The following is a 115,074-nucleotide window of genomic DNA, read 5'->3' on the forward strand; positions in this document are numbered from 1 at the left end:
GGCCCGGGTGTACCACACCGACATGACCCGGACCGGCTGGTTCGAGTGCAGCGACCCCATGGTCAACCGGCTGCACGAGAACGTCGTGTGGAGCATGCGCGGCAACTTCGTCGACATCCCCACCGACTGCCCCCAGCGCGACGAACGCCTCGGCTGGACCGGCGACATCCAGGTCTTCGCCCCCACCGCGTCCTTCCTGTTCGACTGCGCCGGCATGCTCGACTCCTGGCTGGACGACGTCGCCGTGGAACAACTGCCCGACGGAACGATCCCCTGGTACGTGCCGGTCATCCCCGGCGGACCGCAGTGGACGCCGATCCAGCCGGGCGCCGCCTGGGGCGATGTCGCCACCCTCACCCCATGGGTGCTCCACCAGCGCTTCGGCGACCTGGAACTGCTGCGCCGGCACTTCCCCATGGGCCGCGCCTGGGTGGACCTCATGGACCGGCTGGCGGGTGAGAGCCGCCTGTGGGACTCCGGGCACCAACTCGGCGACTGGCTCGACCCGATCGCCCCGCCGGACGACCCGGCGGGCGCCCGCACCGACCGCTACCTGGTGGCGACCGCGTACTTCGCCCACTCGGCCCGCCACCTCCAGTGGTCGGCCCGGGAACTCGGCCGCACGGACCTGGCCGAGCGGTACGGGCGGCTCGCGGACGAAGTCACCCTCGCCTTCAGAGCCCGCTATGTGCGAGCGGACGGCCGTATGACCAGTGACGCCCCGACCGCGTACTCGGTGGCTCTGGTCTTCGGTCTGCTGGACGACGCCCAGCAGCGCCGACGGGCGGGTGACCGCCTCGCGGAACTGGTGCTCCGGGACGACGCCCGGATCGCCACCGGCTTCGTCGGCACCCCGCTGATCTGCGACGCGCTGACCGACACCGGGCACTTGGACGTGGCCTACCGGCTGCTGACCCAGACCCAGTGCCCGTCATGGCTCTACACGGTGTCCATGGGCGCGACCACCATCTGGGAGCGCTGGGACAGCCTCCTCCCGGACGGCACCCTCAACTCCGGCGGCATGACCTCCTTCAACCACTACGCGCTGGGTGCCGTCGCCGACTGGCTGCACCGGGTCGTCGCCGGCCTCGACCTCGCCTCCCCCGGCTACCGCACACTGCGTTTCGCACCGCGGCCGGGTGGTGGCATCACCTGGGCCAGGGCCCGCCACGAGACGCCCTACGGCCGGGCCGCCATCTCCTGGGAACTGACCGCCTCGGGCATGACCGCGGAGATCACGGTCCCCGACGGCTGCCGGGGCCTGGTCGAACTGCCCGGCCACACTCCGCTGACCGTGGGCCCCGGCCGACACCGTCTCGACACCCGCGACCTCCAACGCGGCGCCGCCTGACCCCGCCCGCGCCGCCCGGCGGGCCGACGCCCGTTCGGCGTTTGTCGAAGACCGGTGATATTGCCGATGGCCGCGCCCTCTGAGCGGCCCGACAGTGGCACGGCCGGCCACCGGTCGGCGCCGTCGGCAGAGCTGCCGGACGTGGCACGCGGGTTCTCCCCGTGCCACGTCCGGTCCGGCGGTTCGTCACGGCCGAGAGGACGACTTCGTCGTGCAGCAGCACTCGCAGAACAGCTCACCCACCCCCGGGACGGTCCCGCCCGTGTCCGCCGTCCGCAGCCCTCGCGGCCGCGGAGGGCAGGCCGCGAAGCGGATCACCGGCGCCGTCGCGGCGCTCGCCGCCGTCGTGGGCCTCAGTTCCCTGGCGACTCCGGGGGCCCATGCCGCGGACAACCCCTACGAGCGCGGCCCCGCCCCCACCACGTCGAGCATCGAGGCGGCACGCGGCTCGTACAGCGTGTCCCAGACGAGCGTCTCGTCGCTGTCGGTCACCGGTTTCGGCGGCGGGACCGTGTACTACCCGACGAGCACCAGCGACGGGACGTTCGGCGCGGTGGCCATCTCGCCCGGGTACACCGGAACCCAGTCCTCGATCTCGTGGCTGGGCCCACGGCTGGCCTCCCAGGGCTTCGTGGTGTTCACCATCGACACCCTGACGACCCTGGACCAGCCCGACTCGCGCGGCCGCCAACTGCTGGCCGCGCTGGACTACCTCACCGGGCGCAGCAGTGTGCGTACCCGGATCGACAGCAGCCGGCTCGCGGTGGCGGGGCACTCGATGGGAGGCGGCGGCAGCCTCGAAGCCGCCAAGTCCCGCCCCGCCCTCCAGGCGGCGATCCCGCTGACCCCGTGGAACACCGACAAGTCCTGGCCGGAGGTCACCACACCCACCCTGATCTTCGGAGCGGACGGCGACACGATCGCCCCCGTCGCCTCGCACGCGGAGCCGTTCTACGGAAGCCTGCCGTCGTCGACCGACAAGGCGTACCTGGAGCTCAACGGCGCGACGCACTTCACGCCGAACTCGTCCGACACGACGATCGCGAAGTACAGCATTTCCTGGCTCAAGCGGTTCGTGGACAACGACACCCGCTACGAGCAGTTCCTCTGCCCGCTGCCGCGGCCGAGCCTGACCATCGAGGAGTACCGGGGCAACTGCCCCCACACTTCCTGAGGTCGGCAGACACACGAGCACGGCGGCACGGACGAGAGCAGCCGGTGGGCGGTCGCGCGGGGAACGCGGCCGTCCACCGGCGCTGTGCGGGCACACAGAACTGCGGGGGCGCCGCTGGGCAGGCGCACACGGGAGCTCCCGGCCAAGGCCGCGTCGGCGCAGGTGGGAGGGGGAAATCGCGCGACAGGAGGCGGCGGACGGACAGCTTCCGCCCCTGGCCCCGCGAAAGTAACGTCACAGGGATGACCGGACGGACGAACGTGCCCCAGTCTCCCCCACCGCGGTCCTCGCCACAGCGCCCTCGCCCACTGCACGGCCGAAGCGGGGAACTCGCGGCCCTGACAGCCCTGTTGGACCGGCCCGGTGCGAACGCGCCCGTACTCGTACTGACCGGGGATCCGGGCCTCGGCCGTACCGCGCTGGTCGACCGGGCGGCCCACTCCTTCGAGGCGGGGCCCGTGCTGCGGGTGCGGGCCAGTCGCGCGGAGTCCGGACTGCCCCACAGCGGAGTGCACGCGTTGCGGTGCGCCGCGGGCGCTCTGCCGGGTGGACAGGCCGTCGGCGTTCCGGAGGCAGGGGCGGCACCGGAGTGGCTGCTCCAGTTGCTGACCGCCATCGCCGCCGGCGCGCCGCTGCTGGTGTGCGTGGACGACGCGCATCTGTGGGACGCCCCCTCGCGAGCCGCCCTGGGTTTCGCCGCTCGGCGGCTGCCCGCGGCCGGACCGGTGCGGCTGCTCCTGACGGTCGCCGGGCAGCACGCGGTCGACCCCGACTTCGCGGCGCTGCCCGTCCTGACGCTCGCACCGCTGACCTCGTCCGCCGCGGACGCGCTGCTCGACGAGTTGCTGGAAGGCACGACGTGCGGGCCCGTCGACCCGGCCGTCCGCAGAGAGCTGTCGGAAGAGGCCCGGGGCAACCCGGCCCTGCTGCGCGCGCTGGTGGCCCGGCTGTCCCCCGCCGAGCTGTCCGGCGAACACCGCCTGCCCTGGCCGCTGGCCGACGCCGACACGCTGCGGAATGTGGTCGGCGGGCATCTGGCGGGGCTCTCCGCCGACGCGGGCGAACTCCTCCTGCTGGTGGCCGCCGCACACGAACACGATCCCGAGAGCGGCGGCGCCGATGCCGAACTGGTCCGCGCGGCGGCCGCACGGCTCGACCGCGCGCGGACCGTACCCGGCCCGGAGCGGATCCCTGACCTCCTCGTGCTCTCCGACGGCCGGTTGCGCTTCACCAGCCCCGTGATCCGCAGAGCCGTGCACCTCTGCGCGCGTCCCGACCGGCGGCGCGCCGCGCACCGGGCGCTCGCCGCCGTTCTGGAGAGTGAGGGGCACGGGCTCGTCGCGCTGCTCCACCGGGCCTGGTCGATCGCCGGGCACGCCCCGCCGATGGCGGATCAGCTGGCCGCCGCCGCGGCCGACCCGTGCGTCGCCGCTTCCGGCGCTCAGCGTTCGGCGGCGTACGCCCGGGCCGCCGAACTGACGGCGGACGGACGGGAACGGGCGGAGCACCTGACCGCGGCGGCCGAGCAGGCGCTGCTCGCGGGCCGGGCGCGGACGGCCCGCCGCTTGACCGGCCGGGCCGGCGACAGCGCCCTGCCCCCCGTCGTGCGGGGCCGCTCGGCCTGGGTGCGGGGAATCCTGGCGCTGCGTGACGGCCCGGCTGCCGACGCCGGTGAGGCGCTGCTGCTCGCCCGGTCCCTGCTCGCCGCCGACGATCCCGCGCGCGCCCTGCTCGCGGGGCTCGCCGCCGCGGAGGCCGCCTGGGCCACGGGAGACGCCGTCGCCTGTCTGCACGCCCTGAACGCGGCGGACCGTACCGTCACGACGGCTGTGCACGACCGTGCGGGCACGTCTCCCGGGCGGGTGCCCACGCTCGTCGCCACGGCGCAGGCCGCTGTCACCCGCTCAGGGGTCCCGCCTTCGGCGGCTCCCGGCCCGGAGCCGGGCGACGGACTGCCGCGGGACTACCTGCACGGCATGCGGGCGATGCTGGAGCGGGACTTCGGCCGGGCCATCCCGTGGCTGCGCCGCGTGGTCGAGCACGCCTGGGAGGAGGACGGGCCCGAGCGGCTGCTGTGGTCGGGCGCGGCCGCCCTCCTGCTGGGGGACGTGCCCGCCGCCTGCCGGATCGGCGCACGGACCCTCGCGGCGGCCCGGTCCCGGGGACCCGAGTCGTCCGTGCCGCGGGCCCTGGAGCTGCTGGCCTACGCGGAGTTGCGGACGGGCCGGCACGCACGGGCCCGGGCGCACGCCGAGGAGGGACTGCGTACCGCGCACCGGTACGGGCAGAGCAACGTGGCGGCCCACCACCACGCCGTACTGGCCCTGGCGGCGTCGATCTCGGACGAGTCGACGCTGGTCGCCCACCACGCGGCCGCCGCGCTGGCGACCGCACGGCGCCATGGGCTCCTGCAGGCCGCGACACTCGCCGAGTGGGCTTCGGGCCGCGCCGACCTGGGGCGCGGGCGTCCTTTCGAAGCGGCTGCCCGGCTCGGCCCGCTGGTCCGACCGGGCCCGGACGGCGGTCACTTCGCCGTACGCATGCTGGCCATGCCCTGCTATGTGGAGGCCGCGGTACAGGCCGGGCAGCGGGACGAGGCACGAGCCGTCGTCGAGGAGTTCGCGCTGTGGGCGCACTTCGGAGCCGACGCGCAGGCTCCCGCCCAACTCGCCCGGTGCCGGGCACTGGTGGCCGACGCGGACCGGGCCGACGCGTTGTACGCGGACGCCCTGTCCCGGCACGCACGGGCGGGCGGTGACTTCGAGCCGGCACGTACGCGGCTGCTGTACGGCAAGTGGCTGCGCAGGCGGCGCAGACTCCGGGAGGCGCGCGCCTGTCTGCGGGACGCGCTGGTCGCGTTCGAGCGCTGCGGAGCCCGCATCTGGGCGGACCAGACGCGCGCCGAACTGAGGGCGAACGGGGCGGCTCCGCCCGCGGCGAGGACCGGTGCGGCCGCGGCGAGGGCCGGTGCGCTGGACGGTCTCACGCCGCAGCAGCTGCGGATCGCCCGCTGTGTCGCCGAAGGTGCCACGAACCGGGAGGTGGCCCTGCACCTGGCCGTGAGCACCCGCACGGTCGACTACCACCTGCGGAAGGTCTTCGCCGTGCTCGGGGTGCGCTCCCGGGTCGAACTGTCACGGATGGTCGAGCGGACGGCCGGGAACGGGACGCGTCCCGCCTGAGAGGCAGTCCGCGTCACAGCAGGACGACGTCACGGAAAGACGGCGTCACGGCAGGATGGAGTCGACGTATCCGCCGTCGACTCGCAGCGCGCCCCCGGTGGTGGCCGACGCCTGGTCGGAGCTCAGGTAGACGACCATGTTCGCGATCTCCTCCGGCTCGATCAGCCGCTGCAGCAGGGACTGCGGCCGGTGCTCCTTCATGAAGGCACGCTGGGCCTCGTCCCACGGAAGGTCACGGTCGACGAGCCCGTACACGAAGTCCTCCACGCGCCCGTGTGGGTGGGTCCTGCGATGACCGAGTTCACCGTGACGCCGGTGCCTGCGGCCTGTTTCGCGAATCCGCGGCCGACCGCGAGCAGGGCGGTCTTCGACATGCCGTAGTGGATCATCTCGGCGGGGATGACGACCGCCGAGTCGCTGGCGATGTTCTGGATCCGCCCCCAGCCCCGCTCCGTCATACCGGGCAGGTACGAGCGGATCAGTCGCACGGCGGCCAGGACGTTGACCTCGAAGTAGCGGCGCCATTCGTCGTCGGTGATCTCCAGCGGGTCGGCGGACCCGAAGATCCCGAGGTTGTTGACGAGGATGTCCACCTGCGGCAGGGCGTCCATCACCTGCGCCGCGCCTTCTTCGGTGGTGACGTCCGCCGCCACGGGTACCACGTCCGCTCCGGGGACGTCCTTGGCGAGCTGCGCCGCGCTCTCCTCGGCGCGCTGCTCGCTTCGGCCGTTCACGGCGACACGGGCGCCGGCCCGGGCGAGGCCGGTGGCGATCGCCGCCCCGATCCCCTGGGTGGACCCGGTGACCAGTGCCGTCCGGCCGGTCAGATCGATGCGCATCTCACACGTCCCTTCTTGTGCGTTCGCGGGCTGGGTACCCATTCAGCCACTCCTGCAACGAAGGACGCCTGCTCAGAACCCCCAGATGGTCGGTTCGGCGAAGACCGGCGGCTCGGCCGTGGCGCGAGTCGCCCTCCTGACGGCCGGACGGGACGGCGGGAGTTGCCCCGTCGACGCGCCAGGAGGGCGGCGGTTGGAGCCTTGTCGTCGGCGATGGGCTCCAGCCGGTCTCGGCGGTTCGGTCACGACTCGGGGGCTGGGAGCCTGCGGTGCGGGCGAGAGCCCAACTGCACCTGCTCCGAGCGTAGATGAAGAGCGACGGTGATCGGAAGCCGAGCGGGCCGTGCCCGCCTCCCTGGGACCCGCCGTACCGGCGCGGCACTCCCACCGGTACCTCTCACCGGGCGTGGCGGTCCGCCGCGGCCGGATGCCGCTGAGAAGATGCGCTGTGGGATCGACAAAAGCATGGAATACGTCTGATGACGGCGGCGCTCCGGACACCGACGTGGTGGAACTCGTGACCTGCCTGGTCCGGATTCTGCTCGCCTCCTCCGGGGAGGGTGCCCATCGGATCGAGCGCACGGTCCACAGGGCCGCCGAGGCCTTCGGATGCCGGACGTCGCTCGTACTGGTCCCCGACGGTGCGGTCGTCACCGTCACCGGGGGTCCGGGCAGGGTGACGACGGTGACCGTACGGGCCGTGCCGGAGGTGTTCCGTCTCGACCAGGTCGTCGCGCTCAAGCCGCTGATCGCGGACGTCTGCGGCGGCCGGCTCCCGGTGGCGCAGGCCCGCGAACGGCTGCGGGGCATCGAGGAACAGGCCGCTCCCTACCGGTGGTGGTGGAAGCTGACGGGCATCGTGCTGTTCGCCCTGGGGTTCGCGCCCCTGATGCAGCCGACCTGGTACGAGATCGGTTCCACGGCGGTTCTGGCCGTGCCGGCCGCCGCGCTCGCCGTGGCGGCGGACCGGTCGCCCCGGCTGGCTCCGCTGCTGCCGCTGGTCGCCGCCACGACGGTCTCCGTGGTGACGCTGGAGGTCTTCGCCCGGGACGGCGCGCACGGCGGCCCGGTCCTGCTCATGCTGCCGGCGCTGTTCTTCTTCGTACCCGGTGACTATCTGAGTGCCGCGGCGGCCGAGCTGGGCGCCGGATTGATGACGACCGGTGCGATCCGGCTGGTCTATGCCGTGTTCCTGCTCGTGCAGCTGTACGTCGGGGTCCTGCTGGGTGTCGCGGTCACGGGTTCGTCGACGCGGCGGCTCTTCGACGTGGCCGCGGTCTCGGACCTGCCGCGCTGGGCGCTGTTCTGCGGCTGGATCGTCTTCACGGTCGGCACCGTGCTCGCCTTCGCGATCCCCCTGCGCCTGCTGCCGGTGCTGTTGCTGCTGGTGTACGTCACGGTCGGGGTGCAGTCGCTGGTGACGAAGGCGGCGGGAGAGACGACGGGCACGTTCACCGCGGCTGTGGTGCTGGCCGCGGTCACCACCATCCTGGACCGCCGCCCCTCGATGCCCGCACGGCTGGTCCTCCTGCTGCCCGGCTTCTTCACCCTGACCGTGGGCTCGCTGGGCATGCGCGGGCTGACCACCCTGGCCGGGGGCCATGTCATCGCCGGATTCACCGATCTGCTCAAGCTGGTCACCATCGTCACCGCCATCGCGCTGGGTCTGATGGTCGGCGCGACCCTGACCGCTCGCGGGAACGACCTCGTCCGGGACGGCGCGTAAGGCCCCTGCTCGCCCTGTCCTCGCGGCCTTGCCACGGTGTTGCTCCGGGGCGCCGTGCGACGACGGCGCCGCTTCTGCGGGCCCCTCGGATGTCACCCGTTCGGCCGTCCCGCGCTGCCTCTCCACCCCGGGCGGCCGACGCTGTCAGCGTGTGGGCGTCGCCGATCACGGCCGCGTCGTTCGCCTGTGACGGGAGGGTGTTGGTGAGTTCCATGGACATGCCGGCGGAGGTACCGCGGGCACGGGCCACGGCCCGGGAGAAGGCGGTGGGCCGCACGGCCACACCGCTGATCAGCTGGGTGACCCTGGCGATGATGACGACGGCCTCGGTGGCCAGCCTCAGGGCCGCGCCGACCATGGCCGTCTACGGCCTGGCGTGCGTGTTCCTGTACCTGATCCCGGCGATCGTGTTTTTGCTGCCGACCGCGCTGGTCTCCGCCGAGCTGGCGTCGGGGTGGAACGGCGGCGTCTACCGGTGGGTGAGCGAGGGCCTGTCGAAGCCGCTCGGGTTCCTGGCGGTGTGGTGCCAGTTCGCGATGACGATCTTCTACTACCCGAGCCTGCTGGCCTTCGTGGCCAGCACCATCGCGTACGTCATCGATCCCGCCCTGGCCTCCAGCGGCCTCTACACGGCCATCGTGATCATGGTGCTCTACTGGACCGGCGTATGGGTCTCCTCCCGCGGCACCAAGGCCCTGGCCGGCCTGTCCTCCTGGGGGCTCGTCATCGGCACGCTGGTGCCCGGCACGGTCCTGGTCGTCCTCGGCATGGTGTTCCTCGGCCAGGGCAACGCCTCGGCCGCCCCGATGACGGCCAGTCACCTGATGCCGCAGTGGGCCGGCCTCGCCAGCCTCGTACTGATCGTGAACAACTTCCTGTCCTACTCGGGCATGGAGATGAACGCCGTCCACGTGTCCTCGCTCAAGGACCCCGGCCGTGAGTACCCGAAGTCGATGTTCCTCGCGATGGGCCTGGTCCTGCTCATCTTCATCCTGCCGGCACTGGCCATCAGCTGGGTCGTCCCGTCCGACCAGTTGAGCCTGACCGCGGGTGTCATGCAGGCCTTCGAGGCCTTCTTCGGCCACTTCCACGTCGGCTGGCTGACCCCGATCGCCGCGGTCATGCTGGTGGCCGCCGCGCTCGGCGGCATGCTCACCTGGCTCGCCGGGCCCTCCAAGGGACTGCTGGAGATCTCCCGCAGCGAGGGCTATCTGCCCCCGTACCTGCAGAAGTTGAACAAGAACGGCATCCAGCAGAACATCCTGGTCACCCAGGGCATCGTCACCACGGTCATCGCCCTGATGTACGCGCTGATCCCGAACGTCTCCAATGTCTACTGGATCTTCTCGACCATCACCACGCAGGTGTACCTGATCGTCTATCTGCTGATGTTCGCCGCCGCGGTCCGGCTGCGGAAGACACAGCCCGACCACCCCCGCGGCTACCGGGCCCCGGCCCTCGGCCTGCTGTGCGGAGTCGGCCTGGCGGCCTCTCTGGCCGCCCTCGCGATCGGGTTCGTGCCGCCCTCCCAGTTCGGCGGCGGCAGTGTCCTGGCCTACGTCGGCATCATCACCGCCGGCCTGGTGATCCTCGGCCTGCTCATCCCGTGGGCCTTCCTGAAACTGCGCAAACCCGGCTGGCGGACCCACACCGCCGACGCCCCGGCGGACGGTCGGGGAGGTGCCGCATGAGTCCCACCCGTTTCGCCTCCGAGCACAGGTGGCTCTATGCCGGGGCAGTCGTCCTGCTGGTCGTCCTCGCCGTCATCGGAGTCGTCCAGTACGACAAGGTCAAGACCGGCAACGTGGCTTCCGAGAAGGCCAACAAGCTCGCGGACGCCGCCGTCGCGGCCGGTTATCCCCGCCCGGACACCGGCACGATCAAGCGCACCCTGGGCACGGACGGCGGCAACGTGTGCGACGACCCGGCCAGCGCCCTGAAGTCCGCCCTGTGGAAGACCAACGTCTCCAACGGGGCCGCGTTCGTCGGTCAGCGTCCCGTCATCGGCGACGGGCGGTCGATCCGCGCCGAGGCCAAGATCCTCGAAATCTACTGCCCGGACAAACTGCACAAGATCCAGGACAGGATCGACGACCTCAAGACCGACACCACGGTCAGGCGGTAGGCCATGGACGACACCGATCTCGCGGCCCGTGTCGCCGGGCTCATGCCCCGGGCCAAGGCCGACCTCACCGAACTCGTCGCGATCCCCTCGGTCGCCGACCCCCGCCAGTACCCGCCCGAGAAGTGCCGGGAGGCCGCCCAGTGGGTCGCCGACGCCTTCACCGAGGCGGGTCTGGAAGACGTCCACCTCGCGCGGACCCCGGACGGCAGTCACGCCGTGCTCGGCCACCGGCCGCCCCCGCCCGGCGCACCCACCGTCCTTCTCTACTGCCACTACGACGTCCAGCCCCCGCTCGACGAAGCCGCCTGGACCACCGAGCCCTTCGCACTCACCGAACGCGACGGACGCTGGTACGGGCGCGGCACCGCGGACTGCAAGGGCAACATCGTCATGCACCTCACCGCGCTGCGGGCACTCGGCGACGACCTCCCCGTCGGCATCCGGTTCGTCGCGGAAGGCTCCGAGGAACAGGGCACCGGCGGCCTGGAGCAGTACGTCGAGCAGCATCCCGAGCAGTTCACGGCGGACGCTCTCCTGGTGTGCGACACGGGCAACGCGGCCGTCGGCGTCGGCACGGCGACCATCACGCTGCGCGGCCTGGTCAATGTCGTCGTCACCTTCAGCAGCCTGCGGGGCGAGGTCCACTCCGGCATGTTCGGAGGACCCGCGCCCGATGCCCTGGCCGCCCTGATCCAGACCCTGTCGACACTGCGCGACCCGGAGACCGGCGCCACGCGCGTGCAGGGGATGGACTGCGAGGGCACCTGGGAGGGCGTCGGCTACGACGAGCAGCGGTTCCGTGCCGACGCCGGTGTCCTGAACGGTGTGCAGCTGACCGGGACCGGAAGCGTCGCCGACCGGCTGTGGGCCCGTCCGGCCCTCACCGTCCTCGGCATCGACTGCCCGCCCGTCGTCGGATCGGCCGCCGCGGTGCCGCACACCGCACGCGCGCGCGTCAGCCTGCGCATCCCGCCGGGCACCGACCCGTCGGCCGCCCTCGACGCCCTGACCCGGCACCTCACCGAGGAGACACCCTGGGGCGTGCAGGTCTCCATCGAGACCGAGGGCACGGGCTCCCCGTTCCGCGCCGACACGGACGGCCCCGCGTACACGGCCCTGGACACCGCCGTGCGGCAGGTCTACGGCAAGCCCCTGGCCCACCTGGGCCAGGGCGGATCCATCCCGCTGTGCAACGTCCTCGCCGACACCTGCCCCGGGGCGGAGATCATCCTCATGGGCGTCGAGGAACCGAAGTGCCTCATCCACGCGCCCGACGAGAGCGTCGACCCCACGGAGATCCAGAACATGGCCCATGTCGAAGCCGCGTTCCTCCTTGCCTACGCGGGCACGCCCTCGTCCGGTTTGGGGGCGTCCTGAGGGGAAACCCGGTAAGGGGCCCGCTCCGGCGGGAACCGCGTGGAGAGTGAGGCCCATATGGTCGGCGACCCGTGGCCCGCTGAAGCGGTGGTCCGGGCAGCCACCGGGCCGGACCTGGAGCGCGGAACGGCCCAGCGGGTGGCCGAGGCCCTGTGCGCGGAGCTGCCGGTGGACGCGGTCACGCTGGCGCTGTGGACGGACACACCGGAGAGGCGGATGCTGTTCGCCACGAGCCCGGCGGCCCAGCGCCTGGAGGAGCTGCAGTTCGAGGTGGGCGAAGGCCCGTGCGTGACGGCCGCGACGACCGGTCGGCCGCTCATGGTCGAGGACCTCCAGGGAACCGTGACCCAGTGGCCGCTGTTCGGCCCTCTGGCGCGGGAGCAGCTGCCCACGGTGGGGGCCATCTACGCGTTTCCGCTGGTGGAGGGCGACGCCCATCTCGGATCGGCCGACATGCTGCGGTTCGAGGCCGGTCCGCTGGGGGCCGAGGCGGAGGCGGCCGCGACACTGGCCGTACGGGCCGCGGCGCTCATCCTGCTCACGGCGAAGGTGAGTCCCGCGCTGGACATCCACTGGCGGCGTACCCATGTGGCGACGGGCGTGATGGCCGAACGGCTGGGCATCACACCCGCCGAAGCGCTGGCGCGGCTGCGGTCCATGGCCCTGGGAACGGGGCGCCCACTGCCCGACCTGACCGAAGACGTGCTGGCCCGCAGCGGCTAGCGAACCCCTGGACCGGCCACCACGAACACCGCCGTGGGGCAACCTGGCTTTTCCCCTGAGGAAACGGTCATGTCAGGCCGGCCGTGCCAAGCGTCCCGGCATACGCGCGGCGAGGTGCTCGATCAGTTCGGTCACCCGGCGGGGAACATGTCCGTCGTCTTCGAGCAGGGCATAGATGTCGGCCGCGGGTGTCGGGACGTTCGGCAGTACACGGACCAGGTCCCCGCGCTCCATGTGAGGGCGGACGTGCCACTCCGAGCGCATGACGACGCCACGGCCCTCCAGCGCCCAACCGGTCACGATGTCCCCGTCGTTGCTCTGCAGCGGACCGCGCACCCGCACATGTCGCGGATCGCCGACGTCGCCGAACCGCCAGAGCGCGTAGTCCCCCTCGTTCTCGCGCAGCACGATGCAGTCGTGCCGTGCGAGATCCTCGACGCAGGTGGGCGCGCCGCGTCGCTCCAGGTACGAGGGCGCCGCGCAGGGCACGCGACGGTTCTCCGCCAGCCTGCGCATCCGCAGCGAGGAGTCGGGCGGGCTTCCCACGTGGACGGCCACGTCGAACTTCCGCCGGTGCGGTCGCAGAGGCAGCGCCGAGGTGTCCAGCTGCACCTGGAGCTGAGGATGCGACGCCGCGAACTCCGCAAGCAGCGGGGCGACATGCGCGCGTCCGAGGCCCAGGGTCGCCTGGACGACCAGGGAGCCACGCAGTTCCCCGGACCGTTCGGTCACCAGGTCCTCCAGCTCCCGGAGCCGATCGAGGATCGAGTCGAGTCCGCTCGCGTACAGGGCACCCTCCGAGGTCAGCACCAGTCGACGCGTGCCCCGCTGGACGAGTCGTACGTCGAGACGGCTTTCGAGTGCGCTCAGCCGCTTGCTGACCACCGGAAGCGACCAGCCGAGTTGGCGGGACGCCGCCGTGAGCGTCTCGCTGGCTGCCACGACCTGGAAGAACTTCAGGTCGTCGACGGTCATCTTCATACGGTCTCCCGTCCGGTACGACTTTCCGTTGGGGAAAGCATAAGTTGCCCGGACTGCTGTTGTGGCAGGTCACCCCGGTGCCCACAGTGGAAAGCCACATGAGCCTGGACGAGGAGCAGCCGTCGTGCCACAGCGTTACCGCATCGCCGCCGTACCCGGGGACGGCATCGGCCGGGAAGTCGTTCCCGAAGGGCTGCGGTGCCTGCGCGCCGCCGCCGACGCGTACGGCTTCGTACTCGACGTGGAGGAGTTCGACTTCGCGAGCGCCGACTACTGGACGCGCCACGGGGAGATGATGCCGAAGGACTGGCGCGACGTGCTGGGGGGCTTCGACGCGATCTTCTTCGGCGCGGTCGGCTGGCCCGAGGTCGTGCCCGACCATGTGTCGCTGTGGGGAAGCCTGCTGCAGATACGGCGAGGGTTCGACCAGTACGTCAATCTGCGGCCGGTCCGCCTGCTGCGGGGTGTGCGCGGTCCCCTGCGCGACCACGGTCCGGGAGACATCGACTTCTACGTGGTGCGCGAGAACACCGAGGGCGAGTACTCCAGCATCGGCGGGCGGATCTTCGAGGGCACCGAGCGCGAGACCGTGCTGCAGGAGACCGTGATGACCCGGGTCGGCGTCGACCGCGTACTGCGTTACGCCTTCGAGCTCGCCGACTCGCGACCGCGCAGGCACCTGACCTGGGCGACCAAGAGCAACGGGATCTCGATCTCCATGCCCTACTGGGACGAGCGGGCGAGCGAGATGGCCGGGCGCTACCCGCGGGTGACCGCCGACAAGGACCACATCGACATCCTGGCGGCCAAGTTCGTGCTGCGGCCCGACCGGTACGACGTCGTCGTCGCGAGCAACCTGTTCGGTGACATCCTCTCCGACCTGGGCCCGGCCTGTACCGGCACGATCGGGATAGCTCCGAGCGCGAACATCAACCCGGAACGCGACCGTCCGAGCCTGTTCGAGCCCGTGCACGGGTCGGCTCCCGACATCGCGGGGCGCGGCATCGCCAACCCGGTCGGGCAGATCTGGAGCGGAGCGATGATGCTGGAGCACCTGGGCGAGGCCGCGGCCGCGGCGGGCACCGTCGCCGCCATCGAGTCGGTCCTGGAGCGGCAGCCCGCCGTGCTCACGCCCGACCTCGGCGGGAACGGGACGACGGCGGCGCTGGGATCGGCCGTCGCAGAGCAGATCGGCCTTGGGGCCGGACTCCTGAAGGAAGAGGAAGAGCGTGCCGCGCGTCCTGATCACCACTGACTATCTGCGTCCCGGCGACGAGGTGGACGAGTACTTCCGGGCCGCCGGTCTTGAGACGCGCCACGCTCCGATGGTCGGACGGCGCGATCCGGAGGACCTCGTGTCGGCGCTCGCCGGGATCGACGCGGCGCTCGTCGCGAACGAGCCCCTGAGCGCCGATGTGCTCGCCCGCGCCCCGCGACTGCGGGTGGTGGTGCGTACGGGGGTCGGCCACGACTCCGTCGACATCGAGGCCGCGGGCCGACTCGGTGTCAGCGTGAGCAACCTGCCCGGGATCAACGCGAACGCCGTCGCCGAGTACACGCTCGGCCTGCTGCTCGCCTCGGCGCGCCGTCTGGTCCACAGTGCCGCGGGCGTGCGCGAGGGAGGGTGGCCGCGCGAGGACGGTCACGAGCTCCGCGGGGCGACACTCGGCCTCGTCGGTTACGGCGCGGCCGCTCGCGCCGTCGTACCGCTGGCCCTTGCGTTCGGCATGGACGTGGTGTGCGCCACCGGTGTCCCCGAGGCTCGACGCGGTGACCTCGCGGTGCGGTTCGTTCCCTTCGACGAACTGCTGGCCGTCTCCGACTACGTGTCGATCCACACCGCGCTGACCGACAGGACCCGGGGGCTGTTCGACGCCTCCGCCTTCGCACGGATGAAGGCGGAGGCCGTACTCGTCAACACCGCCCGCGGAGCCGTCGTCGACGAACAGGCGCTCGCCGACGCGGTCCGCACGGGCGGCATCGCGGGTGCGGCACTCGACGTGGTGACACAGGAACCACTCCCTGCGGGGAGTCCCCTGCGCGGCGTCGAGGGAATCACCGTCTACTCCCATCTCGCGGGCCAGACCGCGCAGGCCCGCCGGGCGGCGGGCCTCGCGGGTGCCGCCGAACTCGTGGCCGCCCTGGAGGGGCGGCCACGGTTCGCCGTCAACTAGCGTCTGCGGGCCCTAGTCGAAGAGGTCAGGGTCCGTGCGGGAGATCTGGTCGAAGAGGGGCTGGAACTGGAACCAGCCAGCCAGATCGAAGCCCACCTGCCCGTAGGTGAACTTGGCCTCTTCGTGCGGGATCTGGATCGTCGGTCCCGCCGCCTTGGCGGCGAGCTGGGCCTGGGCCGATCGTTCCATGGTGATGAACCAGTACGCGGCGGCGTCGACCGAGCCCGCCGCGGTGAGCAGTCCGTGGTTCCGCAGGATGACCGCCTTGTGGCCGCCGAGCGCCTCGGCGATACGCCGGCCCTCCGCGGGGTCGTCGGCCACACCCGAGTAGTTCTCGTAGCAGCCGTGGTCCTCGTAGAACGCGCAGGCGTCCTGGGTGAGCGGTTCGAGCCGCTGGCCCGTCGCCGACAGGGCCTTGCCGTACACGGAGTGGCTGTGGGCGGCGCCGACCGCGTCGGGTCGTGCCGCGTGGACGGCCGCGTGGATGGCGAAGGCGGCCCGGTTCACCCGGTGACGGCCCTGGACGACCTCACCCTGGTGGTTGACGAGCAGCAGGTCACTGACCTTCACGTGCTTGAAGGACACACCGAACGGGTTGACCCAGAAGTGATCCGGGAACTCCGGGTCGCGTGCGGTGATGTGTCCGGCGACGCCTTCCTCGAACCCGAACCGGCCGAAGAGGCGCAGTGCGCCGGCCAGCCGTTCCTTGCGATGGCGTCGCTCGACGGCCGGATCGGTGAACGGGGTGGGAAGCCGGAAGATCAGTTCTTCTTCCGGGATCGGCACCAGGTCCTGCCGGCTCAGCGGGTCGGCGACGGGATCGTTCGCCCTCGCTGCTGCCCTGCTCGCTCCCTGCGTCGCAGCGCTCACCGCGAGGTGCCGGTCGGGCACCCGCAAGGCGGCCAGCGGGACGTGGTGCTGGCCGGCGTGGATGTCCCGGTCCCGGAGACCGGCCTGCGGGACGGGACGCGGGAAGGAGATCTTCACGACGTTCAGTGCGGGGATCCGGAAGATCTGGACCTGCGCCGCGTCCACCCGGTACAGGTCGGCGACGACTGCCTCGTCGAGGAAGGACTCGTCGGCCGCGATGGCGTATCCGGCGCCGTCCTTCATGAACGTTTCCATGGTGACCCAGAAGGGGCCGGCGTTCTTGGAGCGGATCTCGGTCGCGTAGTCACCGAGCGTGGGCGGAAGGTTGGGGTGCTCAGGCACGGGAGACCTCGCGGGAGTGATGGGTGCGGAACATGCCGGTGGGTGAGTCGACGTCGACGACGTGGTTGAGGACGAACGCGTAGGCCGCCCCGCGTTGGGTCTCCGCCGGTGAGGTGGCGAAGGCGAAGCTGGGCAGGTACTCCATCTCCGGCAGGGGGAGGTGCAGCATGAGGGGGTTGGCGACCTTGGCGATCGCTGTCGCGGTGGCCTGCGAGGGCGCGTTGACGAGGAGCATCACGCCGACCTCCCGGGGTGCGCCGGAGTCGGGGTCGATGTCTTCGAGAATGGCGTTGTGGCCGTAGAGGCGGATGTCCAGGCCGTAGTCGTCGTCGGTCAGTCCGAGGGTCTGGCTGACGCGCTCGGTGAGAATGACGCGCAGCAGTGCGGCCCAGCGGTCGATGTTGGCGACGATGTAGGGGTCGCGGATGCCGGAGAACGAAACGGTCTCGTAGCCGGTGACCCGGGCGCCTTCGAGTTTGATGGTGTGCTGCTCGGCGGGCTCGAAGCGGGATCCCTCGACGCGTACGCGGCGCTCGTCGAGTGCTGTGTAGGTGGCGTCGGAGACGTCCAGGGTGCCTGCCGGTTCACGCATCCGGTAGGGGTTGGCGGTCTCGTACAGCATGTGTGCCGCCACCGAGATCGGGGTGCAGGCGTTGGCCGGATCGAGGGGCTCTATGACGAAGCCGCTGTGGTCGATGGTGGCGAAGACACCTCCGGCCCGTGGGTCGGTGGTGCACTGCCCGCCGCATTCGACGATCTTGGCGGCGTGCCAGGCGGGTCCGGCCGGCATCCCCAGCATCAGGGGTACCGCGGCGGCCAGCGCGGTGTCGGTGGCCCTGCCCGCCAGGACGACCTGCGCGCCTGCCCGGATGGCGTCGACGAAGGGTTCGTGGCCCATCATGCCGACGATGTGCGTGCAGCTTTCGAGCGTCTCCGGATCGAGGGGGCCGTGCGGGGCCAGGGGGTGGATCCGCCCGGCGTCGAGCTCCTCCTTGAGGAAGGTGGCTTCCTGCTCGCTGTAGATCCGGGCGACCTTGAGATCGAGGCCTTCCTCGGCCATGATCTGCTCCGCGATTCCGGCGATCCAGTCGACTCCGGAGTCGGTGCCGCTGGTGCCGCAGGAGCCCACGATGAGGGGGATGTCCGCGGTGGCGGCCGCCTTGAGGAGGATGCGCAGGTCGCGGCCGACCGCGGCGGCGGTGGTCTTCGCGACCCCGGCGCCGAGGTAGTGGGGGCCGGAGTCGGTGGAGCCGCCGTCGACCGCGATGACGTCGGGGCCGAGTGTCAGGCCGCGTTCGATGCTCTCCGGGGTGAAGCCGGCACCGAGCATGCCGGACGGTGTCAGGATTCCGACCCGCGCGACGGCGTCAGTGGACGGGGGCATGATGGTTCTCCTCGTTGGAATCGGTGTCCTCGTGGAAGATGCGGATGTCTTCCGGCGGCAGGCTGACGGTGAGTTCACCGGCGGCGGCCGGGCGCGTGGTGGTCACGATGACCGGGGTGGCGCCGATGCGGAGGGTGTAGCGGTAGTGGTCGCCGAGGTAGGCCTGGTTGTCGACCTTCGCCGTCAATGTGCCGGGCGGGCGATTCGCATCGCCGGCGCCGCGGTGGATCCGGATGTTCTCCGGCCGGATACAGATCCGCACCGGGCCCAGGCGTCTGTCCGTGTGCGGCACCTTCAGCGGTTCGCCGACGCCGTCGACGCGGATCACCGCATGGGTGCCGTCCGCCTGGACCACCGTGGCGGCGAGGATGTCGGCGGTTCCGACGAAGTCGGCGACGAACAGGTCGGCGGGGTGTTCGTAGATCTCGGTGGGGGTGCCGACCTGGCGTACCTTTCCCTGGTCCATGACGGCGACGCGGTCGCTGACGGACAGGGCCTCGTCCTGGTCGTGGGTCACGAAGACGGTGGTGACGCCGACCTGCGACTGGAGTGTCTTGAGCCACAGCCGGGACCGGTCGCGGAGTTTGGCGTCCAGGTTCGAGAAGGGTTCGTCCAGGAGCAGCATGTCGGGCGGGTGGGCCAGGGCCCGTGCCAGGGCGACCCGCTGCTGCTGGCCGCCGGACAGCTCGTGGGGGTAGCGGCCCGCGTGGGGGCCCAGTTCGACGAGTTCGAGTACTTCCCGTACGCGGCGGTCGCGTTCCGCCTTGGCGGTCTTGCGGAGCCTGAGCGGATAGCCCACGTTCTGCGCGACCGACATGTGCGGCCAGATGGCGTAGGACTGGAACACGACGCCGCAATTGCGGTGTTCGGGTTCGACGTTGACGCGCCCGTGGTCGAAGACGACTCGGTCACCGAAGGTGATGCTGCCGGAGTCGGGCCGGTGCAGGCCGGCGATCGACCACAGGGTGGTGGATTTACCGCAGCCGCTGGGCCCCAGCAGGGTGAATATCTCACCGTCCCGGACGGTGAGTGACACATCGTGCAGAGCGGTGTGCCGGGTGAACTGCTTGGTGATTCCGTTCAGATGAAGACTAGGCACGAGGGAACACCCCCAACAGGGCGCGTCCCGCGCCCAGGACGACCAAGGTGATGACCATCTGGATGACTCCCAACGCGGCGACGGTCCCGCCGATACTTGTTGCCGCGAGTTGCAGCATGGTGAGGCCGAGTACGGGCGTTTCGTCGGTGACGAGGAAGACCGCCGGTTCGGCGTCGTTGAGCATGGCCACGAAAAGCAGCACGAACGAAGCGCCCATGGCGGGTGCGACGAGCCGGAGGACAATGGTTCGCATCGCCGTCCACCAGGTGGCACCGGATGTACGGGCGGCATTGTCGAGGTCGGCCCCTATCCCGGCGAGCGCCGGATAGAAGGCGCTGTAGCCGAGAGCGAGACTTCTGACGGCGAAGGCGATGCCTATGCCCCACAGGCTGGCGCGAATGGCCCCGGACCTGTCGAGGAGCGCGAAGCTCCAGAAGAACGCCATTCCGGTGATGAGCGCCGGCATCATGCGCGGCCAGAGCATGCCCTGCTGCAGGGAACCGCGGAAGCGGAAACGGGAGCGGTGCGCGATCACCGACAGAACCGCGATGGCGACGGTCGTCAGCGCTCCGCCGACGGCCGCGATGAGAAGGCTGTTGACGATCGAGTTGGTGTAGAGCGGGTTCTCGAACACGGCGGAGAAGTTGCTGAAGGTCAGCACACTCCACGGGGAGATGAAGGGCGACAGGATGGAGGTGAAGGCGGCCAGGACGACTCCGGCCAGCGGTACGACCACGAAGACGAGGAGGAAGAAGGTGATCGCGGCCGTGATGAACCAGCGTGCGGGGCCCAGCTTGAGTATGCGGACGCCGGTGGGTTTCCCGGTGGTCGTGGTGAAGCGGGCGGTGTCCCCCACGAGCCTGTTCCGGAGCACGAGGAGCCCGGAGACCGCGACGAGCAGGAACACCGCTCCCGCGGACACCAGCCCTTGCTGCGCTTCGTTGACCCAGTGGTCGTAGAGGTACGTCGAGATCAGACTGATCTTGTTCGAGAATCCCAGGATGAGCGGCAGCCCGAGGACTTCCATCGAGAGGGCGAAGACCAGCAGTGCCGCGTTCGTGATCGCGGGCCGCATCAGGGGCAGGCTGACGGAGAGCAGGCTGCGCAGGGGGCCGGCTCCCGCAGTTCGGGCGGCGTCCTCCAGGGACGGGTCGATGGCCAGCAGGGTGCCGCGGCACAGCAGGAAGACCGTGGGCGAGGCCACGCTCATCGCCACCATGGCCATGCCGGGAATGCTGTAGAGGTCGACCGGCATGCTGAGGAAGGTGTTGGTCTCCAGCCAGGAGGACGCGAATCCCGCCGGGGTCCACATGGCCGCCCAGCCGATGATGAGTACGAGTCCGGGCAGCGCGATGGGAACGAGCAGGAACGTCGTCAGTACGCGGCGGCCGGGAATGTCGGTGCGGGTGAGGAACAACGCGCACGTCACGCCGATCAGAATCGATCCGACGGTGTTGAGGGCGGCGAACAGTATCGAGTTGGTGACCGCGGTCCACCAACCGCTGTCGGTGAGCAGTTGGTGGAAGTTGTCCCAGGTCGGATGCCCGCCCGATTCGTAGAGCGGGGTCGACCACACCGCGGCGGCCACGACCGGGACGACCGATCCGACGATGACCAGCAGCGCGAGTGCCCAGAGAACGTAGTGACTCGCGTTGGTCGAGAGCCACCGCCGTCGGGATCGTTCCTGAATCGGCGGGGTACGGGCCGGTGGCGGCCGGAGCTGCGTGGTGCTCATCGGCCGTACGCCTTCTTCCAACGATCGACGATCGCCGGCTTGTTCTTCACGATGTCCTTGGGATAACCGCCGAGCATCATGTTGTCGGCGCCGACGACCTTTTCCACCGCCGGGAGCCCGTAGGCACACTTGACGCCGTCGCGGTACGGAGTGAATCCGCCCTCGCAGGCGGCTTCCTGGCCTTCGACCGACAGCAGGAAGTTCACGAAGACCTTCCCCGCGTCGGGCGACTTCGCCTTCTTCGTGACGGCGACGGCCCTCGGCAGAAGCGGCGTCCCGTCCGTGAGATACGTGTAGTTGAGGATCTTCGCCGCCTCCTCGCCCTCGATCAGCGCCCTGACCGATCCGGCCACGAAATACGTGGCCTGGTACTGCCCCTGGGCCAGTTTCTGCATCAGGTTGCCGTTGCCCGACTCGACGCCGGTGTTCGGGCCCAGGGCTTCGATGTTCTTCCACCCGGCGTCGCCGCGCTTGGTGGTGTAACTGCTCACGGCGCCGAAGGAATGGGGGTTGCTTATGTCCGTCGTCCCGATTTTCCCCTTGAGGGTCTTGGACAGCTTCGCGAGGCCCGCGAGGTCTTTGGGCTGCTTTTCCTTGGGAATGAGCGCGGTGTTGTACACGGCGACGAGCGGGTCCTCCGACATGGAGACCACACCGGGGGCGAGCCGCGCGTAAGCGGGGAGATGCCTGAGGTTGGGATCCTCGTAGTCGAGGACATCGCCCTTTCCGACGAACTTCAGCACCTCGACCGCGTCCGTGGCCATCACGACGTCCGCGGTGCGCACACCGGTGGCGGATTCGGTGGCGTAACGCTGGAAGGTCTGCGTGTCGTTCATGTTCAGCACACGCACCTTGATGCCGGTGTACTTCGCCTCGAAGGCTTTGGTGAGCGGCGCCATCTGGTCGGCGTCCGCGTTCGTGTAGAGGAGGACCGAACCCTGCTTCTCGGCCCTGGCCACCGTCGCCGCGTCGAGCGGGGTGGCGGGCGCCGCCTTGCCCACATCGACCGTGGACGTGGGCGTTGCCGACCCGTCCGTGCCCGTGGAACCTCCGCACGCGGTGAGAACGACCGCGCAGGCGGCTGCCAGGGCGCAAGCTCTGGGGAGCGAGATCATCATTGATCCTCCACTATTTGCTATAGCACTAGTGCTGTAGGAGAACGGGGTCACGTGTGTACGGGATGGGGTGGAGTCAGCGCGCCACGCAGGCGATATACAGGGCGACGTGCCGCAGCAGGACTGCGCGTGCGCGGCTTTCGACAGGAACTACGTCTCCCGCGAAAGATGGTATTTGCTACAGCAGGATTGTCAACCAGTTGAGCTGAACGAACGCGCTTGGAGCAGGAGCCCTTCCCGCAGGCCGGGCAGAAGTCTCAGGACGCTTCGGGCAGCTGGTCGACGAGGGGACTCACCGGCGTCCCGCCCGGCACCACGACACCGCTCTCGTAGGCGAAGGCGATGAGGTGACCGCGCCGGCGGACGCCGATCTTGGTGAACATGTTCGCTATGTGGGTCTTCACGGTGAGCGGGCTGATGCTGAGGGCGTCCGCGATCGAAGAGCTCTCCTGTCCGCCGGCCAGCATGGCGAGGATCTCCCGCTCCCGTCCGGACAGCGTCGGTGCCGTCGCGGGACTCGCTCCCCGGCGCTGGTGCGCCGTGACCACGGGAGCGGTTCCCAGGACGACGACCAGGCCACCGCGGAGCACCGTCTCCATGGCCGCGACGAGTTGCGCCGCCGTGATGTCGGCGGCGAGGACTCCCGTCGCGCCGGCTCTCAGACACGCGTCGGACTCCTGGGCGTCGGGGACACCGAAGACGATCGTGCGGGCGGTCGCGGAAGCGGCGCCGACCATCTCCGTGAACTCGCCGATGTCCTCGCACCGGATGCTGCGGTCGAGCAGAATCACGTCCGGCCCCGCGTCCGCCTGGAGCAGTTCACGCAGCCGGGTGCCGTCGGCGGCCTGCCCGACGACGGTCAGGCCATGACTCCGGCCGATGACCTCGGCCATGGCCGCGCGCACAAGTGTCGGGCCGCCGGCGAGAAATACCGTATTCATGAGTGGCCTCTCTTCTCGGGCGGTTGCGGGTGTTCGCAGGCGGTTGCCGGTCTCGGGCGGCCGTCGCGGCCGTCGCGGCCTTCGCGGGCGGTCGCGGGTTTGTGAGTCCGTGACGGCCCGGTCAGGCCCCGTGGAATGCACGAGGGAGCCGGATCGTGACGGTGGTGCCGACTCCCACCTCCGACTCGACGTGCACCTGCCCCTGGTGCGCGTGCACGATGGCTTCCACGATGGCCAGGCCGAGACCCGAACCTCCGTAGGCGCGGCTGCGGCTGGCCTCGGCTCGCCAGAAGCGTTCGAAGACGCGGGGCAGGTCCTGCGGGGAGATACCGGGACCGTTGTCGATGACGCGCAGTTCCACGTCCTTGCGGTCCTGGGTGATCTCGACGCGTACGGCGGTCTGTTCGGGGGTGTGCTGGACGGCGTTGCCGACCAGGTTGCGCAGGACCTGTTGCAGTCGGCCGGCCTCGCCGACGACCGGAGCGCGTGGCGCGGACGCCATGGTGATGCCGCGCCGGGGATAGATGATCTGGGCGTCCTCGACGACGCCGGCGGCCAGCTCCGTGAGGTCGACGTCGTGCCGCTCGACCGGGCGGCCGGCGTCCAGCCGTGCGAGCAGGGCGAGGTCCTCGACCAGCAGGCGCATCCGTCCCACCTCGTTCTCGATGTGTTCGAGCGCCGTCTCCAGGCCCGGTCCCGAGACGCCGCCCTGGCGGTGCAGGTCGAGCCAGCCGGAGATCGTGGAGAGCGGGGTGCGCAGTTCGTGGGAGGTGTCGGCCGCCAGGGACCGCACGGTCGCCTCCGCGCGGGCCTGGGCGTCGAAGGCCCGGTTGACCGCTTCGGCGAGCTGGTCGGCCTCGCTGCCGTTCCGCGTGGTCGGCAGCCGTTCCGTGAGGTGGCCCTCGGCGATGGCGTCGGCGGTACGGGCCATACGGGCCAGCGGGCGCAGGCCGAGCCGCAGGACGACGACCGCGAGCCCCAGCAGGATCAGCAACGCGGCGCCGATCAGCATGAGTTGACGTCTGATGAGTGCGGCGACGGTGGAGTCGTCGACGGAGGTGTCGATGGTGAGGACGAGAGCGGCGGGCTCGATGGCTCCTTGGTCGATGGTGAGTCCGGGGCTGGGAATGCGGATCACCGCGAGACCGTCCTGCTCGTCGTGTCCGTCGTAGTTGACGATGGTGCCGGCCGGCACGGTCGTGCTGAGTTCGGCGACCTGACGGGCCGCCGCGGTCGCGGAGCCGGTGCTCGTCAGGACCTTGCCGTCGTCGTCCACGGCGACGAGGCCCAGTGGGGGTCCGAGGAGGGTGGCGAACTGGTCGGCGTCGGCTGTCTGCGGCCCTCGGGCGATGACGTCGGTGAGCCGGTGGGCGCTGGTTTCGAGGGTCTGCTCGTAGCGGTGGTCCAGGTAGTCCTCCAGGAGGAAGCCGGTGATGACGGCGCTGGCAGTCAGGCCGCACACGAGGAGGACGGCCAGGCCGGCGAGCAGACGCAGGCGGACGCTGGAGAAGGACCATGTTCGACGGTCGCGGAGCTTCACTTGTGGGCCTGCTCCCGGAGGGTGTAGCCGACGCCTCGGACGGTGTGCAGCAGTGGCGGGTGGCCGTGGTCGATCTTGCGTCGGAGGTTGGAGACGAAGCGTTCGACGACGACGGTGTCTCCGCCGAAGTCGTACTGCCAGACGGCTTCGAGGATCTGGGCGCGGGACAGGACCTGGCCCTGGTGACTCAGGAGGTAGTGCAGCAGGCGGTATTCGGTGGGTGAGAGTTCGAGGAGCCGGCCTGCCCTGCGGACCTCGTGACGGGGGTCGTCCATCGCGAGGTCCGCGCAGTTCAGGGGTGTCTCCTCGGGGGCGGGTGCTCCGCTGCGGGCGCGGCGGAGCAGTGCCTGGAGGCGGGCGCCGACCTCGACGACGCTGAAGGGTTTGGTGACGTAGTCGTCGCCTCCCAGGCGCAGTCCTCGTACGCGGTCCTCGATCGCGTCGCGTGCCGTGAGGAAGAGGACCGGTACGTCGATGCCGCGGTCGCGCAGCAGTTGGAGGATCTCGAAGCCGTCGGCGCCGGGGAGCATGACGTCGAGAACGATGACGTCGGGGGTCCGGCGGGCGACCTGGCCGAGAGCTTCGGTCAGGTCGCCCGCCACGTCGACCTCGAATCCGGCGAATCCGAGGGCCGAGATCAACAGGCGCCTGATACCGGGGTCGTCATCGATGACAAGCACCCGGTCGGCGGCGCCCGGTGCGTCGATGGCGTTCATACGTGCTCCTTGTACGGGCGGGGTGGGCTTCCCGAAGTCCACCACTTCCACCGCCTCGGTCGTCTCCACCGACATGGCGGACGCGAGGTGTGCCCCGGTATCGGCTTGGCGGCTCATCGCGTCACAGGCCCACTGAAGCGGTCTGCTTGCCGGAGTCGCCGGGGACCTGGGCGGTGGCGTCGGGTGTGTGGAGGTTCTCACCCTCGACATCGAGCCGGGGCAGGAGACGGTCGAGGCGCCGGGGCAGCCACCAGGCCCGGTCACCGAGGAGGGCCAGTACCGCCGGCACGAGGGTCATACGGACCAGGAAGGCGTCCACCATGACTCCGAAGGCCAGGGCGAAGGCGATCGGCATGATGTCGGCGTCGTGCGAGAACAGGAAGCTGATGAAGACCGAGATCATGATGAGGGCGGCGGAGGTGACCACGCGGGCGGCGTTGCGGGCTCCGGTGACGATGGCGGCGCGGGCGTTGCGGTGGTGGACGTAGTCCTCCCGCATGGCGGACACGAGGAACACTTCGTAGTCCATGGCGAGTCCGAAGAGGACGGCCATGACGATGATGGGCATGAAACTGGCCACCGGGCCCTCGCTCGCCACCCCCAGCGGACCGGCCAGCCACCCCCATTGGAAGACCGCGACGGTGGCTCCGAACGCGGCTCCGACGGACAGCAGAAACCCGATGGTGGCCTTGACGGGTATGGCGACGGACCGGAAGGCGATCATCAGGAGGAGCAGGGAGAGGCCGACCACGACGACCGCGAAGGGGACCAGCGCGCCGCTGAGTTTGTCGGACACGTCGATGCTGACGGCGGTCAGACCGGTGACGGCGACATAGCTGCCGCTCGACCTGGCCAGGGGTTGCATCTCGATCCGCAGGTGCGAGACGAGTTCGCTGGTCGCCTGGGTACGGGGCCCGGTGTCGGGGATGATCTGGATGCGTGCGGCCGATCCGTCCTCGGCCACGTCGATGCCGCTGACGTCCGCGATGCCCCCGACGTCACGCAGCTTGTCCTCGACCGCGGTGGCCGTCGACTCGACGGCGGTCGGGTCCTTGTCCTCGACGAGGATGACGAGCGGGCCGTTCGCGCCGGGCCCGAAGGCGTCACCGACCATGTCGTAGGCCTGGCGACTCGACGCCGTGGTGGGGCTGTTGCCCTCGTCGGTGACGGCGAGCTTGAGCTGCAGGGCGGGCAGGGCGAGCGCGACGAGGGCCACGGTTCCGAGGATCAGGGTACGCACCGGCCGGCGCAGCACCCCTTCGGTCCAGCGCACACCCATGGAGGTCCTGCCCTGACGTGCCGTCCGCCGGCCCGAGCGAGGACGGGCACCGGGTACGAGTCTGCGGCCGGCCATTCCCAGCAGCGCGGGGAGCAGTCCGAGCGCCAGGACGACGGCGGCGGCGACTGCTCCGGCGGACGCGAGTCCCATGGAGGTCAGCATCGGGACACCGGCCACCGACAGCCCGGCGAGCGCGATGACCACGGTGGCACCGGCGAAGACGACGGCGCTGCCCGCGGTCGCGTTGGCCCTGGCGACGGACTCGACGACGGGCATGCCGGTGGCGAGCTGGGCCCGGTGACGCGAGACGATGAACAGGGCGTAGTCGATGCCCACGGCGAGCCCCAGCATGATGGCCAGGGTCGGTGCGCTGTCGGTCACTCCGAGCACGGTGGCCGCGCCCATCATGGCCGCCATGGTGCCGACGACACCGAGGATCGCGGTGAGGAGCGGCAGTCCGGCGGCGAGCAGCGAGCCGAACGTGATGACGAGGATGACCAGGGCCACGCCGAGCCCGACCATCTCGGGGGGTCCGAAGGGTGAGGTCGAGGGGGCGTAGGCGTCACCGCCGTAGACGGTCTTGAGACCTGCCTGCCTGGCCTGCTCCCCCGCGGCCTGCACCGCGTCGAGCGTGCCGGCGGGTACGTCCTCGTCCTTCTTGGTGGTGAAGGTGACCTGCGCGACCGCGGTGCGCCCGTCCTTGGAGACGGTGTCGTCCTCGACCGGGTCACCGACCTCGGCCACTCCGCGTACGTCGCCCATCGCGGCGATGCCGGATGCCAGCGACTTCCGCAGTTCGGCGTCGGTCACCCTGCGGCCTGGCGGGGCCTGGAACACGACATCCGCGGACTGGACGTCCGGGGAGGGGAAGTGACGGTCCATCTTGGTCAGCGCCGTCTGCGCCGGTGACCCGGGGATGGAGCTGCTGTCCTCGAAGGAGCCGGCGAAAGAGAAGCCGAGGCCGATCACCGCGCCGAGCGCCAGAAGCCATCCGACCAACATCGTTCGCCACCGTCGAGCGCCGAAAGCGCCCAGCCGGTACAAGAGCGTAGCCATGCCTGCATCCCTCATCGGTAGGTGGTTGAGGTGCCGATCCTGCTCGGCGGACTTGACGGCCGCCCCACACCGAACCTGAGGGTTTCTTGACGGTCGGATCGGCCCGAGGCGGCGGCGGGCCCGGCCCCGACCGCAGGTTGACATTCATGCTGTAGCAAATACCATGTTCTTCATGGCTCTGCTCCCCCAGCTCTCGTCACCGGTCACTCTCGGCGATCAGGCGTACGCCGCCATCCGCGAAGCCATCGTCACCGGATCTCTGAAGCGCGGGGAGAAGGTCACGGAGCGGGGCCTGGCGGAGTCCCTGAGCATCAGCGCGACCCCCGTCCGCGAGGCGCTGCGGCGCCTGGAGCAGGACCGGCTGGTGGAGCGGACGGGGCCGAGGTCGGTCCGTATCGCGCAGTTCGGCAAGGAGGAACTGCGCGAGTTCACGATGATGGAGGACGCGCTCCGGGCGCTCGCCGCCCGGCTGGCCGCGGAGAAGTCGACGGCGGCCCAGCGTCGCGAGATGTCCGACTGCCTGGATGAGGCGGACGCCCTGCGCGGCGAGCTGCGCGAGGTGTCCCCGGGGACCGACGCGGAGCGGGACCTGGTGCTCCGGATCCAGGGACTCATGCGTCACTTCCACACGATCGTGGACCAGGCCAGCGGCAACGCGACACTGGTTCAGATGTTGCGCACCGTCGACGCGTTCGGCTCGGAGGAGCGGCGGGACAGCATCCTGTCGGAGGTGCGCGGCGAACACTCGAAGGTGGTCGACGAGCGGTACCGGCAGCACCGGGTCATCTACGAGGCCATCGCCGCCGGCAACGGGGAGCGGGCCGAGGAGCTGATGAGGGCGCACAGCCACACCTCGAACATCTCCCGGATCGCGACGCGCTTCCCGAGCTGACGAGGCGGCCGGGTTCTCCCTGACCCCGGCCCGCGGACACCCGCCGGGGCTACGGGATCAGCACGATCCTGCCGAAGACCTCACCGGCGTCCATCTTCTGGTGTGCCAGCACGGCCCGGTCCAGCGGCAGCAGTTCGTGCACGACCGTCTCGAACTCACCACGGCTCGCGGCAGCGAACTGTTCGCCCCGTACGGCATGCCGGTCGGCCCGGGAGACCGTGTCCGCGCTGAAGGTGGCGAAGGACAGCGACTTCTGGAACGCGGCCATCATCTTCGTACCGAAGTCCGCCGGTGGCTGACCGGCCACGACGCCGACGACGACCATGCGGCCGTTCGGGGCGAGCCTGTCGAGGAACGACGGCATGTCGTCACCGGCGACGATGTCGATGATGACGTCGTAGCCCGCGGGAGCGTCCTGTCCGCCGTTTCCGGAGCGGTCCAGTACATGGTTCGCGCCCAACCGGCGCAGGCGCGCGCCGCGTTCGGCCGAGGACGTGGTGACCGCCACCGCGGTGGCACCGCCCCGGGCCGCCAGCTGGACCGTCATGATGCCGATGCTGCCGGCCGCGCCGCGCACCAGAACCGTCTCGCCGGGGGCGAAACGGGCGTGCGCGAGTGCGTGGTGGGCCACGACTCCGGAGCTGCCGAGCGTCACCGCGTCGACGGCGGACAGGTCACCCGGAAGGGGAAGGATCTCCTGGACCGGGACGACGGCCTGTTCGACATAACCGCCGCCCGTGCCGGTGAATCCCCACACCCGTCGGCCGAGCCATGATGTGTCGACGCCGTCGCCCACCGAGGTGACGGTGCCGGCCACCTCGCTCCCGGGGACATGCCCCTCCTTGAAGCCGTAGGCGGCCAGAGCGCCGCTTCGGATCACGGTGTCGACACCGCCGACGCCCACCGCCTCCGCGGTGATCACCACCTGCCCGGCAGCGGGTGCGGGGGCCGGCAGGTCGACCACGGCCAGACCTTCAGGGCCCCCGAACGTCCGGATCACAATTGCCTTCATCGTCGTCTCCACGTTCTCGGATCGGCGTGCCGCGCCCCGATGGTCCCGGCGACCGCCTCTCCCTTCCGGACCGTAACGGACACCCCCGTCCGCTTAGGTAAAGTGAGAGCCGTGACCGATCGTTTGCCTCACACGCTGCGTTCCGACGCCCTGGACAACCGCGACCGCATCCTCGACGCGGCCCGGACCTTGTTCGCGGCCGACGGCCTGGACGTGCCGATGCGGGAGATCGCCCGGCGCGCCGCGGTGGGGCCCGCCACTCTGTACCGCCGCTTCCCGACCAAGCAGACGCTGGTCACCGCCGTCTTCGCGGACCAGGTGCGCGCGTGCCGTGACATCGTCGACGAGGGGTGCGCCGATCCCGATCCGTGGCGGGGCTTCTGCCGGGTGATCGAGAAGGTCTGTGAGCTGCACGCACACGACCGGGGCTTCACCGAAGCCTTCATGTCCACGTTCCCGGGCGCGGCGGATGTGGCCGCGGGCCGTGAGTACACGGTGAAGGCAGTCGCCGGACTGGCCAGGCGGGCCCAGGATGCCGGGCGGCTGCGTTCCGACTTCGTCCTGGACGACCTCATCCTCATGCTCATGGCCAACAAGGGGATCCACACCGCTTCGACCGCCGTGCAGGTCGCGGCCTCCCGGCGCTTCGCGGGGTTCGTGATCCAGGCGTTCGAGGCCCGTCCCCGGCACGCACCGCTGCCGCCGGCGGCACGGCTGGCCGCCACGGCACCTGACAGAGCCTGACCGCCTGCTCCCGAACGCAACCGCCGCCGCGATGGGTGACCACCGGCCACCGCTGCCGGCGCTCTTGGCTGTCCGCTCAAGGTGTGTCCGGCGCCGTCAGTTCGAAGTCGGCGCGGGGTGACTCGACTCCGTTGATCTGCAGGGAGATCGCGTGCTGCCCGGGATGGTAGCGGCGCGTCGTGATCGGCCGGAACGAATGCTCCCGTGCGAGGTGGATCCGCTCGTCCGGTGCGAGGGTGCGGGTGGTGAGTTTGAAGGTCTTGCCGGTCTGGCCTCCGTTGGCCTTGCGATGGTGCACGACGTAGTCGATCGTGAGCCGCGCCGGAGTGTCACCGGCGTTGCGGATCGAAGCGGTGAAGCGGACGGTACCGCCGAACGGGACGGTGTCCGAGTCCAGTTGAGGTCCGTCGACGTCCAGGACAGCGGGGGCGAAGCCGAGCAGTTCCAGGGCGCCGGGGTGGCCCCGCTTGACCAGGGTGCGCAGCCCGTGGCGTACCAGGCGCCCGGTGGTGGCGTCGGGACTGTCCAGCCAGCGGCGGGCGGTGTCGACGACGACCTCGGGGTGGTCGCGGCTGAGGTCGTTGAGGTGGTTGGCGACCGAGCGGCGTACGTACTCGCTCTCGTCCCGGTAGAGGGCGTCGAGGATGGGCACGGTCACCGCGGGACGGGCCATGATGTCCGGCACCCGTACCGCCCAGGGGAGGTAGGGGCGGGTGCCTTCGGAGGCGAGCCTGCGCACGTCGGCGTCGGGCGATCCGGTCCAGCCGCCGACGATGACGGTGAGGGCCCGGTCGAGGTCGTGCCGCAGGAGTGTCCTGATGGCGAACTCCGAGGACAGGCGCCCGGTGAGGCTCGCGAGGAGGTCCATCGCGTCGTCGAAGGGGGCGGCCCCGCCTTCCTGGACGGCGCGGGTGGCGAGAGCGCTGGTGACGGGCCAGATCAGCCAGCCGGTGAAGTGCGGTGCGTCGTCGCGGGCGATGCGTACGGTCCTGGCCAGCGCGGCGTAGTCGCCCGGCAGGTCCGTCAGCAGTGCGTCGCGCAGCAGGTCGGCGCGCTCCCGCAGGGACAGCGGGTCGAGCTGCCCGGGCGCCGCGCGCAGTGCCGTGAGGTCGGCGTCCGGGGCGGCGGCCCCGATCGCCCGGGTGAGGCTCTGCACGGTGTGGTGGCCGATGAGTTCGTCGGCGAACGGCATGGTGGTCTCTCCGTCACGCGAGGGTCGTGGTCGGGTCATGAGTCATGGCCATGAGTCATGGGTCAATGGGTCGGAAGTCACGGGCCATAAGTCACGGGTCATGGGGTGGTGCAGGGGCGGCGGACGGAGTCCCGACGGCGTCTACAGGTCCTTGATCTGCGTATCGGCGACGGCGAGCGCCAGTTCGGAGCCGTAGGCGGAGGACGGCGACTGGAATCCCGGTGTGAAGGATCCTGCCAGCACCCGGCGGGCGATCTCCACGGACGACAGTTGCGTGAACCGGTACCCCGTCGGTGTGTCGATCATGGAGCGGGCCACGCTGCCGTCCCGGCCGGTGACCTCGGCGACGATCCTGCTGCGCCCGATCTGCCGCTCCCGGGCGGTCGGTCCGTCGGGCAGCGCCGAGAGGTCCAGGTCGATGGGGAGCGGCTGACCGATCTGTACGTACACCTCGATCGAGGGGATGCCCGTGGCGTAGTGACTGGTGATCAGGTCGCCCATGGACGCGGAGACGCACTCCTGCGGGCCGTCGTCGCCGAAGTCGAACGAGGCGACCCTGGGCTCGGGCAGGGTGACGATGTCCCCGTCGGTACGCACCAGTACACCCAGGTCGCCGATGCCTTCGGTGGCGCTGACGATGGATCCGCGGGAGAACAGGTTCAGGCCCTCGGCCTCCTCGGGGGTGGCGCTGAGGAGCTTGAGCGCGAGACGCAGACCGACGGGGTCGGCGACGCGCGCCGCGGTGTGGGCGGCGACGCAGTCGCTGGGCACGACGTCCCAGCCGACGCCGGACATGACCATCACACCGGCCGCCGCGGCCTCGGTGTGCCGGGAGCGTGCCGTGGCGAACACGTCGTACTCGGCGGTGGTGTCGAGGTAGTGCACGCCGTTGTCGACGCAGGCGTCCATCAGCGGGCGGGCGGTGTCGCGGAAGGGGCCGGCCACGTTCAGGACCACGGTGATGTCCCGGAGCGCGGTGCGCAGGATCTCCGGGTCCCCGACCGTGAAGGCCCGGCTCTCCACGCCGAGTTCCTCGCCGAGCGCTGCGACGCGTTCCTGGTTCCGGCCCGCCACGACGATGTCGAGGCCCGACTGCCTGGCGTGCTCCGCGACGAGCTTTCCGGTGTATCCGGTGGCTCCGTAGACCAGCAGGCGGGGGGTGGCTGCCATGGTGTGCTCCTGTACGCAGAACGAGGGCGGGGAAAGGGCCGGCAGGCCCGGCCCGAACGGCTACGCGCTCGGTGGTCCGGGCCTCGCATCCAGGCTAGGAGCAGATCAGGACAGGTACGGTCCTGGTCTCTCACCGGCCGGTACCGGCCCCCGCCCGGACCTCACTCCTGCGCCTCGGTAGGCGGTCGAGGAGCCTCGTTGCTGCGGTACATGGCGTCGAGGCGGCCGATCAGTGCCTCGCGGACGGACTCCGGTGACAGGATCTCCAGCGGTGTGCGCAGGCTCAGGAGGTAGCCGGCGAGCTGGTCGGGGTCGGATCCGCCGATGGTGATGATCGTCGCGTCCGGTCCTTCGGCCTCATGGGTGGCGACGATGGGTGCCACCAGCCGGCGGGCGTCGTCGTAGGACAGCGGGAGCCGGACGCGCGCGAAGAAGGGGTAGCCGGTACGGGTGATGGTGTCGGCGACCAGCTGCGCGGCGTCCGGCGCGTCGGACAGTTCGACCACCTCTCCGGTGGACCGCGCCTCGACCACGCGGTCGACACGGAACGTCCGCCAGGCCTCCCGGTCGACGTCGCGGGCCACGAAGTACCAGTGCACGCCGGTGTGGACGAGGCGGTGCGGATCGACGCTCCGGACGGTGGTGATGCCACGCATGTCGCGGTACGTGAGTGTGGTGCGCTCGGACGCCCGGCAGACAGAAGCCAGCAACAACAGCACATCGGCTGACGCCTGGGGTGGCTCGCAGCGCGGGGTGTGCTCGACGGTGGCGTCCAGGCCGGCCAGGCGCTTCGCCATCCTGGTGGGCAGGATCTGCCGCAGTTTCAGCAGGGCCGACAGCGCTGCCGGGTCGGCGCCGAGTGCCGCACCGTGCGCGGCTTCCCTGAGCGCCACGGCCACGGCGAAGACCTCGTCGTCGTCCAGGTTCAGCGGGGGCATACGGTTGCCCGCGCCGAAGCGGTAGCCGCCGCCTGGTCCCGGGACGGACTCGACCCCGTATCCCAGCTCGCGCAGCCGGTCGATGTCCCGGCGCACGGTGCGCTCGGTGACGTCCAGTTGCCGTGCCAGGTCCGCGTTCGACCAGGTGGGCCTGCTCGACAGGAGCGACACCAGCCGCAACAGCCGGGCAGAGGTAGCGATCATGGAACGACCCTAGCGAGGTGTGGCCCCGGTCGGCGTCTCGCTCGGGGTCTCCGCCGGGACCGTGAGGGAGGCGATCGCTTCGGCGCTCGGGCTGCCGGGCCGGGGAACTCCGACCAGGAGCTGCTGCCCGGGAGCGTCGTGGACGTCGAAGGTCTGGTACGTCAGCTCGATGCGGCCGATCCCGGGCAGGACGAAGACCTTGAACGCCCGGGTCATGTTCTCGACCTCGTTCTCCTGCCACAGGCGCTGGAACTCCGGCGACTCCTCCAGCATCTCGGACACGAGGTCGGTGATGCCGGGGTCGTTCGCGAACCGGGCCGCGTGCAGACGCAGCGCGTGCACCGTGGCGCGCGCCACCACGGGCCACTCGACGAAGACCTCCTTCGCACGGGGGTGCTGGAACAGCACCCGGACCATGTTCGGGGTGCCCTCGAAGGGCGCGAGCAGGGCGCCGGCGACGGCGTTCTTCGCGAGGACGTCGAAGGCAGGGCCGAGCACGTAGGCGGCGGCCGCGGGGAAGGCGTCCAGCAGATGCAGCAGGGAGGGGTGGACCAGGTCGCTGCTGGGGGCCCCGGTGAGCGCGGGATGCAGGCCGGCCAGCCGGAAGAGGTGGGTCCGTGCGTCGGGTGTCAGCCGCATCGCCCGGCCCACCGCGTCGACGACCTGCGGTGAGGGGTTGCGCTCACGCCCCTGTTCCAGCCGGGCGTAGTAGTCGGCGCTCACACCGGCGAGTACGGCCACCTCTTCCCGGCGCAGCCCTTTCACTCTGCGGCTGCCGCCACCGGCCGGCAGGCCCACGTCGGTCGGTTCGGTACGGGCACGGTTCGCTCGCAGGAAAGCGCCGAGTTCGGTCCGGGGCTGCTGCATTTTCCAACCTGTCGACTGGGGCGTACGGCGGGCGGTGACGGCGAGGAGCGCCGGCGCCCCGCTCCCTGGTCCTGCTCCTGGTCCTGCTCCTGGCCCTGCTCCTGGTCCTGGTCTTGAATCAGGTCCTGAATCAGGTCCTGGGTCTAGTCCTACCGGGCTTTCCGCCCGTCGGCGATGACCGAGCGGGCGGTGCGCATCAGATGCTCACGCACCGAGGCGGGATCGTCCAGGTCTCCCCCGGCCATCGCGCCGTCCCGCAGGAGCACCAGAGCGGCGGTGGTGTGTTCGCTGTCGGAGCAGCCCGCGGCGGTCACGAGGTTCAGGACCGTCTGCCGGAACCAGGTCCGGTGTGCCTGGACCGCCAGCCGGACGGGGTGCTCGGGGTCGGGGTACTCGGCAGCCGCGTTGATGAACGGGCAGCCGCGGAAATCGGGGCCGCAGATCTCCTCCCCGATACCGGCCATAATCATGACGAGAAGCGCCTCGGGGTCGGTGCTGGCCCGGAACGCCTCCGTCACCAGTGCCCTGATCTGCTGGTCGCGCTGCTCCACATGGGCGAGCACGAGGTCTTCCTTGCTGGGGAAGTGCCGGTAGAAGGTGGCCCTGGTGACCTGGGCCTCGGCGACGATGCGGTCCACGCCGACATGGCGGATGCCGTCGGCGTAGAAGATGGCGGAGGCCGTCTCCAGGAGCCGGGCGCGGGCCGGAGACGGTGTTCCAGAAGCTTGGGGCGAGATCACGTCCCCCACCCTACAGGAACGACCGTTCTCTCCGCAGGCCAGTCGGGCGCCGCGGATGACCGCCTTCCGACCCCCTCCCGATCGGCCTTCATCACCCCACCATCACCAGGCAGTTAATGCCCGGAACGCACCAGCCACACCGGCCGCCGGTGACTCATCCCTTACGTTGACCCCCACGAGAGCGCGCGCTACCTTCCAGGGAGACAGAACATTCTGTCTCCCTGGAGGCCGGATCTCCGGTCTCCCCTGCCCTTCATGAGACGAGGCACGACATGTCCCGACGTCACAGCCCCACCGCAGACCGATCACGCCGCGCGGTACTCGCGGTCGTCGGCGCCACCGCCCTGGCCGCCGCTGCCGTACCGGCCGTCGCCTTCGGCGCCTCGGGCGAGACGAGGAAGACCACCTCGGCCGCCACCGCCGCCTCGCACTCCACGCACTCCACGCCGAAGCCGACCGTGCTGCTCGTGCACGGGGCCTGGGCCGACTCCTCCAGCTGGAGCCCGGTGGTCGACCGGCTGCAGGCCCAGGGATATCCCGTACAGGCGGTCGCAAACCCCCTGCGTGGGCTCGCCTCGGACGCGGCGTACGTGCGGAGCCGGATCGAGAGCGTCCAGGGCCCTGTCGTCCTGGTCGGCCACTCCTACGGCGGCGCGGTCATCAGCAAGGCGGCCGCGGACGAGCCCCAGGTGAAGGCACTCGTCTATGTGGCGGCCTTCGCCCCCGCCGAGGGCGAGTCGCTCGGCGCGCTGGCCGCCAGGAATCCGGGCTCCCACGCCACTCCTGACGCGCTGAACCCCGTCCCCTTCGACCTGGGCGACGGCGCGAACGGCGTGGACCTCTACATCAAGCCCGACAAGTACCGTGACGTGTTCGCGGGTTCGCTGTCCGCGAGCCGGGCCAACAGCCTGGCCGCCGTCCAACGGCCCATCAGCGCCGCGACTCTGGAGGAGACCGCGACGAGTGCCGCCTGGAAGGACATCCCCTCCTGGTACCTGGTGACCCGCCAGGACCATGCCCTGCCCCCGGCCACCCAGCGCTTCATGGCCGAACGTGCCCACGCGCACACCACCGAGGTCGACGCGCCCCACGCCGTGATGCTCACCCGCCCGGACACCGTGGCCGGTCTGATCCGTCACGCCGCGACGGCCACCCGCTGAACGACGCCGACCGCTGAGCGACGCCGACGCTTCCGAAGACGGCGGCGGGCTTCAGCCGGTGATGTCGTTGATGCCGGCGGCTCCGGTGCTGCCGGTGGCGCCGTTCGCGGGGGTGTCGGACAGGGCGATGCGGGCCGTTATGCGCTTGCCGACCGGCTCTCGCTGGATCCTCAGGTCCTGGGCCACGGCCTTCACGATCTCCAGGCCGTGCTGGCCGACCCTGCCCGCGTCGGCGGCATGGGCCTCGGGGACCGTCGGGTCGCTGTCCCACACGATGACGTCCACGGTCTCAAGGGTGACGCGCAGCTCCATCAGGACGGGGCCGGGGGCGTATTTGCAGGCGTTGGTGACCAGTTCACTGACCACCAGCTGGGTCAGATCCATCACACGGGCGGTCATGGACGCCTGGCGCTCGGCGCGAACCCTTTCGAGGAAGGCGGTGGCGTGGTGGCGGGCATCGGCGATGCATCCGTCATCGCCGCCTATGGCGTAGCCGGTCTGCATCAGCTGTCTGTCCGACCCTGTACAGCCGTCACCGTCGTCGTGGGGTCCCACCGGCATCGCCCTCATTCTCCGTTCACAGGCGCTCCGCTACCCGTCGTCCGGTCTTTCATGCATCGTACAAATGTGCTCTCCGGCACAGTTGTGTGGGTGCAGGAGGTGACGCGTTCGGGCAGAATGGGCGCGCACCTCATGGCCCGGGGCAAGTCCGGGCACACAACCGCAGTCGAGGAGACGGTGACCCCCATTCAGAGCGTGGATCAGCCAGACCAGCTCTCCGTCGAGCACTCCGCGATCGACGGCATCCGTGTCGTGACCGTGCGGGGCGAGATCGACCACACCGTCAAGGACACGCTCAGCGAGGCCCTGCTGTCGTCCGACAGCGCGACGTACCCGCGGACGGTGGTCGACCTCAGCGGAGTGACCTTCATGGACTCCAGCGGGATCAGCGTCTTCATCAGTGCCTACCAGGCCGTGAGTGACACCGAGGGCTGGCTGCGGATCGCCGGCGCCCAGGAATCCGTGCTGCGGATCCTGCAGATCGTCGGCATGGACACCCTCATCAGCTGCCACCCCACCGTCGAACAGGCTCTGAACGCCTGAGCACCCCCGCGCGCGGTCCGCCGCCGACCATGCCTTTCCCGACTGGTCGGCAAGGCCGACTGGTCGGCAAGGCCGACTGGTCGGCAGGTGGGCGGGCAGCGCCGCGTAGCATGCGTGCCATGTCGGACGTATCGCCTCAGCCGGAGCCGTTCACCCCGCAGGCCGAGCCCGCGGCACTCGAGGATCTCCGCACACGGCTGCGCGCCACACGCTGGCCGGACGCCCCCGAGGACGCCGGGTGGTCCCTCGGAACCGATGTCGGCTACCTCCGTGAACTCGTCGCCCACTGGGCGGACAAGTTCGACTGGCGAGCGCAGGAGGCCGCGCTCGCCCGGCTCCCCCGCTTCCGCGTCCGGGTCGGCGGGCTGGGCATCCACTTCGTGCACGCCCGGGCCGTCGCGCCGACCGGCCCCGTGCTGCCGCTGGTCCTGAGCCACGGCTGGCCGGACTCGTTCTGGCGCTATTCGAAGGTCGTCCCGCTGCTGACCGATCCCGGTGCGCACGGCGCCGATCCCGCCGACGCGTTCGACGTGGTCGTGCCCGACATGCCGGGCTACGGGTACTCGGACCGTCCCGCCGGCCCGCCGCTCGACTCCATCGACGTCGCCGGTCTGTGGGCCGAACTCATGGACGTCCTCGGCTACGCGCGCTTCGGCGCGGCGGGCGGTGACGTAGGCAGCCACGTGAGCCGCTATCTCGCGCTCGACCACCCCGAGCGGGTCGTGGCCGTCCACCGGATGGACGGAGGTCTGCCCGTCTTCACCGGCGACCCGGCCGAGCTGACACCGCAGGAGCGCGCCTGGTTCGAGAACGCCGCGGCGTGGGGCGCGAGCGAGGGCGCGTACGGCGCGGTCCACCGCACGCGGCCCCAGACCGCCGCCGCCGGGCTCAACGACTCGCCCGCCGGGCTGGCCGCGTGGATCGTCGAGAAGCTGCGGGCGTGGAGCGACTGCGGCGGCGACATCGAGCGGAGCTTCACGAAGGACGAGATCCTGACGAACATCACGCTCTACTGGCTCACCGGGACGATCGGTTCGTCCATGCGCATGTACAACGCGAACAGCGCGATCCCGTCCGAGCAGCTCACCCGCCGGGTCGACGTCCCGTCCGGTTTCTCGCTCTTCCAGGGCGACATCGTCCGCCCGCCGAAGGCGTGGCTGGAGCGCACGACCAATGCCGTGTACGTGACCGAGCCCGCGCGCGGTGGGCACTTCGCGCCGTTCGAGGAGCCCGAGCTCTACGCGGAGGAACTGCGCGCCTTCTTCCGTCCCTACCGGGCGGCGGCGACAGGCTGAGGACACTGCCGCAGACGCCGCAGATGTCGCGGACGCCGTAGACGTGGACACCGTGGACGTGGGCATCGTGGACGTCGTGGGTGCCGTCAGTCGGCCCACCGGCCGTCGGCCCGGGGGACCTTGCGGGCGACGACCGTGTTCCGGCGCGCCGGTCGCAGGGCGAACAGCCGGGTGAGCGGGTGGAAGCGGTAGCGGCCCGGGGCCCGGGACTCCAGGAGTTGCACGTCGACCAGCTGCTCCAGGATCAGCTCGGTCGCCGGCACCGCTCTGCTGGTCGTCGCAGCCGCCTCCTCGACCGTGAACTCGCCCTGCTCCGCGGCCAGGAGAGGGAGTGCGAGAGCCGCCGTGCGGCCGGTGGGACCGCGGGCCGCCAGCTCACGGTGACCGGTCTCCAGGGCCGCGTGCATGTCGAGATCCGCGAAGGACAGTTCCGCGAGGCGGCGCGCGGGATCGGCGAGCCGGTCGGCGAGTTCCCGTACCGGCCACCGGGGGCGTGCCGCCAGGCGGGCGCCCGCGATGCGCAGCGCCAGGGGGAGGTGACCGCAGTGGTGGGCGATCAGCTCGGCGGCGCCGCGTTCGGCGGACAGCCGCCCCGGTCCCGCCCAGAGGCCGAGCACCTCGATGGACGCCGGGGGCGAGAGCGGTGAGAGGTGGAGATGCACTGCGGTGTTCAGGGTGGCGAGGACCCCCAGACTGGTGACGAGCACCGCGCAGCCGTGTGCCGCGGGCAGGAGCGGACGTACCTGGGCCGCGTCCATGGCGTTGTCGAGGACGATCAGCATCCGTCGCTCGGTGAGCAGGGTGCGGTAGGCAGCCGCCGCGTCCGCCTCGCTGCCCGGGCAGAGCCTCGGCTCGCCCAGCGCGCAGAGGAACCGCCTGAGGACGGCGGCGGGCGGCACGGGACGCTCGTCACGGTGCGAGCCGCGCAGGTCGGCGTAGAGCTGGCCGTCGGGGAACCGCTCACCGAGGCGATGGGCCGCGTGCACCGCCAGCGCCGACTTGCCGACGCCTCCGGGGCCGTCGAGCGCGACGACGACGGGGCCGCTCCCCCGTTGCCCCGGTCGGAGCACGTCGAGCGCGGCCAGTTCGTCGATCCGGCCGGGGAGTTCGGAGATGTCCGCGGGCAACTGGCGTGGGACGGGCGACACCGTACCGGCGTGGTCCGTGCCGGGCGGGCCCGGGCGGCCGTTGACGGTCATGCGGGCGCGGCGGGCCTCCTCCACCCGGTCTCGGGCGGTCGCCAGCTGCCGCAGCTCGCGGCCGGTGGCACCGAGCAGTTGGACCAGAGTGTCGAAACGGTCGGTCGGCGGCAGCGTCTTGCCGGCGAAATAGTCGCCGATCACCCCGTGCGCCCAGCCCGTTCGTGCCGACAGCTGCCGGTAGGTGGGCTGTGCGCCGCCGTCCCTGCGCGCGGCGCGCCTGCGTAACTGCCGCAGCAGCGCGGCCAGCGCCTCGGTGGTGTCCACGGCGTCGACCGGGCCGATGCCCGCTGCCGCCTCCCTCGGTTCTCCGTCCGTCGGATGTCCCGCCGCCCCCGGTCCGCCTGACATTCGTTCGCATCCTCCGCACCGGCGCGGGCCGGGCGACCGCCGTGGGCGCCGCCTGGCCGAGGCCATCCGAACCTGTCCGGTGCTGCCCGATTTCGCGAACCGCTCCCCGGGACGCGGGCGAGCATCCATCTACCGCTCGGATCCCGCGATTCGGCGACCGGGTACCGCACCGGCTGTCACTACGGCATTCGTGGAGTGCCGCCCGCCGGTTTGGTACGGCTTCCCGTCGAATTCGGACGACGAGCGTCGAACAACGCACGACCGACATCGGACAACGAAGGAGACACGACCTCTATGAGTAGGGTCTGCAACAAATCTCCCAACCTGCCTGACGGCAACGCGGCCGAACGGTCCCTCTACGAGCGGGTGGACGGTCCCATCGCCACCGGTTCGGCCCACTTCATGCGGGCGGGCGGTGAGCTGCACCTGATGCACTCCGACCTGGAGCTGAACGACCAGCGCCAGGCCGCTCTGCGGGTGCGCTGTGCCGCCGCCGCCGTCCGGGCCGCGCTGGTCGAGTACCGCGCCTCGCACCGCATCGCCCAGGAGCTGGGCTTCTATCCGGTCCACGACGAGCGGCTGCGGGTCGCGGGCGGCGGGACCGCCCCGGTGCGCGAGACGCTCGACGCCGCCCGGAAGGCGAACCTGGTCCAGCTGGACCGGTCCGCCATCGAGACGATCGCGCTGCGCTACGAAGAGGGCGGGGACGAGGCCGCGTACAGCTACTTCGTGGCCGAGCTGACCATGTTCTCGGCGGACCTCGACGGCTTCGCGACGGGTGCCGCGGAAGCGCCCGCGGCCGACTGGCAGCGCCTGGCCTGGCAGTTCCTCACCGCGTTCGACCGCATCCGGATCTACGGTCAGGCACTGGCCGTCATCAACATCCTCGGTATGACCCCCAGCGCCGTCGCCGGCGCGTGACACGGACGGAGGAACAGGACATGAGCGCAGTCTGCAACAAGGCCCTCAGCCTCGGCGAGGAGGACCTGCGCGGCAAGAAGGAGCTCGCGCAGACAGCGGGTGTCGAGGTGACCGCCGCGACCAGTGAGCTGTGCCGGGCCCTCGAACTCGCGGAGCACGGCGACGGGGTGGCCGGCGCCGCGGTGTACGCCGCGGCCGCACAGGACCGCCTCGGCGGTGCCGCCCGGATGCTGGGCGAGGTGGCCGAGATCCTCGCGAGGGGCAGCCTCACCGAGGAGACGGCCGAGTGGTACACCCGGCTCGACTACGACCGGCTCTACCGCTCGGGCACCAGCCTCGGCGAGGTGCCGCACGCGGCCGAACTGTGGCAGGACTTCGCCCGGCAGGCCGCGACCGGCGGCCCGCTCGGCATCTGCCATGACATGCGCGACCGTACTCTCGCCGTGGCCTCGCTGATCGGGAACTGGCTGGAGCGGATCGACGCCCCGGGTGCGGACGCCGCGCTGCCGCGGATCCAGTCCGCGATGGCCGACCTGGCCGCGTACACCCAGCTCGTGGCCTTCGCCAACAAGGTGGAGCCCCGCGACCCGGCGTGGCTGACGCCGCAGAACGCCGCCGCCTAGCCGTCGGGACACAGGACAGGGAGGAGCGCCGGCCCGTGCCGGCGCTCCTTCCGCGTGCCCCGCCTTCAGCACGCCCCGCCTTCAGCGGTAGGCGCGTGCCTGGAGTCCGTACATCTGTGCGTAGAGGCCGTGTCGTGCCAGCAGTTCTTCGTGGCTGCCCGTCTCGGCGACCCGCCCGTGGTCGAGTACGACGATGAGGTCGGCGCCGCGTACGGTCGAGAAGCGGTGCGAGACCAGCAGCGTGACCGTGCCCGGGTCGGCGCCGTCCGGCCAGGGGCGGCGGGCGGCCTCCATGTACCGCTCGAAGAGGGCGTGTTCGGTCTCCGCGTCCAGGGAAGCGGTCGGCTCGTCCAGGATGCGCAGCAGGGGTGCCGGGCGCATCAGGGCCCGCGCGAGAGCCAGTTTCTGCCACTGGCCCGTGGACAGGTCGATCCCGTGCTCCCAGCGGCTGCCGAGCTGGGTGTCGAGTCCGCGCGGCAGCGTACCGGCCAGGTCGGCGGTGCCGGCCCGGGCGAGCGCGTCGGTGACCGCCCGTGGGTCGTCCAGGCGCGGCAGGTCCCCTACGCCGACCGTCTCGTGGACCGCGAACTCGAAGCGTACGAAGTCCTCGAAGGCGGCGCCGAGCCGCTCGCGCCACTGTTCCGGGGCGAGTGCGTCGAGGCGGTTACCGTCGACCGTGATCCGGCCGGACGTCGGCTCGTACATCCGGCACAGCAACTTGGCCAGGGTGGACTTCCCGGAGCCGTTCTCGCCGACCAGGGCCACCACTCCCCCGGCCGGGAGCCGCAGTTCGACGTCGTGCAGGGCGGGAAGCGCGGTGCCCGGATAGCGGAAGGACAGCTTCTCGAAGGCGATGCCCTGCCGCAGCCCCGACGGCAGCGCCGGCCAGGTCCTGTCCGGGGCGTGCGCGGGGGAAGCGGTGGTGGTCCGCACCGGTGTGGGGCTCGCCTGCTCCGCGTACGTCCGCAGCCAGCGCAACCGCTCGGCACTCTGCAGGAGTTCGACGACGGCGCCCGTCGTCTGTACGAGTCCGCCGACGTGCCCGGTGAACCGTCCGGCCAGGACGACGGCGAGCAGTACCGCGCCGAGTCCGGTGCGACCGGTCACCGCGAGATGCACGACAAAGGCGACCGCGCCGATCAGGCCGAGCGAGTTCAGCAGCCCTGCCCCGCAGCCGATCGCGGCCACCCGCCACTGGGCCCGGCCCGTCGTGCGGTCCGCGCGGCTCCTCGACTCGCGGACCTTGGACCACAGTTCGGGCCCGGCTTCGTAGACGCGCAGTTCCTTGCCCGCGTCCGGCGAGGTGGCGAGGCGGGCCAGTCGCACGGCGAGCCGGTAGTCGGCCGCGGTGGCGTCCTGGGCGCGGGCGAGGACACCGCGGGCGAGGATCTGCAGGCGCAGCGCGATCGCCCCGATGAGCGGCAGGACCAGCAGGGCGGGGTGGACGGCGGCGAGGAGCGCGGCGGTCACCAGGAAGCCGCCGAGTTGTTCGAGCAGGTTGAGCACCCAGTTGAGCAGAGCGCCGATGGCGAGGGTGCGGTCGCGCAGCAGATGGAGCTTGTCCTGGAACGCGGGCGACTCCTGGTGGCGTAACCCGGGTATGCCCGCGGCGAGCCGGGCCAGCAGTCGGTCGAAGGCGAAACCCACCCGCTCGCTGAGCCCGATCCTGGCCCCCACGGCCGCCAGTTCGACCGTCTCCCACACGCCGAGGCTCACCACTAGCAGGAGTGCCGCCGTCGCCGTCGGCTCCAGAAGCCCCTGTTGGGCTCCTTCGGCCATGGAACGCAGCCACAGCGCCTGCAGGGCCGCGAGTCCGGCCGCGGCCGGTACGAGCAGCAGCCCGAGGACGGCGAGCTTCCAGGACTCCCGGAAGGATCCGACGACGAGGGTGCGCAGCGAGTCGAGCACGCCGTGCCGGCCGTGTTCGGACGCCACGGGAGGCTCCGCCTCGCCGGGACCTTCCGGCGCCTCGACCGGGCCAAGGTCGGGGCCGACCTCCGGGGCGAGTTCGGGGCCGACGCCCGGGTCGAGTTCGGGGCCGACGCCCGGATCGAGATCCAGGTCCCGGTCCCGGTCCTGGTCCCGGTCAAAGTCGGGGTCGGGGTCGAAGTCGAGGTCGGGGTCGGGGTAGGGGTCGCCGTCCGCGAAGCGCTCCGCCTGCAGCCGGTACATCCGGGCGTACCTGCCGCCGAGCGCCATCAGCTCGTCGTGCGTGCCGCTCTCCACGATCCTCCCGGCGTCCATGACATGGATGAGGTCGGCCTTGCGTACGCCCGAGAAGCGGTGCGAGACCAGGATCGTGGTGGCGCCCCCGCTCACCGTGAGGAACCGGTCGAAGAAGGCGGCCTCCGCCCGCGCGTCGAGATGCGCCGTGGGTTCGTCCAGTACGAGCAGGGCTCCCGTGCGTGCGGCCAGGAGCGCGCGGGCGAGTGCGACGCGCTGCCACTGACCGGCGGACAGGTCGGCGCCGCCCGCGAACTGCCGGGAGAGCACGGTGTCCCAGCCCGCGCCGAGCGTACGGAGCAGTCCGGCGCCGCCCGCCAGGTCCAGGACCCTCTCCAGTTCGCCCTGGTCGGCGCCCAGGTCGGGGTCACCGATCGCCACGTTGTCGCGCAGTGTCAGCGGATACTTCACGAAGTCCTGGAAGACGACGGAGATCCCTCGGCGCCACTGCCGCGCCTCACGCTCTCGGACGTCAGCGCCGTCCGCCGTGATGCGCCCGGCGTCGGGCTCGTACAGCCGCGCGAGGAGTTTGATCAGCGTCGTCTTGCCTGAGCCGTTCGCCCCGACCAGTGCTACGGAGGCTCCGGCCGGGATGCTCAGGTCGAGCCCGCGCAGCACGGGCTCCGCAGTGCCGGGGTAGGTGAAGTCCACGGACTCGAAGGCGATGCCACGGCGGACGACCGGAGCCCGGCCGTTCACGTCGTCGCTCATGTCAGCCCTGAGGTCAGTCCTCGTGCCGTCGGCCGTGCCATCGCTCACGCCACCGCTCTCGGCGCTGCTCCGGCCGCCGGCGTGGTTACGCCGCTCCAGCGTGGCGAGCGACCGCAGTCCCAGCAGCGCGTCCCGCACCATGAGGTCGTCGTCGCCGACCCAGCCGAGTGCGGGCAGGGCGAGCGCCGCCTGGACGCTGATCACGAGCCGGGTGAGCCCGAGGTCGCCGTGCGCGGCGGCGACGGCCGCGTACCCCAGGACCGCGCCCTCCGCGAGCACCACGAACCCCACCGCGCCGCAGGCCCGCCGTGCGGCGGTCCTCCTGGTGGCCCAGACCTTCCCCATGCCCGACTGCCAGACGGCCGTCATCCGGTCCGCGAGCCAGTCGCCGAGCCCGAAGACCCGTACCTCCTTGGCGGGTTCGGGATCCAGGGCCAGGGACCGCAGATAGCCGGCCCTTCGGATCACCGCGCTCGCCGACTCCATGCTGCCGTGCACCTGACGTGCCAGCCGCAGATATGAGCGGTAGGTCAGTACCGCGGCGAGCCCGAGCAGCGGCGGCGCCCACCAGGCCAGCGGCGCCAGCAGAACGAGCAGGCCGATCCCTTCGAGCCGGGGGCGGACGATCTCGGGGAGCAGCACGGCGAGTTGGTCCGGCCGGGTGCCCTGCTCGGTGACCAGGCGCAGTGTGTCGGCGTATCCCGGCTCTTCGAGGTGTCCGATGCCGTCCGGTCCGGTCGCGGCCGCGATGGCCCGGTTCTCCACCTCGCCGGCCGCCCGCAGCCGCAGCACGGCGGCGAGTCCGCTCTCCAGGGCGCGCAAGCCCGTGCGTACGAGGGTCAGCGCGCCGAACGCGGTGAGGGCGACCAGTGCGCGCCGGGCCTCGGCCGACCCGGCGCCCGCTGTCACGGCTCCGGGCAGCGCGCCCACGAGCCGTCCGGTCTGCACCACGATGAGCGGGCCGGTGAGTGCCCCGCAGACCACGGTCAGGGCGAGGGCGGCCGTGTGCCGGGGGCCCGCTCGCCACAACAGCCGTACCGCCGCCGTCCGTTCTTGCCACGTACGCATGCGGGCCTCCTGAGCAGCGCGCCACCGTCGAAGGCTCGATGCTCACAGAGGAGCCGGGCCGCCCGGTGACGGTCCCGGGCGCGACCGGACGCTGCCGGTCGCCTGCCGGTGCCGTGACGGCGCAGGGGCAGGCCGCCGGCACGGGCCGCGGGTAGGGTCGGCCGTTATGACCGTCGCTCGTTCCGTCGCCCTGTTCGTCGTCGCCGCCCTTTTCGAGATCGGCGGCGCCTGGCTGGTGTGGCAGGGCGTTCGCGAGCACAAGGGCTGGATCTGGATCGGCGCCGGCGTCATCGCTCTCGGTCTGTACGGAGTGGTGGCCACCTTCCAGTCCGACGACAACTTCGGGCGCATCCTGGCGGCTTACGGCGGGATCTTCGTCGCGGGATCGATCGCCTGGGGCATGGTCGCGGACGGCTACCGCCCCGACCGCTACGACATCGTCGGGGCCCTGGTCTGCCTCACCGGCATGGCTGTGATCATGTACGCCCCGCGCTCACACTGACCGCGCGGCATCCCTCACGTTCCGTGGCCGGTCCGCGGTACGGGCGTTCTGGCCGGCGTGCGGCAACGACCATGACCACGAAGGCGATCAGGACGAGTGCTGAGCCGACGTGGAGCGGGGCGGTGTGGCCGAGGCCCGCGGTGATGGCCAGGCCCCCGAGCCAGGCGCCGAGCGCGTTGCCGATGTTGGACGCCGACACGTTGGCACCGGCCGCCAGTGCCGCCCCGTGGGCGTGGTCGGTGACGCGGGTGATCATGCCGGGCACACTCGCGAACCCGAACACCCCCATCAGGAACACCAGGACCACCGACGCGACGGCGCTCTCGGCCAGCAGACCGAACACGGCCAGGGTGACGGCGAGTCCGAGCAGGGCGAGGACCAGGGTGCGGTCGCGGTCCCGGTCGGCGGCCCGCCCGCCGACGATGTTGCCGACGACCAGACCCACGCCGTACACCATCAGCAGCCAGGCGACGTCCGACGAGGAGAAGCCGCCGACCTCGGTGAACGTGTAGGCGATGTAGGTGAACGCGCCGAACATGCCGCCGTAGCCGAGCGCCGTGGCCGTCAGGGTCAGCCAGACCTGCCAGGACCGGAACGCGCGGAGCTGGGCCCGCAGGCCGCTGGGCGGAACGGGCGCAATGGGCTCCGAGCCGCCCCGCACCGCATCCGGCCGCGCTTGTCCCGCGGCGCCGGGGACGAGGGCGGCGATGCCCGCCAGCGCGAGTACGCCGATCGCGGTGACCGCCCAGAAGGCGGCTCGCCAGCCCCAGCGTTCGCCGACCAGGGCGCCGAACGGCACACCCAGCACGTTCGCGAGGGTCAGACCGCCGAACATGACGGCCACCGCGCGGGACTTCTTCTCCGGCGCGACCAGACCGCGGGCGACCAGCGAGCCGATGCCGAAGAACGAGCCGTGGCACAACGCCGCGACGATCCGTCCCAGCATCATCACCTGATAGCCGGTCGCGACGGCGGACAGCAGGTTGCCGATGACGAACAACGCCACCAGGCCGACCAGGACCTCCTTGCGGGGCAGTCGCGCCGTCGCGGCGGTCAGCGCCACCGCACCGACGGCGACACTCAGCGCGTACCCGGAGATCAGCCGGCCGGCCGCCGCCTCGGACACCGCGAAACTCGATGCCACCTGCGGCAGCAGGCCGGCGATCAGGAACTCGGTGAGGCCGATGCCGAACCCGCCGAGCGCCAGCGCGACGAGTCCGGCCGGCATCCTCCGCCCGGCCGGCCGCAAACCCGGGCCCTTGGCGTCAGTCGCCCTGGCTTGGGTGCCCCTGACCACGGATCGGCTCATGGCCTCACCCTGGCCCGCTGGTGGCGGGCCGGTCCATGGACAAAGGTTCGTGACACCAGGACGCAGGTGAGGCCAGGACTCGGGACCTGGGACTCGGGACTCGGGGTGAGGCGGGGATCAGGCCCCTGTACTGGCTCCGGTCGTGTCCTTGTCCAGGTGGGCCGGGTCCCCCGAACCCTCCTTGGCGAGAGCCTTGTTGCGGCGCACGGAGGACAGGAAGGACCAGCCGATCAGGATCACTCCGATGAGGCCGGTGATCACCTCGTTGATCTCGTACTGGATGGTGACGAGGAGGATGACGGACAGGGCGCCGATCGCGTAGTGGGCGCCGTGCTCCAGGTAGACGTAGTCGTCGAGGGTGCCCTGGCGGACCAGGTAGACGGTGAGCGAACGGACGTACATCGCGCCGGTGCCCAGGCCCAGTGCCATCACGACGATGTCGTTGGTGATGGCGAAGGCGCCGATCACGCCGTCGAAGGAGAAGGACGCGTCCAGGACTTCGAGGTACAGGAACATGAAGAACGCGGCCTTGCCGGCCAGGGCGACCGCCGACCGGGGCCTGCCGGTGCGTTCGGCCTCGCCCTGCTCCTCCAGCTCGCGTTCCTCGTCCTCTTCGATCCGGTTCTCGAAGTGGCCCGAGAGACCGCCCACGATCATGTAGGTGACCAGTCCCGCGATACCGGAGAGAAGGACCGTCTCCGCCTTGTCGGCGTGCACGCCACCGTGCTGGTGGGCATGGGCCGCGAAGGTCAGGGAGGAGATCAGCAGCACGATCAGGGCGATGCAGACCGACAGCATGTCGACCTTGCCGAGCTTGGCGAGCGGGCGCTCCAGCCAGCCGAGCCACTTGATGTCCCGGTCCTCGAAGATGAAGTCGAGGAAGATCATCAGCAGGAAGATGCCACCGAAGGCGGCGATCGACGGGTGGGCGTCGGTCACCAGTTGCTGGTAGCGGTCCTTGTCCGTGAGGGCGAGGTCGACGGCCTCGATCGGGCCCATGGAGGCGCTGACCGCCACGATGACGACGGGGAAGACCAGTCGCATGCCGAACACGGCGATGAGGACACCCACGGTGAGGAAGATCTTCTGCCAGAAGGCATTCATCTTCTTCAGGATTCCGGCGTTGACCACCGCGTTGTCGAACGACAGGGAAATCTCAAGGACGGCGAGGATCGCCACGAGGCCGAAGGCGGTCCACCCCCCGTAGAAGACCGCTGCGACCAGGGCGAGCGCGGTGACCGCGAACGACCAGCCGAAGGTTTTCAGAAGCACTGGTTACCCCATCGTGTGGTGGGGGCCCTGGGCCCCCGTGGTGCAGTCGTGTGGTTGGCGGTGTCCGTGTGGTGCGTGGGAGGTGACGGCCACGTCGATGGTACCCACGGAGTCTTGCCGCTCCTGCGGAGATTCGTGTCCGGAGCTGTGTTGCCGTGATCCTGAGTCCTGTCGCTGTGATCCGGAGCCCTGCCGGTGTGATGGTGGTCGTCCAGGGCGGCGCCGTCGCGGACGGCGCCGCCCTGGACGAGGCCACGGTTCAGGCCCGGTGCCGGTCGACGACGACCCTTTCCGGATCGTCCGCCGGGGTGCCGACGCGCAGCCACCGGTATCCGTAGGCGGGAAGTGCGACACGGAACAGGCCGTCGTCGGGCACGGTGAGACCGTCGTGCCCCTCGTCGAGCAGATCCGTCAGCCTCCCGCCGGGCCCGGCCTCGGACAGCCGCAGCCGTACGGTGACCGGCTCGTCGGCGAAGTTGTGCACGGCCAGGACCGTTCCGTCAGCGGTGCGGCCGACGTGCGCGAGGACCGCCCGCTCCCCTGTCTCCACCAGGCGGTGGTCGCCCCAGGCCAGCTCGGGGGCCTCCCGGTAGCGCTCGGCGAACAGCCGCATACGGCTCAGGAGTGAGCCCGGGTCGCGGCTCTGCTCGTACACGTTGACTTCCTGGCAGCCGAACGCGCCGTCCACCAGCGGGTTGGGGAACGTTTCCGGCCCGGCGACGGAGAAGCCCGCTCCCGCCTCCGGAGTCCACTGCATGGGTGTGCGTACGGCCTGGCGTCCCTCGGCCGCCAGGTTCTCGCCCATCCCGATCTCCTCGCCGTAGAAGAGCACGGGGGTGCCCGGCAGGGTGAACAGGAGGCTGTAGGCGAGTTCGACGCGGCGCCGGTCGCCGTCGACCATGGGCGGCAGCCTGCGGCGCAGCCCCCGGTCGTACAGCTGCATGTCCTTCTCGGGGCCGAAGGCCGCGAAGACCTCGGCCCGTTCGGCGTCGCTGAGCTTGTCGAGGGTCAGCTCGTCGTGGTTGCGCACGAACGTGGCCCACTGGGCGTCCCGCGGTGCGGCCGGGCGCTCCCCCAGCGCGGCGGCCAGCGGTCCGGCGTCCCCGCGCGCCATCGACAGGTACATCTGCTGCATCCCGACGAAGTCGAAGCACATGGTGAGTTCGTCGCCGCGGTCCGAGTCGGGGTCGCCGAAGAACCGGGCGAGGCCGTCGTAGGGCAGGTTGACCTCGCCGAGCAGCACCGACTCGCCGTTGCGGCGGCCGAGGAAGGCGCGCAGGTCGGCGAGGTACTCGTGCGGGTCGGGCAGCGCCTGCGCGTCGGCCTGTCCGTCGGTCTCCAGCAGGAAGGGCACGGCGTCGACCCGGAAGCCGGACAGTCCGAGCTGCGTCCAGAAGCCCATGACGCGGGCTATCTCGTCGCGGACCGCGGGGTTGGCGACGTTGAGGTCGGGCTGCTGCTTGTAGAAGCGGTGCAGGTAGTACTGGCCGCTGCCCTTGTCGTACTCCCACAGGCTGTCCTCCGCGTCGGGGAAGACCACGCCCTCGGGGCCGTCCTCGGGCGGCTCGTCGGCCCAGACGTACCAGTCGCGGTGGGCGGAGTCCCGGCCGGAGCGGGCGTCCTTGAACCACGGGTGGTCCTCGGAGGTGTGGTTGACGACGAGGTCGGCGATCACCCGGATGCCGCGGTCCCGGGCGGTGCGGACGAACTCGGTGAAGTCGCCGAGGGTGCCCAGGCGCGGGTCGACGCCGTAGAAGTCGGTGATGTCGTATCCGTCGTCGCGTTCGCGGGTCGGATAGAACGGCATGAGCCACACGCAGGTGACTCCGAGGCGCACCAGGTGGTCGATCCGCTGGGTGAGTCCCGCGAAGTCGCCGATGCCGTCGCCGTTCCCGTCCTGGTAGGTCTCGACGTCCAGGCAGTACACGACGGCGTTCTTCCACCACAGGTCGGAGGTACGGGTCAGACGCATCGGAACTCCTTCGCCGTGGCGGGCAGGGGGCGCGTGACGTCGAGCCGGGGCAGCACCTCGGCCGCGAACGCGTCGATGAACGGGCCCTGCGCACGGCCCACGTGGTGGAGCATCACGGCGTCGAAGCCCAGCTCTGCGTACTCCTGCAGCCAGGCGGTGTGCCGGCCCAGGTCGGAGGAGATGTTGACGCTGTCCGCCACCCGGTCGAGGGTGACGTGCTCACTGACGGTGTCGAAGAGTTCCGCCGAGTCCAGGTCCCAACTGGCCGGGGGCCCGTGCACGTTGGTGCGCCACTGGTCGTGCGCCAGCGCGGCGGCCTCTTCCTCGCTGGGGGCCCAGCTCAGATGTACCTGGAGGTGCAGCGGGCCGCGGCCGCCCGCGTCGCGGTACGCGCCGACGATCTCGCGCAGTTGTTCCCGCGGGGCGTTGACCGTGATCAGGCCGTCCGCCCACTCGGCGCACCAGGCGGCGGTGGCCGTGCTGCAGGCGGCTCCGATCAGCGGCGGGACCTCGGGCGGCAGCGTCCACAGCCGGGCCCGGTCGACGGTCACCAGGCCGTCGTGGCTCACTTCCTCCCCCTGGAGGAGTGCGCGGATGATGTCGACGCACTCCCGCAGCCGCGCGTTGCGGAGGTCCTTTCGGGGCCAGCGCGCTCCGGTGATGTGCTCGTTGGAGGCCTCTCCGCTGCCGAGCGCCACCCAGAACCTGGCCGGGAACATGGCGGCGAGACTGGAGACGGCCTGGGCGACGATCGCGGGGTGGTAGCGCTGGCCCGGCGCGTTCACGACGCCGAACGGCACCTGGTCGGTGGCCTGGAGGGCGGCTCCGAGCCACGACCAGGCGAATCCGGACTCGCCCTGGCGGACGCTCCAAGGGGAGAAGTGGTCCGAGCACATGGCGGCGGTGAAGCCCGCCCGTTCCGCGTGCACGACGGCGTCGAGCAGGTCCGCGGGTGGGACCTGCTCGTGCGAGGCGTGTAATCCATAGACAGTCATGCCACGCCGGGTACCCCTCGGACGCTCCCTCAGCGGAGAACAACCGGACGCATCCGACGAATTGGCATGCCCCGCACCGCGGTTACGTCTCGCGAGCGCCCGAGTTCTGCGTCAGATCCTCCTCGTCAGCGACCTCGGGGTGAGCGCCTCACCGGCCTCGGTACGGCCGTCACCCGGCCTCGGTGCGCTCCCGGATCTGCTCCTGGATCTGCTCCGGGGTCAGATACGCGTTCGTGTACTCGAAGTCCCGCAGCGTCGCGGGCGTACGCGACTGGAACCCGGTGCGTACGAAATCGTCGCCGGCCAGCGAGTTCAGCAGCCAGTTCGTCGCCACCCGGGCCTTCGCCACATTGGTACGCAGCGCCGCCCAGTGGTATCCGCGGGCGGCGACCAGGGCGGGCACGCCGCGCAGCTCGATGCCGAGCGGCTTGGACACGGCGTCGAAGCCGCCCAGGTCGACGACGAGTCCCAGATCCTTGTGGACGTACGGCGTCATCGGCTGCCCGCGCAGCGACGCGATGACGTTGTCGGCGACGTGCTTGCCCTGGCGCATCGCGTGCTGGGCGGTGGGCGGGCAGACGGCGCCCTCCACGTCCTTGGCCTCGTCCGGGACGGCGGCGGCGTCGCCGAGCGCGAAGACGCCGTCGTGGCCGCGCAGGGACATCTCCGAGCTGACCGCGAGGCGCCCCTTGATCGTCTCGGCGCCCAGGGTCGCGATGAGCGGGCTGGCCGCGACGCCGGCGGTCCAGATCAGTGTGTGGGTCGGGATGACCCGGCCGTCGGTGAAGGTGACCTCTTCGGGGCCCGCCTTCTCGATGGACACGCCCAGCGAGACGTCGATGCCCCGCCTGCGCAGGATCTGCAGGGCGCTGTCGCCGAGTTTGTCGCCCAGTTCGGGCATCAGCTTCGGTGCGATGTCGATCAGATGCCACTTGATCAGCTTCGGGTCGAGCCTCGGGTAGCGCTTGACGGCGTTGTGCGTCAGGCGCTGCAGGCACGCGGCGGTCTCCGTACCCGCGTAGCCGCCGCCGACCACCACGAACTGGAGCCGGGCCGCGCGCTCGGCCTCGTCGTGGCTGGCGTCGGCGATGTCGAGCTGCGAGATCACGTGGTCACGGATGTACGCGGCCTCGGCGAGCGTCTTCATCCCGCGGGCGTTGTCGGCGAGGCCCGGGATGTCGAAGGTGCGGGTGACGCTGCCCGGGGCCAGCACGATCTGGTCGTACCGCTCGTTGACGATCTCGCCCGTGATCTTGCGGACGACGCAGACCTTGGCCTTCACGTCCACCCCGATGGCACCGCCGGGAATGATGCGGGTGCGGTACCTGCGGCTGCGGCGCAGGGACACGGCGATCGACTGGGGGGTGAGCACCCCCGAGGCGACCTGCGGCAGCAGTGGCAGGTAGAGCTGGTACGAGAATGGTGTCACCAGCGCCAGGTCGGCCTCGTCGGGTCCCAGTTTGCGCTCCAGGCGGCGGACGCACTCCACTCCCGCGAAGCCCGCTCCCACCACCAAGATCTTCGGTCGTACCACGATGTTCATCCCTTTCACCGGCCGCGTACTGTCGGGCTTCCCCCACTCCCCTGTGCCCCCGAGTCTCCTCATCGCACATGGTGATCCCTCAACGAGACGAGCCGACGTACCTCCTCCGACCGGCGAGTCGGCCCCCGGAGGAGGAAGCGAGCCGGTTTCCGGGACGGGAAACCGGGACGTGGGTCAGTGGCCGTGGCCCTTGCGCAGCTGCTTCAGCACGGCGCCGGCCATGGCCTCCTCGCCCTTGGCGTTGGGGTGTGCCGGGGCCGCGGGCGAGGCCGGCCGCAGCGGTTCGATCCAGCGGACCGACGGGGCCTTGCACATGTCGTGCCCGATCGTGGGCCCGTACGTGTCGACGTACTCTGCGCCGTTCAGCCGGGCCACCACGCGCATCATGAGGTTGAGGCGCTTGCCGGTGTCGCGCAGATAGGGGAAGTCCTTGGCCGCGAACGGTACGGAGGGGTAGCAGCCGCTGCCGTCGTCCGGCAGGAGATCCGGATAGCCGACGACGAGCACGCGCGCGTGCGGCGCCCTGGCGTGCACGGCCCGCAGTACGCGGGTGATCTTGGGGGCGGTTTCGAGGATCTTCAGCGTCAGCTGATCGGCGCCGGACGAGGTCGTGTAGTGGCGCTGGCACGGGTTCCCCGCGAGGTCCTGCGAACTCAGCTGCGCGCAGGTGCCGATGATGGAACTGAACCCGATGTCGTTGCCGCCGATCTGGACCGTCACCAGGTCGGTGCCCCGCTGCAGGGCGTTGAGTTGCGGAGGGTTGGTCCCCTGGGCCTTCCACATGTGCTCGGTCGTGGCGCCGCCGCAGCTCACGTCCTTGAACGTGGACACTCTGCGCTCCGCTGCGACGAGTGAGGGGTAGTTGTGGTCGGAGCGCGCGCAGTTCGCGTCCACCTGCTTCGGGATGAGCGGTCCCGAGGTGTAGGAGTCGCCCAGGGCGGCGTAGTCCGTGCCCTTGCCGTGTCCGCCGCCGTGCCCGCCGCCGTGTGCCGCGACGGGTGCGCCGGAGGCGATGACGAGGGCGCAGCCGCTGACCGCCGCGGCCATGGCTCTGACCCGGCGGCGGTTCGACGTCTGCCTGTCGTACTGGGGCCGGGTGCGACGGTTCATCGAAGTTCCCCCTGGGTCCGGGACGGCGCGTGACTGCCCTTGTATACCGGCCAGTTCACCCCGGGGACCAGAGGCGGGAAGCTCCCGTGTTGCCGTCGGCGGCGCCGTCGTGGCTGGTCGCGCAGTTCCCCGCGCCCCTTGGGGACGAATAGCTGGGGCGCAGCCCCGTTCTTCAGGGGCGCGGGGAACTGCGCGCTCGGCCACGACGGCGCCGCGGCCGAAACACGACCGAGCGGCGGCGGACCCGGCAGGGTCCGTCAGACGCCGAACTCCGTGGGCGAAAGCCCAAGCGCCACGCAGGCCTCACGAATGACCTGCTGCTCGGACGCCTCGAACTGCCCGTCGGCACCGGCGACCACCATGCCGGTCTGGACGACCGCGCGGGCCTCCGCCGGCTTCTTGGCCGCCTTGGCGATCTCCTTCAGCGCTTCGGCCTTGCCCTGTTCGAAGTTGGCCGTGAACCGGTCCACGTGCTGGGCGAAGCGCTGACGGAGCTGGTCCGCCGGGAAGTTCTGCAGGACCTCGTTCGAGACGATCAGCTCCTCCACGCGCTGCCTCTCCGCCGGGTCCACATGCCCGTCGGCCGCGGCCACCAGCGCGCACATCGCCATGCTGGCGTCCCGGTAGGCGCCACTCTTCAGCTCGGCCTTCACCGACGCGAGCTGGGACTTGAACAGCCCGACCAGCTGAGCCTTGGAGCCACCGGAGGAACCGCCGGACGAGCCGGGCGCATGGCCGCCCCGCTGCCCCTGCCCCGCCCCTCCCGTGCCGCTCCGGGACTGCTGGAGGTTCTTGGCCTGGTCCTTGAGCCGGTCAAACATCGCCACTACTGCCACCTCGGCTTCTGCTGATACCTGTGCACGGTCCGTCGGATGAACGACTGCCGCGTCCGGAGAGGTTCCCGATTGGCAAAGGTAACGTAAAAAGATCATGTGCAGGGCCGAGTTGGGCCAACCCGGTCTACCCCACCCGCGCCAGTACCGTCGTGCGGCCGCCCAGCGCCGCGGAGAACTGGTCCGTCACCTGGGCCAGTGCCTCGGCCGCGCCCGGAGCGACGGTCAGGGTGCCGTCCTCCCCGGCGGTGATGTCCTTGTCGAGCGTGAACCAGCCCTGGACGATGTGCGCGGCCCCCATGGAACTCAGGACCGGGCGCAGCGCGTAGTCGATGGCCAGGACGTGGGCCGTGCTGCCGCCGGTGGCGAGCGGCAGTACGGTCTTGCCGGCCAGCGCGTACTGCGGGAGCAGGTCCAGCAGGGACTTCAGCAGTCCCGAGTAGGCGGCCTTGTAGACGGGAGTGCCGATCACGACGCCGTCCACCTGGTCGAACAGTGCCGTGGCCTCGACGACGGCCGGGTGCCGGAAGTCGGCACCGAGCAGCGCCTCGGCGGGCAGCGTACGCACTTCCAGGGAGATGACGTCGTGGCCCTGTTCCCGGAGCCGGTCGTCCAGGTGACGCAGGAGTCGCGTGGTGCGGGAGGTGGCCGAAGGACTTCCGGAGACGGACAGGATCGCGGCCATGAGGGGACCTTTCGGGATTCGGGGTTCAGGGTTCGGACGGGTCGGGCGGCGGGCGACGGGCAGCAGGCGGCGCCCAGCTCACCAGGCGCTGGTCTCCACGGTGACCAGAGGCACCAGTTCGTTGCGCAGGGTCTCCAGGAAGGTGACGATCTCGGCCGCCACCGAGCGGTGCTGCAGGTCGTTCAGCACGTCGTGGTGGGCGCCGCGGACGGTCGACAGGCGGGCGCGGGGAAGGGACTTGGCCGTGCGGACGAGCGCCTCGTGGTCCGCGAGCGGATCGGTGTCGCCGACGAGGATCAGCGCCGGGACGTCGGCCTCGCTGTCGTAGGCCGCCGACAGCAGGGCCTCCGGCACAGCCTCGCCGAGTGCGCCTCGGCGTACCTGGGCGTCGTCGGTGAGCCTGCCCCGGTGCGCGGGGCAGGCCGTGCGTACGTCGAGTTCGTCGTCCCAGGTACCGGCGACACCCACGGTGCCGGCGGTGTGGCCGGGTAGCCCGGCGAGTACGACGGCGTCCGGTCGCAGAGCGGTGGTGTCCACTGTGCCGAGGAGCGCGGCGACGGCGAGGGCCCCGGTGTCCGCGCCCACCAGCACGACCGGGCGGACGACGCCGTCCTCGGCCGCGGTCCCGTCAGCGGCGGCGGCCAGCCGGGCGCCGAGATCGGCCAGTTGACCGGCCAGGCCGGCGCCGTCGGCGTCGATGGCGGTGTCGATGCCGGTCCCGATGTCCGGGGCGTCGACGACACGGACGCGGTAGGCGTCGGCGGCGAGTCGCCTGCCCAGCCGGGTGTAGGTCTCGCGGGTCTCCCCCCTGCCGGGTACGACGATGACGGTGCCGCGCGTACGCAGGCCCTCGGGGCCGTGGTGGTCGGTGTATTCGGTCATTTCAGACTCCTGCGAGTGCGGGCTCGGTCGCGGGCTGCCAGCCCAGGGCGGGTGCCACCTCGGTCGCGATGAGTTCGAGGGCGCGGACGGCGGTGTCGTGGTCGAGGACGGCGGGGTTGAACTGGGTGATCAGGTCGGTCGCGAGGGGCAGCACCTTCTCCTGCCGGAGTTCCGCGACGATCTCCTCGGTCGAGCCGTGGAAGCAGTGGAAGCGGCGCAACGCCTCTTCCGGAGTCAGGCCCTTGGGAAAGGCGCCGCTCTCGGCCATCCGCAGCGCCGCCCGGTGGACGTCGTCACCGATGTGCCGGAGCGCCGTGCGCCGGTCCTTCGCCGGGAACACGAAGCGGGACAGCCCGATCCGCGGGCGGCGGGGCCGGTCCCAGGCGTCCAGGTACGCGTCGGCCCAGGGCCGCTGTATCTCGTCGGTGGGTGCGTCGAACCCGTACGCCGCCCGGTTGAGGAGCAGGTTCGAGCCAACGGCGGCGGCATGTTGTGCGCCGGGCCCGCTGAAGACGCCCTGCCAGATCCGGTCGGAGAAGTCCCCGGGCTCGGGCTGGACGCGGAATCCGGGTGTACGTACCTCTTCGCCGGCCAGGGCGCTGCGCAGCACGCTGAGGTTCTCGGTGGTCAACTCGCGCTTGCGGGCGGGGTCCTGGCCGAACGCGGCGTACTCCACCTCGCTGTAGCCGCTGCCGACGCCGACCTCGACACGGCCGCCGCTGAGGGTGTCGACAACGGCGACATCCTCGGCGAGGCGGACCGGGTCCTCCAGCGGCAGGACCGTGATGGCCGTACCGAGGCGGATGCGTGTGGTCCTCGCCGCGGCGTGGGCGAGGAACGTCCAGGGCGAGGAGAGGCCGCCACCGCTGCCGGGGACATGGTGCTGGGCGACCCAGCCGACGTCGAAGCCGAGTTCGTCGGCGACGACGAAGAGTTCCTGGGCGTTGCGATAGGTCTGGGCCAGGTCGGTGCCCCGGCCCTGCACGTGGGTGAGGAAGCCGAGTCTGAAGCGCGGCGTCTGAGTGGTCATGGGGTGCTTGCCTTTCGAAGTCGCTCGCTGCGCCGTCGAGTTGCCGAAACGATCACAATTCGGCTCCGTGCTCGACTCCGCGTATGGCTCCGTGTACGGCGCCGTGTCCGGCTCCGCCGACCGCGACCGGTCCCGGGGTGCCGGTGTCGGTCTCCTGGCTGCCACCGACACCCAGCACCCGGTCGAGGACCGCGCCCGCGCCCGCGTCGGGAAGTTCCGTGCCGCGCCAGGCGACGTGCTGGTCGGGGCGTACGAGGACGTTGCCGGTGCCGTAGACCGCGCGTGCCTCGGGGTGGGTCAGGTGGATCACGGCGAAGGGCAGCGCGCGGGCGGCGGCCTCCGCGACGAAGGCCTCCTCCACGTCACGGTCCTCGGTGAGGACGAGCAGGGCGAGTGAGCCGCCGAGACGGTCGTGGAGTGTGCCGCCGTACGGGTCGACGTGTCCGTCGGGGGCGCGGTGGCCCGGTCGCGGGTCGTCCTCGTAGACGTCGGCGCGCCAGCGGGGTTCGGAGTCGAGCTGGCCGGGTTCGTACCAGATGGCGCTCGACGCGTCGTAGCGCTCGTCGAAGGTGACACCCGCCGCCGGGTTCCGGTCCTGACTCAGCCGTTCGCCGATCTCCTGTCGGCGCCGGGCGGCCTCGGGACCGAGGTCGGCGTCGTCGGGGATGCCGCCGCGGCGGATCTCGGCGAGGGTCGCCTGGGTGCGGCGGGCCCGCTGGAGGGAGTGGTCGGCGATCCGCCAGTTGTGTCTGCGGCGCTCCTCGTCGTAGGAGGTGAGCAGCGAGCGGGGCGCGTGACCTCCGATCACCGCGGCCAGTTTCCAGCCGAGGTTGACCACGTCTCCGAAGCCCTCGCCGAGGTTGCCGCCGGGTGTGCGCACATGGGCGGCGTCGCCGGCCAGCAGGACCCGGCCGCGGTGGAACGTCTCGGCGATGCGGGTGGCGTGGTAGAAGGTCGTCGCCGAGACCAGTTCGAGGTCCAGGTCGAACCCGAACGCGGCCCGGCCGATCTCCAGCAGTTCCTCCTCGGTGGGTTCGTGGGCCAGCGGGTACGGCCCGGCGTACACCCGCCATTCGCGGGTGCTCACGGCCGCGAGGAAGCCGGACGCCTTCTGGTTGACGACGATGTTGCTGCCGCTGGGCGCGGCTCCGACCCGGTCGCTGATGTCGCCGGTGCGGACGATGAGCCGCAGCCGCTTCTCGGTGGCGTGCTCGCCCTCGCGGTCGATACCGGCCAGCCGCCGGGTGGTGCTGCTCCCTCCGTCGGTGCCCAGTACGTAGGCGGCGCGGACGGTGCGGCGCTCGGCGGAGTCGACGCCGACGACCTCGGCTTCGATGCCGTCTGCGTGCTCGCGCAGCGCCCGGAGCTCCCAACCGCCCGCGACGCTCACGCCCTGCTCCCGCAGGCGGTCGAGGAAGACCTGCTGGAGCACGGTCTGCGGCCGTCGCAGGGCCTCCTCCGACGCGTACGAGGTGGTGGTGGTCCGGGGACTGAACGAGGGGCGCGGCTGGGGGACCAGCTCGTGGCCGGCCAGGGAGGTGACCAGCCTGGTGCCCTGGTTCCACTCCGGTGGGTAGGTCCAGGCGTCCCGGATGCGCTGGAGCAGCCCCCAGCGGCGGAAGTGCTCCACCACGCGCGGGGTGTGTCCCATCGCCCCGGCCCGCACCAGTGTCGCGGTGCGGGCGCGGTCCACGACGGCGACGTGGAGACCGCGTCCGGCCAGCTCGACCGCCGCGGAGAGGCCGACGGGGCCCGCGCCGACGATCAGCACGTCCACCGTGTCCGGCGGGGTGGCGGCCGGGAACCGGACCGTGTGGACGTCGCGCCCGCCCGTCACCGACAGTTCGCTCATGTCGCAGCCCTCAGTGGTCCGCGAGGCTGGGCTCGCGGGTGTTGCGGTTGGCGGGGACCGGCAGGCCGAGGTTGCCGCGCAGGGTGTCGGCCTCGTACTCGGTGCGGAACAGGCCGCGCTTCTGGAGGATCGGAACGACGCCGTCGACGAAGAGTTCCAGGTCGGCGTTGTTGCGGAAGGCGAGGTTGATGCCGTCGAAGGTGCCGGCGTCGAACCACTTCTCGATGGTGTCGGCGACGGTGCCGGGCGCTCCGACGAACGGGGAGCGGCGGAACTCACTGACGGACTGGGCGACTTGACGCAGTGTCAGGTTCTCCGCCTTGGCCCGCTCGATCAGCTTGGCCGCGCCGGTGCGGCCGCCCTTCTCGGCGAGGTGCGCCACGTCCGGGAACGGTGCGTCCAGATCGTGTGCGCTGAAGTCGTACGCGCCGAAGGAGCGGCCCAGGAGCGCGAGGTTGCCCTTGAAGTCGTTGTCCTCCTCGAAGATCTCCCGCTCGCGGCGCTCGGCGGCCTCGTCGGTGGCGGCGACGATCGGCCCGCCGTGGATGAAGATCTTGATGTGCTCGGGGTCGCGGCCGTACGAGGCGGTGCGCTTCTTGATGTCGGCGTAGTAGTCCCGCGCTTGCTGGAGTGAGCCACCCGGCGCGTAGATGCCTTCGGCGACCTGGGCGGCGAGGTCGCGGCCCTCCTCGGAGACGCCGGCCTGGAAGATGACCGGCTGGCCCTGCGGCGAACGGGAGAGGTTGAGCGGCCCGGCGACCTTGAAGTGCTCGCCCTCGTGGTTGAGTTCGTGCAGCTTGGCGGGGTCGAGGAAGACATCCCGCTCGACGTCGGCGGGGAACGCGTCGTCCTCGTAGGAGTCCCACAGACCGCGGGCGACCTGGACGAACTCCAGGGCCCGGCCGTAGCGGGTGGCGTAGTCGAGGTGCTCGTCGAGCCCGTAGTTCCGGGACGTGCCGGTGTCGAAGCTGGTCACGACGTTCCAGCCGGCCCGGCCGCCGCTGATGTGGTCGAGGGAGGCGAACCGGCGGGCGAGGTTGAACGGCGAGTTGTACGTCGAGCTGGCCGTGCCGACCAGGCCGATGTGCCGGGTGTGGGTGGCGACCGCCGACAGCAGGGTCAGCGGTTCGAGCCGGTTCAGGTAGTGCGACGGGTAGGTGGAGTTGATGAACTGGCTGTCGACGACGAACAGCGCGTCGAAGAGGGCGTGTTCGGCCGCCTGGGCCTGCTTTATGTAGTAGTTGATGTCGATGCTGGCGTTCTTCGCGACACTCGGGTCCTTCCAGAGACCGTGCTGGCCGGGGCCGCCGACGCCGTAGGGATGCAGCGCGAGGTGGATCGTGCGGGACATGCGGATTCCTCTCGGTGGAGCAGAAGTTGACGAGTTCAGGGGTTCAGGGGTTCGCCGGAGCACTCAGGCGTGCGTTCTCGGGCGTGCGTTCTCAGGCGTGCAACAGGGCACGCAGGCGGTCGCGTTCGGCCCGGTCGGCCGATGCCGTCCGCAGGGTGGGCGCGGAGCCGACGAGCAGGCGGGTGTAGACGTGCCGGGGATCGGTGATGACGTCACGGGCGGCGCCGACCTCGACGAGTTCGCCCTGGTAGAGCACGGCGATGCGGTCGGCGATCCCGGCGACGGACCCCAGGTCGTGGGAGATGAAGACGAGGGCCACGCCCGCGGCGCGCAGGTCCTTGAGGATCTGCAGGATCTGCACGCGGTTGGCGGAGTCGAGGGCGCTGACCGGCTCGTCGAGGATGATCAGCTTCGGCTCGGTGACCAGCGCCCGGGCCACCGCGACCCGCTGGCGCTGGCCGCCGGACAGCTCCCCCGGCAGCCGGTCGAGCAGTTCCTCGGAGAGCTGGACGCGGGCGAGGAACGTACGGGCCCGGTCGCCCGCCTCCTGCCGTGGGACGCCCTGGACGAGCAATGGCTCGATGAGGGACTCCTCGACTGTGAGATCGGGGTCGAGGCTGCGCAGCGGGTCCTGGAAGACGTACTGGACGACACCGCGGCGGCGCAGGCCGCGCCACTGACGGCTGCCGTACGCCCCGACGTCCTCGCCGCCGATGACGATCCGGCCCGCGGAGGCGCGCACGAGACCCAGGACGGTGCGGGCGAAGGTGGACTTGCCCGATCCCGTCTCGCCGATGATGCCGACGGTTTCACCGGGCGCGACGCTCAGTGAGACGTCGTGCAGGGCGCGGCGGCGCTGTCGGCGCGGTCCGTAGTGCACTTCGAGCCCGGTGACCTCCAGGACCGCACTCTCGTCCGCCGTGGCGTCGGTGGGCTGTTCCCGCACGTGTTCGGTGGTCACGATGTCTCCTGGGGCGTGAGGAACTTCTCCAGGCCGTAGCTCTCGTGTTCGGCGATGAGCAGCCGGGTGTACTCGTGGCGGGGGTGGTGGAGCACCTCGCTCGTCGTGCCCTGTTCCACCACCTCGCCCTCGCGCATGACGAGGACCTCGTCGCACAGCTGGGCGACGACGGCCAGGTCGTGGGAGACGACCACCAGGGCGAGACCGGCGCTTTCGCGCAGTTCGGCGAGCAGGTCGAGGATCTCGGCCTGGACCGTGACGTCGAGCGCGGTCGTCGCCTCGTCGGCGATGAGGATCCGCGGGTCGGCGGCGATCGCGGCGGCGATCAGGACCCGCTGGAGCATGCCGCCCGAGAGCTCGTGGGTGTACTGGCCGTAGACCAGCTCCGGATCGCGCAGCTGGACGGCCTGGAGCAGTTCGACGGCACGGTGACGTGCTGCGCGCCGCTTCAGACCCGTCTTGACCCGGACGACCTCGGCGATCTGCGCGCCCACCCGGATCGAGGGGTTGAGGTAGGACGCCGGGTCCTGGAAGACCGCGCTGATCGTGGCGCCGCGCAGGGCCGTCCACTGCTGGGGTGTCAGGGTCGCGATGTCGGTGCCGGCGATCTCGATGGACCCGGCGGTGACCTCGAAGTGCGGAGGCAGGATGCCCAGCGTGGCGCGGCAGGTGAGGGTCTTGCCGCTGCCGGACTCGCCGACGATGCCGACCGTCTTCCCCGGGGTGAGTTCGAAGCTCACCCCGTGCACGATCTCGCGGTCGGTGACCTGGTCACTGATGCGTACCTCGCGCACGGCGAGCACGGGTGCGGCCGTCGCGACAGCCGTACGGGACTCGGTGCCGGGCCCGTCGTGAGGCCTGGTGCCGGGCTTGGTGGCACTCAGGGTGGTGCCGGGGGCGGCCTTCTCGGACAGCGTGGTCATCACGCACCTCCGGTGGATACGGGGTCGGTCTTGTCGAGGCGATTGGCGCGGGCCTTGCGGGTGTTGACGAAGGCCCGGCCCGCTTCGCCGGAGACGTCGCGGATCGCGTCGGCGAGCAGGTTGCTGGCCCAGACGGTGATCATGATCAGCACCGCGGGGGCGAGCGGCGCCCACGGCTGGTAGCTGAGGTAGCCGAGGTCGGAGGCGAGCAGGCCGCCCCAGGTGGGCGCGGGCGGCTGGACGCCGATGCCGAGGAAGGTCAGGCTGGAGACGATGATGAAGCCGACGCCGATGGTCTGGGCGAGCGCGACGGCGATCGGAGGCAGCACCTTGACCCAGACATGGCGGCGGACGATCCAGCCGACCGAGGCACCCGAGATGAGCGCGGCCTCCACGTACGGGGAGCGGGCGACGGCCAGGGTGGCGGCGCGGGACACCCGGTAGAAGAGCGGGGAGACCAACGCGCCGGTGACGAGCATGGCTTGGGTGATGCCGTTGCCGAGCAGCGCGATGACGGCGACCGCGAACAGCAGGAACGGCAGGGCCACCAGCGTGTCGGCCAGCCGCAGGGTGATCCATTCGAAGGTGCGGCCGAGGTAGACCGACAGGATGCCCGGGATCGCGCCGACGACCAGTGCCATCAGGGCCACTTCGAGGGAGCCGAGCACGCTGACACGGGAGCCGTCCAGGAGTCGGCTGAAGGTGTCCCGGCCGAGGTAGTCGGTGCCGAGCCAGTGGGATCCCGAGGCCGCGGCGAGGGTGTTGTCGCTGGTGGCGAGGGGGTTCTGCGGGGCGAGCAGCGGGCCGAGGACGGCCAGCAGCGCGATCGCGGCGAGGACGGCCACGGCGATCCGGCCGGATGTCAGGGTGAGGACGCGGCGCACCATGGTCATACCCCCCGCTGGGATGCCGGCGTGACACGTGCCAGCACCAGGTTGACGATCAGGTTGAAGAGGACGACCAGGACGATCGACACCACGAGGACGCCCTGCACGGCCGGTACGTCGCCGGCCTGGGCGGAGTCGTTGGCGAACCTGCCGAAGCCCTGGAGGCCGAAGATCCACTCGGTGACGACGGAGGCGCCGACGAGTGCGGGGAACTTCAGGCCGAGGGTGGCGAGGGCCGGCCCGATGCCGTTGCGGAGCACATGGCTCAGGAAGATCCGACGGGGACTCAGACCCCGTACCACCGCGCCCGTCACGTAGTTCTCCCGGTAGGCCGCGACGAGACTGCCGCGGAGCTGGCGGGCCACGTCCGCGACGACGTCGAAGCTGAGCGCGAGCGCCGGGAGCGTGATGTGCGCGAGCCAGGGGCCGAACCCCTGTTCCGCCGGGATGTATCCGGCGGAGGGGAACAGGTGGAGCCCGACGGCGAAGACCGCGACCAGCACGATGCCGACGACGAACGCGGGCATCACCGAGATCAGGGTGACGAAGCCCGTGATGGCACGGTCGATCCAGGTGGTGCGCTTCAGCGCGGCGACCGTACCGAGGACGAATCCGAGGACCACGCCGATGATCAGCGCGAACGTCGCGACGGACAGGCTCACTCCCAGGCCCAGGCCGATGAGTGTGGAGATGTCGGCGCCGTTGGTCCAGCTGGTGCCGAGCTGTCCGTGCAGGACACCGGTGAACCAGTCCCAGTACTGGACCAGGAAGGGCCGGTCGAGACCCCACTGGGCCTCGACCCGTGCGATCGCCTCGGGTGTCGCCTCCTCGCCCAACTGGATCCGTGCCGGGCTGAGTCCGCTCATCGACCGCAGCGCGAAGGTCACGAACGTCGCGACCAGGAAGACGGGCACGAAGATCGCGACCGACCGGGCCAGGGTGACCAGGAGGCGGCCGAGCGTGTGCCGCACCCTGGTCACGACGACCCCGCGACGGCGGGCAGGCGGGGCCTGTTCCGCGGTCGTCGTCATGGGGTTGCCCCTCTCTGTGTGGTGGGTTGTGCAGTGAGTTCTGTACGGGCGTTCTGTACGGGAGTTCCGCGGTCGGGGTGGGGCGGGTGTCAGTTGGCGCCGTCGATGGTCACGCCGGTCCAGTCGATGTGGGCCGGGTTCTTCGGCAGGTCCGAGATCGACTTGCTCTTGGCGATGAGGTTCGGCTGGGAGTAGGTGAAGACCAGCGCCTTGCTCTCAAGGCCCGCCCGGGTCGCCGCCTGGAGCACCTTCGTGTAGTCGGGGGCGTCCAGCGGGGTCTCGCGCACCTTGGCGATGGCGGCCTCGAAGCCGTCCGGCTCGTAGGGCGTGCTCAGGTTCAGCGGGCCGTTGGGGCCGAAGTGGGCGGTGAGGGTCTGCGCCGCGGAGTCACGGCCGGTGGTCCCGTACAGCGAGAACGTCAGGTCCTTGGCGAAGAACGGGGTGGCCCAGTTCTTGTCGATCTTGATGGTGACCTTGATGCCGACCTTGGCCAGCTGCGACTGGACGATCTCCGCCTGGGGGTCCTCCGCGGGGATGACCAGGTTCAGCTTGATGTCGCCCCACTTGTATCCCGCGTCGGCGAGGAGCTTCTTCGACTTCGCCGGGTCGTACGGGTAGGCGTCCTCCGACTCGGGGTCGTAGGCCTCGTATCCCTTCGGGAACGGCTGGTCGGTCACCTCGCCGTAGCCGAAGGTCAGCTTGTCGACGAACTCCTTGCGGTTGACCGCGTGGCGTACGGCGTCGACGACCTTGTCGTTGTCGAAGGGTGCCTTGTTGACGTTGAGGCTGAGGTTGGAGGCGTTGAAGCCCGGCTGTACGAAGACGTCCAGGCCGGCCTTCTTGGCGGCGGACGCCTGACTCGGGTCCAGGTCGGCGAAGTTGTAGACGCCGGTCTGCAGTCCGGAGACGACGGTGGAGGCGTCGGGTGCGGAGGTCAGCTCGACGTTGTCGATGTGGATGTTCTTCGCGTCCCAGTAGTCCGGGTTCTTCTTCAGGAGCGCCTTGGTGCCCGGGATCACCTGGGTGACGACGAACGGGCCCGCGCCGACCGGGTTCTGGTCCAGCTTCTCGGGGTTCTTCGCCGCCTTGGGGCTGGCGATCTGCAGCACGCGCTGACCGAGCAACTGGGGTATCTGGTAGTCGACCTGGGTGAGGTGCAGGACCGCGTCCAGGCCGTCGGCGTCCACCGACTTGATGGAGGTCAGGTCGCCGAAGAGCGCCGAGTTCTTCTGCTTCTGCGCCCGCTCGATGGCCGCCTTGACCGCGGCGGCGTCGACCGGCTCGCCGTCGCTGAACTTCAGGCCGGAGCGCAGGCGGAAGGTGATCTCGTCACCCTTGTCGTTGTACTCCCAGCTCTTGGCGAGGTCGGGAACGGCCTTGCCGCTCTCGTCCGTCCGGGTCAACGAGGCGTAGGCGAGGGCGAGTTCACGGAACTGCGCGCCGCTGCCCCCGACGACCGGGTCCCAGTGGGTCGGGAAGTACGAGGAGGTCCACTTCAGCGTGGAGCCGCCGCCCGACGCGGCGGAGTCACCGCCGCAGGCGCTCAGCACGGGAGTGAGCACGGCGACGAAGGCGGTTCCGAGGGCTGCGGCCCGCAGGCGGCCTGCACCTCTGGACGAACGGCGGTCCGGTCCGGGGCGGCGGGTGATGAGGTGAGCGGGCATCTCGTTCTTCCTGTGGCGGGCTCCGGCCGGAGCCGGGGCAGCTGGAGCAAGGCAGAAGGACCGGCCCCTCCCCGTACGGAACGTCGACTCGGCCACGGACGGGCTGCACGGACATGCCGGGCAAAGTGCCGGCGCGCACTCGGGGCGCGGCCGGCGCTCAGGGCAGGAGCGCGCAGGCTTGCGGGTCAGCGGAGCTGGAGGAGTCGACGGGCACGCGCAGGGGAGCGGGCCAGAAGGCGAAGAAGGCGTGCGACGGGGCACGGAGAGGAAGACGCAGAGGCGAGCACGGCTCGGTCGAGCACTGGACAGCCAGTGCTGCAGGCAGCGGTCAGGCGTCTGCGGGCCGGGGGCGGCGAAGGGTCAGCGACAGAGTGCGCTGCTGGTGCGCCGCAGGTCCACGTAGCGGCACACCACACCGGGGTGCGTCGTGAGCATGGTGCTCATCCTGGGGTCTGCCGCAACCGACTGTCAATGGACACCAATTGGTGTCTCATTGGGCGGGACGGCGTTCGCCGCAGATCACAGCCGTGCCCGTCTCGGCTCGGCATCGGCTCAGCGGGCTGCGGGGTGCACCGCGGCCTCATCGGGGTGCAGCCACAGGGGCCCGTTGCCCGTGTCCACCCGCACCGCGCCCGGGGGCGGCCAGTGGCCGTCCGTCAGCAGCAGCCGCTCCGGATCGGTCAGGCTGCGGTAGTGCTCCAGCGCGTCCGCCGCAGGGAGCGGCGTGGGGGTCGTCAGCAGTCCGGGGCTCAGTTCCCCGACGGCAGCCGCGTACTGCTCGAAGGGCCGCCAGCCGGGTACGACGCGGTACTCGCCCTGTTCCCCCGGCGTCCGGACGAGCAGGGTCGGCAGCGCGTACCGGTAGCCGCCCTCGGTGGTCTCCTTGGCCGCGCCGGGGTGCGGCGACCCGTCCTGCGCGCCCCGCGCACCCTCCGTGCCCTGCGCACCCTTCGCCGAGAGCACCTCGGCCACCGGGCGGCGCGCCTCCAGCCGGTCGCCCCGCACCTGCTCCAGTACCGCCCCGGAGGCGGCGTCGACCGCCAGCCGCCGCGGATCCAGGCCGGGTACGCCCCGAACCGCGGCCAGCGCCGACTCGGTGGTGTCGGCCGGTTCCCCGAGCACGAAGACACTCTCCCGCAGCCGGCGCAGCACTCGCTCGGCCACCTCCACCCCTTGCGGTTCGGCGGCCTTGGCCACGAGTGCGGCGGGCCAGGAGTCGGCCGGCATGCGGCTGAGCCGTACCGCCCGGGGAGCCTGGCTGTGCGAGCTGATCTCCTCGACGTACCGCGCGTACCAGGCGGTCTCCGCCGCTGGGTCGGGCGGCGGATCGTCGTCGTGGTCGAAGAGGATCGCGTACGCCCGCCGCCAGCGGACCCGGCCGGCCAGCGCCGCCCGCAACCTGCGGAAAACGGGCTCCGACCCCCAGGCCCAGGGGCACAACGGGTCGGTGTACTCGACGACTTCGACCGATGCCGACGACGGTGGCGGCGGCGGCGAGGGTTTCAGCTGCGGCTGCCACTGCGGGGCGTCCGTCACGCGGCGCCCCTCCGGGCCAGCCCTTCTGCCGCTCCCATCGCCCCCATTGCTCCCGTCGCTCTCGTCGCTCCGGTTGCGCCGGCTGCGCCTCTGGCGAGCAGCGAGGTCAGGGTCACTCCGCCCAGGACGGCCGCGGCCCCGGCCTCGACCTCTCGCCACACGTCGGGCAGCCCGGCGGCGGGGCCCGGATAGTCGAGGCCGGCCAGCGGCTCGCCGCGCAGAGTGATCAACTCGCCGTCCACGGCACGCGTGACGTCCAGCAGGGTGATCTCCTCGGCGGATCTGCCGAGCCAGTAACCGCCCTCGCAGCCACGCTGGCTGCGCACCAGGCCGGCTCTGCGCAGTTCACCCACCACGGACTTCAGGAAGCGGAACGGGATCTCCTGCGAGGAGGCGATGGCTTCACAGGTGAGCGGACGGGAAGGTTCGCGGGCGAGCTCCAGCAGCGCCCTCATGGCGTAGTCCGCCTTCGCGGAAATATGCATGCGCACATCATGCCTGAGGAGCGGGTCGGCACGAGGGTCTTCGGCCGCTTGTTTCCAACATTGCGGGAACATTGCCGCAGGTGAAAGCCAAAGGACACCTCTTGACATCCTTTTCAGGACCGCTCTAGCGTCGCGCCATGAGCGAGCCGCTGACGACCCCCGGTGAGGGCTTCCACCCTCACCTCCACGACACTCCGGACCACCCGGCCGCATCGCTGCGCAGCCGTCTGCACCACATCCGCGCCGACTCCCTTGACGGTGACACCGCGCAGAGCGGCGGCATGCGCAGGTTCGCGGCCGTCAGCGGCAAGAACGTCGGCTCCGAGAAGCTGTGGATGGGCCAGACCCATGTGGCGCCCTCGACGGCTTCCTCCGACCACCATCACGGTGAGTCCGAGACCGCCATCTACGTGGTGAGCGGGCACCCGGAGTTCGTCTTCATCGACGCCTCGGGCGACAGCGAGGAACCGCAGGAGGTACGGCTGCGCACCTCACCCGGCGACTACGTCTTCGTCCCGCCGTTCGTCCCGCACCGGGAGGAGAACCCGGACCCGGACGACGAGGCGGTGGTCGTCATCGCCCGCAGCACCCAGGAGGCGATCGTGGTCAACCTCCCCCAGCTGTACGCGCTTTCGCCGGACGAGGCCTGAGTCGGCCAGCGGGTGAGCGGAACGGCGTGAGGGTCTGGGTGCCTGGGCCGAGTCAGGCGACCAGCGTGAGTCGGGTGACCGGGGTAAGTCAGGTGACGGGGCCGGACGGTCGGGCGCCCGCGGCGAGCAGCAGGTCGATCGTTTCCGGGTAGGGCCCGGCCGTGGCCCACTCCAGCGGGGTACGGCCCGTGCCGTGGTCCTCGCGGAGACGGGGATCGGCGCCGTGGGCCAGAAGTGCGCGAACCGTCTCGGTGTGGCCCCAGCATGCGGCCCCGCACAGAGGTGTGCCTTCCGTGCCGTGTCCGCTCTCGGTGTCGGGCCGGGCCCCGGCTGCCAGCAGGCACAGGACGTTCCCGGTGGCACCGTGGACCGAGGCGGCGTAAAGGGGCGTGGTGCCTTCGGTGTTGCTCGCGCCGGGGTCGGCCCCGGCTCGCAGGAGAGCACGGATCTCGCCGCTGTCGCCGAAGGTCGCCGCGCTGACGAGACGTCGGGACAGTTTCTTCTGCTGCCGCCTGTTCACAGTTCTCCAGAGCGACCGGTGAGTGGACGGGGGAATCGGAAGAGCCTCTTCGGCTCAGCGGAACTCATGGACCACCTGGATCCTGCCGACGATGTGCGCGTTGAAGTCGTCGAGTTCCCCGGCCGGTACCCACAGCTCAAGGATCGTCCGCCCGCCCGCCTGCTGGACCGGGTACCTGCGTACGAAGTCGGAGTCGACCTCGAAGCGGGTGACGAAGCCGGCACCGTCGTGCTTGACGTTCCAGTCGCGCGCGATCCTGACGGCGTAGTCCTCGTTCAGGACCGGGTAGAAGATCGGCTGCTCGGGAAGCCGGGGCGGCCACGCGCGCCACTCCGACTCCCGTACCAGTTCCAGCTCCTTGGGGCCGGTGGGACGCCACAAGGTCGTCGTCGCTCGGAGGCGGGTCACTGGAATCACTCTCCGCACGAGGCGAGGCAACCGCTGCCGCGGTCCGCCGGGAGCCCGACGGTATCGACAGCCCCGGTGGGACGGCCACCGAGTTTCCCCCTTCTCAGGCGGCCGGTTCCCCAGGTGACCGGCCTCTCAGACGGCCGGCTTCTTGTCGGCGGCCGACTCGTTGCGGTGGCGTACGAAGACAGCCGTGGGTATCACCATCACGAGCAGGGCGATGCCGCCGACGAGCAGTCCGAGGTGGACGGCGTCGGTGAAGGCGCGGGCGGCGGAGTCCGCGACCGTGCGGGCGAGAGCCGGCGGCAGCCCTGCCGTCGAGCCGCCGTGCACCGCGCCGTCGGTGATGCGCGCGGCTTCTGGGCCCGGAACGCCCGCGGAGGACAACCGGTCCTCCAGATAGGGAGGGAACCGGGTGGTGACGATCGTTCCCAGCACGCTGGGGCCGAGAACCGCGCCCAGTTGCCGGAACATGTTGACCGATGAACTGGCCATGCCCGCCTGGAGCCGCGGAACGCTGTTGACCGCGGCGGCGGTGGACGGCGCCGTCAGCAGCGCCGATCCGACCCCCGCGACGAGCAGGCCGGGCCACATCGCGCCGTAGCCGGTGAAAGGCCCCGTGCGCAGCAGCATCAGGGCTCCGCCGCCCAGGACGACGAGGCCCCCGGCCAGCGTGAGCTTGAATCCGATCCGCTGGACGAGGCGCCCCGCGAACGCGCTGACCACGATGTAGGTGGCGAACATCGTCAGCAGCCGGACACCGGTGCCGAGGGCCGACACGTGCTGCACCCGCTGCATGTACAGCACGGAGAGCAGCGCGATGCCGACGAAGCCGAACATGGTCGCCGTCGCCACACCCATCACGGTGGCGTACGACCGACTGCGGAACAGCCGCAGATCCAGCATGGGGTCGTGATGGCGGGCCTCGGCGAACAGGAACAGCGCCAACGACACCGCGAAGACGAGGTACGCCCCGATGATCCGGCCGGATGTGTATCCGGCCGAGGCGCCCTCGATGATCGCGTACGTGCCCGATGCGAGCGCCACGGTCGACAACGGGACGCCGATCAGGTCGAGTTGCCGCGTCGGGTGCTTGGACTCGGTCACCAGCAGCGGCGTCAGGACCATGGCCACGGCACCGATCACGACGTTGATCAGGTACACCGAGTGCCAGGAGAAGTCGGCCAGGAGCAGGCCCGCGCCGAGCGGACCGACGGCCAGGCCGAGTCCGGAGCAACTGGCCCACGCGCCGATCGCCTTGGTCCGCTCCTGCGGATCGGTGAACGAGTGGCTGACGATCGAGAGGCTGGCCGGGAGCACGGCCGCGCCGCCGATGCCCATCACCGCTTGTGCCGTGATCAGCAGGCCCGAGCTGTCCGAGGCGAACGCCAGCAGGCTGCCGGCCGTGAACACCGCGGCCCCGCCGAAGAAGACCGCGCGACGCCCCACCAGGTCGGCGAGCGTTCCGGCGGACATCACCAGGGTGACGACGACCAGGGAGTACACGCTCGTCACCCAGACCAGCGCGCTCGTCGACGGCTGCAGATCCCGCTGGATCGACGCCAGCGCGGAGATCGTGGACGAGACGTTGACGAAGGCCATCATCACGCCGAGGCACACGGTGAGAACGCCCGGCCAGGGGCGGGAGGGGGTGCCCGCGGACCCGGACCCGGACGTGGGCCGGGGCCCGGCGGAGGCGGCAGTGGAGGCGGAGACGTGCGGGGCGTCCGGGCTTCTGGTCGCGGCGCTCCCACCGGAAGGCTGACTAGTGCTTTGCATAGCCAGGGACGGTAGCACCCTGACTTCTGAAAACGCTAGCCAGGCTAGAATGGCCTCATGAGCATCGACGGCCTGAGTGACGACGACACCGTGTTCACCCTCGCGGGAGACTTCGCCGACCGGGACGCCTGGACCGCGACCGGATGGTGCGCCGTCGAACGGTCGCTGGAGTCGATCGGCACCCGGTCGGCGATGATGCTGGTGCGGGAGGCCTTCTACGGGGGGCGCCGCTTCGACGAACTGGTCCGGCGCACCGGACTCGCGGAGACCGTGGCCTCCAAGCGGCTGCGGCAACTGGTGACCGACGGGCTGATGGAACGGCGGCCCTACCGCGAGCCCGGCACCCGCACCCGCCACGAGTACGTGCTGACCGACCGGGGCAGGGCCCTGTTCCCGCTCTTCGTGGCGTTGATGCGGTGGGGACAGACGGCCGACGGTGAGCAACGCGGGGTGGACCTGGTGCACGCCGACTGCGGCGCCCTGCTCGTCCCGAGCGTCCACTGCGAGGCCGGCCACGACGTACCCATCGAGGAGACGGTGGTGCGACTGGTCCGTGACCTCGCGCCGAAGTCCGGGGCCACGGACTCCGAGTAGTCCACGAGCCGCACGGCCGCCTTCGACCGGCCTACCCACCCGATCCCGCCCCGGGCCTCGCGGTCCACGCAGCCGCGACGAGGCGAAAACGTCCGCCACGTGCGCACGCCATGCTTCTACGGCCCACGGCCGCCAGTGGCGGTGCGCGGTGGCCGCCTCCGGCGCCGGGTTCGGCAGCGCTTCGGGAGGAGTGACGCGAGAGGGCCCGGATCAGAAAGATCCGGGCCCTCTTCGACAGTAGCGGGGACAGGATTTGAACCTGCGACCTCTGGGTTATGAGCCCAGCGAGCTACCGAGCTGCTCCACCCCGCGTCGACATCGCCTACCGTACGCCATCGTCGCGGGCTCCGATGACCACCCACCGCGACCGCGGGGCGCGGGCACGGCGAAGCCGACCCGTGCGGAGATCCGCAACGGCGCCCGGACCGGCTGTGAATCGGTTGCGAACGCGGGTAGTTGAGGAAAGCACCCGGCATGTTCGGGTGCGGCGGCCGCCGTCTTCTGTCTGCGATGACGGCGGCCGCCGGCGCGAGGACTCGCGTCGTCCCCTGATGCGAGTCCTCACGCAGGATCGTCCCCACGGCATTCGGGGCGCGCGGGAGTGCGCCCCAACTCGAAAAGCCGGGAGGACGAGGGACCGGGGTCCGCGCTGAGCATCGCGGGATGCGGACTCCGGTTTCCCTGTTGGCGTGGTGGTCTCTCCGGGCCCGGGGGCTGGGGGCCAGACGCACGGGCCCGCTGCGGCGGGCCGGCCGGCTGCCCGTGAAGGAGCCGGTGCTTCTGTCCGAGATCTTAGAACGTCGCTGGTACGAGGCAAGAACGCGTTTCGGCCCCGACGGGCGGGGCGTGCCGGATCGTGTGAGGTCGGCGGTGGGTCGGCGGGATCCGTGCCGCGAAGGCTGATGGCTGGGTCCGGTGTGCCGTGCGCGCACCTCTGCTGCGGAACCGCGGACCCGCGTCCGGATCTTGACCTGCGCTACGACGCCACCGCGGGGCCGTCGATAATCGCCTCAGGGTGACACCCCGCGAGGCGCGGGCACCATGATCGGAAGGACGGCAGGCGATGGTCTCGTACGTCATCATCCCCGGGATCGACGGCTCGGACGAGCGGCACTGGCAGAGCTTGTGGGAGAAGCGGTGGGAAGGCTCGGCTGTCCGCATCGCGCCGGCCTCCTGGAGCAGGCCCGAGCTGCCGGACTGGGTCGACGCGCTGCAGGCCGCCTACGAGACCGCAGCACGTCGTGACAGCCAGGTCGTGCTGGTGGCCCACAGCCTCGGCTGCTGGACGGCCGCCGAGTGGTTGGACCGGGTGCGGCCCGCCGGGGTCACGGCGTTCCTGGTCGCGCCTCCGAATCTTCGGGGTCCGACGTTCCCGAGCCGGGAGGCGTCCACGTTCGCGGACCTGACCGCTCGCCCCCTGCCGTGCCGGAGTCTGCTGGTGGCCGGCGGCGACGACCCGTACTGCGATCCGACGACGTCCGCCGCGATCGCGCGCGACTGGCAGGCGGAGTCGCATTTCTTCGAGAACGTCGGTCACATCAACTCAGGCAGCGGTCTCGGCGACTGGCCCGCCGGACTGAAGCTCCTCGGCATGCTGGGAGAGCAGGGCCGGACCTCGACCCGCTGACCGGATCGGTCCGCTTCCGGACCCGATGCGGCATGTCGCGACCCCGCTCGCGTGGCTCAGACTCTGGGCATGACCCGAGCACTGATCGTCATCGATGTCCAGGAGTCCTTCCGCGCCCGCCCGCTGTGGGCGACGATCTCCGACCCGAAGATCGCCGACCAGGTGAACCGGCTGGTCCGGCTCGCCCGGCAGGCCGGGGATCCCGTGGTGTGGGTACTGCACTGCGAACCCGGCAGCGGCGATGTCTTCGACCCGGCCCTCGGCCATGTCCGGCTCATGGAGGAACTGGAACAGGCGGACGGTGAGCCGCTGATCCACAAGACCTCGCACAACGCCTTCACCACCACCAACCTCCAGCAGTTGCTCACCGAACGCGGTGTCCGCGAACTCGTCGTCTGCGGCATCCGCACCGAGCAGTGCGTGGAGACCACCACCCGCGTCGCGAGCGACCTCGGTTACCAGGTCACGTTCGTCACCGACGCGACCGCGACCAACCCCATCCCGCACCGCGACGCCCCCGACGATCAGAGCGTCGCGGACCTGCTGGCCGACCCCCGTACGCTGTCCGCCGACGAGGTCATCGAGCGCACCGTGTACGCCCTCGCGGGACGCTTCGCCACCATCGCGACGGTCGATGAGCTGGAGGCCGCGGCGGGACATCAGGCATGATGACCGGATCGTGAGTCACATCGTCTTCTTCCTCGTGCCCGGGGTCCATCTGCTGGATCTGGCCGGCCCCGCGCAGGTCTTCTCCACGGCCGCCGACTTCGGGCACCCGTACACCCTCTCCTACGTCGCCGAGCGGCCCGAGGTCCTCACCGCGCAGGGGCTGCCGCTGGTGGCCGGGCTCGACTGGCCCGAACTGGGGCCCGAGGACCTGATCGTGGTGCCCGGTTGGCGGGCAGGCACGCTGGCCGACAGCCCCGCCATCGGTGCGGCCTCCCTGCAGGCCCTCCGGGACCACCACACCAGGGGCGGGACGGTAGCCAGCGTCTGCGCCGGGGCCGAGGCGCTCGGCCGGGCCGGCCTGCTGGACGGCCGTCACTGCACGACCCACCACGACGTACAGGACGAGTTGGCGCTGCGCCATCCCCGGGCGCTGGTCGTCCGGGACGTCCTGTTCACCACGGACGACCGGGTGGTGACCTCGGCCGGCATCGCCAGTGGCATCGATCTCGCCCTGCACCTGATCGCGACCCGGCACGGTCCGGCCGTCGCCGCCCAGGTGGCCCGGGACATGGTCGTCTACACCCGGCGCAACGGCCATGAACCGCAGTCGAGCATGATGCTCCGGCACCGTTCCCACCTCGACGACACCGTGCACCGGGCCCAGGACCTCATCGACGCCCGTTTCGACCAACCGCTCCCCCTGCCCGCCCTGGCCTCCGCCGTGGGCGTCAGCGAACGCACCCTCACCCGTCTCTTCAGCGGCGCCACGGGGCTCACTCCCCTGCGCTATCAGCAGACCCTCCGCCTTGAGCGCGCCCAGCACCTCATCAGCCACGGCGCGACCATGGACGCCGCTGCCCGCTCCGTGGGCTTCGAGGACCCCCGTATGCTGCGGCGCCTGCGCGCCCGCACGACCTGATCCCGGCGGTCAGGTCAGGGAGCCCCGCACCTGCGGGTAGGTCACGTCGTCGGGCAGTCGGTGGCCGAGAGCGGTCAGGCGTGACGCGACGTCCGCCGGGCTCCTCCCTGTCAGGCTCGCGCTGCGCAGGACGTGCTCCAGGTGCACGTCGTCCAGGAACGATCGGTCGACCGTCGCCAGCAGCCGGATGTCCGCCTCGTCGGCGACCGCCGGAAGCTTCGCGTTCCCGTGCAGCCAGTGCCCCAGCTCCGCGAGCCGCCCGGCGACGTCCGAGGGACTTCGTCCCGTGGCCAGGGCCGCGCGCAGGATGTGGGCCACCGACAGCCCGACGACCGTGTTCTTCACCAACCAGGGTCTGCGGCCGTCCAGTTGCTCGCTGAGGATGGTGAGGTCGTCGGCCTCCGGGGAGTCGGGGACGACCGATCGGACGCAGCCCAGTTCCTCCAGCCGGGCGGCGATCTCCACCGGAGGGCGCCCCAGCTCCTGTGCGACAGCGAGAATGTGCCCGAGAGGTGGTTCCCAGTACAGCCAGCGCGCCCCGTGTTCTCCGGAGGACCTGAGGAGCAGTTCGTCCAAGGGGTCAGGGGTGAACGGCAGCCGGATGCCGAGGGCCACGAGCCGCATCGCGGCGGCGTACGGACTGCACGCCAACTCCCTTGCCGATCCCAGCACTTGGTGCGCCCGTATCTCGTCGCCCCAGTCGAGCCACTTCCCGTGGCTGCCGCGGCCGGTGCTGATCAGTACCGGGTCGCCGCGATGGGGGGACTCGGGCAGCGGCCGGTCACCGCCACCGAGCCGGTAGCCGAGAGCGGTCAGGCGTCGTGCGACGTCGGCGGGGCCCCGGTCGGCCTGTCCCGCCGATTCGAGTACCTGGCGCAGGGACACCGGCCTGTCCACATCGAGCCAGGTGACTCCGTACTCCGCGCTCGTGTCCCTGATCAGCGGTACGTCGTCCGGGTCGACGGCGTCCGGCAGGGGAGCTTCGGGGTGCTGGATGTCGGTGTGTCCCAGGGCGGTCAGCCGTGTCACGACAGCCGTGGGCTTGCATCTCAGCACGGCGGCCGCGTGCAGCACATGCCCGTACGGCACCTGTTCGTCAGGGCTCAACCAGGGGACGCGGCCATTGAGTTGCCGACTGGCGACCCGGAGGTCGTCCGGGTCCTGGGACTCGGGTGCGCGGTACATCGTGCGGCCTTTCTACGGCGGTGGACAGGACGGCGGGACGAGACAGAGGAGAGGAGGTGGGGTCGGCTGCCGCGGTCACTCGCCGACCGCGATGTATCTCCCGTGCTCCTGCCCCCATTCCTCATCGCCGCCGTCGTCCTCCTGCCGGGCGGTCAGGTCCACCCGGACGCCCTTCGGCTCCAGCTCCGTCCAGAGCCGCAGCATCATGGCGTGGCTGAGGAAGTGGTGGGAGAGGTCCAGTTCCCGCAGGTGGGTGAGCGGCTGGCCCTGCAACAGGGATGCCGCGCCTTCGTCGGTGAGCATGCCCAGTGCCAGACTCAGAGACGTGAGCCGGGGCACGACGGGCGCGGAGGCCAGGGCGGCGGCCAGCTCGTCCTGGATCGGACTGTTCTGCAGCCCGAGGTGACGCAGCGCGGGCTTCCTCTCACCCCTGAGCAGGGGAGCCAGGTCCTCGGCCGTCGTCCCACCGCCGTAGTTGTCGTCGCCCAGCCAGAGGTCCAGGCGCTGGAGCGAAGGCAGATCGGCAGCGGCGATCTGCGCCGCCGCCTCAGGGGGCAGCCCGCCGGACTCGACGCGCAGCGTACGGAGTTGCGCGTGGCCCGTCTCGGGAAACTCCAGGCCCTCTCCACCGCGCAGGGCCAGCTCCCGAAGGCCGGGGAACGCCTCCAGGACGGGCGCGACCGACCCCAGGAAGATGCTGGAGATCATCGCCTGCTCGTCCTCCAGATCCCCGAGGAAGAGCGCTTCGAGCCCCGTCAGCCGGGACCGGAGGCCGAGCAGGGCGTCGTCGGAGAGACCGCCGTCACCGTCGTACCAGGGTTGGCCGAATACCAGTGCCCGCACCTTCTCCAGCTCCACCGACTCGGTGAAGCGCTCCCAGTAGACATTCACACGCGTCCCGTAGTCGGCCTCGCGAGACAACTCCCCACACTCAAGGCGCCAGGCGACCGAACCCGGGTCGGGCAGATCCGCCGGATCCACGTACGGCGAGAACGTGTGGGCCGGCAGTCCGTAGAACTGCTCGACGTGGTGCACATACGACAAGACGTGGCTCCAGTCACTCCGAACCCGGCAACGGTTCACTGTGTTCTATCAGCCACCTCTGACAACCTTCTCCGGCAACCACCTCTCACCACCACCTTCGGCGACCGCATGTGACAACCACCCCGGAAGGCCATCCCGGAAACCAGGTAAAGTTGCGGCCGTGCTTGGGAAATAGGCACGCGTCCTCCATGACCTTCACACGTTCCACGTGAGGCTCATGCGAGTGTTCCGTCGCACCCAAGCCGCTGTAAGGAAGACCGTGCCGTGAGTCAGGAATCCCCTCACCCACTCCCCCGCAACACCTCTCGTTCCGCCGTCTCACCGCAGACGGGTGAGACGCTGGGGCAGCGCAACCGACGTCTGGCACACATCGGTGTCGCCCACGCTCAGCGAGTACTGACCGACCGTTACCACCTCGCCTCACAGCAGGAGGCGTTCGAACTGCTGCGTCAGACCTCACAGCAGTTCAACATCAAGCTCCACACACTGGCCGATGCCGTACTGCACACCGCGGGCCCCGACACGGGCGCCGAGCTGTGGTTCCCCCACCGCACCCGCTACAGTCCGCCGCCGCTCCCGAACCTGGCCGTGGACGAGTCGAGCCGTACCAGCCACGGAGCGGTGCTGAACAGCGCGATGCGGCGCGTACTGCACGTCGCCGAGACCACCATGGGCAATGTGCAGCTGTCGGAGCAGGGGATGCTGCGTCTGGAGAAACACACCGGGCTGAACCAGGAGTTCACCGAGTTCTTCGCCTTCGTTCGGGATTCCACGACGTCCTGCGCGAAGGCCGCCGAACAGGGCCAGCAGATCACGGTGAAGGACGTGGCGGTCGCGGACATCTTCGACGACCAGTCCCGGCACACGATCCTGCAGGCGGGCAGCCGGGCCACCCACAGCCTGCCGCTGGTCAGCCGCGGGAGCCGGGTCGTGGGCATCATCTCGACCCATCACGAACTGCCCCTGACCGACTTCTCCCGTGCGCGGCTCGCCGCCTTGGAATCCGTCGGCACACAAGTGGGCCGCTGGCTGCTCTGGCACCGGCACACCATGGTCCTGGACGCCCTGGAACACCTCCATGCCGCCGCGACCGCCACCGCTCGGGGCGACCAGCCGGATTGACCGGACCGACTGAACCGACCCGCGCACCTGCCGCCCTGCCGACCCGCGGTCATGTCAGCCCGGCGACCAGTTCGTCCAGGCTGTCCGACCGCAGGTCGAAGGTGTCGGTCGCGTTCGGTGGGTCCCCGACCGGTCGCCGGACATAGGCGGTTCGCATTCCCACCGCCTGTGCTCCGCGGAGATCCCACGCGTGGGCGGCGACCATCAGCACACGCTCCGCCGGACAGCCCGCCGCGTCGAGCGCGAGCCGGTAGACCTCCGGTGCGGGCTTGCAGGCCCGGGCATCCTCCGCCGACAGGGCCTGGTGCCAGCGCAGTCCGGCGTACGCGTTGAGGCGGAGCAGAGTCGCGCGGCCCGCGTTGGAGAGTCCCAGTACGGGAAAGCGACGCGCGAGGCGCGCGAGTCCGGCGAGGGAGTCTTCCCAGGGCTTCGAGCGTCGGCTCGCGGTGGCCAGTCGCTCGAAGGCCGCGGGGTCGGTGAGCCCGAGCCGGTCGGCAACGCGTCGAGCGGCCTCACGGTCGATGATCTCGCTGTTGGCGTACGCCCGGTCCTTCTCCGCGATGCGCCGCTGCTCGTGCTCGACGTGCTCCTGCCATACGGCGAGCAGTTGGTCGACCGTGACGTCATCGACCGTCACGTCGTCGACCGTCATGTCTCCGACCGCGGACGCCGCCTCGCGGATGGCCGCCCGAATTCCGCCGGGCTCGTCGACCATCGTCCCGAGGACGTCGAAGACGACAACCTCGATGTCGTATGCCTCAGCCATCTGCTGCCCCCATCTACTGCCTCTGTCATCTGCGCTCCCGGTTTTCGAGGATTGTCGTCCGGCATTTCGTCACCGGTCAAGCCAGTGACGTACGCCTCGGCGAGCAAAGAACATGTTCGTGACGAACTTGTTTGCTACGAACATGTTCGTTACGCTTGAAGCATGACAGAGCGCCCCAGGACATCGACCAGCAGGCGGGAGCGTCCGGCGAAACCGGCGCTGACCCGCGACGGGATCGTCGCGACGGCAGTCGCCCTGATGCGGGCGGAGGGTCTGGAGAAGGTCACCATGCGGCGCCTTGCGCAGGAGTTGGACACCGGCCCGGCCTCGCTGTACGTGTACGTGGCCAACACCGCCGAACTGCACGCGGCCGTACTGGACGAGCTGCTCGGAGAGGTCGAGCTGAACCCCGCCGAGGTGGACAAGGGCGCAGGCGGGGGCGACTGGGCCGCGAGGCTCGTGCGGGTGCTCACCTCCTACACCGGCGTCCTGTTCGAGCACCCGGGCCTGGCCCGCTCGGCCCTGACCGCACGCCCCAGCGGCGAGCACTACCTGCGACTGCTGGAACGGCTGCTGGCGATCCTGGACGAGGGTGGCGTTCCGCGTACGCAGGCCGCCTGGGGCGTGGACGTACTGCTGCAGTTCGCCACCGCCACGGCCGCCGAGCACTCGACCCGCTCCCAGTCCCCCGACACCGCGGACGAGTGGGACGCGCTGACCCGCGCCGTCCACGGTGCCCCCGCGCGAACCCACCCCCACCTGCACACCCTGGCGGGAAGCCTCCTGTCCGGGTCACCCGAGGACCGCATGGCGTGGTGCTTCCGGATGCTCATCAACGGCATCACCCACACCCCCACCCCGACATCGGACACCGACCGCGCCGACAGCGCCGACAGCTGAGGTCCCCACCTCCTCGGCCCCGAGCACAAGGAGCAGCCATGACCGACACCATCCCCACCCGCCCCACCCGCCCCACCCCGCACCACCCGATCGCGATCATCGGCGGCGGCCTCGGCGGTCTCACTCTGGCCCGGGTGCTGCACGTCGGCGGCATCGAGGCGGCCGTCTTCGATCTGGAGGCCTCCGCCACGGTCCGCGGCCAGGGCGGCATGCTCGACATCCACGAGGGATCCGGCCAGGCCGCGCTTCGGACCGCCGGCCTGTACGAGGAGTTCCGCGCCCTGATCCATCCCGGTGGTGAGGCGATGCGCCTGGTCGACCCGCAGGGCACGGTGCGTCTGGCGGAGGCGGACGACGGCAGTGGCGCCCGCCCCGAAGTGGACCGCGGGCAGTTGCGCGACCTGCTGCTGAACTCGCTTCCGGCGGACACGATCCGCTGGGGGAAGCGGGCGACCGGCGCCCGGGCGCTGGGCAGCGGCCGTCACGAGGTGGCCTTCGCGGACGGCACGACGATCACCACCGACCTGCTCGTCGGCGCGGACGGCGCCTGGTCGCGCATCCGCCCCCTCGTCTCGGACGCCCTGCCCGCCTACACGGGGATCTCCTTCATCGAGACCGATCTGCACCAGGCCGCAACCCGCCACCCGGCCTGCGCGCAGCTGATCGGCAGTGGGTTCTTCATGTGCCTCGGCGACCACAAGGCCTTCCTCGCCCACAACGAGGCCGACGGCAGCATTCACGTCTACACCGCGCTCAAGACGGCCGAGAGCTGGCTCGACAGCATCGACTTCACCGACCCGGAGGCGACGAAGAAGGCAGTCCTCACCCACTTCGACGGCTGGCACGAGGACCTGCGCGCGCTGGTCGCCGACGCGGACGAGCCCCCGGTGCCGCGCCGTATCCACGCCCTGCCGGTGGGCCACCGCTGGGACCACCGCACCGGCGTCACCCTGCTGGGCGATGCCGCGCACCTGATGTCCCCCTTCGCGGGTGAGGGCGCCAACCTCGCCATGCTCGACGGCGCCCGGCTCGGCCAGGAGATCACCGACCGGGCCGGCGACACCGAGTCCGCCCTCGGCGCGTACGAGGAGGAACTGTTCCCCCGCAGCGAGGCGTCCGCAGTCGAGTCGGCCGCTGGCCTGGAGCTGATGTTCGGCGACAACGCCTTGCAGGGCCTGCTCGACCAGTTCGCCTCACACCCGCACGCCGCAGGCTGAGGTCGCCGCGCGGCTCGCGGCGCGGCTCACGGCCCGGCTCAGGCGACCGGCCCTGCGGGCTCCGTGGGCCCCATGGGCTCTGTGGGCTCTGTGGGCTCCGTAGGCTCCGTAGGCTGCGTGGGCTGCGTGGGCTGCGTGGGCTGCGTGGGCTGCGTGGGCTCCTGGCGTTCCTGCTCCCCCGCCGCCTCGGCGCGGCGCAACCCGCTGTAGCGTTCCCACAGTTCAGGTCGCGTATCGTCCATGTACCAGGCACGCAGGAAGAGTTCCAGGAAGGCGCTCTCCGTCTCGTCGCCGCCGCGGCGGTAGAACTCGGGGTCCGACTCGACCCATGCGGCCACCGGACGCCACCCGGCCGGATCCTCGGACACGGTCACCCGGAAAACGGCACCGCCGGTCCAACTCCGGTGCAGCAGCAGCTGGTCGCCCTCCAGATACGCGTCCCACTTCTCGTCCATGTTCAGTGACCGCACGCCGTGCCGCACGCGCTGCCACTGCCCGGGCGTCCACACCAGCTTCGGGGCCGGAATGCTCTCGGGCCTGCGCAACGGTGTCACGCCATCGCCCAGTGCGGTACGGGTGAGGTCCTCGCCCAGTTCGCCTTCCGCGACCCACTCCGGCAGCGCCTCGGTCGCGGCCCGCCACGCGGCGGGGATGCCCTCCGTGCCCACGCGCGCGGCGATGATCCCACCGACGATCGCGCACGTGGTGTCCACGTCCCCGCCCACCGACGCGCACGCCCACAACGCCTCCTCGAAGTCCTCCAGGTGCCGGGCCGCGCACCACAGGGCGAAGGGCACCGTGTCCGCCGCGCTCACCCGCCGCCCGTTGCCCAGCCGATGCGCCGCGTAGTCGGCATGCGGCTGGCTCAGCAGCTCCCGCGCCTCGGCCACGCCCGACCGGATCCGGCCCTCCGGTGTCAGTTCCTCCACCGTGGCCAGCAACTGGGCCCCGGTCACCGGCCGTACCCGCCCGCGCGCCGCACAGGCCGCGGCCACCGCGATCGCGACGGCTCCGGCCACGGCCTCCGGGTGCGTGTGCGTCACCCGCGCCTGCCGGCCTGCCTGCGCGGCAGCCTCGGCCGGGTCCACGGCGAACCAGGCCCCCAGGGGCGCCACCCGCATCGCGGCCCCGTTGCCCCACGACCCCTGACCGTCGAACAGTCCCGCGGCCAGTTCCTGCCAGCTTCCGCCCTCCCGGACCAGGCGCAGCAGCCGGTTCATCGCCGGGCCGTAACCGCGGTCGAAGTCGTGCCTGCGGGCGAAACTCTGCGCGAGGTCGTACTGGTCCACGCTGCCGCGCAGGCGCAGTACCTCGAAGACCGAGCAGGCCATCTCCGTGTCGTCCGTCCACGGCCACTCCGCGGCGGCCAACCGGCGCTCCCGCAGGCCGGGGAGATTCTCCGGCACGAAGAACTGGGCCCCGAAGGCGTCACCCACCGCCAGACCGCGCAGGGCATCACGGGCGGCGGAGCGGTGACCGAAGGATCCGGACAGACCGGAGAGACCGGGGGCGGAAAGATCGGAGCGATCGGAGATGGACGACGAAGCGGCGGAAGCTGCGGAAGCGGACGAAGTGGCGGAACGGGCGGCGGAAGGGTCGAGGAAGGGGAGATCGGTGGACATCCGGCTCATCCTGCCAAGTACGCCTGCCGCGGCGCCACATCCATTGCCGGCGCCGCGCGAGGTTAACTCCCCGAAAACTCATCGGACGAGACGGTGAAAATCTTCGTAGTTGTCATTGACATGTCAGCGTCTACGCGCGTCATCATGGGAGGCATGAGATTCCCCCCACGGATCACTCGCATCGGCGCCGCAGCCGCCGTTCTGTCCGCTCTTCTCGTCGGCGGCACCGCGACCGCCGACGCCGCGGGCACGTCCGCCTCGGCGGTCGGCAGCATCTGCTACGGCAGTCTGCCGTCCCAGGCACACGACACGCTGGACCTGATCGAGCAGGGCGGTCCTTACCCCTACTCGCAGGACGGCAGCGTCTTCCAGAACCGGGAAGGCATCCTGCCCGGCCAGTCGACCGGCTACTACCACGAGTACACGGTGATCACGCCCGGCTCCTCCACGCGCGGTGCCCGTCGCATCGTCACCGGTGAGAAAGTCCGGGAGGACTACTACACGTCCGACCACTACGCCTCGTTCAGGCTGGTCAACTACAGCTGCTGACCCCGGATCCACCTTCGTACGAGAACCCTCGCCCCGCGGACCCCCCACACCCATCGGCCGCGGGGCGAGGTGCGTCCGGCAGCGCACCACGGGGCCCCCGTCGCCCGGCCCTCCCCACCCTGTCCATGGCGGGTGAGGCGGAGGTCACCGGAGTCACGAGGGCAAGGTCACAGGCCTGGCCTCTGCTGTGACTCAAGGAATCTGCCCTAGCATCCGAGCATGACGGTCCTGCCCAACGACGGGCTCTCGCTGGCCGCCGAGTTTCCTTCCGCGACACATGAACAGTGGCGACGCCTCGTGGCGGGCGTGCTGAGCAAGTCGGGCAAGGTTGTCTCGGACGAGACGGCGGAGACAGCCCTGTCCACCGCGCTGGAGGACGGGCTCACCACCCGTCCTCTGTACACGGCGCACGACGACGCTCCCGATCCCGGCTTCCCCGGCTTCGCGCCCTTCGTACGAGGCGCCCGGCCCGACGGGAACACCGTCGGCGGCTGGGGCGTACGCCAGCGGCACACGACGGCCGACGGCGCCGCGGTCCTCGCGGACCTGGAGAACGGCGTCTCCTCGCTCTGGCTGGTCGTCGGCGAGGGCGGTTTCCCCGTGTCGTCGCTCGCCCAGGTCCTGGAAGGTGTCTACCTCGACCTGGCACCCGTCGTCCTCGACGCGGGACGCGACGTCGAGCCGGCCGCGCGGGAGCTGCTGCGGCTGTACGAGGAGCGGGGAGTCGCCAAGGACGCGGTACGCGGCAGTCTCGGCGCGGACCCGCTGGGCCACGAGGCGCGCAGCGGCGAGGCGTTGGACTTCGCACCGGCCGCCGCTCTCGCACAGCGGTGCGCCGAGGAGTACCCGGGGCTGCGGGCCCTGACCGTGGACGCGTTGCCGTACCACGAGGCGGGCGGCTCCGCCGCGCAGGAGCTGGGCGCTTCCCTGGCGACCGGTGTCGCGTATCTGCGGGAGCTGACCGAGGCGGGACTCTCCGCCGAACAGGCCTGCGGACAGCTGGAGTTCCGATACGCGGCCACCGCCGACCAGTTCCTCACCATCGCCAAGCTGCGCGCCGCCCGCCGGCTCTGGGCGCGGGTCGCCGAGGTGTGCGGGGCGCCGGCGGCGGGGGCACAGGTGCAGCACGCCGTGACCTCGCCGGTGATGATGTCGCGCCGCGATCCGTGGGTGAACATGCTGCGCACGACCATCGCCACGCTCGCCGCCGGAGTGGGCGGCGCCGACGCCGTCACCGTGCTCCCCTTCGACCACGCCCTCGGGCTGCCGGACGCGTTCGCCCGCCGGATCGCCCGCAACACCTCGACGATCCTGGTCGAGGAGTCGCATCTGGCACGGGTGATCGACCCGGCGGGCGGCTCCTGGTACGTGGAGCGGCTGACCGACGAACTCGCCCACGCGGGCTGGGAGTTCTTCCAGCACATCGAGGGCCTCGGCGGTCAGGCGGCCGCCCTGCGCTCGAGCCGGCTCGGCCAGGACCTGGCGGAGACCTGGGCTGCGCGCAGCGCGAAGCTCGCCGAGCGGCGTGAACCCATCACCGGGGTCAGCGAGTTCCCGAACCTCACCGAGCGCGTCCCCGAGCGCCGGCCCGTACCGGAGCCGTCGTCCGGCGGGCTCCCGAGGGTGCGCCGCGACGAGGCGTACGAGGTGTTGCGGGCCCGTTCCGACGCGCATCTCGCCGCCACCGGAACCCGGCCGCGCGTCTACCTGGCCACCATCGGCCCCGCCGCCGCGCACACCGCCCGGACCTCCTTCGTCTCGAACCTCTTCCAGGCCGGCGGCATCGAGCCCGTCACCGAGGGTTCCTTCGAGGACAGCGGAGCCACCGAGGCGTGTCTGTGTTCCAGTGACGCGCTGTACGAGGAGCAGGCCGCGAGCACGGCCCGGGCCCTGCGAGCGGCAGGCGCCAGGCACGTGTTCCTCGCCGGCCGGCCCGGGCAGTACACGGATGTCGACGCGTACGTCTTCGCGGGCTGCGACGCCGTCGCCGTGCTCTCCGCCACCCTCGACCGCATGGGAGTGTCCTGATGGGAATCCCCGACTTCTCCGGGATCCAGCTGGGGACCCCGACCACCGGCTCCGGCATCGACGCCGGTGCCGACGACTGGCGCAGGGCCGTCAAGAAGGCGACCGGCGACGACGAGGCGTTCTGGGAGACCCCGGAGGGCATCGCGGTCAAGCCGCTGTACACCGGCCGTGACCTGGAGGGCCTGGACTTCCTGGGGACCTATCCGGGCGTCGCGCCGTACCTGCGCGGGCCGTACCCCACGATGTACGTCAATCAGCCCTGGACGATCCGTCAGTACGCGGGGTTCTCGACGGCCGAGGAGTCCAACGCCTTCTACCGCCGCAACCTGGCCGCCGGTCAGAAGGGTCTGTCGGTCGCCTTCGACCTGCCGACCCACCGCGGCTACGACAGCGACCACCCGCGGGTGACGGGTGACGTCGGCATGGCGGGCGTGGCCATCGACTCCATCCTCGACATGCGTCAGCTGTTCGACGGCATCCCGCTGGACAAGATGTCCGTCTCGATGACGATGAACGGCGCCGTGCTGCCCGTGCTCGCGCTGTACATCGTGGCGGCGGAGGAGCAGGGCGTACCGCCGGAGAAGCTGGCCGGGACCATCCAGAACGACATCCTCAAGGAGTTCATGGTCCGCAACACCTACATCTATCCGCCGAAGCCGTCGATGCGGATCATCTCCGACATCTTCGCCTTCACCTCGCAGCGGATGCCCCGCTACAACTCCATCTCCATCTCCGGCTATCACATCCAGGAAGCCGGGGCGACGGCCGACCTGGAGCTGGCGTACACCCTCGCCGACGGCGTCGAGTACATCCGGGCGGGCCGCGAAGTGGGCCTGGACGTCGACGCGTTCGCGCCGCGGCTGTCCTTCTTCTGGGCGATCGGCATGAACTTCTTCATGGAGGTCGCCAAGTTGCGGGCGGCGCGCCTGCTGTGGGCGAAGCTGGTCAGGCAGTTCGACCCGCAGAACGCCAAGTCCCTCTCCCTGCGCACCCATTCGCAGACCTCCGGGTGGTCGCTCACCGCGCAGGACGTGTTCAACAACGTGACACGCACATGTGTCGAGGCGATGGCGGCGACGCAGGGCCACACCCAGTCGCTGCACACCAACGCCCTCGACGAGGCGCTCGCCCTGCCCACCGACTTCTCCGCGCGCATCGCCCGCAACACCCAGCTGCTGATCCAGCAGGAGTCGGGCACCACCCGGGTCATCGACCCGTGGGGCGGCAGCGCGTACGTCGAGAAGCTCACGTACGACCTGGCCCGGCGGGCCTGGCAGCACATCGAGGAGGTCGAGGCGGCGGGCGGTATGGCCAAGGCCATCGACGCGGGCATCCCCAAGCTGCGCATTGAGGAGGCGGCGGCCCGCACCCAGGCCCGGATCGACTCCGGCCGCCAGCCGGTGATCGGCGTCAACAAGTACCGCGTCGAGACCGACGAGCAGATCGACGTCCTCACCGTCGACAACTCCTCCGTACGCACCCAGCAGATCGAGAAGCTGCGGCGGCTGCGGGCGGAGCGGGACGAGACGGCGTGCCAGGACTCCCTCGACGCCCTGACCCGGGCGGCCGGCGGCGAGGGCAACCTCCTCGAACTGGCGGTGAACGCGGCACGCGCCAAGGCGACCGTCGGGGAGATCTCCGACGCCCTGGAGAAGGTGTACGGGCGGCACGCGGGCCAGATCCGTACGATCTCCGGTGTGTACCGCAACGAAGCAGGGGAGTCCCCGTCCGTGGACCGCACCCGGTCGCTCGTCGACTCCTTCGAGGAGGCCGAGGGCCGTCGCCCGCGCATCCTGGTCGCCAAGATGGGCCAGGACGGGCACGACCGCGGCCAGAAGGTGATCGCCACGGCCTTCGCCGACCTCGGCTTCGACGTGGACGTCGGCCCGCTGTTCCAGACCCCGGGCGAGGTGGCCCGCCAGGCGGTGGAGGCGGACGTGCACATCGTGGGCGTCTCCTCGCTTGCCGCCGGGCACCTCACCCTCGTACCGGCGCTGCGGGAGGAGCTGGCCGCGGAGGGCCGCGACGACATCATGGTCGTCGTCGGCGGGGTGATTCCGCCGCAGGACGTGCCGACCCTGCTGGAGATGGGCGCGGCGGCCGTGTTCCCGCCCGGGACGGTGATCCCGGAGGCGGCCTACGACCTCGTGCGGCGGCTGTCGACCGGTCTCGGGCACGACCTGTGATCGAACTCGACACCTACGTCAAGGGTGTTCTCGACGGGAAGCGGGCGCTGGTCGCGCGCGCCATCACGCTCGTCGAGTCCACCCGGCCGCAGCACCGTTCGCTGGCGCAGGAGTTGCTGACCGAGCTGCTCCCGCACAGCGGGCGGGCCCGGCGGATCGGCGTCAGCGGTGTCCCGGGTGTCGGCAAGTCGACGTTCATCGACGCGTTCGGCACGATGCTGACCGGGCTGGGTCACCGGGTGGCGGTGCTGGCCGTGGACCCCTCGTCCAGCCGTACGGGCGGCTCGATCCTGGGCGACAAGACCCGGATGGAACGCCTTGCCGTCGACCCGGCGGCCTTCATCCGCCCCTCCCCCACCGCGGGAACCCTCGGCGGGGTGGCCAAGGCGACCCGCGAGTCGATCGTCGTCATGGAGGCGGCGGGCTACGACGTGGTGCTGGTGGAGACGGTCGGCGTCGGCCAGTCGGAGACCGCGGTCGCGAACATGGTCGACACCTTCCTGCTGCTGACACTGGCCCGCACCGGCGACCAGCTCCAGGGCATCAAGAAGGGCGTCCTTGAACTGGCGGACGTCATCGCCGTCAACAAGGCGGACGGCCCGCACGAGCGCGACGCGCAGGCCGCCGCACGGGAGCTGGCGGGCGCCCTGCGGCTGATGCACGGCAAGGACGCGGCCTGGACCCCGCCCGTGCTGAGCTGCAGTGCCCGCGACGGGGTCGGCCTCGACACCGTCTGGGAACGCCTCGAACAGCACCGCACGCTGCTCGACTCGACCGGCCGGCTCGCCGCCAAGCGCCGCGACCAGCAGGTCGACTGGACCTGGACCATGGTCCGCGACGAGCTGCTCGGCCGCCTGCACGCCGATCCGGCCGTACGAGCGCTCGCGCCCGCGCTCGAAGAACAGGTGCGCGACGGCGAGTTGACGGCCACGCTCGCCGCCGAGCGGATTCTGCGGACGTTCGGCGAACCGGGGCGCTGAACGTCCGGCGGCGGTCGGTGGGTCAGTCGGTCACGAGGTGCTGTCCCGGACATCGAGGTGGGCCCACGGGTCGTCGACCTGCTGCGCCCCGGCCGCTTCCTCCTGGGCTGCCGCCTCGGCGGCCGCCGCCTTGGCCCGCTTCTTGAAAGCCACGGTCCGACGGGCCTTGGCGATGACCTCGTCGTGGTCCCACCCGAACGTCGCCATGTCGAGCCGGGCGTCGAAAGCGGTCAGCAGTTCGGGGCTGATCTCCGCGAGTGCGGTGCGCAGCTCGGCGAGCGTCTGCGGACCTTCGGCGAACTCGAACTCGTACGGGTCCGAGGATGCCTCTGAGCTCGGCTCGTGCGGTAGCGCGGACATGTGTGTGACCTCCGGTCGTGATGTCACCACGGTACGCGGTGGAGGTGGCGGCCGTGCACGGAGGACCGCACACCGACGGGCGGGCACTCCTGGGGCCCGGTGACGACCGCATCACGATGCGGCGCACGGGCGTAGCCGGTCGCGGGGCCCCTCGTTGAACGTGGCATGACGACATGTGACGAGGACGGGCGTTCGACGGTCTTCGCCGCACGAGTGCCGGGCGGGTCCCGGCTCGACGACGAGAGCGACTGCCGTTGGTGCAGGATCCTCCTGGGTCCCGGCTTCCCGGGTTCCGGCTCCGTCGCGGGAACCGTCCGGGCGGAACCCGAGTCCGTGTGGCGCACCGGGCACTGCACCAGGCGTGTGCGCGCCTGGCTGGGCACCGTGGGCTTGCGCGTGTGGCTGGACACCCTGGGCGTGCGCGCGTGGCTGGAGCGGACGCGGACGGTGATGCTCCCGGTGGCCGCGATCACCGTACTGGCCGCGCTGACGCTGGTGACCATGGCCTGATCCGGTGCCGTCGCCCCGGTCCGCGAACTGCCACGAAATGCCCGGCCGTTGTGGAGAGACGAAGTCCGGACCGTCCTGGGAGGGTGAACGCGCGGCCGCCGCCATGGTCGGCGATGGCGGCGGCCCTCAGCGGGTGCGCGTCAATCGCTTCGACCGGGCGCTCCGTGAACGTTATGGTCACGCGCATGTGGGCGGACGTGGGCGGGGTCGACTGGGCGGCACTCAAGCACAACTACGGGTCGGCCGAGGACGTGCCCGGCCTGTTGGAACGGTGCGCGGGGCCCCGGGCCGACGACGCGGACGCCGCGGCGGACGAACTGCTCAACCTGCTGTTCCATCAGGGCGGCTGGATCTGTTCCGCGGTCCCCGCGGCGCTGCCGTTCCTGATCCGGCTGGCCACCATGCCCGCTGTGCCGAGCCGCAGAGCGGTACTGGACCTCCTGGCCATGCTCGCCTCGGAAGCGACCGAGGTCCGCGAGCGGTTCCTCGATCCGGCCTGGCAGCCGGCGTGGGCACGGGCCCTGCCCGATGTGCTGGCGCTGCTGGACGATCCCGAACCACGGATCCGGCGCTCGGCGGCCGAGATCGTCGGCGTCTGCGAGAGCTCCGGTGAACTGACGCTGCCCGCGCTGTTGCGACGCCTGCGCGCGGAGGACGATCCGGCAGCCCGTCTGGAACTGGTCCTCGCGCTCGGCCAGGCGGTGCGCCGAGAGCCGGCCGGTGACCGTGCCTCTGAGGTCGTGTTCCTGCTGGGAGAGCTGGTCGAAGCGCCCGAGGCACAGGTGCGTCTGGCAGCGGTGCACGCGCTGACTCCCGGTGCGCCGGACCTCCCGGCAGAACGCCTGGATCTGCTGCTCGAAGCGGTCCGGGACCCGAGTGTCGGTGTGTGGCGCCGGACAAGTTCGCTCGAGGCCCGGCCGGAGGGCGTCCAGCAGTGGACGGCCGGGCTGCTCCCCGGCCCCGATCCGTCCTTCGCACTCGGCCTGCTGGCCTGGCATCCCGACGAAGAGCAGCGGATCGGCGCGCTGGGCCAGGCGGGCAGGTCGCTGTGCCGGTGACGCTCCCCCACGACCGCGCTCCTGCCTGCCGTCGCCGACCGGTTGGCCGATCCTGTCGTCGAGGTCCGCTTCCGTGCGGCGGAGCTGATGGCCTGCCTCGGACCGGCTGCCGCGGTGCACGCCGACGGCGTGGCCGCGCTACTCGGCGACACCGGAGCCCGTACGACGCGTCAGCGGGAGACGGTCGGCGAAGCGGCCCTGTGGGCGCTGGCCCGGATGAACGATCCCCGCTGTCTGCCCGGCCTGGTAGAGCTGATCGCCGGAGGGCCGTCCGGCTTCGCGTCGAACTCCGCCCATCGCCCCGCGTCCGACTGGCATCGTCCGGTCCTCCCCGCACCGTACGAGGCACTGCTGTGCCTGCCGGAGCACGCCGACGTCCTCATGCCGGCGATCCGCGACCGGCTCCACCCCGCCACGCGACAGGACCTCCTCAGGAGCCTCTGCGAGGTGCTCGCGCACTGGGGCGCCGCCGCCGAGCCGGCTGTCCCGCACCTGGTGAACCTGCTGGACGACGACGCGACCTGGGTTCCGGCGGCAACGGCCCTGTCAGGAATCGGTACGGCTGGATTCGGTACGACAGGAGTCAGTACTGCAGGAGGCAGTACTGCAGGAGGCAGTACTGCGGGAGTCGGTACGCCAGGGATCGGTACGGGAGGCGGCGGTGCGGCAGGCACCAGGGTCCTCGACACGCTGGCCGGCCGATTCGGTTCCGGCGGCAACGAGGCGGAGCTCGCGGCCTGGACGTACTGGCGGGTCGGCGGCGATCCCGAACCCGCTCTGGACCTGCTCGGAGCCGCGATCACCGCGGACCGTTTCGTACACACCGCCTTGCGCAGGCTCGCCGACCTCGGTCCGCGTGCCGCGTGCCTCACCGATCGCCTCAGGGTTCTGGCGGCGAGCACCGATTCCTGGACCGGCGTCGAGGCGGCGCACGCGCTCTGGGCCACGACCGGTGACACCGGGACCGCCGTCCCCGTGCTGACGAAGGCCGTCCAGGCCCTGCCCGGCGGCACCTACCTGCCGGTCATGCTCCCGGCGGTACGCCACCTGACGCGCATCGGCGTCGCGGCCCGCCCGGCCGCCTCCCTGCTGGCGGACGTCGACGGCCTCGATCAACGTCTCCGTAACAGCGGAGGCCGGCGGGGCTTCACCCAGGACGAGAGCATCCGTACCGCCATCGACGAGCTGCTCGTCGCGACCGCCGGAATCACCCGGAACGGCTGACCCGACGAGGCGCTCCGCCTCCGCACGGCGGCCGTTCCGTTTGCGGCCCGGCGCGTCCGCACGGCAGGGTTCGGGGGTGGCTACCTTGCTGATCGTGCACCACACCCCCTCACCCAACTGCCAGGCGATGTTCGAGGCCGTCGTCTCCGGCGCGAACGACCCGGAGATCGAAGGCGTACGCGTCGTCCGGCGGGCGGCCCTGTCCGCCACGGCCGCCGACGTGCTGGCCGCCGACGGATACCTGCTCGGTACTCCGGCGAACCTGGGCTACATGTCCGGTGCCCTGAAGCACTTCTTCGACCAGATCTACTACCCCTGCCTCGACGAGACCCAGGGCAGGCCCTTCGGCTACTACGTGCACGGCGGCAACGACGTCACCGGAGCGGTGCGAGGCATCGAGTCGATCACCAAGGGCCTGGGCTGGCGACGCTCGGCGGAGGCCGTGACCGTGACGGGCGAGCCCGACAAGGCCGACATCCAGGCGTGTTGGGAGCTGGGTGCCACCGTCGCCGCGGGGCTGATGAGCTGACCGCGCCCGGTCGGGCGGCCGGGCGGCACACTGGCAGCGTGCGCGTACACCGCTTTCGGCCCCCTCCCCGCTGGGGCCGTCTCCGCGGTGAGCGGTACGGCGGCCTGCGTCGCGGAGTTGCTCGCGACCCCGGGCCTTGAGGCACACGCGGTCACGGCAACCACCGCGGTCGGCTGAGCGGGCAGGGCTCCGAGCGGACGCGGCTACGGCGTCACAGCATTCTCACCGCGCCGACGGCTCTCGCGTCCCGCTCACGTCGCTCACGGCGCGAGCAGCAGGCTGTCGCCGCGCTCCTTGGCGGCGGCGTAACGCCTCGCCACGTCCTGCCAGTTGACGACGGCCCACATGGCGTCGATGAAGTCGACCTTCTGGTTCCTGTACTGGAGGTAGAAGGCGTGCTCCCAGGCGTCGAAGACCAGGATCGGGGTCGAGCCCTGGCCGACGTTGCCCTGGTGGTCGTAGACCTGCTCGACGATCAGACGGCCGCTGAGCGGCTCGTAGGCGAGGACGCCCCAGCCCGAACCCTGCGTGGTCGCGGACGCCTTGGTGAGCTGCGCCTTGAACTTGGCGAAGGAGCCGAAGGACTCGGCGATCGCGTCCGCAAGGTCGCCCACGCCGTCCTTGTCGAGGGGCTCGCCGCCGCCGTCGCCGGTCATGTTGTGCCAGTAGATGGAGTGCAGGATGTGGCCGGAGAGGTGGAAGGCGAGGTTCTTCTCCAGGCCGTTGATCGAGCCCCACGCCTCCTTGTCACGGGCCTCCGCGAGCTGCTCCAGGGTGTCGTTCGCGCCCTTCACGTACGCCGCGTGGTGCTTGTCGTGATGCAGCTCGACGATCTGGGGGTTGATGACCGGTTCGAGCGCCGCGTAGTCGTACGGAAGCTCCGGGAGTGTGTAAACCGCCATGTCCAACATCCTTCGAACTTGTTATTGCAACTAATGTGCAGTTGCACGCTAGCAGCAGAAGAAGCGGGACGCCCGTCATCAACACAGCAAGGGCCGGAGGGGTTTCCCCTCCGGCCCTTGCTGTCGCCCGCTGCCGACTGCTGTCGACTCAGTACGTGGGCGTCACTCCTCGCCCTCCAGGTCCCCTTCCGTCTCCAGGTACACCTGGCGCAGCGCTTCCAGCACCGCCGGGTCCGGCTTCTCCCACATCCCGCGCGACTCCGCTTCGAGCAGCCGCTCGGCGATGCCGTGCAGGGCCCAGGGATTGGCCTGCTGGAGGAACTCACGGTTGGTCGGGTCCAGGACGTACGTCTCGGTGAGCTTGTCGTACATCCAGTCGGCGATCACACCCGTGGTGGCGTCGTAACCGAAGAGGTAGTCGACGGTGGCGGCGAGTTCGAAGGCGCCCTTGTAACCGTGGCGGCGCATCGCCTCGATCCACTTGGGGTTGACGACCCGGGCACGGAAGACCCGGGAGGTCTCCTCGACGAGCGTGCGGGTGCGGACGGTCTCGGGGCGGGTGGAGTCGCCGATGTACGCCTCGGGGGCGGTGCCGCGCAGGGCACGGACGGTGGCGACCATGCCGCCGTGGTACTGGAAGTAGTCGTCCGAGTCCGCGATGTCGTGCTCGCGGGTGTCCGTGTTCTTGGCGGCGACCGCGATGCGCTTGTACGCGGTCTCCATCTCGTCCCGGGCCGGGCGGCCGTCGAGTTCACGGCCGTAGGCGTAGCCGCCCCACACCGTGTAGACCTCGGCGAGGTCGGCGTCGGTGCGCCAGTCGCGGGAGTCGATGAGCTGGAGGATCCCGGCCCCGTACGTCCCCGGGCGGGAGCCGAAGATACGGGTGGTGGCGCGGCGTTCGTCGCCGTGTTCGGCCAGGTCGGCCTGGGTGTGGGCGCGTACGAAGTTGGCCTCGGCCGGTTCGTCGAGGGAGGCGGCCAGGCGTACGGCGTCGTCGAGCAGGCCGATCGTGTGCGGGAAGGCGTCGCGGAAGAAGCCCGAGATGCGCAGCGTCACGTCGACGCGGGGGCGGCCCAACTCCTCGTACGGGATGGCCTCCAGGCCGGTGACCCGGCGTGAGGCGTCGTCCCAGACGGGGCGGATACCGAGCAGGGCGAGCGCCTCGGCCACGTCGTCGCCCGCCGTGCGCATCGCGCTCGTGCCCCACAGGGAGAGGCCGACGGAGGTGGGCCAGTCGCCGTTGTCGGTGCGGTAGCGCTCCAGGAGGGAGTCGGCGAGGGCCTGGCCGGTCTCCCAGGCGAGCCGGGACGGGACGGCCTTGGGGTCGACCGAGTAGAAGTTCCGGCCGGTCGGCAGGACGTTGACCAGGCCGCGCAGGGGCGATCCGGAGGGGCCCGCGGGGACGAAGCCGCCGTTCAGGGCGTGCACGGTGTGGTCGAGTTCGGCGGTGGTCCCGGCGAGGCGCGGGACGACCTCTCGGGCGGCGAACTCCAGGATGGCGGCGACCTGTTCGCCCTGGTCTGTGGGGACGGCGGCCGGGTCCCAGTCGGCGTCGTCCATCGCCTGGACCAGGGCGCGGGCCTTGGCCTCGGCCTCGTCGGCGGTGGTGCGGGTCGCGGCCGACTCGTCCAGGCCGAGGGCCTCACGCAGGCCGGGCAGGGCGGAGGAGCCGCCCCAGATCTGGCGGGCGCGGAGGATGGCGAGGACGAGGTTGACGCGGTCCGCGCCCTTCGGCGGGTTGCCGAGGACGTGCAGGCCGTCGCGGATCTGGGCGTCCTTGATCTCGCACAGCCAGCCGTCGACATGGAGCAGGAAGTCGTCGAAGCCGTCGTCCTCGGGGCGGTCCTCCAGGCCGAGGTCGTGGTCGAGCTTGGCGGCCTGGATGAGGGTCCAGATCTGGGCGCGGATCGCGGGCAGCTTCGCCGGGTCCATGGCGGCGATCTGGGCGTGCTCGTCGAGCAGTTGCTCCAGGCGCGCGATGTCCCCGTAGGACTCGGCGCGGGCCATCGGCGGGACCAGGTGGTCGACGAGCGTGGCGTGCACGCGGCGCTTGGCCTGCGTGCCCTCACCCGGGTCGTTCACGAGGAACGGGTACACGAGGGGGATGTCCCCCAGCGCGGCGTCGGGACCGCAGGCGGCGGACAGGCCCGCGTTCTTGCCGGGCAGCCATTCCAGGTTGCCGTGCTTGCCGAGGTGGATCATCGCGTCCGCGCCGAAGCCGCCGTCCGCGTGTGCGGCGGCGATCCAGCGGTACGCGGCGAGGTAGTGGTGCGAGGGCGGCAGATCGGGGTCGTGGTAGATCGCGATCGGGTTCTCGCCGAAGCCGCGCGGCGGCTGGATGAGGATCAGCAGGTTCCCGCGGCGCAGGGCCGCGAGCACGATGTCGCCCTCCGGGTTGCCGCTGCGGTCGACGAACATCTCGCCGGGCGCCGGTCCCCAGTGCTGCTCGACGGCGGTGCGCAGGGAGGCGGGCAGGGTCGCGTACCAGCGCTTGTAGTCGGCGGCCGGGATACGGACCGGGTTGCGCGCCAGTTGCTCCTCGGTGAGCCAGTCCTGGTCGTGGCCGCCCGCCTCGATGAGCGCGCGGATCAGCTCGTCGCCGTCCCCGGAGACCAGTCCGGGGATGTCCTGCGCGGGCCCGAAGTCGTAGCCCTCGTCGAGGAGTCGGCGCAGGATCGCGACGGCGCTGGCGGGGGTGTCGAGGCCGACGGCGTTCCCGATCCGGGAGTGCTTGGTCGGGTACGCGGACAGGACCAGGGCCAGGCGCTTCTCGGCGGCCGGGATGTGCCTGAGGCGGGCGTGGCGTACGGCGATCCCGGCCACCCGGGCCGCGCGCTCGGGGTCGGCGACGTACGCCGGGAGGCCGTCCTCGTCGATCTCCTTGAAGGAGAACGGCACGGTGATCAGGCGGCCGTCGAACTCCGGCACCGCGATCTGGCTCGCCGCGTCCAGCGGTGAGACGCCCTCGTCGCTCTCCTCCCAGGCGGTCCGTGAGCCGGTCAGGCACAGGGCCTGGAGGATCGGGATGTCCAGGCCGGTGAGGGCGCCCGCGTCCCAGGACTCGTCGTCGCCGCCCGCGGAGGCCTCGGCGGGCTTGGTGCCGCCGGCCGCGAGAACGGTGGTGACGATCGCGTCGGCCGCCCGCAGCTCCTCGATCAGCTCCGGCTCGGGAGCGCGCAGCGAGGCGACGTACAGAGGGAGGGGACGGCCGCCCGCGTCCTCGACGGCGTCGCACAGGGCTCCGATGAACGCCGTGTTGCCGCTCATGTGGTGGGCCCGGTAGTAGAGCACGGCAATCGTCGGGGCGCCGTCGGCCGCACGGCCCGCGCGCTCCAGCGGGCCCCAGGTCGGTGCGGGCGCGGGCGGATCGAAGCCGTGGCCGGTCAGCAGGACCGTGTCGGAGAGGAAGCGGGCAAGCTGGTCGAGGTTGGCCGGGCCGCCGTGGGCGAGGTAGGCGTGGGCCTCGGCGGCGATACCGATGGGCACGGTGGAGGCGGCCATCAGCTGGGCGTCGGGGGCCTGTTCGCCGGTGAGGACGACGACCGGGCGGCCGTCGGCGAGCAGCAGGTCGAGGCCGTCCTCCCAGGCGCGCAGACCGCCGAGGAGACGTACGACGACCAGGTCGACGCCGTCCAGGAGGGCGGGGAGGCCGTCGATGTCGAGGCGGGACGGGTTGGCGAACCGGTAGGACACCGGACCATCGGCCGCGCGAGCGCTGAGCAGGTCGGTGTCGGACGTCGACAGCAGAAGGATCATGTGGCGTCGGGCCTTCCTCGGGGTCCGCGCCCCGGGCGGTGGTGGACATGGGTCTCCCCGTGCTCACGCGCGAACTCGTGAGCTGGGGAAAGGGAGTTCCTGGCTCACCCGGATTCTCTGGCCGGGCTCACAGTGGCGGGACCGCGCCGGCTTCGCACCGGCTTCCTCCCCTGCCGCCGTTGTGGCGGTGGCGGATCGGATGATCCACCGATAGAGATAGTAAGGGCCGGGGGAAAAGGGCGGGGCATACAGCCTGCGGGAACGTAGGTATGCTCGCCGCCATGTCCTCGGCTGCCCTCCGTCCATCGTCCCAGGCCACAGCGGTCTCACGGGACCGCGGTGACGCCTGCCCGGGGACCCTGCGGCTGCACGCGGCGGACGACGGGGCGCTGGCCCGGGTCCGGATTCCGGGCGGTGTGCTGACTCTCAGCCAGGCCGAGGCGCTCGCCGACGCCACTCAGCGGCTGGGCGACGGTGACTTGCATCTCACCTCGCGCGGCAACGTACAGGTGCGCGGGCTGGCTGACGGATGCGGAGCCGAACTGGCCGAGTTGCTGACCTCCGCCGGGCTGCTGCCCTCACGGGGACACGAGCGGGTGCGCAACATCGTCGCCTCCCCGCTGTCAGGTCTCGACGGAGGAGGCATGGACGGACGGGGTCTGGACGGACAAGGGCCGGACGGACGGGGGCTGCGGGACATACGGCCGTGGCTGTCGGCCCTCGACGCCGTGTTGTGTGCGAGCGAGGCGGCGCAGGCACTGTCGGGACGGTTCCTGTTCGCGCTCGACGACGGGCGCGGGGACCTCGCCGGACTCGACGCCGACGTGACGCTCCGGGCGGTGGCGGACGGCGGTGCGCAGCTCGGTCTCGGGGCGTCCGACCTGGCCCTTCACGTGTCCGCCGAGGACGCGCCGCGGGCCGCCATGGCGGCTGCGGAAGCGTTTCTGGAGGCTGAGCGGGCGAGTGGGGCACGCGCCTGGCGGGTGGCCGAGCTGGCGCTCGCCGACGACGAGTTGACCGCGGCGGTCGGTCGTCGTCTCACAGCGGAGAACATCAGCCACGAGAGGCAGGTGCGGGAAACAGCCCGCACCGAGGGCCCGCTGCCGGGAGCGGTCGGCGACGCGCTGTCCGTGCACATTCCGCTGGGCCGCCTCTCGGCTCCCCAGTGGCGGGAGTTGACGCGGACCACCACCTGTGAGCTGCGGCTGACCCCGTGGCGCGGTGTGGTTCTTCCCACTCCGGGAGCGAGCGCCGCGCAGGGGGCCGAGTCGCTGGCCCGCCTCGCCGCCGTCGGCCTCGTCACCGACCCCGACTCGCCCTGGCTGCGTGTCGGCGCCTGCATCGGCCGGCCGGGCTGCGCCAAGTCCCGGGCCGACGTACGGGCGGACGCGACCGGCACGCTCGGTGCGGTCGGCCCCCGCGGCCTCCCTCTGTACTGGTCCGGATGCGAGCGCCGTTGCGGGCACCCCCGAGGCGAGCGGATCGATGTCGTCGCCGCCCCGGAGGGCGGCTACCGGCTGTCCGTCGAGGTACCCGGCGGCGAACCGCGCACGGTCCCCCTGGACGACCCTTCCCAGCTCGCCGCCGCCCTGACGGCGATCACTCCATGAGCCTGAGCACGAATACGAGCACAAGCACGAATACGAGCACGAGCACGAACCTGCGTATGAGCCTGAGCCTGAGCCGTATGACGACCGAGAGCAGTGAGAGAACACCGTGACCACGTACGACTACGAGAAGGACGGCGCGGCGATCTACCGCCGGTCCTTCGCAACGATCCGCGCGGAGGCGGACCTCGCGGCGCTGCCCGCCGACGTCAGCCAGGTCGCCGTCCGGATGATCCACGCCTGCGGAATGGTCGACCTCGTACGCGACCTCGCCTTCACGCCGGACGTGGTGGCGCGGGCCCGCGAGGCCCTGCGCGCCGGTGCGCCGATCTTCTGCGACGTCCAGATGGTGGCGTCCGGTGTGACCCGCAAGCGGCTGCCCGCCGACAACGACGTGCTCTGCACGCTGTCCGACCCGGCCGTTCCCGAGCTGGCGGCGAAGCTGGGCACCACGCGCAGCGCCGCCGCGCTGGAACTGTGGCGCGACCGTCTTGAGGGTTCCGTGGTCGCCATCGGCAACGCCCCGACCGCGCTCTTCCGCCTCCTGGAGATGATCGAGGAGGGTGCGCCCCGTCCCGCCGCGATCATCGGCGTCCCGGTCGGCTTCATCGGCGCGGCCGAGTCCAAGGACGCACTGGCCGAGCACCCGTCCGGTCTGGAACACCTGGTCGTACGCGGCCGTCGCGGGGGCAGCGCCCTGGCCGCCTCCGCTCTCAACGCGATCGCGAGCGAGGAAGAGTGAACGGCGAGAACGGCGAAAACGGCAAGAGCGCCAGGAGCGGCAAGCTGTACGGGGTCGGTCTCGGCCCCGGTGACCCGTCCCTGATGACCGTGCGGGCCGTACAGGTCATCGGCGAGTCGGACGTGATCGCCTTCCACAGTGCCCGGCACGGGCGGTCCATCGCCCGCTCGATCGCGGCCGAGCACATACGTGCCGACCACATCGAGGAGCCGCTGGTCTACCCGCTGACGGTGGAGACCACCGATCACCCGGGCGGCTACCAGGGCGCCATGGACGAGTTCTACGCCGAGGCGTCGGCCAGGCTCGCCGCGCATCTGGACGCGGGGCGCACGGTCGCGGTCCTCGCCGAGGGCGACCCGATGTTCTACGGCTCGTACATGCACATGCACAAGCGGCTCGTCGACCGTTACGACACCGAGGTCGTCCCCGGTGTCACGTCCGTGTCCGCCGCCGCGGCCCGGCTCGGTACCCCGCTCGCCGAGGGCGAGGAGGTGCTGACCATCCTGCCGGGCACACTGCCCGAGGAGGAGCTGACCGCGCGGCTCGCCGCGACGGACGTGGCCGTGGTGATGAAGCTGGGCCGCACGTTCCCCAAGGTGCGGCGCGCGCTGGAGAGTTCGGGACGGCTGGGCGAGGCCCGGTACGTCGAGCGGGCCACCATGAACGGGGAGCGCGTCGCCGAACTTGCCGACGTGGACCCGGAGTCGGTGCCGTACTTCTCGGTGGCCGTACTGCCCAGCCGGGTCGACGCCGAGCGGCCGGCGCGGGAGCAGGGCGAGGTGGTCGTGGTCGGCACCGGGCCCGCCGGACCGCTGTGGCTGACCCCGGAGACGCGGGGCGCCCTCGCCGCCGCGGACGACCTGGTCGGCTACACCACGTACCTCGACCGGGTGCCGCGGCGGGCCGGGCAGCTCCGGCACGGCTCGGACAACCGGGTGGAGGCCGAGCGCGCCGAGTTCGCGCTCCAACTGGCGCAGCGGGGACGGCGGGTGGCCGTCGTCTCCGGTGGCGACCCCGGCGTCTTCGCGATGGCGACGGCCGTGCTGGAGGCCGCCTCGCAGAAGGAGTACGCGGACGTGCCGGTGCGGGTGCTGCCGGGGGTGACCGCGGCCAACGCCGCCGCCGCCCGCGCGGGTGCTCCGCTCGGCCACGACTACGCGACCATCTCCCTGTCCGACCGGCTCAAGCCGTGGGAGGTCATCGCCGAACGGCTGCGCGCGGCGGCCTCGGCGGATCTGGTGCTGGCCCTCTACAACCCCGGTTCACAGAGCCGCACCTGGCAGGTGGGCAAGGCGCGCGAGCTGCTGCTTGAGCACCGGGCCCCGGACACGCCGGTCGTGGTCGCACGGGACGTGGGCGGTGCGGGTGAGCGTGTACGGGTCGTGCGGCTCGGCGATCTCGATCCGGCCGAGGTCGACATGCGTACGGTTCTGCTGGTCGGGTCCTCGCAGACGCGGGTCGCCGTGCGGCGGGGTGGTGACGAGGAGATCGTCTGGACGCCTCGGCGGTATCCGGAGGAGTGAGCCGTGCGGCGGCGCCACCGGCTGAGTGCGGTGTGTTGGCCGCGGGTGCGTCGTGGCTGGGTGCGCAGTTCCCCGCGCCCCTTACGAGGCGTGCCTCCTCGTGATCCAGTGGGCCGCCGACTCCGGGTCGGCGGCCACGGGGATGCCCTGCGGGGTTGGTGGTCTGCGGATCACGAGCACCGGAATGCCCGCCTCCCGGGCGGCCGTCAGTTTCGGTGCCGTGGCGACGCCTCCGCTGTCCTTGGTCACGACGACGTCGATGTGGTGGCGGCGCAGTAGTTCGCGTTCGCCGTCGAGGGTGAAGGGGCCCCGGTCGAGCAGCACCTCCATGCGGGCCGGGCACGGGGGCTCGGGCACGTCGACCGACCGTACGAGGAACCACAGGGCGTCCAGGTGCGCGAACGCGGACAGGCCCATGCGGCCGGTGGTGAGGAACACCCGTTGCCCGAGAGCGGGCAGCAGCTCCGCGGCCTCCGCCAGGGAGCCGGTCCCGTGCCAGACGTCGCCCTCGACCGGGACCCAGCCGGGGCGGCGCAGCGCGAGCAGGGGAACATGGGCGGTGGTGGCCGCGTCCGCCGCGTTGAAGCTGATCGTTCCGGCGAAGGGGTGGGTGGCGTCGATGAGCACGTCCACCGCGTGCTCGCGCAGCCACGCGGTCATCCCGTCCACCCCGCCGAATCCGCCGACGCGGACCTCACCCGGAGGCAGCCGGGGGCTGGCGACCCGCCCGGCCAGGGAACTCGTCAGTGTCAGGCCGGGGGTACCGTGCAGTAGCCCGGCGAGCTGCCGGGCTTCGGTCGTTCCGCCGAGAATCAGTACGTGCATGGAGATCCGGGTCCGTTCATGAACAGCGAAGTGCAGGGTGCCGGCGAGGCTGGACGCGAGGCCGTGTCGCCGGGCGACGGCGAGGCGAAGGGTGGCCGCGGCGCCCAACTCAAGCACACCGGGCTGCGGCCCGGCTGGACCACCGGTGCCTGTGCGACCGCGGCCACCACGGCCGCGTACACCGCGCTGCTGACCGGGGAGTTTCCCGACCCGGTGACCATCACGCTGCCCAGGGGGCAGACACCGTCGTTCGCGCTCGCGGCCGAGGAGCTGACGGACGCGTACGCGATGGTGGGGATCGTGAAGGACGCGGGCGACGACCCCGATGTCACGCACGGCGCGCTGATCCGGGCCACGGTCCGGCGGCTGCCGGCGGGCGCGGGAGTCGTCTTCAAGGCGGGTTCGGGTGTGGGCACGGTCACCCGCCCCGGTCTGCCGCTGGCCGTCGGCGAACCCGCCGTCAACCCGGTCCCCCGGCGGATGATGAGCGAACACGTGGCCGAGGTGGCGGACCGGCACGGCGGTACAGGCGATGTCGAGATCACCGTCTCCGTCGACCACGGCGAGGAGATCGCCCGCTCCACCTGGAACCCGCGGCTCGGCATCCTCGGCGGTCTGTCCATCCTCGGCACCACCGGCATCGTGGTGCCGTACTCGTGCTCGGCGTGGATCGACTCGATCCGGCGGGGCGTGGACGTGGCCCGGGCGGCGGGGCGTACGCATGTCGCCGGGTGCACCGGGTCGACGTCGGAGAAGACGGTCGTCGCCGAGTACCGGCTCCCCGAGGACGCGCTGCTCGACATGGGTGACTTCGCGGGCGCGGTGCTGAAGTACGTACGCCGGCATCCCGTCGACCGGCTGACCATCTGCGGCGGCTTCGCCAAACTGTCCAAGCTGGCCGCGGGACACCTGGACCTGCACTCGGGCCGCTCCCAGGTCGACAAGGTGTTCCTCGCCGAACTCGCGCGGCGCGGCGGAGCGGGCGAGGAGCTGGCCGCCGAGGTGGCCGGGGCCAACACCGGCCTGGCCGCGCTCCAGTTGTGCATGGCGGCCGGGGTGCCGCTGGGCGAACTGGTCGCGACGACGGCCCGCGACGAGGCACTGGCCGTGCTGCGCGGGGCGCCGGTCGCGGTCGACGTGATCTGCATCGACCGGGCGGGCAACGTGGTGGGGCGCAGCACGGTGGCCTGACCTCCGCACACCGTGCTGGCGCACAGCACGGTGGCGTGAGCACGCACAACAGCCGCTGGTGAGCCCGGCCGCCGACGCCCTCTCAGCAGACATCAGCAGACATCAGCAGGCGTCAGCAGACATGGCGGTCCCGCTCGGTCGAGTACAGGTGGCTGTCGCGGAACTGCTCCGCGCCCAGGGTCCGCCCGACCATGATCACGGCGGTTCGCAGCACTCCGGACTCCTTCACCTTCCCGGCGATCTCGTCGAGGGTGCCGCGGATGATCAGCTCGTCGGGCCGGGAGGCGTAGGCGACGACCGCCACGGGGCAGTCGGCGCCGTAGTGCGGAAGCAGCTCGTCGACCACGCGGTCCACGTACCTGACGGCGAGGTGCAGCACGATGAGCGCGCCGCTGCGGCCGAGGGTGGCCAGGTCCTCCCCCTCCGGCATGGCGGTGGCGCTGTGGGCGACGCGGGTGAGGACGACCGTCTGGCCGACGGTCGGCACGGTCAGCTCCCGCTTCAGGGCGGCGGCCGCGGCGGCGAAGGCGGGGACACCGGGGACGACCTCGTAGGGCACCCCGGCCGCGTCCAGCCGCCGCATCTGCTCGGCCATCGCGCTGAACACCGACGGGTCCCCGGAGTGCAGCCGGGCCACGTCGTGGCCCTCCTCGTGCGCGCGGAGCGTCTCGGCGGTGATCTCGTCCAGGTTGAGCTGCGCGGTGTCGATCAGGCGCGCGTCAGGCGGGCATTCGGCCAGCAGTTCGCGCGGGACCAGGCTGCCCGCGTACAGGCAGACGTGGCAGGCGGCGAGTGTGCGGGCGCCGCGCACCGTGATCAGATCGGCGGCACCGGGGCCGGCGCCGATGAAGTACACGGTCATCTGTCTGCTCCTGGAAGGGGGTTGACGGTCTTCTGTACGGCCCACTGGGTGACCGGCATCGCCTGCCGCCACCCGGTGAAACCGCCCACCGGCACGGCGTGCGCCACCGCGAGCCGCACCAACTCCCCGCCGTGGCGCCGGTATGCGTCGGCGAGCAGTGCCTCGGACTCCAGGGTCACGGTGTTGGCGACCAGCCGTCCGCCGACGGGCAGTGCCTCCCAGCACGCGTCGAGGAGTCCGGGCGCGGTGAGCCCGCCGCCGATGAACACGGCGTCGGGCGGCGGGAGTTCGGCCAGGACGGCGGGCGCGGCGCCGGTGACGACCCGCAGTCCGGGCACGCCGAGCCGGTCGGCGTTGCGGACGATGCGCTCGGCCCGCACGGGGACGCGCTCGACGGTGACCGCCCGGCACGAGGGGTGCGTACGCATCCACTCGACGGCGATCGAACCCGAGCCGCCGCCGATGTCCCACAGCAGTTCGCCGGGGGCGGGGGCGAGCGCGCCGAGCGTGGCGGCGCGGATGTGCCGCTTGGTGAGCTGTCCGTCGTGCTCGTACGCCTCGTCCGGCAGCCCCGGTACGGCGCCGAGCCGCAGGGCGTCCGGGGCGCGGCGGCATTCGACGGCGACGATATTGAGGGGGTCGCCGGGCGGATGCGCCCAGTCGTCGGCGGTGGCCTCCCCGGTCGTACGTTCCTTCGCGCCGCCGAGTTGTTCCAGCACCCGCATCCGGCTGGGGCCGAAGCCGCGGTCGCGCAGGAGGGCGGCGACCTCGGCGGGGGTGGTGGCGTCCGCGCTGAGCACGAGGAGCCGTCGGCCGTCGTGCAGGGCGGCGGCGAGGCGGGCGGTGGGCCGGCCGACGAGGGTGACGGCCTCGACGTCCTCCAGGGGCCAGCCGAGGCGCGCGGCGGCGTGGGAGACGGAGGAGGGGTGCGGCAGGACGCGCAGTTCGCCGCCGAGGTGTTCGGTGAGGGCGCGTCCGATGCCGTAGAACATCGGGTCGCCGCTGGCCAGTACGGCGATCCGGCGGCCGGCGTGCGCCGCGAGGAGGCCGGGGACGGCGGGGCGCAGGGGCGAGGGCCAGGTGATCCGTTCTCCGGCGCACTCCGGCGGCAGCAGGTCCAGCTGGCGTGCTCCCCCGATCAGGACCTCGGCTTCGAGAAGCGCCGCGCGGGAGGGTCCTGGCAGGCCTTCCCAGCCGTCGGCCCCGATCCCGACGACGGTGACGGCGGGCGGCGGTCCGGAGCGGGCGGGGGTCACGGCTCGGTACCTCGGGATTCGGGAGGGGGTTTCCCGAGCGGGGCTCGGGAGGGGCGACAGGAGTCCGGGAGGGCGGACAGGAGTCTCGGGAAGGGCAGCAGAAACGCACTTTACTGGGCGCCGACCTGCGGACCTGCGCTCGGGTGCACATCTCCGGCTTCCGTATCGGATGCTGCTTTCCGCACCTTGTGCGGTGCGGCTGCCGATATCTCAGCTCCGTCCGGTCGACCCGCGCCATGGCCCTCCCCACCATCAGGGCTGGACCCAGGCCATCCACCCCACCGGGCCGAAGGGAGTCAGCATGAGCTGGACCATCGAGCGGCGTGGCCGTGTTGCCGTCGTGACGATGACGACCAACCCGGTCAACGCGCAGAACCGCGCCTTCTTCGCCGACCTGCACGACGCGTTCGACCGGCTCGAACGTGATCACGCGGAGTCCCCCGTCGTACTGACCGGCACCGGCGCCCGTTTCTCCGCCGGCCTCGATCTGGGCGAGCACTTCCCGCTCTTCGCCGGCGCTCCGGAAGCCGTCGCGTCCTGGTTCCAGGACTACCGGGCCACGAACATGCGGCTGTTCACCTACCCGCGCCCCACGGTCGCCGCGGTCAACGGCCACGCCTTCGCCGGCGGACTGATCACCGCCGCCGCCTGCGACCACCGGGTGGCGGTGGCCGAGGGGGCCCGCTTCGGACTCAACGAGGTGCCGATCGGCATCCCCATGCCCGCGGTGTACGTACGCATCCTCGCCCACGCCTGGGGCGATCCCGTCGCGTCCCGCGCCTGCCGGCGCGGGGAGATCTTCACCCCGGACCAGGCGCACGCCCTGGGCATGGTGCACGAGTTGGCGCCGGCCGAGGAGTTGCTGGACCGGGCCGTCGCCGTCGCCGAGGAGACGCCCGAGGACTGCGCCGAGCAGTACGCGTTCACGAAGCGGGCCTGCCAGGCCGTCACCCTGCGCGACATCGCCGAACTCGCCGCCCCGCTCGACACCGAGCTGCCCGGCCTCATCACGAACGAGCGCGCCCGGCACGCCCACCGCCGGTACTGGCAGCGGCTCAAGGGGCGCCCGGCACCGTGGTGAGGGCCGTCGGGCCCCGGTTTCCGCCCAGGCCCTAAGCTCCAGGTCATGCGCGTACTGGTCTTGGAGGACGATCCCGATCTGGGGCCCGTCGTCGCAGCCCGACTTCGTGGCGCGGGGTTCGCGGTGGACCTCGCGCGGACGCTGGCCGAGGCGGATCTCAAGCTCTCGGTCAACAGCTACGACTGTGTCGTGGCCGACCGCTCGGTGCCGGACGGCGACTCGCTCACCCTGCTCGCCGAACACCGGCGGACGGGATCGGCCCTGCCCTTTCTGCTGCTGACGGCGCTGGACACGGTGAGCGACCGCGTGGCCGGCTTCGAACACGGGGCGGACGACTACCTGGTCAAGCCCTTCGCCTTCGCCGAACTGGTCGTACGGGTGCGGGCGCTGTGCCGCAGGGAGCAGCCCGCGCGGCTGCCGGTCCTGCGGGCGGGTGACCTGGAGGTCGACCTGCCGCGGCGCCGCGTGTCCAGGGCAGGGGTACTGCTGAGCCTGTCGGCCAAGGAGTTCTCGGTGCTGGAGGTGCTGATGCTGCGCGCCGGCGAGGTGGTGACACGCACCGAGCTGATCGAGCGCTGCTGGGACGAGGCGGGCGAGCCGATGTCCAACGTGGTGGACGTCCTGATCGGCCAGCTGCGACGGCGGCTCGGGCCGCCGGACCCGATCGGGACGGTGCGCGGTGTCGGCTACCGGCTGGGCGGCGCCGACCAGAACCCGGCCGCCGGGGCGCGGCCATGATCCGCCTCCGTCGCCCGGCGGTCGTGCCCTCCAAGTCACCCGCGGCAGCCGGGCCCGCCATGTCGCCGGCCGTCGCCCGGCTGCGGCGCACCCGTCGGACGATGACGCTCCTGTTCGCCTCGACGACCGCGGCCTGTCTTGTCGTACTCGCCACGGTCGCCGTCCGCATCGATTCCGATTCCCGTCGGTCGGGCCTCGACCACGAGGTCGGCAGCCGTGCCGTCGGCCTGTCCCGGGCGGTCTGGTTCGACGAGGGGGCACTGCACCTGGAACCGCTGCGTGAGGACGAACTCGCCCGGAGCGCCGAGGTGTTGGCGGTCCTGCAGACGGCTCCGGGAGAGTCGCCGTCGGTGTGGAACGTCGTTCCCGCCCGTTCGGCACTGCCCGAGGAGGACTGGCTCGACCATGTCTGGCGGAGCGTCCTGGAGGAGCAGGAGACCGTCGTCCTCAGCGCCCCCTCCGAGAAGGGCGGGCGGCTGAGGTGGGCGGCGGCTCCCGTCTGGGACGGCGACCGGATCGGTGCGGCCGTGCTGGTCGGTACGGCACTGGCGCGCAGCGAACACGATCACGACCTCCTCGTCCGCTGGCTGGCACTCGGCTGCACGGCCCTGGTCTGCTGTGCGGCGGCCGTCGGGCACCTGTTGTCCGGCCGGGCCATGCGTCCCGCTCTGCTCGGGCTGGGGCAGCAGGAGCAGTTCCTGGCCGAGGCCGCGCACGAGCTGCGTACACCGCTGGCGACACTCCGGCTCGTGGTGGAGCGGGACGGTTCATCCGCCGAGACCCTGCGGCTGGTGGACCGGCTGAGCCGACTGGTCACCGGGCTGCTGACCAGGGCCCGCACGGAGGCCGGCACCCAGCGGGTCGAACTGGTGCCCCTGCGCCTCGACCAGCTGGTGGAGACCACGGTCGAGGAGTTGCCGGACCACGAGTACGTCACGGTGAGCTCCGAGCCGGTGGTGGTGCTCGGGGATCCCGACCTGCTGGCCCAGGCCGTACGGAACCTGGTGGAGAACGCCCAACGGCACGGCGGCCCGGCCGGCTCGCCCGTGGAGGTCACGGTCACACCCGGCCTCGTCACGGTCCGGGACCACGGATCGGGCGTACCGCCCGCGGACCGGGAGCGGGTGTTCGCCCGGGGGGTCACGGGGGGATCCGGAGCGGCCTCGGGGGCGACGGCCGTCTCTGGGGCAGCAGCCGTCTCGGGTCCCTCTGCCGTCTCTGGGGCAGCAGCAGCCCCGGAAGCGGGGACAGGCGCGGGGCTCGCCATCGTCCGCTGGGTCGCCGAGTTGCACCACGGCAGCGCCCGCCTCACGGGCGCTCCCGGCGGGGGCCTGCTCGCCGAGCTGCGGCTGCCGGGGCACCCCGCAGCCCGGACGCCCTCATCGTCATCTCATGAAAGCTCCGGCACCGTAGGCGCATGAACCCTCCGCGCACACCCAGGCTGTTGGTCACCGCAGCCGCGGGACTCGGCACCCTGCTCATCGCCGCGGGCCTGCACGGCCTGCCCTTCGGCGGCGGTGCCGGGTCTCCGACCGAGGTGGCGGTGCGGGTCGACCAGGTCGGCTACGTGCGCGGCGAGACGAAGCGGGCCTACGTCATGGGGCCCACGGCGGCACTCGCGGGAGCCCGCTACAAGGTCGTCGACGCCAAGAACGCGGTGGTGACGGCGGGGCGGCTCGGAGCCGTCACCGGCCGCTGGAACGCCAAGTACCCCTCGGTCCGTACCGTCGACCTCTCCGCGCTGGACACCCCCGGCACGTACCGCATCGTCCTGGCCGGGACCGCGGCCGGCCGCTCGCCCGCCTTCCGGATCGCCGGGGCCCGCGCGCTGATGACCCCGCTCGTACGCGACAACGTCCGCTTCCTTCAGGCGCAACGCGACGGCGCCGACGTGATCGCCGACGGCCCCCGGCACATGCTGCGGCACGGGCCCTCCCATCTGGCCGACCGGGAAGCGACCGTCTACGCCCCGCCCGAGTACGACGAGGAGGGCACCGAGCTGCTCGACGAGGAGCTGACCCCGACCGGCGAACAGGTCGACGTCTCGGGCGGCTGGTTCGACGCGGGGGATTTCCTCAAGTTCACCGGCACCACCTCCTATTCGGTCGCCGAACTCCTGCTCGCGCAGCGCGACCTGCCCGGTATGACGGAGCTGTCCGCCGAGGCCTCGCACGGACTGGCCTGGCTGGACAGGATGTGGGACGGGGACAGCGAGACCCTCTACGTACAGGTCGGCATCGGTGCGGGCAACGAGGCCGTACGGACGGATCACGACGTGTGGCGGCTGCCTGAGGCCGACGACCGGCTCGACGTGTCACCCGGTGACCCGGACTACACCATCAAGCACCGGCCGGTCTTCCGCGCGGCCGAGCCGGGCGAGGCGATCAGCCCCAGCCTGGCGGGACGGGTGGCCGCCGCCTTCGCCCTCGCCGCCCAGCGCGCGGCCGACACGGATCCGGAGAAGGCCCGGGACTGGCTGGACAAGGCCGCCGCCGTCTACGACCTGGCCGAGACCGAGCCCGACCCCGACGAGCCGCCCCTCACCGCGATCCCGGGCACCTTCTATCCCGAGGACTCCTGGCAGGACGACATGGAGTTCGGCGGCGCCGAACTGGCCCTGGCCGCACGGGAGCTGGGGGACGACCGGGAGAACGACTGGGCCGACGCCGCGGCCGGCTGGGCCGGGAACTACCTGGACTCCGACGTCAAGGGCACCCTCAACGTGGCCGACGTCAGCGCCCTGGCCCACGTGGACCTGGCCACCGTCCTGGACGGCTCCCGGATCAACGGGATCGGGGCCGCGGACCTGTACGAGGATCTGCGCCGCCAGTTGGAGGACGGTGTCGCCCGCGCCGGGCACGACCCGTTCGGCGCAGGCGCCGTCTACGACGACTTCGACGCCGTCCCGCACACCTTCGGCCTTGTGGCCACCGCCCGCCTCTACGCCAAGGCCACCGGGGACACCCGCTACGCGGCTTTCGCCGGCCGGCAGCGGGGGTGGGCCCTCGGCGCCAACCCCTGGGGGACCAGCTTCGTGATCGGCGCGGGTGAGGTCTACCCGCACTGCCCGGAACACCAGTTGGCCAACCTCGCGGGCAGCCATGACGGGACGGGCGCCATCCTGCGGGGCGCCGTGGTCAACGGCCCCAACGCCGCTGCGAAACTGGAGGAGTTGAACAGCTTTCCCACGATGAGGAAATGCGCGGCCGCCCCGCCCTCCGGAGCCTGGACCGACTTCGACGGCAAGGGTTCGCGGTACCTGGACGACGTGGGTGCCTGGCAGACCGTGGAGCCCTCGCTGGACTTCACCACGACGGCACTGCTGGCCTTCGCGCTCACCGCACAGAGCGCGCAGGCCACACAGGCCGTCGACCAATAGACGGCTGCGCGGTCGTTGTCGAGGACGACGAGCGTTTACCGGTCGTCGTGCGTGGTCTCGCCGTCGAACCACATGCGCGTGACCGAGATCAGCTGCCCGTCCGGAGACCGGTCGACGCCGCACACGGACCGACGACCACCGCGTCCTCGGCGGACTCTGCGGCACGACCGAGCCACGGACCGGCCGCAGACCGGCCGCAGACCGGCCAGGCACCCAGCCATGGAATCATCGGTCCGCCGGATCGGAACCCGACCTTCGCTAGGAGCGACAGCGGACATGACCACCGACTGGGAGTGGGACGACACGCTGTTCCTGGGCTCGGCCGCCTACTACAAGCGCGGGAGGCTCCCCTACGCCCCCGGGCTGGCGGACGCGCTCGCCGAAGTCCTGGAACTCGACGGGCGGGGACGCCTCATGGACGTGGGTTGCGGACCCGGCACCGTGGCCCTGAGCCTGGCGCACCTGTTCAGCGAGATCGTCGGCGTGGACCCGGACCGCGGCATGATCGCCGAAGCCACCCGTGAGGCCGCCGAGCGCGAGGTGAGCGGCAAGTCGCGGTGGGTGCGGGCGCGGGCCGAGGAACTGCCCGCCGGTCTCGGAACGTTCACCGTCGCCACCTTCGCCCAGTCCTTCCACTGGATGGACCGCGACCTGGTGGCGGCGACCGTCAGGAACATGCTCCGGCCGGGCGGGGCACTGGTGCACGTCTCCGACGTGAAAACGGATGTGCGGACGGATGCACGGACGCAGACCCGAACCGCCGACGGTCTTCCGCATCCGGCGCCGCCCCGTACGGCTCTGAAGGAGTTGGTCGGTCGCTACCTGGGGCCGGTACGTCGGGCCGGTCAGGGGGTGCTGCCGCACGGCACGCCCGGCAACGAGGCGGCGGTGTTCGCCCGGGCGGGATTCACCGGTCCGCAGCGGCACGTCGTCCCCGGCGGACAGTCCCTGGAGCGCACGACGGACGACGTCGTCGCGGAGGTCTTCTCGATGTCGTCCTCGGCCCCTCACCTGTTCGGCACCCGCCGGGACGAATTCGAGGCAGACGTACGGCTACTGCTGCGCGAGGTCTCCCCCACGGGCCGCTTCTCCGAACGCCGGCCGGGCACCGAGCTCTCCGTCTGGTGGAGAGACCCTCACTGAGGCACCCTCCACACCGGCACCGTCCACAGCGACGCTCTGCACACCGGCACCCTCCACAGCGACGCCTTGCACACCGGCACCCTCCACACAGCCGCCCTGCCCACCGGCGCCCTCACCCAGCCGCCCTTCACCCCGCGGGCGGATCCGCCCGCGTGCTCTCGCGTACGACCAGTTCGTACCCCGCGATGAGTCGCGTGTGGGGGGCCTCCGCGTCGGTGGTGATCCGGTGCAGCACGGCGTCCACCGCCAGTTCGGCGATCTCCCGCTTGTCCGGTGACACCGTGGTCAGCGACGGCACGCTGTAGCGGGTCTCCTGGATGTCGTCGAAGCCCACGACCGCCAGGTCCCGCGGCACCCGCAGACCGTGTTCGTGCGCCGCGCGCACCGCGCCGGAGGCGAGCAGGTCGCTGAAGCAGAAGACCGCGTCCGGCGGGTCGTCCAGAGCGAGCAGGACCCGCATGGCGGCGGCTCCGTCGGCGCGGGTGAACTCCCCGGTGTCCGGGACGAGCCGGGGGTCGTGCGGCACACCCGCGGCGTGCAGGGCGGTCAGGAAGCCGTGCATGCGCTGCACCGTCGTGGCGTGGGCCCGGTCCGAGGGCTGGCCGATGACGCCGATGCGCCGCCGGCCGAGCTGGAGCAGGTGCTCGGTCGCCTCGCGCGCCGCCGCGGAGTTGTCGATCAGTACGTGGTCGGCCGGGATCTTGTACGACTGCTCGCCCAGGAGGACGAGCGGTACGCGGCGCTCGCGGTTGGCGAGCATCGTCTCGTCGAGGCAGAGCGGGCTGAGCAGGACTCCGTCGATGAGCGGGTCGCTGAGTCCGCAGGCGATGCGCAGTTCCTCGGCGGGGTCTCCGCCGGTGTCCTCGATGAGGACCGTGCAGCCGCGCTTCTTGGCGGCCGCGATGACCTCGGCGGCGAGTTCCGCGAAGTACGGTGCGACCAGTTCGGGCACGGCCAGCGCGATGATGCCGCTGCGGCCCGTGCGCAGATGGCGGGCGGAGGCGTTGGGCTGGTAGTCGAGTTCGGCTATGGCGCGCAGTACCCGTTCCCGGGTCTGTTCCGCGACGCGGACCTCGCCCCGGACGACGTTCGAGACCGTCTTGATCGATACGCCCGCACGCTCGGCGACGTCCTTGAGGCGTGCACCTGCCATGGTGGTCGCCCCTCCCTCCCCCGACTTCCTTCCGGCCGGCAGCCGACGACGAACAGCGACGACAGACAGCCGACGCCCGACGACCGACGGCTGACAGTCGACAGCCGCCCTCCGCGCCGATTCGTCACGCGTACCGGTCCGGTGTGCTGCTCAGCGTAAGCCATGTTCCAACGTTGTAATAGCTTCGCTTCCCAGTTGGGCGATATGGGCCGTTATCGCATCGACGGCCCGTCGAACAGGAAGTTCGTGCAGAAGTGTTGACGCCACATTTCCCCGGGGATACAACGTTGTAACCGCCTCAGCCCAGCGACCGAGCGGATCAGTCCGGTCGCACATTCCAACGTTGTACTTACCTGAGTTTTCCTGCCGTGGAAGGACGCATGCCCATGCGGGACCGCACGCCGCACACCTCCCCGCCCGCTCCGTCCCGGCGCCGCGTGCTGCGCGGCACCCTGTCGCTCGGAGCCGTCGCGGCCTCCGCCGCGGCCCTCGGCGGCTGTGACAGCACCCTCGCTCAGGGATTCACCGGCGGGTCGCCCTCCCCGTCACGGCTGAACTTCTGGAATCCCTTCACCGGTGGTGACGGCGAGCGCCTGCTCGCGATGCAGGCCGCCTACCGGTCCCGGCACCGGGCGACGGACCTGAAGTCGGCGACCTTCGTGTGGGGCAACCCCTACTACACCAAGCTCACGCTGGCGACGCTCGGCGACCGGCCGCCGCAGGTCGCCATCAGCCACCTGTCGAAGGTGCCCACGCTCGCCGAGGCGGGCCTGCTCACCGAGATCCAGCCGGCCGATCTGGCCCGGCACGGACTGACCGAGGACAAGTTCGATCCGCGGCCTTGGAAGAAGTCCCAGCTGGACGGCAAGCTGTACGCCATCCCGCTCGACACCCACCCCTTCGTCCTCTACTTCCGTACCGACATCGCCGAGAAGGCCGGACTGCTCGACGGCAAGGGACGGTTGACGGACGTGGACGGGCCCGACGCGTTCATCGACGCCCTGCGCGCCGCGAAGGAAGTGACCGGCGAGTGGGGCGGTTCGATCGCCTCGGTGAAGGACGCCTCGACGCAGTTCCGGCTCTTCTGGTCCTTCTACCGGCAGATCAGCGGTGGCGATCTCGTCGCCGACCAGGGCAAGAAGGTCGTCATCGACACGGAGGCCGCGGCCGAGGCCCTCGCGTACATCCGCCGCCTCACCCAGGAGAAGGTGGTGCCCACGACCACCGACAGCCCGGGTGCCATCACCATGCTCACCACCGGCAAGGCCGGCTTCCTGATGGACGGTGTCTGGCAGGTCCTCACGGTCCAGGGCTCGAAGGTGAAGTTCGACATGCGGCCCCTGCCGCGGATCTTCGACGACGCGCCCTACGCCTGCGCCGCCGACTCGCACTCCCTGGTCCTGCCCAAGGCACCCTCCGCCTCGGCCCAGCGTCTCGATCTCTCCCTCGGGTTCGTCGCCTCCCTGCTCGCTTCCAGCGAGATGTGGGCGGAGGGCGGACACAT

Annotated in this window: 96 protein-coding genes, 1 tRNA gene, 2 pseudogenes and 1 riboswitch (2 of these 100 only partly in view); of the genes and pseudogenes, 44 read left to right on the forward strand and 55 right to left on the reverse strand. The window is 71.2% G+C overall.

Annotation, left to right across the window (positions count from 1 at the left end):
- The 3 genes from OHS59_RS03795 to OHS59_RS03805 all read left to right on the forward strand — a co-directional run.
- On the forward strand, window positions 1-1,351 hold the 3' portion of the coding sequence (locus OHS59_RS03795; protein WP_328491954.1) for a family 78 glycoside hydrolase catalytic domain. The gene continues 1,265 nt to the left of window position 1, outside the view; 1,351 of the gene's 2,616 nt are visible here — the last part of the coding sequence; its start codon lies off the left edge, out of view; its stop codon occupies window positions 1,349-1,351.
- 313 nt (window positions 1,352-1,664) lie between these two features.
- Window positions 1,665-2,525, forward strand: a complete 861-nt coding sequence (bdeA, locus tag OHS59_RS03800; protein ID WP_328499041.1) for a bis(hydroxyethyl) terephthalate hydrolase — start codon at window positions 1,665-1,667, stop codon at window positions 2,523-2,525.
- A gap of 242 nt (window positions 2,526-2,767) precedes the next feature.
- The gene (locus OHS59_RS03805; RefSeq protein WP_328491955.1) at window positions 2,768-5,707 is read left to right on the forward strand and encodes a helix-turn-helix transcriptional regulator; all 2,940 of its coding nucleotides are present in this window, start codon (window positions 2,768-2,770) and stop codon (window positions 5,705-5,707) included.
- Between the two features lie 45 nt (window positions 5,708-5,752).
- Here the strand turns inward: OHS59_RS03805 and OHS59_RS03810 are convergent.
- Window positions 5,753-6,546, reverse strand: a pseudogene (locus OHS59_RS03810) (SDR family NAD(P)-dependent oxidoreductase).
- A 505-nt stretch (window positions 6,547-7,051) separates the two neighbouring features.
- Between OHS59_RS03810 and OHS59_RS03815 the strand changes: the two are divergent.
- The 5 genes from OHS59_RS03815 to OHS59_RS03835 all read left to right on the forward strand — a co-directional run bounded on the left by OHS59_RS03815 (window position 7,052) and on the right by OHS59_RS03835 (window position 12,497).
- Window positions 7,052-8,272 (forward strand): threonine/serine exporter family protein, encoded by a 1,221-nt coding sequence (locus OHS59_RS03815; RefSeq protein WP_328491956.1) that lies wholly within the window; start codon window positions 7,052-7,054, stop codon window positions 8,270-8,272.
- A 203-nt stretch (window positions 8,273-8,475) separates the two neighbouring features.
- A complete protein-coding gene (locus OHS59_RS03820; protein WP_328491957.1) occupies window positions 8,476-9,963 on the forward strand; it encodes an APC family permease in 1,488 nt (495 codons plus the stop codon).
- Window positions 9,960-10,397, forward strand: a complete 438-nt coding sequence (locus tag OHS59_RS03825; protein ID WP_328491958.1) for a hypothetical protein — start codon at window positions 9,960-9,962, stop codon at window positions 10,395-10,397. The genes OHS59_RS03820 and OHS59_RS03825 overlap by 4 nt, the downstream gene beginning before the upstream one ends.
- 3 nt (window positions 10,398-10,400) lie before the next feature.
- Complete coding sequence (locus OHS59_RS03830; RefSeq protein WP_328491959.1) at window positions 10,401-11,774, forward strand: dipeptidase; 1,374 nt, start codon at window positions 10,401-10,403, stop codon at window positions 11,772-11,774.
- 57 nt (window positions 11,775-11,831) lie between these two features.
- Window positions 11,832-12,497 (forward strand): GAF and ANTAR domain-containing protein, encoded by a 666-nt coding sequence (locus OHS59_RS03835; protein ID WP_328491960.1) that lies wholly within the window; start codon window positions 11,832-11,834, stop codon window positions 12,495-12,497.
- 72 nt (window positions 12,498-12,569) lie between these two features.
- Here OHS59_RS03835 and OHS59_RS03840 read toward each other — a convergent pair whose 3' ends face one another.
- The gene (locus tag OHS59_RS03840) at window positions 12,570-13,478 is read right to left on the reverse strand and encodes a LysR family transcriptional regulator (protein WP_328491961.1); all 909 of its coding nucleotides are present in this window, start codon (window positions 13,476-13,478) and stop codon (window positions 12,570-12,572) included.
- A gap of 124 nt (window positions 13,479-13,602) precedes the next feature.
- Between OHS59_RS03840 and OHS59_RS03845 the strand changes: the two genes are divergently transcribed.
- Both OHS59_RS03845 and OHS59_RS03850 read left to right on the forward strand, forming a co-directional pair.
- Window positions 13,603-14,733 carry a tartrate dehydrogenase gene (locus OHS59_RS03845; RefSeq protein WP_328491962.1) on the forward strand — a complete coding sequence of 377 codons (1,131 nt, stop codon included), beginning with the start codon at window positions 13,603-13,605 and terminating at the stop codon, window positions 14,731-14,733.
- Window positions 14,708-15,652: an NAD(P)-dependent oxidoreductase gene (locus tag OHS59_RS03850; protein ID WP_328491963.1), complete on the forward strand. Its 945-nt coding sequence runs from the start codon at window positions 14,708-14,710 to the stop codon at window positions 15,650-15,652. The genes OHS59_RS03845 and OHS59_RS03850 overlap by 26 nt, the downstream gene beginning before the upstream one ends.
- Window positions 15,653-15,664: 12 nt before the next feature.
- Here the strand turns inward: OHS59_RS03850 and OHS59_RS03855 are convergent, their stop codons facing one another.
- From OHS59_RS03855 to OHS59_RS03900, 10 genes and pseudogenes are all read right to left on the reverse strand, one after another.
- The gene (locus tag OHS59_RS03855; protein WP_443061610.1) at window positions 15,665-16,456 is read right to left on the reverse strand and encodes a class II aldolase/adducin family protein; all 792 of its coding nucleotides are present in this window, start codon (window positions 16,454-16,456) and stop codon (window positions 15,665-15,667) included.
- A 102-nt stretch (window positions 16,457-16,558) separates the two neighbouring features.
- A pseudogene (locus tag OHS59_RS03860) lies at window positions 16,559-16,864 on the reverse strand (DUF4387 domain-containing protein); the annotation flags it as partial.
- Window positions 16,857-18,248 (reverse strand): acyclic terpene utilization AtuA family protein, encoded by a 1,392-nt coding sequence (locus tag OHS59_RS03865; protein WP_328491964.1) that lies wholly within the window; start codon window positions 18,246-18,248, stop codon window positions 16,857-16,859. The gene OHS59_RS03865 and the pseudogene OHS59_RS03860, both read right to left, overlap by 8 nt.
- Window positions 18,232-19,347 carry an ABC transporter ATP-binding protein gene (locus OHS59_RS03870; protein ID WP_328491965.1) on the reverse strand — a complete coding sequence of 372 codons (1,116 nt, stop codon included), beginning with the start codon at window positions 19,345-19,347 and terminating at the stop codon, window positions 18,232-18,234. Before OHS59_RS03870 ends, OHS59_RS03865 begins: the two co-directional genes overlap by 17 nt.
- Window positions 19,340-21,082, reverse strand: a complete 1,743-nt coding sequence (locus tag OHS59_RS03875) for an ABC transporter permease (protein WP_328491966.1) — start codon at window positions 21,080-21,082, stop codon at window positions 19,340-19,342. The genes OHS59_RS03870 and OHS59_RS03875 overlap by 8 nt, the downstream gene beginning before the upstream one ends.
- Window positions 21,079-22,200, reverse strand: coding sequence for an ABC transporter substrate-binding protein (locus tag OHS59_RS03880; protein WP_328491967.1), 1,122 nt, complete (start codon window positions 22,198-22,200; stop codon window positions 21,079-21,081). Before OHS59_RS03880 ends, OHS59_RS03875 begins: the two co-directional genes overlap by 4 nt.
- 254 nt (window positions 22,201-22,454) lie before the next feature.
- A complete protein-coding gene (locus OHS59_RS03885) occupies window positions 22,455-23,138 on the reverse strand; it encodes a response regulator transcription factor (protein WP_328491968.1) in 684 nt (227 codons plus the stop codon).
- 121 nt (window positions 23,139-23,259) lie between these two features.
- Window positions 23,260-24,678, reverse strand: a complete 1,419-nt coding sequence (locus OHS59_RS03890; protein ID WP_328491969.1) for a sensor histidine kinase — start codon at window positions 24,676-24,678, stop codon at window positions 23,260-23,262.
- Window positions 24,675-25,394 carry a response regulator transcription factor gene (locus OHS59_RS03895; protein WP_328491970.1) on the reverse strand — a complete coding sequence of 240 codons (720 nt, stop codon included), beginning with the start codon at window positions 25,392-25,394 and terminating at the stop codon, window positions 24,675-24,677. Before OHS59_RS03895 ends, OHS59_RS03890 begins: the two co-directional genes overlap by 4 nt.
- Window positions 25,395-25,515: 121 nt before the next feature.
- On the reverse strand, window positions 25,516-27,729 hold the full coding sequence (locus OHS59_RS03900) for an MMPL family transporter (RefSeq protein WP_328491971.1): 2,214 nt from the start codon (window positions 27,727-27,729) through the stop codon (window positions 25,516-25,518).
- Window positions 27,730-27,901: 172 nt separating this feature from the next.
- On the opposite strand from OHS59_RS03900, the gene OHS59_RS03905 reads away from it, so the two are divergent.
- Window positions 27,902-28,621, forward strand: coding sequence for a GntR family transcriptional regulator (locus OHS59_RS03905; protein WP_328491972.1), 720 nt, complete (start codon window positions 27,902-27,904; stop codon window positions 28,619-28,621).
- 49 nt (window positions 28,622-28,670) lie between these two features.
- Here the strand turns inward: OHS59_RS03905 and OHS59_RS03910 are convergent, their stop codons facing one another.
- A complete protein-coding gene (locus tag OHS59_RS03910) occupies window positions 28,671-29,633 on the reverse strand; it encodes a zinc-dependent alcohol dehydrogenase family protein (protein ID WP_328491973.1) in 963 nt (320 codons plus the stop codon).
- Window positions 29,634-29,744: 111 nt separating this feature from the next.
- Between OHS59_RS03910 and OHS59_RS03915 the strand changes: the two genes are divergently transcribed.
- Window positions 29,745-30,377, forward strand: coding sequence for a TetR/AcrR family transcriptional regulator (locus OHS59_RS03915; RefSeq protein ID WP_328491974.1), 633 nt, complete (start codon window positions 29,745-29,747; stop codon window positions 30,375-30,377).
- 76 nt (window positions 30,378-30,453) lie between these two features.
- Here the strand turns inward: OHS59_RS03915 and OHS59_RS03920 are convergent, their stop codons facing one another.
- The 5 genes from OHS59_RS03920 to OHS59_RS03940 form a co-directional block, all read right to left on the reverse strand.
- Window positions 30,454-31,608 carry a DNA alkylation repair protein gene (locus OHS59_RS03920; RefSeq protein WP_328491975.1) on the reverse strand — a complete coding sequence of 385 codons (1,155 nt, stop codon included), beginning with the start codon at window positions 31,606-31,608 and terminating at the stop codon, window positions 30,454-30,456.
- 102 nt (window positions 31,609-31,710) lie between these two features.
- Window positions 31,711-32,739 carry a saccharopine dehydrogenase family protein gene (locus OHS59_RS03925; RefSeq protein ID WP_328491976.1) on the reverse strand — a complete coding sequence of 343 codons (1,029 nt, stop codon included), beginning with the start codon at window positions 32,737-32,739 and terminating at the stop codon, window positions 31,711-31,713.
- A 161-nt stretch (window positions 32,740-32,900) separates the two neighbouring features.
- Window positions 32,901-33,881: a helix-turn-helix transcriptional regulator gene (locus OHS59_RS03930; protein WP_328491977.1), complete on the reverse strand. Its 981-nt coding sequence runs from the start codon at window positions 33,879-33,881 to the stop codon at window positions 32,901-32,903.
- A gap of 9 nt (window positions 33,882-33,890) precedes the next feature.
- On the reverse strand, window positions 33,891-34,748 hold the full coding sequence (locus OHS59_RS03935; protein ID WP_328491978.1) for a helix-turn-helix transcriptional regulator: 858 nt from the start codon (window positions 34,746-34,748) through the stop codon (window positions 33,891-33,893).
- Between the two features lie 149 nt (window positions 34,749-34,897).
- Entirely contained in the window at window positions 34,898-35,488 is a 591-nt protein-coding gene (locus OHS59_RS03940; RefSeq protein WP_328491979.1) for a TetR/AcrR family transcriptional regulator, read from the reverse strand.
- A gap of 272 nt (window positions 35,489-35,760) precedes the next feature.
- On the opposite strand from OHS59_RS03940, the gene OHS59_RS03945 reads away from it, so the two are divergent.
- Entirely contained in the window at window positions 35,761-36,648 is an 888-nt protein-coding gene (locus OHS59_RS03945) for an alpha/beta fold hydrolase (protein WP_328491980.1), read from the forward strand.
- A gap of 51 nt (window positions 36,649-36,699) precedes the next feature.
- On the opposite strand, the gene OHS59_RS03950 is transcribed toward OHS59_RS03945, so the two are convergent.
- Window positions 36,700-37,209, reverse strand: coding sequence for an ATP-binding protein (locus tag OHS59_RS03950; protein ID WP_328491981.1), 510 nt, complete (start codon window positions 37,207-37,209; stop codon window positions 36,700-36,702).
- Between the two features lie 195 nt (window positions 37,210-37,404).
- Here OHS59_RS03950 and OHS59_RS03955 point away from each other — a divergent pair, with 195 nt between their 5' ends.
- The gene (locus OHS59_RS03955; protein WP_328491982.1) at window positions 37,405-37,752 is read left to right on the forward strand and encodes an STAS domain-containing protein; all 348 of its coding nucleotides are present in this window, start codon (window positions 37,405-37,407) and stop codon (window positions 37,750-37,752) included.
- Between the two features lie 119 nt (window positions 37,753-37,871).
- A complete protein-coding gene (locus OHS59_RS03960) occupies window positions 37,872-39,047 on the forward strand; it encodes an epoxide hydrolase family protein (RefSeq protein ID WP_328491983.1) in 1,176 nt (391 codons plus the stop codon).
- 86 nt (window positions 39,048-39,133) lie between these two features.
- Here the strand turns inward: OHS59_RS03960 and OHS59_RS03965 are convergent, their stop codons facing one another.
- Window positions 39,134-40,597 carry an NB-ARC domain-containing protein gene (locus tag OHS59_RS03965; protein WP_328491984.1) on the reverse strand — a complete coding sequence of 488 codons (1,464 nt, stop codon included), beginning with the start codon at window positions 40,595-40,597 and terminating at the stop codon, window positions 39,134-39,136.
- Between the two features lie 294 nt (window positions 40,598-40,891).
- Between OHS59_RS03965 and OHS59_RS03970 the strand changes: the two genes are divergently transcribed.
- Both OHS59_RS03970 and OHS59_RS03975 read left to right on the forward strand, forming a co-directional pair.
- Entirely contained in the window at window positions 40,892-41,518 is a 627-nt protein-coding gene (locus tag OHS59_RS03970; RefSeq protein WP_328491985.1) for a hypothetical protein, read from the forward strand.
- A gap of 20 nt (window positions 41,519-41,538) precedes the next feature.
- Entirely contained in the window at window positions 41,539-42,141 is a 603-nt protein-coding gene (locus OHS59_RS03975) for a hypothetical protein (protein ID WP_328491986.1), read from the forward strand.
- An 81-nt stretch (window positions 42,142-42,222) separates the two neighbouring features.
- Here OHS59_RS03975 and OHS59_RS03980 read toward each other — a convergent pair whose 3' ends face one another.
- Window positions 42,223-46,143 (reverse strand): ABC transporter ATP-binding protein, encoded by a 3,921-nt coding sequence (locus tag OHS59_RS03980; protein WP_328491987.1) that lies wholly within the window; start codon window positions 46,141-46,143, stop codon window positions 42,223-42,225.
- 166 nt (window positions 46,144-46,309) lie between these two features.
- Between OHS59_RS03980 and OHS59_RS03985 the strand changes: the two genes are divergently transcribed.
- Window positions 46,310-46,645, forward strand: a complete 336-nt coding sequence (locus OHS59_RS03985) for a YnfA family protein (protein ID WP_328491988.1) — start codon at window positions 46,310-46,312, stop codon at window positions 46,643-46,645.
- Here the strand turns inward: OHS59_RS03985 and OHS59_RS03990 are convergent.
- From OHS59_RS03990 to OHS59_RS04080, 19 genes are all read right to left on the reverse strand, one after another.
- Window positions 46,620-47,873, reverse strand: coding sequence for an MFS transporter (locus OHS59_RS03990; RefSeq protein WP_328499043.1), 1,254 nt, complete (start codon window positions 47,871-47,873; stop codon window positions 46,620-46,622). The two genes, OHS59_RS03985 and OHS59_RS03990, sit on opposite strands and share 26 nt — an antisense overlap.
- A 198-nt stretch (window positions 47,874-48,071) precedes the next feature.
- Complete coding sequence (locus OHS59_RS03995) at window positions 48,072-49,226, reverse strand: DUF475 domain-containing protein (RefSeq protein ID WP_328491989.1); 1,155 nt, start codon at window positions 49,224-49,226, stop codon at window positions 48,072-48,074.
- Between the two features lie 259 nt (window positions 49,227-49,485).
- Window positions 49,486-51,198, reverse strand: a complete 1,713-nt coding sequence (locus OHS59_RS04000) for an alpha-amylase family protein (protein WP_328491990.1) — start codon at window positions 51,196-51,198, stop codon at window positions 49,486-49,488.
- Window positions 51,189-52,193, reverse strand: coding sequence for a TIGR03885 family FMN-dependent LLM class oxidoreductase (locus tag OHS59_RS04005; RefSeq protein ID WP_328491991.1), 1,005 nt, complete (start codon window positions 52,191-52,193; stop codon window positions 51,189-51,191). The genes OHS59_RS04000 and OHS59_RS04005 overlap by 10 nt, the downstream gene beginning before the upstream one ends.
- A gap of 169 nt (window positions 52,194-52,362) precedes the next feature.
- Window positions 52,363-53,736, reverse strand: coding sequence for an NAD(P)/FAD-dependent oxidoreductase (locus tag OHS59_RS04010; protein ID WP_328491992.1), 1,374 nt, complete (start codon window positions 53,734-53,736; stop codon window positions 52,363-52,365).
- A gap of 174 nt (window positions 53,737-53,910) precedes the next feature.
- A complete protein-coding gene (locus OHS59_RS04015) occupies window positions 53,911-54,846 on the reverse strand; it encodes an SGNH/GDSL hydrolase family protein (RefSeq protein ID WP_328491993.1) in 936 nt (311 codons plus the stop codon).
- Between the two features lie 257 nt (window positions 54,847-55,103).
- Window positions 55,104-55,673: a tellurite resistance TerB family protein gene (locus OHS59_RS04020; RefSeq protein WP_328491994.1), complete on the reverse strand. Its 570-nt coding sequence runs from the start codon at window positions 55,671-55,673 to the stop codon at window positions 55,104-55,106.
- A gap of 133 nt (window positions 55,674-55,806) precedes the next feature.
- Window positions 55,807-56,364: an NADPH-dependent FMN reductase gene (gene ssuE / locus OHS59_RS04025; protein ID WP_328491995.1), complete on the reverse strand. Its 558-nt coding sequence runs from the start codon at window positions 56,362-56,364 to the stop codon at window positions 55,807-55,809.
- A gap of 78 nt (window positions 56,365-56,442) precedes the next feature.
- Window positions 56,443-57,246 carry an alpha/beta hydrolase gene (locus OHS59_RS04030; RefSeq protein ID WP_328491996.1) on the reverse strand — a complete coding sequence of 268 codons (804 nt, stop codon included), beginning with the start codon at window positions 57,244-57,246 and terminating at the stop codon, window positions 56,443-56,445.
- A gap of 1 nt (window position 57,247) precedes the next feature.
- The gene (locus tag OHS59_RS04035) at window positions 57,248-58,276 is read right to left on the reverse strand and encodes an LLM class flavin-dependent oxidoreductase (RefSeq protein WP_328491997.1); all 1,029 of its coding nucleotides are present in this window, start codon (window positions 58,274-58,276) and stop codon (window positions 57,248-57,250) included.
- 52 nt (window positions 58,277-58,328) lie between these two features.
- Entirely contained in the window at window positions 58,329-60,128 is a 1,800-nt protein-coding gene (locus OHS59_RS04040) for an FAD-dependent monooxygenase (RefSeq protein WP_328491998.1), read from the reverse strand.
- Window positions 60,129-60,138: 10 nt separating this feature from the next.
- Window positions 60,139-61,479 (reverse strand): LLM class flavin-dependent oxidoreductase, encoded by a 1,341-nt coding sequence (locus OHS59_RS04045; protein ID WP_328491999.1) that lies wholly within the window; start codon window positions 61,477-61,479, stop codon window positions 60,139-60,141.
- Window positions 61,480-61,570: 91 nt separating this feature from the next.
- On the reverse strand, window positions 61,571-62,440 hold the full coding sequence (locus tag OHS59_RS04050; protein ID WP_328492000.1) for an ABC transporter ATP-binding protein: 870 nt from the start codon (window positions 62,438-62,440) through the stop codon (window positions 61,571-61,573).
- On the reverse strand, window positions 62,437-63,363 hold the full coding sequence (locus OHS59_RS04055) for an ABC transporter ATP-binding protein (protein ID WP_328492001.1): 927 nt from the start codon (window positions 63,361-63,363) through the stop codon (window positions 62,437-62,439). The genes OHS59_RS04050 and OHS59_RS04055 overlap by 4 nt, the downstream gene beginning before the upstream one ends.
- A complete protein-coding gene (locus OHS59_RS04060) occupies window positions 63,363-64,250 on the reverse strand; it encodes an ABC transporter permease (protein ID WP_328499044.1) in 888 nt (295 codons plus the stop codon). The genes OHS59_RS04055 and OHS59_RS04060 overlap by 1 nt, the downstream gene beginning before the upstream one ends.
- Before the next feature lie 2 nt (window positions 64,251-64,252).
- On the reverse strand, window positions 64,253-65,281 hold the full coding sequence (locus tag OHS59_RS04065) for an ABC transporter permease (protein ID WP_328492002.1): 1,029 nt from the start codon (window positions 65,279-65,281) through the stop codon (window positions 64,253-64,255).
- Between the two features lie 89 nt (window positions 65,282-65,370).
- Window positions 65,371-66,945 carry an ABC transporter substrate-binding protein gene (locus OHS59_RS04070; protein ID WP_328492003.1) on the reverse strand — a complete coding sequence of 525 codons (1,575 nt, stop codon included), beginning with the start codon at window positions 66,943-66,945 and terminating at the stop codon, window positions 65,371-65,373.
- A 552-nt stretch (window positions 66,946-67,497) separates the two neighbouring features.
- The gene (locus OHS59_RS04075; RefSeq protein ID WP_328499045.1) at window positions 67,498-68,451 is read right to left on the reverse strand and encodes a DsbA family oxidoreductase; all 954 of its coding nucleotides are present in this window, start codon (window positions 68,449-68,451) and stop codon (window positions 67,498-67,500) included.
- 26 nt (window positions 68,452-68,477) lie between these two features.
- A complete protein-coding gene (locus OHS59_RS04080; RefSeq protein WP_328492004.1) occupies window positions 68,478-68,966 on the reverse strand; it encodes an RrF2 family transcriptional regulator in 489 nt (162 codons plus the stop codon).
- 137 nt (window positions 68,967-69,103) lie between these two features.
- Between OHS59_RS04080 and OHS59_RS04085 the strand changes: the two genes are divergently transcribed.
- Window positions 69,104-69,616, forward strand: coding sequence for a cupin domain-containing protein (locus OHS59_RS04085; RefSeq protein ID WP_328492005.1), 513 nt, complete (start codon window positions 69,104-69,106; stop codon window positions 69,614-69,616).
- An 88-nt stretch (window positions 69,617-69,704) separates the two neighbouring features.
- Here the strand turns inward: OHS59_RS04085 and OHS59_RS04090 are convergent, their stop codons facing one another.
- From OHS59_RS04090 to OHS59_RS04100, 3 genes are all read right to left on the reverse strand, one after another.
- The gene (locus OHS59_RS04090) at window positions 69,705-70,136 is read right to left on the reverse strand and encodes an ankyrin repeat domain-containing protein (RefSeq protein ID WP_328492006.1); all 432 of its coding nucleotides are present in this window, start codon (window positions 70,134-70,136) and stop codon (window positions 69,705-69,707) included.
- A gap of 54 nt (window positions 70,137-70,190) precedes the next feature.
- Window positions 70,191-70,544 (reverse strand): hypothetical protein, encoded by a 354-nt coding sequence (locus tag OHS59_RS04095; RefSeq protein WP_328492007.1) that lies wholly within the window; start codon window positions 70,542-70,544, stop codon window positions 70,191-70,193.
- A 135-nt stretch (window positions 70,545-70,679) separates the two neighbouring features.
- Entirely contained in the window at window positions 70,680-72,323 is a 1,644-nt protein-coding gene (locus OHS59_RS04100) for an MFS transporter (protein WP_328492008.1), read from the reverse strand.
- A gap of 57 nt (window positions 72,324-72,380) precedes the next feature.
- On the opposite strand from OHS59_RS04100, the gene OHS59_RS04105 reads away from it, so the two are divergent.
- Window positions 72,381-72,917 (forward strand): winged helix-turn-helix transcriptional regulator, encoded by a 537-nt coding sequence (locus OHS59_RS04105; protein WP_328492009.1) that lies wholly within the window; start codon window positions 72,381-72,383, stop codon window positions 72,915-72,917.
- A gap of 238 nt (window positions 72,918-73,155) precedes the next feature.
- Here OHS59_RS04105 and OHS59_RS04110 read toward each other — a convergent pair.
- Window positions 73,156-73,229 (reverse strand) — tRNA-Met (locus OHS59_RS04110).
- A gap of 751 nt (window positions 73,230-73,980) precedes the next feature.
- On the opposite strand from OHS59_RS04110, the gene OHS59_RS04115 reads away from it, so the two are divergent.
- The 3 genes from OHS59_RS04115 (at window position 73,981) to OHS59_RS04125 (ending at window position 76,132) form a co-directional block, all read left to right on the forward strand.
- Window positions 73,981-74,544, forward strand: coding sequence for an RBBP9/YdeN family alpha/beta hydrolase (locus OHS59_RS04115; protein ID WP_328492010.1), 564 nt, complete (start codon window positions 73,981-73,983; stop codon window positions 74,542-74,544).
- Between the two features lie 69 nt (window positions 74,545-74,613).
- Window positions 74,614-75,213 carry a cysteine hydrolase family protein gene (locus tag OHS59_RS04120; protein WP_328492011.1) on the forward strand — a complete coding sequence of 200 codons (600 nt, stop codon included), beginning with the start codon at window positions 74,614-74,616 and terminating at the stop codon, window positions 75,211-75,213.
- Window positions 75,214-75,223: 10 nt separating this feature from the next.
- Window positions 75,224-76,132 (forward strand): GlxA family transcriptional regulator, encoded by a 909-nt coding sequence (locus tag OHS59_RS04125; RefSeq protein WP_328492012.1) that lies wholly within the window; start codon window positions 75,224-75,226, stop codon window positions 76,130-76,132.
- Between the two features lie 9 nt (window positions 76,133-76,141).
- Here OHS59_RS04125 and OHS59_RS04130 read toward each other — a convergent pair whose 3' ends face one another.
- Both OHS59_RS04130 and OHS59_RS04135 read right to left on the reverse strand, forming a co-directional pair.
- Window positions 76,142-77,317, reverse strand: coding sequence for a wHTH domain-containing protein (locus tag OHS59_RS04130; RefSeq protein WP_328492013.1), 1,176 nt, complete (start codon window positions 77,315-77,317; stop codon window positions 76,142-76,144).
- Window positions 77,318-77,392: 75 nt separating this feature from the next.
- Window positions 77,393-78,352, reverse strand: a complete 960-nt coding sequence (locus tag OHS59_RS04135; RefSeq protein WP_328499046.1) for an STM4015 family protein — start codon at window positions 78,350-78,352, stop codon at window positions 77,393-77,395.
- A gap of 273 nt (window positions 78,353-78,625) precedes the next feature.
- On the opposite strand from OHS59_RS04135, the gene OHS59_RS04140 reads away from it, so the two are divergent.
- On the forward strand, window positions 78,626-79,483 hold the full coding sequence (locus OHS59_RS04140; RefSeq protein WP_328492014.1) for a GAF and ANTAR domain-containing protein: 858 nt from the start codon (window positions 78,626-78,628) through the stop codon (window positions 79,481-79,483).
- Between the two features lie 49 nt (window positions 79,484-79,532).
- Here OHS59_RS04140 and OHS59_RS04145 read toward each other — a convergent pair whose 3' ends face one another.
- Entirely contained in the window at window positions 79,533-80,249 is a 717-nt protein-coding gene (locus OHS59_RS04145) for a haloacid dehalogenase type II (RefSeq protein ID WP_328492015.1), read from the reverse strand.
- 162 nt (window positions 80,250-80,411) lie between these two features.
- On the opposite strand from OHS59_RS04145, the gene OHS59_RS04150 reads away from it, so the two are divergent.
- Both OHS59_RS04150 and OHS59_RS04155 read left to right on the forward strand, forming a co-directional pair.
- Window positions 80,412-81,149, forward strand: a complete 738-nt coding sequence (locus OHS59_RS04150) for a TetR/AcrR family transcriptional regulator (protein ID WP_328492016.1) — start codon at window positions 80,412-80,414, stop codon at window positions 81,147-81,149.
- 38 nt (window positions 81,150-81,187) lie between these two features.
- Window positions 81,188-82,366, forward strand: coding sequence for an FAD-dependent oxidoreductase (locus tag OHS59_RS04155; RefSeq protein WP_328492017.1), 1,179 nt, complete (start codon window positions 81,188-81,190; stop codon window positions 82,364-82,366).
- Window positions 82,367-82,404: 38 nt separating this feature from the next.
- Here OHS59_RS04155 and OHS59_RS04160 read toward each other — a convergent pair whose 3' ends face one another.
- On the reverse strand, window positions 82,405-83,988 hold the full coding sequence (locus OHS59_RS04160; protein ID WP_328492018.1) for an ADP-ribosylglycohydrolase family protein: 1,584 nt from the start codon (window positions 83,986-83,988) through the stop codon (window positions 82,405-82,407).
- 153 nt (window positions 83,989-84,141) lie between these two features.
- On the opposite strand from OHS59_RS04160, the gene OHS59_RS04165 reads away from it, so the two are divergent.
- From OHS59_RS04165 to meaB, 4 genes are all read left to right on the forward strand, one after another.
- On the forward strand, window positions 84,142-84,537 hold the full coding sequence (locus OHS59_RS04165; protein WP_328492019.1) for a ribonuclease domain-containing protein: 396 nt from the start codon (window positions 84,142-84,144) through the stop codon (window positions 84,535-84,537).
- A 219-nt stretch (window positions 84,538-84,756) separates the two neighbouring features.
- On the forward strand, window positions 84,757-86,565 hold the full coding sequence (locus OHS59_RS04170; protein ID WP_328492020.1) for a methylmalonyl-CoA mutase family protein: 1,809 nt from the start codon (window positions 84,757-84,759) through the stop codon (window positions 86,563-86,565).
- Window positions 86,565-88,751 (forward strand): methylmalonyl-CoA mutase, encoded by a 2,187-nt coding sequence (scpA, locus tag OHS59_RS04175; protein WP_328492021.1) that lies wholly within the window; start codon window positions 86,565-86,567, stop codon window positions 88,749-88,751. Before OHS59_RS04170 ends, scpA begins: the two co-directional genes overlap by 1 nt.
- Window positions 88,748-89,731: a methylmalonyl Co-A mutase-associated GTPase MeaB gene (gene meaB, locus OHS59_RS04180; RefSeq protein ID WP_328492022.1), complete on the forward strand. Its 984-nt coding sequence runs from the start codon at window positions 88,748-88,750 to the stop codon at window positions 89,729-89,731. Before scpA ends, meaB begins: the two co-directional genes overlap by 4 nt.
- 30 nt (window positions 89,732-89,761) lie before the next feature.
- Here meaB and OHS59_RS04185 read toward each other — a convergent pair whose 3' ends face one another.
- Window positions 89,762-90,091, reverse strand: a complete 330-nt coding sequence (locus tag OHS59_RS04185) for a hypothetical protein (protein WP_328492023.1) — start codon at window positions 90,089-90,091, stop codon at window positions 89,762-89,764.
- A 165-nt stretch (window positions 90,092-90,256) separates the two neighbouring features.
- On the opposite strand from OHS59_RS04185, the gene OHS59_RS04190 reads away from it, so the two are divergent.
- From OHS59_RS04190 to OHS59_RS04205, 4 genes are all read left to right on the forward strand, one after another.
- Complete coding sequence (locus tag OHS59_RS04190; protein WP_328492024.1) at window positions 90,257-90,601, forward strand: hypothetical protein; 345 nt, start codon at window positions 90,257-90,259, stop codon at window positions 90,599-90,601.
- 185 nt (window positions 90,602-90,786) lie between these two features.
- Complete coding sequence (locus tag OHS59_RS04195; protein ID WP_328492025.1) at window positions 90,787-91,659, forward strand: HEAT repeat domain-containing protein; 873 nt, start codon at window positions 90,787-90,789, stop codon at window positions 91,657-91,659.
- A 42-nt stretch (window positions 91,660-91,701) separates the two neighbouring features.
- A complete protein-coding gene (locus OHS59_RS04200; protein WP_328492026.1) occupies window positions 91,702-92,883 on the forward strand; it encodes a hypothetical protein in 1,182 nt (393 codons plus the stop codon).
- A 76-nt stretch (window positions 92,884-92,959) separates the two neighbouring features.
- Entirely contained in the window at window positions 92,960-93,412 is a 453-nt protein-coding gene (locus OHS59_RS04205; protein WP_328492027.1) for a flavodoxin family protein, read from the forward strand.
- Between the two features lie 260 nt (window positions 93,413-93,672).
- Here OHS59_RS04205 and OHS59_RS04210 read toward each other — a convergent pair whose 3' ends face one another.
- Both OHS59_RS04210 and cobN read right to left on the reverse strand, forming a co-directional pair.
- Window positions 93,673-94,314, reverse strand: coding sequence for a superoxide dismutase (locus OHS59_RS04210; protein ID WP_328492028.1), 642 nt, complete (start codon window positions 94,312-94,314; stop codon window positions 93,673-93,675).
- Window positions 94,315-94,476: 162 nt separating this feature from the next.
- Window positions 94,477-98,070, reverse strand: a complete 3,594-nt coding sequence (gene cobN / locus OHS59_RS04215) for a cobaltochelatase subunit CobN (protein WP_328492029.1) — start codon at window positions 98,068-98,070, stop codon at window positions 94,477-94,479.
- A gap of 72 nt (window positions 98,071-98,142) precedes the next feature.
- A riboswitch (cobalamin riboswitch) is annotated at window positions 98,143-98,275 on the reverse strand.
- A gap of 64 nt (window positions 98,276-98,339) precedes the next feature.
- Here cobN and OHS59_RS04220 point away from each other — a divergent pair.
- From OHS59_RS04220 to OHS59_RS04230, 3 genes are all read left to right on the forward strand, one after another.
- Window positions 98,340-99,680 (forward strand): cobalamin biosynthesis protein CobG, encoded by a 1,341-nt coding sequence (locus OHS59_RS04220; RefSeq protein ID WP_328492030.1) that lies wholly within the window; start codon window positions 98,340-98,342, stop codon window positions 99,678-99,680.
- 106 nt (window positions 99,681-99,786) lie between these two features.
- Entirely contained in the window at window positions 99,787-100,419 is a 633-nt protein-coding gene (locus OHS59_RS04225) for a precorrin-8X methylmutase (RefSeq protein WP_328492031.1), read from the forward strand.
- The gene (locus tag OHS59_RS04230) at window positions 100,416-101,942 is read left to right on the forward strand and encodes a precorrin-2 C(20)-methyltransferase (RefSeq protein ID WP_328492032.1); all 1,527 of its coding nucleotides are present in this window, start codon (window positions 100,416-100,418) and stop codon (window positions 101,940-101,942) included. The genes OHS59_RS04225 and OHS59_RS04230 overlap by 4 nt, the downstream gene beginning before the upstream one ends.
- A gap of 81 nt (window positions 101,943-102,023) precedes the next feature.
- On the opposite strand, the gene OHS59_RS04235 is transcribed toward OHS59_RS04230, so the two are convergent.
- Window positions 102,024-102,767 (reverse strand): cobalt-precorrin-6A reductase, encoded by a 744-nt coding sequence (locus tag OHS59_RS04235; RefSeq protein WP_328492033.1) that lies wholly within the window; start codon window positions 102,765-102,767, stop codon window positions 102,024-102,026.
- 18 nt (window positions 102,768-102,785) lie between these two features.
- On the opposite strand from OHS59_RS04235, the gene OHS59_RS04240 reads away from it, so the two are divergent.
- Window positions 102,786-103,958, forward strand: coding sequence for a cobalt-precorrin-5B (C(1))-methyltransferase (locus tag OHS59_RS04240; protein WP_328492034.1), 1,173 nt, complete (start codon window positions 102,786-102,788; stop codon window positions 103,956-103,958).
- A 112-nt stretch (window positions 103,959-104,070) separates the two neighbouring features.
- Here the strand turns inward: OHS59_RS04240 and cobM are convergent, their stop codons facing one another.
- Window positions 104,071-104,820 (reverse strand): precorrin-4 C(11)-methyltransferase, encoded by a 750-nt coding sequence (cobM, locus tag OHS59_RS04245; protein WP_328492035.1) that lies wholly within the window; start codon window positions 104,818-104,820, stop codon window positions 104,071-104,073.
- Entirely contained in the window at window positions 104,817-106,076 is a 1,260-nt protein-coding gene (gene cbiE / locus OHS59_RS04250; protein WP_328492036.1) for a precorrin-6y C5,15-methyltransferase (decarboxylating) subunit CbiE, read from the reverse strand. Before cbiE ends, cobM begins: the two co-directional genes overlap by 4 nt.
- A 301-nt stretch (window positions 106,077-106,377) precedes the next feature.
- On the opposite strand from cbiE, the gene OHS59_RS04255 reads away from it, so the two are divergent.
- From OHS59_RS04255 to OHS59_RS04275, 5 genes are all read left to right on the forward strand, one after another.
- Complete coding sequence (locus OHS59_RS04255; protein WP_328492037.1) at window positions 106,378-107,157, forward strand: enoyl-CoA hydratase/isomerase family protein; 780 nt, start codon at window positions 106,378-106,380, stop codon at window positions 107,155-107,157.
- Window positions 107,158-107,202: 45 nt separating this feature from the next.
- Complete coding sequence (locus tag OHS59_RS04260) at window positions 107,203-107,895, forward strand: response regulator transcription factor (RefSeq protein WP_328492038.1); 693 nt, start codon at window positions 107,203-107,205, stop codon at window positions 107,893-107,895.
- Window positions 107,892-109,316: a sensor histidine kinase gene (locus OHS59_RS04265; protein ID WP_328492039.1), complete on the forward strand. Its 1,425-nt coding sequence runs from the start codon at window positions 107,892-107,894 to the stop codon at window positions 109,314-109,316. Before OHS59_RS04260 ends, OHS59_RS04265 begins: the two co-directional genes overlap by 4 nt.
- A complete protein-coding gene (locus tag OHS59_RS04270; protein WP_328492040.1) occupies window positions 109,313-111,274 on the forward strand; it encodes a glycoside hydrolase family 9 protein in 1,962 nt (653 codons plus the stop codon). The genes OHS59_RS04265 and OHS59_RS04270 overlap by 4 nt, the downstream gene beginning before the upstream one ends.
- Window positions 111,275-111,550: 276 nt before the next feature.
- On the forward strand, window positions 111,551-112,417 hold the full coding sequence (locus tag OHS59_RS04275) for a class I SAM-dependent methyltransferase (protein WP_328492041.1): 867 nt from the start codon (window positions 111,551-111,553) through the stop codon (window positions 112,415-112,417).
- 127 nt (window positions 112,418-112,544) lie between these two features.
- Here the strand turns inward: OHS59_RS04275 and OHS59_RS04280 are convergent, their stop codons facing one another.
- Window positions 112,545-113,570, reverse strand: coding sequence for a LacI family DNA-binding transcriptional regulator (locus OHS59_RS04280; protein WP_328492042.1), 1,026 nt, complete (start codon window positions 113,568-113,570; stop codon window positions 112,545-112,547).
- 386 nt (window positions 113,571-113,956) lie between these two features.
- On the opposite strand from OHS59_RS04280, the gene OHS59_RS04285 reads away from it, so the two are divergent.
- Window positions 113,957-115,074: the 5' portion of an extracellular solute-binding protein gene (locus OHS59_RS04285; protein WP_328492043.1), read on the forward strand. The gene runs 250 nt beyond the window's last position; only the first 1,118 of its 1,368 coding nucleotides appear in the window; the start codon lies at window positions 113,957-113,959; its stop codon lies off the right edge, out of view.

Source organism: Streptomyces sp. NBC_00414, assembly GCF_036038375.1.
Taxonomy (GTDB): Bacteria; Actinomycetota; Actinomycetes; order Streptomycetales; family Streptomycetaceae; genus Streptomyces.

Bases quoted from the DNA above. Each gene is read 5' to 3' on its own strand.
- OHS59_RS03920 (WP_328491975.1), bottom strand. From the start codon at position 31,608: ATGACCCGACCACGACCCTCGCGTGACGGAGAGACCACCATGCCGTTC.
- OHS59_RS04235 (WP_328492033.1), bottom strand. From the start codon at position 102,767: ATGCACGTACTGATTCTCGGCGGAACGACCGAAGCCCGGCAGCTCGCC.
- scpA (WP_328492021.1), top strand. From the start codon at position 86,565: ATGGGAATCCCCGACTTCTCCGGGATCCAGCTGGGGACCCCGACCACC.
- OHS59_RS04195 (WP_328492025.1), top strand. From the start codon at position 90,787: ATGTGGGCGGACGTGGGCGGGGTCGACTGGGCGGCACTCAAGCACAAC.
- OHS59_RS03935 (WP_328491978.1), bottom strand. From the start codon at position 34,748: ATGCAGCAGCCCCGGACCGAACTCGGCGCTTTCCTGCGAGCGAACCGT.
- OHS59_RS04035 (WP_328491997.1), bottom strand. From the start codon at position 58,276: ATGACCACTCAGACGCCGCGCTTCAGACTCGGCTTCCTCACCCACGTG.
- OHS59_RS04275 (WP_328492041.1), top strand. From the start codon at position 111,551: ATGACCACCGACTGGGAGTGGGACGACACGCTGTTCCTGGGCTCGGCC.
- cobN (WP_328492029.1), bottom strand. From the start codon at position 98,070: ATGATCCTTCTGCTGTCGACGTCCGACACCGACCTGCTCAGCGCTCGC.
- OHS59_RS04130 (WP_328492013.1), bottom strand. From the start codon at position 77,317: ATGTACCGCGCACCCGAGTCCCAGGACCCGGACGACCTCCGGGTCGCC.
- OHS59_RS03975 (WP_328491986.1), top strand. From the start codon at position 41,539: ATGAGCGCAGTCTGCAACAAGGCCCTCAGCCTCGGCGAGGAGGACCTG.
- OHS59_RS03960 (WP_328491983.1), top strand. From the start codon at position 37,872: ATGTCGGACGTATCGCCTCAGCCGGAGCCGTTCACCCCGCAGGCCGAG.
- OHS59_RS03895 (WP_328491970.1), bottom strand. From the start codon at position 25,394: ATGAACGCCATCGACGCACCGGGCGCCGCCGACCGGGTGCTTGTCATC.
- OHS59_RS04115 (WP_328492010.1), top strand. From the start codon at position 73,981: ATGGTCTCGTACGTCATCATCCCCGGGATCGACGGCTCGGACGAGCGG.
- OHS59_RS04055 (WP_328492001.1), bottom strand. From the start codon at position 63,363: ATGACCACGCTGTCCGAGAAGGCCGCCCCCGGCACCACCCTGAGTGCC.
- OHS59_RS04260 (WP_328492038.1), top strand. From the start codon at position 107,203: ATGCGCGTACTGGTCTTGGAGGACGATCCCGATCTGGGGCCCGTCGTC.
- OHS59_RS04270 (WP_328492040.1), top strand. From the start codon at position 109,313: ATGAACCCTCCGCGCACACCCAGGCTGTTGGTCACCGCAGCCGCGGGA.
- OHS59_RS04045 (WP_328491999.1), bottom strand. From the start codon at position 61,479: ATGTCCCGCACGATCCACCTCGCGCTGCATCCCTACGGCGTCGGCGGC.
- OHS59_RS04065 (WP_328492002.1), bottom strand. From the start codon at position 65,281: ATGACGACGACCGCGGAACAGGCCCCGCCTGCCCGCCGTCGCGGGGTC.
- OHS59_RS03825 (WP_328491958.1), top strand. From the start codon at position 9,960: ATGAGTCCCACCCGTTTCGCCTCCGAGCACAGGTGGCTCTATGCCGGG.
- OHS59_RS03875 (WP_328491966.1), bottom strand. From the start codon at position 21,082: ATGAGCACCACGCAGCTCCGGCCGCCACCGGCCCGTACCCCGCCGATT.
- OHS59_RS03985 (WP_328491988.1), top strand. From the start codon at position 46,310: ATGACCGTCGCTCGTTCCGTCGCCCTGTTCGTCGTCGCCGCCCTTTTC.
- OHS59_RS04040 (WP_328491998.1), bottom strand. From the start codon at position 60,128: ATGAGCGAACTGTCGGTGACGGGCGGGCGCGACGTCCACACGGTCCGG.
- OHS59_RS04190 (WP_328492024.1), top strand. From the start codon at position 90,257: ATGACGACATGTGACGAGGACGGGCGTTCGACGGTCTTCGCCGCACGA.
- OHS59_RS04120 (WP_328492011.1), top strand. From the start codon at position 74,614: ATGACCCGAGCACTGATCGTCATCGATGTCCAGGAGTCCTTCCGCGCC.
- OHS59_RS03865 (WP_328491964.1), bottom strand. From the start codon at position 18,248: ATGCCCCCGTCCACTGACGCCGTCGCGCGGGTCGGAATCCTGACACCG.
- OHS59_RS04155 (WP_328492017.1), top strand. From the start codon at position 81,188: ATGACCGACACCATCCCCACCCGCCCCACCCGCCCCACCCCGCACCAC.
- OHS59_RS03885 (WP_328491968.1), bottom strand. From the start codon at position 23,138: ATGAATACGGTATTTCTCGCCGGCGGCCCGACACTTGTGCGCGCGGCC.
- OHS59_RS04160 (WP_328492018.1), bottom strand. From the start codon at position 83,988: ATGTCCACCGATCTCCCCTTCCTCGACCCTTCCGCCGCCCGTTCCGCC.
- OHS59_RS03900 (WP_328491971.1), bottom strand. From the start codon at position 27,729: ATGGCTACGCTCTTGTACCGGCTGGGCGCTTTCGGCGCTCGACGGTGG.
- OHS59_RS04060 (WP_328499044.1), bottom strand. From the start codon at position 64,250: ATGGTGCGCCGCGTCCTCACCCTGACATCCGGCCGGATCGCCGTGGCC.
- OHS59_RS03830 (WP_328491959.1), top strand. From the start codon at position 10,401: ATGGACGACACCGATCTCGCGGCCCGTGTCGCCGGGCTCATGCCCCGG.
- OHS59_RS04005 (WP_328491991.1), bottom strand. From the start codon at position 52,193: ATGACTGTCTATGGATTACACGCCTCGCACGAGCAGGTCCCACCCGCG.
- OHS59_RS04030 (WP_328491996.1), bottom strand. From the start codon at position 57,246: ATGACCGAATACACCGACCACCACGGCCCCGAGGGCCTGCGTACGCGC.
- OHS59_RS04220 (WP_328492030.1), top strand. From the start codon at position 98,340: ATGCTCGCCGCCATGTCCTCGGCTGCCCTCCGTCCATCGTCCCAGGCC.
- OHS59_RS03990 (WP_328499043.1), bottom strand. From the start codon at position 47,873: ATGCCGGCCGGACTCGTCGCGCTGGCGCTCGGCGGGTTCGGCATCGGC.
- OHS59_RS03965 (WP_328491984.1), bottom strand. From the start codon at position 40,597: ATGTCAGGCGGACCGGGGGCGGCGGGACATCCGACGGACGGAGAACCG.
- OHS59_RS04210 (WP_328492028.1), bottom strand. From the start codon at position 94,314: ATGGCGGTTTACACACTCCCGGAGCTTCCGTACGACTACGCGGCGCTC.
- OHS59_RS03945 (WP_328491980.1), top strand. From the start codon at position 35,761: ATGTCCCGACGTCACAGCCCCACCGCAGACCGATCACGCCGCGCGGTA.
- OHS59_RS03930 (WP_328491977.1), bottom strand. From the start codon at position 33,881: ATGATCGCTACCTCTGCCCGGCTGTTGCGGCTGGTGTCGCTCCTGTCG.
- OHS59_RS03950 (WP_328491981.1), bottom strand. From the start codon at position 37,209: ATGCCGGTGGGACCCCACGACGACGGTGACGGCTGTACAGGGTCGGAC.
- OHS59_RS04100 (WP_328492008.1), bottom strand. From the start codon at position 72,323: ATGCAAAGCACTAGTCAGCCTTCCGGTGGGAGCGCCGCGACCAGAAGC.
- OHS59_RS03905 (WP_328491972.1), top strand. From the start codon at position 27,902: ATGGCTCTGCTCCCCCAGCTCTCGTCACCGGTCACTCTCGGCGATCAG.
- OHS59_RS04145 (WP_328492015.1), bottom strand. From the start codon at position 80,249: ATGGCTGAGGCATACGACATCGAGGTTGTCGTCTTCGACGTCCTCGGG.
- OHS59_RS03835 (WP_328491960.1), top strand. From the start codon at position 11,832: ATGGTCGGCGACCCGTGGCCCGCTGAAGCGGTGGTCCGGGCAGCCACC.
- OHS59_RS03970 (WP_328491985.1), top strand. From the start codon at position 40,892: ATGAGTAGGGTCTGCAACAAATCTCCCAACCTGCCTGACGGCAACGCG.
- OHS59_RS04015 (WP_328491993.1), bottom strand. From the start codon at position 54,846: ATGAACCGTCGCACCCGGCCCCAGTACGACAGGCAGACGTCGAACCGC.
- cobM (WP_328492035.1), bottom strand. From the start codon at position 104,820: ATGACCGTGTACTTCATCGGCGCCGGCCCCGGTGCCGCCGATCTGATC.
- OHS59_RS03925 (WP_328491976.1), bottom strand. From the start codon at position 32,739: ATGGCAGCCACCCCCCGCCTGCTGGTCTACGGAGCCACCGGATACACC.
- OHS59_RS03805 (WP_328491955.1), top strand. From the start codon at position 2,768: ATGACCGGACGGACGAACGTGCCCCAGTCTCCCCCACCGCGGTCCTCG.
- OHS59_RS04070 (WP_328492003.1), bottom strand. From the start codon at position 66,945: ATGCCCGCTCACCTCATCACCCGCCGCCCCGGACCGGACCGCCGTTCG.
- OHS59_RS04080 (WP_328492004.1), bottom strand. From the start codon at position 68,966: ATGCATATTTCCGCGAAGGCGGACTACGCCATGAGGGCGCTGCTGGAG.
- OHS59_RS04255 (WP_328492037.1), top strand. From the start codon at position 106,378: ATGAGCTGGACCATCGAGCGGCGTGGCCGTGTTGCCGTCGTGACGATG.
- OHS59_RS03840 (WP_328491961.1), bottom strand. From the start codon at position 13,478: ATGAAGATGACCGTCGACGACCTGAAGTTCTTCCAGGTCGTGGCAGCC.
- OHS59_RS04000 (WP_328491990.1), bottom strand. From the start codon at position 51,198: ATGCGTCTGACCCGTACCTCCGACCTGTGGTGGAAGAACGCCGTCGTG.
- OHS59_RS04265 (WP_328492039.1), top strand. From the start codon at position 107,892: ATGATCCGCCTCCGTCGCCCGGCGGTCGTGCCCTCCAAGTCACCCGCG.
- OHS59_RS04165 (WP_328492019.1), top strand. From the start codon at position 84,142: ATGAGATTCCCCCCACGGATCACTCGCATCGGCGCCGCAGCCGCCGTT.
- ssuE (WP_328491995.1), bottom strand. From the start codon at position 56,364: ATGGCCGCGATCCTGTCCGTCTCCGGAAGTCCTTCGGCCACCTCCCGC.
- OHS59_RS04280 (WP_328492042.1), bottom strand. From the start codon at position 113,570: ATGGCAGGTGCACGCCTCAAGGACGTCGCCGAGCGTGCGGGCGTATCG.
- OHS59_RS04105 (WP_328492009.1), top strand. From the start codon at position 72,381: ATGAGCATCGACGGCCTGAGTGACGACGACACCGTGTTCACCCTCGCG.
- OHS59_RS03880 (WP_328491967.1), bottom strand. From the start codon at position 22,200: ATGATGATCTCGCTCCCCAGAGCTTGCGCCCTGGCAGCCGCCTGCGCG.
- OHS59_RS04170 (WP_328492020.1), top strand. From the start codon at position 84,757: ATGACGGTCCTGCCCAACGACGGGCTCTCGCTGGCCGCCGAGTTTCCT.
- OHS59_RS04010 (WP_328491992.1), bottom strand. From the start codon at position 53,736: ATGAACATCGTGGTACGACCGAAGATCTTGGTGGTGGGAGCGGGCTTC.
- OHS59_RS04150 (WP_328492016.1), top strand. From the start codon at position 80,412: ATGACAGAGCGCCCCAGGACATCGACCAGCAGGCGGGAGCGTCCGGCG.
- OHS59_RS04085 (WP_328492005.1), top strand. From the start codon at position 69,104: ATGAGCGAGCCGCTGACGACCCCCGGTGAGGGCTTCCACCCTCACCTC.
- OHS59_RS03980 (WP_328491987.1), bottom strand. From the start codon at position 46,143: ATGCGTACGTGGCAAGAACGGACGGCGGCGGTACGGCTGTTGTGGCGA.
- OHS59_RS04240 (WP_328492034.1), top strand. From the start codon at position 102,786: ATGAACAGCGAAGTGCAGGGTGCCGGCGAGGCTGGACGCGAGGCCGTG.
- OHS59_RS03910 (WP_328491973.1), bottom strand. From the start codon at position 29,633: ATGAAGGCAATTGTGATCCGGACGTTCGGGGGCCCTGAAGGTCTGGCC.
- OHS59_RS04185 (WP_328492023.1), bottom strand. From the start codon at position 90,091: ATGTCCGCGCTACCGCACGAGCCGAGCTCAGAGGCATCCTCGGACCCG.